Annotated in this window: 96 protein-coding genes (2 of these 96 cut by a window edge); 49 read left to right on the forward strand and 47 right to left on the reverse strand. The window is 59.8% G+C overall.

Annotated features, from left to right (window positions below):
- From ACQ4W7_RS03970 to ACQ4W7_RS03985, 4 genes are all read right to left on the reverse strand, one after another.
- Nucleotides 1-1635, reverse strand: partial view of a cation acetate symporter gene (locus ACQ4W7_RS03970; RefSeq protein ID WP_436528601.1) — the 5' portion only. 51 nt of this gene lie to the left of the window's left edge; 1635 of the gene's 1686 nt are visible here — the first part of the coding sequence; it begins with the start codon at nt 1633-1635; its stop codon lies off the left edge, out of view.
- Complete coding sequence (locus tag ACQ4W7_RS03975) at nt 1632-1940, reverse strand: DUF485 domain-containing protein (RefSeq protein WP_426071346.1); 309 nt, start codon at nt 1938-1940, stop codon at nt 1632-1634. The genes ACQ4W7_RS03970 and ACQ4W7_RS03975 overlap by 4 nt, the downstream gene beginning before the upstream one ends.
- Before the next feature lie 139 nt (nt 1941-2079).
- Nucleotides 2080-3261 (reverse strand): NO-inducible flavohemoprotein, encoded by a 1182-nt coding sequence (hmpA, locus tag ACQ4W7_RS03980; protein WP_436528603.1) that lies wholly within the window; start codon nt 3259-3261, stop codon nt 2080-2082.
- 33 nt (nt 3262-3294) lie between these two features.
- Nucleotides 3295-3708 carry a hemerythrin domain-containing protein gene (locus tag ACQ4W7_RS03985; protein WP_436528605.1) on the reverse strand — a complete coding sequence of 138 codons (414 nt, stop codon included), beginning with the start codon at nt 3706-3708 and terminating at the stop codon, nt 3295-3297.
- A gap of 226 nt (nt 3709-3934) precedes the next feature.
- Here ACQ4W7_RS03985 and ACQ4W7_RS03990 point away from each other — a divergent pair, with 226 nt between their 5' ends.
- The 7 genes from ACQ4W7_RS03990 to ACQ4W7_RS04020 all read left to right on the forward strand — a co-directional run bounded on the left by ACQ4W7_RS03990 (nt 3935) and on the right by ACQ4W7_RS04020 (nt 11298).
- On the forward strand, nt 3935-4828 hold the full coding sequence (locus ACQ4W7_RS03990) for an STAS domain-containing protein (RefSeq protein WP_426071349.1): 894 nt from the start codon (nt 3935-3937) through the stop codon (nt 4826-4828).
- A 7-nt stretch (nt 4829-4835) separates the two neighbouring features.
- A complete protein-coding gene (locus ACQ4W7_RS03995) occupies nt 4836-5198 on the forward strand; it encodes an STAS domain-containing protein (protein WP_426071350.1) in 363 nt (120 codons plus the stop codon).
- A 58-nt stretch (nt 5199-5256) separates the two neighbouring features.
- Nucleotides 5257-5655, forward strand: coding sequence for an ATP-binding protein (locus tag ACQ4W7_RS04000; protein ID WP_426071373.1), 399 nt, complete (start codon nt 5257-5259; stop codon nt 5653-5655).
- On the forward strand, nt 5652-6737 hold the full coding sequence (locus tag ACQ4W7_RS04005) for an ATP-binding SpoIIE family protein phosphatase (protein ID WP_436528608.1): 1086 nt from the start codon (nt 5652-5654) through the stop codon (nt 6735-6737). The genes ACQ4W7_RS04000 and ACQ4W7_RS04005 overlap by 4 nt, the downstream gene beginning before the upstream one ends.
- Nucleotides 6734-8563, forward strand: a complete 1830-nt coding sequence (locus ACQ4W7_RS04010; RefSeq protein WP_436528610.1) for an ATP-binding protein — start codon at nt 6734-6736, stop codon at nt 8561-8563. Before ACQ4W7_RS04005 ends, ACQ4W7_RS04010 begins: the two co-directional genes overlap by 4 nt.
- Entirely contained in the window at nt 8550-10070 is a 1521-nt protein-coding gene (locus tag ACQ4W7_RS04015) for an ATP-binding response regulator (protein WP_436528613.1), read from the forward strand. The genes ACQ4W7_RS04010 and ACQ4W7_RS04015 overlap by 14 nt, the downstream gene beginning before the upstream one ends.
- Nucleotides 10071-10176: 106 nt before the next feature.
- Nucleotides 10177-11298, forward strand: coding sequence for a metallophosphoesterase (locus tag ACQ4W7_RS04020; protein WP_436528615.1), 1122 nt, complete (start codon nt 10177-10179; stop codon nt 11296-11298).
- A gap of 17 nt (nt 11299-11315) precedes the next feature.
- On the opposite strand, the gene ACQ4W7_RS04025 is transcribed toward ACQ4W7_RS04020, so the two are convergent.
- Nucleotides 11316-12068 carry a DUF4303 domain-containing protein gene (locus ACQ4W7_RS04025; protein ID WP_436528617.1) on the reverse strand — a complete coding sequence of 251 codons (753 nt, stop codon included), beginning with the start codon at nt 12066-12068 and terminating at the stop codon, nt 11316-11318.
- 16 nt (nt 12069-12084) lie between these two features.
- Nucleotides 12085-13008: a LysR family transcriptional regulator gene (locus ACQ4W7_RS04030; protein ID WP_436528619.1), complete on the reverse strand. Its 924-nt coding sequence runs from the start codon at nt 13006-13008 to the stop codon at nt 12085-12087.
- 123 nt (nt 13009-13131) lie between these two features.
- Here ACQ4W7_RS04030 and ACQ4W7_RS04035 point away from each other — a divergent pair, with 123 nt between their 5' ends.
- Nucleotides 13132-13899 carry an SDR family oxidoreductase gene (locus ACQ4W7_RS04035; protein ID WP_426071357.1) on the forward strand — a complete coding sequence of 256 codons (768 nt, stop codon included), beginning with the start codon at nt 13132-13134 and terminating at the stop codon, nt 13897-13899.
- Here the strand turns inward: ACQ4W7_RS04035 and ACQ4W7_RS04040 are convergent.
- The 9 genes from ACQ4W7_RS04040 to ACQ4W7_RS04080 form a co-directional block, all read right to left on the reverse strand.
- Nucleotides 13827-14861, reverse strand: a complete 1035-nt coding sequence (locus ACQ4W7_RS04040) for an NAD(P)/FAD-dependent oxidoreductase (RefSeq protein ID WP_436528621.1) — start codon at nt 14859-14861, stop codon at nt 13827-13829. The two genes, ACQ4W7_RS04035 and ACQ4W7_RS04040, sit on opposite strands and share 73 nt — an antisense overlap.
- Nucleotides 14848-15300, reverse strand: a complete 453-nt coding sequence (locus ACQ4W7_RS04045) for an RrF2 family transcriptional regulator (RefSeq protein ID WP_436528623.1) — start codon at nt 15298-15300, stop codon at nt 14848-14850. The genes ACQ4W7_RS04040 and ACQ4W7_RS04045 overlap by 14 nt, the downstream gene beginning before the upstream one ends.
- A gap of 112 nt (nt 15301-15412) precedes the next feature.
- Complete coding sequence (locus tag ACQ4W7_RS04050) at nt 15413-16828, reverse strand: c-type cytochrome (RefSeq protein WP_436528625.1); 1416 nt, start codon at nt 16826-16828, stop codon at nt 15413-15415.
- The gene (locus ACQ4W7_RS04055) at nt 16825-18432 is read right to left on the reverse strand and encodes a GMC family oxidoreductase (RefSeq protein WP_436528627.1); all 1608 of its coding nucleotides are present in this window, start codon (nt 18430-18432) and stop codon (nt 16825-16827) included. The genes ACQ4W7_RS04050 and ACQ4W7_RS04055 overlap by 4 nt, the downstream gene beginning before the upstream one ends.
- Nucleotides 18433-18441: 9 nt before the next feature.
- Nucleotides 18442-18966 (reverse strand): sugar dehydrogenase complex small subunit, encoded by a 525-nt coding sequence (locus ACQ4W7_RS04060; protein ID WP_436528629.1) that lies wholly within the window; start codon nt 18964-18966, stop codon nt 18442-18444.
- Nucleotides 18967-18994: 28 nt separating this feature from the next.
- Nucleotides 18995-20161 (reverse strand): porin, encoded by a 1167-nt coding sequence (locus ACQ4W7_RS04065; RefSeq protein WP_436528631.1) that lies wholly within the window; start codon nt 20159-20161, stop codon nt 18995-18997.
- Between the two features lie 342 nt (nt 20162-20503).
- Complete coding sequence (gene hpaR / locus ACQ4W7_RS04070) at nt 20504-20959, reverse strand: homoprotocatechuate degradation operon regulator HpaR (protein ID WP_226939756.1); 456 nt, start codon at nt 20957-20959, stop codon at nt 20504-20506.
- A gap of 102 nt (nt 20960-21061) precedes the next feature.
- On the reverse strand, nt 21062-22870 hold the full coding sequence (locus ACQ4W7_RS04075) for a DUF885 domain-containing protein (RefSeq protein ID WP_436528633.1): 1809 nt from the start codon (nt 22868-22870) through the stop codon (nt 21062-21064).
- A gap of 124 nt (nt 22871-22994) precedes the next feature.
- Nucleotides 22995-25004 carry a glycoside hydrolase family 3 protein gene (locus ACQ4W7_RS04080; protein WP_436528635.1) on the reverse strand — a complete coding sequence of 670 codons (2010 nt, stop codon included), beginning with the start codon at nt 25002-25004 and terminating at the stop codon, nt 22995-22997.
- A gap of 208 nt (nt 25005-25212) precedes the next feature.
- On the opposite strand from ACQ4W7_RS04080, the gene ACQ4W7_RS04085 reads away from it, so the two are divergent.
- Both ACQ4W7_RS04085 and ACQ4W7_RS04090 read left to right on the forward strand, forming a co-directional pair.
- The gene (locus ACQ4W7_RS04085; RefSeq protein WP_436528637.1) at nt 25213-26244 is read left to right on the forward strand and encodes a helix-turn-helix transcriptional regulator; all 1032 of its coding nucleotides are present in this window, start codon (nt 25213-25215) and stop codon (nt 26242-26244) included.
- Between the two features lie 107 nt (nt 26245-26351).
- Complete coding sequence (locus tag ACQ4W7_RS04090; RefSeq protein ID WP_436528639.1) at nt 26352-26807, forward strand: GNAT family N-acetyltransferase; 456 nt, start codon at nt 26352-26354, stop codon at nt 26805-26807.
- Between the two features lie 10 nt (nt 26808-26817).
- Here ACQ4W7_RS04090 and ACQ4W7_RS04095 read toward each other — a convergent pair whose 3' ends face one another.
- Nucleotides 26818-27213 (reverse strand): winged helix-turn-helix transcriptional regulator, encoded by a 396-nt coding sequence (locus ACQ4W7_RS04095; protein WP_426075023.1) that lies wholly within the window; start codon nt 27211-27213, stop codon nt 26818-26820.
- A gap of 162 nt (nt 27214-27375) precedes the next feature.
- Between ACQ4W7_RS04095 and ACQ4W7_RS04100 the strand changes: the two genes are divergently transcribed.
- From ACQ4W7_RS04100 to ACQ4W7_RS04115, 4 genes are all read left to right on the forward strand, one after another.
- Nucleotides 27376-27948 (forward strand): FMN-dependent NADH-azoreductase, encoded by a 573-nt coding sequence (locus ACQ4W7_RS04100; RefSeq protein WP_436528641.1) that lies wholly within the window; start codon nt 27376-27378, stop codon nt 27946-27948.
- A 121-nt stretch (nt 27949-28069) separates the two neighbouring features.
- The gene (locus tag ACQ4W7_RS04105) at nt 28070-28357 is read left to right on the forward strand and encodes a putative quinol monooxygenase (protein ID WP_426075013.1); all 288 of its coding nucleotides are present in this window, start codon (nt 28070-28072) and stop codon (nt 28355-28357) included.
- An 80-nt stretch (nt 28358-28437) separates the two neighbouring features.
- Complete coding sequence (locus ACQ4W7_RS04110) at nt 28438-29004, forward strand: hypothetical protein (RefSeq protein WP_426075012.1); 567 nt, start codon at nt 28438-28440, stop codon at nt 29002-29004.
- The gene (locus ACQ4W7_RS04115) at nt 29001-29735 is read left to right on the forward strand and encodes a hypothetical protein (RefSeq protein ID WP_436528644.1); all 735 of its coding nucleotides are present in this window, start codon (nt 29001-29003) and stop codon (nt 29733-29735) included. Before ACQ4W7_RS04110 ends, ACQ4W7_RS04115 begins: the two co-directional genes overlap by 4 nt.
- Nucleotides 29736-29762: 27 nt before the next feature.
- Here ACQ4W7_RS04115 and ACQ4W7_RS04120 read toward each other — a convergent pair whose 3' ends face one another.
- The 7 genes from ACQ4W7_RS04120 to alkB all read right to left on the reverse strand — a co-directional run bounded on the left by ACQ4W7_RS04120 (nt 29763) and on the right by alkB (nt 37062).
- Nucleotides 29763-31304: a cryptochrome/photolyase family protein gene (locus ACQ4W7_RS04120; protein ID WP_436528646.1), complete on the reverse strand. Its 1542-nt coding sequence runs from the start codon at nt 31302-31304 to the stop codon at nt 29763-29765.
- A gap of 38 nt (nt 31305-31342) precedes the next feature.
- Complete coding sequence (locus tag ACQ4W7_RS04125; protein ID WP_436528648.1) at nt 31343-33790, reverse strand: penicillin-binding protein 1A; 2448 nt, start codon at nt 33788-33790, stop codon at nt 31343-31345.
- 74 nt (nt 33791-33864) lie between these two features.
- On the reverse strand, nt 33865-34260 hold the full coding sequence (locus ACQ4W7_RS04130) for a hypothetical protein (RefSeq protein ID WP_436528650.1): 396 nt from the start codon (nt 34258-34260) through the stop codon (nt 33865-33867).
- Nucleotides 34257-35075, reverse strand: a complete 819-nt coding sequence (gene blaOXA, locus ACQ4W7_RS04135) for a class D beta-lactamase (RefSeq protein WP_436528652.1) — start codon at nt 35073-35075, stop codon at nt 34257-34259. The genes ACQ4W7_RS04130 and blaOXA overlap by 4 nt, the downstream gene beginning before the upstream one ends.
- A gap of 99 nt (nt 35076-35174) precedes the next feature.
- Nucleotides 35175-35342, reverse strand: coding sequence for a hypothetical protein (locus tag ACQ4W7_RS04140; protein WP_426075005.1), 168 nt, complete (start codon nt 35340-35342; stop codon nt 35175-35177).
- A gap of 33 nt (nt 35343-35375) precedes the next feature.
- On the reverse strand, nt 35376-36311 hold the full coding sequence (gene folE2, locus ACQ4W7_RS04145) for a GTP cyclohydrolase FolE2 (protein WP_436528654.1): 936 nt from the start codon (nt 36309-36311) through the stop codon (nt 35376-35378).
- Between the two features lie 85 nt (nt 36312-36396).
- On the reverse strand, nt 36397-37062 hold the full coding sequence (gene alkB / locus ACQ4W7_RS04150; protein ID WP_436528656.1) for a DNA oxidative demethylase AlkB: 666 nt from the start codon (nt 37060-37062) through the stop codon (nt 36397-36399).
- 94 nt (nt 37063-37156) lie between these two features.
- Between alkB and ACQ4W7_RS04155 the strand changes: the two genes are divergently transcribed.
- Nucleotides 37157-37639, forward strand: coding sequence for a heme-degrading domain-containing protein (locus ACQ4W7_RS04155; RefSeq protein WP_436528658.1), 483 nt, complete (start codon nt 37157-37159; stop codon nt 37637-37639).
- On the opposite strand, the gene ACQ4W7_RS04160 is transcribed toward ACQ4W7_RS04155, so the two are convergent.
- From ACQ4W7_RS04160 to ACQ4W7_RS04170, 3 genes are read right to left on the reverse strand one after another with little or no spacing between them, the layout of a single operon-like run.
- Nucleotides 37640-38212: an aspartate/glutamate racemase family protein gene (locus tag ACQ4W7_RS04160; protein WP_436528660.1), complete on the reverse strand. Its 573-nt coding sequence runs from the start codon at nt 38210-38212 to the stop codon at nt 37640-37642.
- Entirely contained in the window at nt 38196-38933 is a 738-nt protein-coding gene (locus ACQ4W7_RS04165; RefSeq protein ID WP_426074999.1) for an SDR family NAD(P)-dependent oxidoreductase, read from the reverse strand. Before ACQ4W7_RS04165 ends, ACQ4W7_RS04160 begins: the two co-directional genes overlap by 17 nt.
- On the reverse strand, nt 38926-39663 hold the full coding sequence (locus ACQ4W7_RS04170) for a GntR family transcriptional regulator (protein ID WP_436528662.1): 738 nt from the start codon (nt 39661-39663) through the stop codon (nt 38926-38928). Before ACQ4W7_RS04170 ends, ACQ4W7_RS04165 begins: the two co-directional genes overlap by 8 nt.
- A gap of 135 nt (nt 39664-39798) precedes the next feature.
- Here ACQ4W7_RS04170 and ACQ4W7_RS04175 point away from each other — a divergent pair, with 135 nt between their 5' ends.
- Complete coding sequence (locus tag ACQ4W7_RS04175; protein WP_436528664.1) at nt 39799-40251, forward strand: acyl-CoA thioesterase; 453 nt, start codon at nt 39799-39801, stop codon at nt 40249-40251.
- Here the strand turns inward: ACQ4W7_RS04175 and ACQ4W7_RS04180 are convergent.
- On the reverse strand, nt 40248-40931 hold the full coding sequence (locus tag ACQ4W7_RS04180; protein ID WP_436528666.1) for a YoaK family protein: 684 nt from the start codon (nt 40929-40931) through the stop codon (nt 40248-40250). The two genes, ACQ4W7_RS04175 and ACQ4W7_RS04180, sit on opposite strands and share 4 nt — an antisense overlap.
- 189 nt (nt 40932-41120) lie before the next feature.
- On the opposite strand from ACQ4W7_RS04180, the gene ACQ4W7_RS04185 reads away from it, so the two are divergent.
- Complete coding sequence (locus ACQ4W7_RS04185) at nt 41121-42485, forward strand: amino acid permease (RefSeq protein WP_426074994.1); 1365 nt, start codon at nt 41121-41123, stop codon at nt 42483-42485.
- A gap of 63 nt (nt 42486-42548) precedes the next feature.
- Here ACQ4W7_RS04185 and ACQ4W7_RS04190 read toward each other — a convergent pair whose 3' ends face one another.
- On the reverse strand, nt 42549-44174 hold the full coding sequence (locus tag ACQ4W7_RS04190) for a hypothetical protein (protein ID WP_436528668.1): 1626 nt from the start codon (nt 44172-44174) through the stop codon (nt 42549-42551).
- A 422-nt stretch (nt 44175-44596) separates the two neighbouring features.
- Between ACQ4W7_RS04190 and ACQ4W7_RS04195 the strand changes: the two genes are divergently transcribed.
- The 3 genes from ACQ4W7_RS04195 to ACQ4W7_RS04205 are packed head-to-tail and all read left to right on the forward strand — an operon-like array spanning nt 44597 to nt 48111.
- On the forward strand, nt 44597-46300 hold the full coding sequence (locus tag ACQ4W7_RS04195) for a methyl-accepting chemotaxis protein (protein WP_436528670.1): 1704 nt from the start codon (nt 44597-44599) through the stop codon (nt 46298-46300).
- A gap of 28 nt (nt 46301-46328) precedes the next feature.
- Nucleotides 46329-46958: an adenylyl-sulfate kinase gene (gene cysC / locus ACQ4W7_RS04200; protein WP_436528672.1), complete on the forward strand. Its 630-nt coding sequence runs from the start codon at nt 46329-46331 to the stop codon at nt 46956-46958.
- A 34-nt stretch (nt 46959-46992) separates the two neighbouring features.
- The gene (locus ACQ4W7_RS04205) at nt 46993-48111 is read left to right on the forward strand and encodes a sulfotransferase family protein (RefSeq protein ID WP_436528674.1); all 1119 of its coding nucleotides are present in this window, start codon (nt 46993-46995) and stop codon (nt 48109-48111) included.
- 10 nt (nt 48112-48121) lie between these two features.
- On the opposite strand, the gene ACQ4W7_RS04210 is transcribed toward ACQ4W7_RS04205, so the two are convergent.
- Nucleotides 48122-49243, reverse strand: coding sequence for a methyl-accepting chemotaxis protein (locus ACQ4W7_RS04210; RefSeq protein ID WP_436528676.1), 1122 nt, complete (start codon nt 49241-49243; stop codon nt 48122-48124).
- Nucleotides 49244-49801: 558 nt separating this feature from the next.
- On the opposite strand from ACQ4W7_RS04210, the gene ACQ4W7_RS04215 reads away from it, so the two are divergent.
- The 5 genes from ACQ4W7_RS04215 to ACQ4W7_RS04235 all read left to right on the forward strand — a co-directional run bounded on the left by ACQ4W7_RS04215 (nt 49802) and on the right by ACQ4W7_RS04235 (nt 53068).
- Nucleotides 49802-51160: a sensor domain-containing protein gene (locus tag ACQ4W7_RS04215; protein ID WP_436528678.1), complete on the forward strand. Its 1359-nt coding sequence runs from the start codon at nt 49802-49804 to the stop codon at nt 51158-51160.
- A 33-nt stretch (nt 51161-51193) separates the two neighbouring features.
- Complete coding sequence (locus tag ACQ4W7_RS04220) at nt 51194-51352, forward strand: hypothetical protein (protein WP_436528680.1); 159 nt, start codon at nt 51194-51196, stop codon at nt 51350-51352.
- 143 nt (nt 51353-51495) lie between these two features.
- Nucleotides 51496-51969 (forward strand): phage tail protein, encoded by a 474-nt coding sequence (locus tag ACQ4W7_RS04225; protein ID WP_426074986.1) that lies wholly within the window; start codon nt 51496-51498, stop codon nt 51967-51969.
- Nucleotides 51970-52026: 57 nt separating this feature from the next.
- A complete protein-coding gene (locus tag ACQ4W7_RS04230) occupies nt 52027-52518 on the forward strand; it encodes a phage tail protein (protein WP_436528683.1) in 492 nt (163 codons plus the stop codon).
- 13 nt (nt 52519-52531) lie between these two features.
- A complete protein-coding gene (locus ACQ4W7_RS04235; protein WP_436528685.1) occupies nt 52532-53068 on the forward strand; it encodes a phage tail protein in 537 nt (178 codons plus the stop codon).
- A gap of 14 nt (nt 53069-53082) precedes the next feature.
- Here ACQ4W7_RS04235 and ACQ4W7_RS04240 read toward each other — a convergent pair whose 3' ends face one another.
- Nucleotides 53083-55245 (reverse strand): hypothetical protein, encoded by a 2163-nt coding sequence (locus ACQ4W7_RS04240; protein ID WP_436528687.1) that lies wholly within the window; start codon nt 55243-55245, stop codon nt 53083-53085.
- Nucleotides 55242-55715: a GNAT family N-acetyltransferase gene (locus ACQ4W7_RS04245; protein ID WP_436528689.1), complete on the reverse strand. Its 474-nt coding sequence runs from the start codon at nt 55713-55715 to the stop codon at nt 55242-55244. The genes ACQ4W7_RS04240 and ACQ4W7_RS04245 overlap by 4 nt, the downstream gene beginning before the upstream one ends.
- Before the next feature lie 441 nt (nt 55716-56156).
- Here ACQ4W7_RS04245 and ACQ4W7_RS04250 point away from each other — a divergent pair, with 441 nt between their 5' ends.
- The 6 genes from ACQ4W7_RS04250 to ACQ4W7_RS04275 all read left to right on the forward strand — a co-directional run bounded on the left by ACQ4W7_RS04250 (nt 56157) and on the right by ACQ4W7_RS04275 (nt 68461).
- Nucleotides 56157-63350, forward strand: coding sequence for an Ig-like domain-containing protein (locus tag ACQ4W7_RS04250; protein WP_436528691.1), 7194 nt, complete (start codon nt 56157-56159; stop codon nt 63348-63350).
- A 49-nt stretch (nt 63351-63399) separates the two neighbouring features.
- A complete protein-coding gene (locus ACQ4W7_RS04255; protein ID WP_436528693.1) occupies nt 63400-65328 on the forward strand; it encodes a TolC family protein in 1929 nt (642 codons plus the stop codon).
- The gene (locus tag ACQ4W7_RS04260) at nt 65328-66113 is read left to right on the forward strand and encodes an efflux RND transporter periplasmic adaptor subunit (RefSeq protein ID WP_426074979.1); all 786 of its coding nucleotides are present in this window, start codon (nt 65328-65330) and stop codon (nt 66111-66113) included. Before ACQ4W7_RS04255 ends, ACQ4W7_RS04260 begins: the two co-directional genes overlap by 1 nt.
- A gap of 35 nt (nt 66114-66148) precedes the next feature.
- Complete coding sequence (locus ACQ4W7_RS04265) at nt 66149-67492, forward strand: efflux RND transporter periplasmic adaptor subunit (protein WP_436528695.1); 1344 nt, start codon at nt 66149-66151, stop codon at nt 67490-67492.
- 47 nt (nt 67493-67539) lie between these two features.
- A complete protein-coding gene (locus ACQ4W7_RS04270) occupies nt 67540-67917 on the forward strand; it encodes a hypothetical protein (RefSeq protein ID WP_426074977.1) in 378 nt (125 codons plus the stop codon).
- 100 nt (nt 67918-68017) lie between these two features.
- Entirely contained in the window at nt 68018-68461 is a 444-nt protein-coding gene (locus ACQ4W7_RS04275; RefSeq protein WP_426074976.1) for a DUF411 domain-containing protein, read from the forward strand.
- A gap of 95 nt (nt 68462-68556) precedes the next feature.
- Here ACQ4W7_RS04275 and ACQ4W7_RS04280 read toward each other — a convergent pair whose 3' ends face one another.
- Nucleotides 68557-70788, reverse strand: coding sequence for an NADP-dependent isocitrate dehydrogenase (locus tag ACQ4W7_RS04280; protein WP_426074975.1), 2232 nt, complete (start codon nt 70786-70788; stop codon nt 68557-68559).
- Nucleotides 70789-71152: 364 nt separating this feature from the next.
- Here ACQ4W7_RS04280 and ACQ4W7_RS04285 point away from each other — a divergent pair, with 364 nt between their 5' ends.
- On the forward strand, nt 71153-73306 hold the full coding sequence (locus ACQ4W7_RS04285) for a TonB-dependent receptor (RefSeq protein ID WP_436528698.1): 2154 nt from the start codon (nt 71153-71155) through the stop codon (nt 73304-73306).
- Between the two features lie 365 nt (nt 73307-73671).
- Here the strand turns inward: ACQ4W7_RS04285 and ACQ4W7_RS04290 are convergent, their stop codons facing one another.
- The 3 genes from ACQ4W7_RS04290 to ACQ4W7_RS04300 all read right to left on the reverse strand — a co-directional run bounded on the left by ACQ4W7_RS04290 (nt 73672) and on the right by ACQ4W7_RS04300 (nt 76377).
- The gene (locus ACQ4W7_RS04290) at nt 73672-74379 is read right to left on the reverse strand and encodes an ankyrin repeat domain-containing protein (RefSeq protein ID WP_436528700.1); all 708 of its coding nucleotides are present in this window, start codon (nt 74377-74379) and stop codon (nt 73672-73674) included.
- Nucleotides 74380-74722: 343 nt separating this feature from the next.
- Complete coding sequence (locus ACQ4W7_RS04295; protein WP_436528702.1) at nt 74723-75592, reverse strand: HNH endonuclease; 870 nt, start codon at nt 75590-75592, stop codon at nt 74723-74725.
- An 86-nt stretch (nt 75593-75678) separates the two neighbouring features.
- Complete coding sequence (locus ACQ4W7_RS04300; protein ID WP_436528704.1) at nt 75679-76377, reverse strand: hypothetical protein; 699 nt, start codon at nt 76375-76377, stop codon at nt 75679-75681.
- 359 nt (nt 76378-76736) lie between these two features.
- Here ACQ4W7_RS04300 and ACQ4W7_RS04305 point away from each other — a divergent pair, with 359 nt between their 5' ends.
- From ACQ4W7_RS04305 to ACQ4W7_RS04330, 6 genes are read left to right on the forward strand one after another with little or no spacing between them, the layout of a single operon-like run.
- Nucleotides 76737-79313, forward strand: a complete 2577-nt coding sequence (locus ACQ4W7_RS04305; protein WP_436528706.1) for a sigma-70 family RNA polymerase sigma factor — start codon at nt 76737-76739, stop codon at nt 79311-79313.
- Between the two features lie 38 nt (nt 79314-79351).
- Nucleotides 79352-80797 (forward strand): ATP-binding protein, encoded by a 1446-nt coding sequence (locus ACQ4W7_RS04310; RefSeq protein WP_101484583.1) that lies wholly within the window; start codon nt 79352-79354, stop codon nt 80795-80797.
- 2 nt (nt 80798-80799) lie between these two features.
- On the forward strand, nt 80800-83712 hold the full coding sequence (locus ACQ4W7_RS04315) for a Z1 domain-containing protein (protein WP_436528708.1): 2913 nt from the start codon (nt 80800-80802) through the stop codon (nt 83710-83712).
- 10 nt (nt 83713-83722) lie between these two features.
- Nucleotides 83723-84706 carry a PD-(D/E)XK motif protein gene (locus ACQ4W7_RS04320; protein ID WP_436528710.1) on the forward strand — a complete coding sequence of 328 codons (984 nt, stop codon included), beginning with the start codon at nt 83723-83725 and terminating at the stop codon, nt 84704-84706.
- Between the two features lie 2 nt (nt 84707-84708).
- A complete protein-coding gene (locus ACQ4W7_RS04325; protein ID WP_436528712.1) occupies nt 84709-86484 on the forward strand; it encodes an AIPR family protein in 1776 nt (591 codons plus the stop codon).
- 41 nt (nt 86485-86525) lie between these two features.
- Entirely contained in the window at nt 86526-86975 is a 450-nt protein-coding gene (locus ACQ4W7_RS04330) for a very short patch repair endonuclease (protein ID WP_101481601.1), read from the forward strand.
- A 35-nt stretch (nt 86976-87010) separates the two neighbouring features.
- Here ACQ4W7_RS04330 and ACQ4W7_RS04335 read toward each other — a convergent pair whose 3' ends face one another.
- Nucleotides 87011-88579 carry a DNA cytosine methyltransferase gene (locus ACQ4W7_RS04335; RefSeq protein WP_242428393.1) on the reverse strand — a complete coding sequence of 523 codons (1569 nt, stop codon included), beginning with the start codon at nt 88577-88579 and terminating at the stop codon, nt 87011-87013.
- A gap of 644 nt (nt 88580-89223) precedes the next feature.
- On the opposite strand from ACQ4W7_RS04335, the gene ACQ4W7_RS04340 reads away from it, so the two are divergent.
- From ACQ4W7_RS04340 to ACQ4W7_RS04355, 4 genes are all read left to right on the forward strand, one after another.
- On the forward strand, nt 89224-90798 hold the full coding sequence (locus ACQ4W7_RS04340) for a hypothetical protein (RefSeq protein ID WP_436528715.1): 1575 nt from the start codon (nt 89224-89226) through the stop codon (nt 90796-90798).
- 138 nt (nt 90799-90936) lie between these two features.
- Nucleotides 90937-91839, forward strand: a complete 903-nt coding sequence (locus ACQ4W7_RS04345) for a hypothetical protein (protein WP_436528717.1) — start codon at nt 90937-90939, stop codon at nt 91837-91839.
- A gap of 392 nt (nt 91840-92231) precedes the next feature.
- Nucleotides 92232-92810: a hypothetical protein gene (locus ACQ4W7_RS04350; protein ID WP_436528719.1), complete on the forward strand. Its 579-nt coding sequence runs from the start codon at nt 92232-92234 to the stop codon at nt 92808-92810.
- Between the two features lie 1016 nt (nt 92811-93826).
- Nucleotides 93827-94066 carry a hypothetical protein gene (locus ACQ4W7_RS04355; RefSeq protein ID WP_436528721.1) on the forward strand — a complete coding sequence of 80 codons (240 nt, stop codon included), beginning with the start codon at nt 93827-93829 and terminating at the stop codon, nt 94064-94066.
- A 21-nt stretch (nt 94067-94087) separates the two neighbouring features.
- On the opposite strand, the gene ACQ4W7_RS04360 is transcribed toward ACQ4W7_RS04355, so the two are convergent.
- From ACQ4W7_RS04360 to ACQ4W7_RS04370, 3 genes are all read right to left on the reverse strand, one after another.
- A complete protein-coding gene (locus ACQ4W7_RS04360) occupies nt 94088-95239 on the reverse strand; it encodes an ArdC family protein (protein WP_436528723.1) in 1152 nt (383 codons plus the stop codon).
- A gap of 67 nt (nt 95240-95306) precedes the next feature.
- Nucleotides 95307-95873, reverse strand: coding sequence for a hypothetical protein (locus ACQ4W7_RS04365; RefSeq protein WP_436528725.1), 567 nt, complete (start codon nt 95871-95873; stop codon nt 95307-95309).
- A 262-nt stretch (nt 95874-96135) separates the two neighbouring features.
- Nucleotides 96136-98514 (reverse strand): type IV secretion system DNA-binding domain-containing protein, encoded by a 2379-nt coding sequence (locus ACQ4W7_RS04370; RefSeq protein ID WP_436528727.1) that lies wholly within the window; start codon nt 98512-98514, stop codon nt 96136-96138.
- Nucleotides 98515-98690: 176 nt separating this feature from the next.
- Between ACQ4W7_RS04370 and ACQ4W7_RS04375 the strand changes: the two genes are divergently transcribed.
- Together ACQ4W7_RS04375 and ACQ4W7_RS04380 are read left to right on the forward strand one after the other, a co-directional pair.
- Complete coding sequence (locus tag ACQ4W7_RS04375) at nt 98691-99263, forward strand: hypothetical protein (protein WP_436528729.1); 573 nt, start codon at nt 98691-98693, stop codon at nt 99261-99263.
- Nucleotides 99264-99349: 86 nt separating this feature from the next.
- Nucleotides 99350-100000 carry a LexA family protein gene (locus ACQ4W7_RS04380; protein ID WP_436528731.1) on the forward strand — a complete coding sequence of 217 codons (651 nt, stop codon included), beginning with the start codon at nt 99350-99352 and terminating at the stop codon, nt 99998-100000.
- 244 nt (nt 100001-100244) lie between these two features.
- On the opposite strand, the gene ACQ4W7_RS04385 is transcribed toward ACQ4W7_RS04380, so the two are convergent.
- The 3 genes from ACQ4W7_RS04385 to ACQ4W7_RS04395 form a co-directional block, all read right to left on the reverse strand.
- Complete coding sequence (locus ACQ4W7_RS04385) at nt 100245-100727, reverse strand: hypothetical protein (RefSeq protein WP_436528733.1); 483 nt, start codon at nt 100725-100727, stop codon at nt 100245-100247.
- Complete coding sequence (locus ACQ4W7_RS04390) at nt 100727-101026, reverse strand: hypothetical protein (RefSeq protein WP_436528735.1); 300 nt, start codon at nt 101024-101026, stop codon at nt 100727-100729. The genes ACQ4W7_RS04385 and ACQ4W7_RS04390 overlap by 1 nt, the downstream gene beginning before the upstream one ends.
- Before the next feature lie 424 nt (nt 101027-101450).
- Nucleotides 101451-101960 carry a helix-turn-helix transcriptional regulator gene (locus ACQ4W7_RS04395; RefSeq protein ID WP_436528737.1) on the reverse strand — a complete coding sequence of 170 codons (510 nt, stop codon included), beginning with the start codon at nt 101958-101960 and terminating at the stop codon, nt 101451-101453.
- Between the two features lie 199 nt (nt 101961-102159).
- Between ACQ4W7_RS04395 and ACQ4W7_RS04400 the strand changes: the two genes are divergently transcribed.
- From ACQ4W7_RS04400 to ACQ4W7_RS04415, 4 genes are all read left to right on the forward strand, one after another.
- Entirely contained in the window at nt 102160-103251 is a 1092-nt protein-coding gene (locus ACQ4W7_RS04400; RefSeq protein ID WP_436528739.1) for a hypothetical protein, read from the forward strand.
- 780 nt (nt 103252-104031) lie between these two features.
- The gene (locus tag ACQ4W7_RS04405; RefSeq protein WP_436528741.1) at nt 104032-105120 is read left to right on the forward strand and encodes an integrase; all 1089 of its coding nucleotides are present in this window, start codon (nt 104032-104034) and stop codon (nt 105118-105120) included.
- 117 nt (nt 105121-105237) lie between these two features.
- A complete protein-coding gene (mobF, locus tag ACQ4W7_RS04410; RefSeq protein ID WP_436528743.1) occupies nt 105238-108354 on the forward strand; it encodes a MobF family relaxase in 3117 nt (1038 codons plus the stop codon).
- A 281-nt stretch (nt 108355-108635) separates the two neighbouring features.
- The gene (locus ACQ4W7_RS04415; protein ID WP_436528745.1) at nt 108636-109385 is read left to right on the forward strand and encodes a hypothetical protein; all 750 of its coding nucleotides are present in this window, start codon (nt 108636-108638) and stop codon (nt 109383-109385) included.
- Nucleotides 109386-109607: 222 nt separating this feature from the next.
- Here ACQ4W7_RS04415 and ACQ4W7_RS04420 read toward each other — a convergent pair whose 3' ends face one another.
- The 4 genes from ACQ4W7_RS04420 to ACQ4W7_RS04435 form a co-directional block, all read right to left on the reverse strand.
- Nucleotides 109608-110249, reverse strand: coding sequence for a hypothetical protein (locus ACQ4W7_RS04420; protein WP_436528747.1), 642 nt, complete (start codon nt 110247-110249; stop codon nt 109608-109610).
- Nucleotides 110250-110368: 119 nt separating this feature from the next.
- Nucleotides 110369-110941, reverse strand: coding sequence for a hypothetical protein (locus ACQ4W7_RS04425; RefSeq protein ID WP_436528749.1), 573 nt, complete (start codon nt 110939-110941; stop codon nt 110369-110371).
- A gap of 367 nt (nt 110942-111308) precedes the next feature.
- Nucleotides 111309-112121: a hypothetical protein gene (locus ACQ4W7_RS04430; RefSeq protein ID WP_436528751.1), complete on the reverse strand. Its 813-nt coding sequence runs from the start codon at nt 112119-112121 to the stop codon at nt 111309-111311.
- Nucleotides 112122-112233: 112 nt separating this feature from the next.
- Nucleotides 112234-113535 carry a hypothetical protein gene (locus tag ACQ4W7_RS04435; RefSeq protein ID WP_436528753.1) on the reverse strand — a complete coding sequence of 434 codons (1302 nt, stop codon included), beginning with the start codon at nt 113533-113535 and terminating at the stop codon, nt 112234-112236.
- A gap of 225 nt (nt 113536-113760) precedes the next feature.
- Here ACQ4W7_RS04435 and ACQ4W7_RS04440 point away from each other — a divergent pair, with 225 nt between their 5' ends.
- Entirely contained in the window at nt 113761-114189 is a 429-nt protein-coding gene (locus ACQ4W7_RS04440) for a helix-turn-helix domain-containing protein (RefSeq protein ID WP_436528755.1), read from the forward strand.
- Between the two features lie 556 nt (nt 114190-114745).
- Here ACQ4W7_RS04440 and ACQ4W7_RS04445 read toward each other — a convergent pair.
- Nucleotides 114746-115343 carry the 3' portion of a helix-turn-helix domain-containing protein gene (locus ACQ4W7_RS04445; protein WP_436528757.1) on the reverse strand. The gene runs 413 nt beyond the window's last position, so the window shows 598 of its 1011 coding nt (coding positions 414-1011); its start codon lies beyond the right edge, outside the window — the gene reads right to left on this strand; it ends in the stop codon at nt 114746-114748.

The raw sequence follows: 115343 nt of genomic DNA on the forward strand, positions 1-115343 counted from the left end.
CTGCGCTTCGTAACCGGCGCGGTCGATGCGCGCGCGCGGGCTCTTGTCGAGCACCGAGAACAGCCAGATGCCGACAAAGCCTGCCGTCATCGAGAACAGCGCCGGCGAGGCGTATGGGAACAACGCCGCCGGGTGGCCCAGCACGTCGACCCACACGGACTTCGATACCACCGTCAGCGCCACGGCCGTGGTCAAGCCCAGGAAGCCGCCGATGGTGGCGCCCCGCGTGGTGCAGTCTTTCCACAGCACCGACATGAACAGCACGGGGAAGTTGGCCGAAGCGGCGATGGCGAAGGCCAGCGAGACCATGAAGGCGATATTCTGCTTTTCAAAGGCGATGCCCAGCACCACGGCAATAATGCCCAGCACGATGGTCGTCACGCGCGACACTTTCAATTCGTTGGCGCCCGTGGCCTTGCCCTTCTTGATGACGGTGGCATACAGATCGTGCGACACGGCCGACGCGCCCGACAGCGTTAAGCCCGCCACGACGGCCAGGATAGTGGCAAACGCGACCGCCGACATGAAGCCGAGGAAGACGTTGCCACCCACGGCCTTGGCCAGATGCACGGCCGCCATGTTATTACCGCCCAGCAGCTTGCCGGCAGCATCCTTGAACTCGGGATTGGTGCTCACCAGCACGATGGCGCCAAAGCCGATGATGAAGGTCAGAATGTAGAAGTAGGCAATCCAGGTGGTGGCCCAGAACACGGATTTACGCGCTTCCTTGGCGCTCGGCACCGTGAAGAAACGCATCAGGATGTGCGGCAAGCCTGCCGTACCGAACATCAGCGCCATGCCGAACGAGATAGCCGAGATCGGGTCCTTGATGAAGGAACCGGGCCCCATGATGGCTTCCTTGGTGGCATGCACGTCCACCGACTTGGCGAACAGCGCTTCCGGGCTGAAGTTGAATTGCGCCAGCACGGCCACGGCCATGAAGGTGGCGCCGCCCAGCAGCATCACGGCCTTGATGATCTGCACCCAGGTGGTGGCCGTCATGCCGCCAAATAGCACGTAGATCATCATTAATGTACCGACCAGGACGACAGCGATCCAGTATTCCAGGCCGAACAGCAGCTTGATCAACTGACCCGCGCCCACCATCTGCGCGATCAGGTAGAACGCCACCACGACCAGCGTGCCGGAAGCCGAGAAAATGCGGATCGGCGCCTGCTTGAAGCGGTAGGCGGCCACGTCGGCAAACGTGTAGCGGCCCAGGTTGCGCAGGCGCTCGGCCATCAGGAAGGTGATGATGGGCCAGCCGACGAGAAAACCGATGGCGTAGATCAGGCCGTCATAGCCGTTGAGGAAGACGGCGGCGGAAATGCCGAGGAAGGAGGCGGCCGACATATAGTCGCCCGCAATGGCCAGGCCATTCTGGAAGCCTGTGATGCCGCCGCCAGCCGTGTAGAAATCGGAAGCCGACTTGGTCTTCGCGGCCGCCCATTTAGTGACGAACAGGGTGAAGATGACGAAGGCGGCGAACATGATGATCGCCGTCCAGTTGGTCGGCTGCTTGACTGCCTGGCCCAGGTCGGCGCCGGCCGCCAGCACGCTGTTGCTGACGCTCGCCAGCAAGGTCAAGGCTGCCAGGCAGCTGAGTTTGCGTTGCATCGATGGGGCGCGGTTCATGCTTGCACCCGTGCCTGGATGGCGCTGGTCAAGTCGTCGAATTGCTTGTTGGCGCGGCGCACATAAATGCCGGTGATCACCACGGTAAACACAATCACGAACAGGCCGATCGGCATGCCCCAGGTCATCACCCCGGTGCCCGTTTTAGTGGCAAGAAATTCCTTGTTGAAGGCGATGAGCAGGATGTAGCCGTAGTACACCAGCATCATCAGGCCCGTCAGCACCCAGCCGAAGCGGGAGCGTACCTTGAGCAGTTGATGGTAGTTGGGATCGCCCTTGATTTTCTGAACCAGATCGTCATGCATTGTGTTGCCTCCTGTTATGTAAAAGCGTGCTCTTTTATGCGAGCTTGGATTCACAGTACAGCGCGAGACTTACCCGCCCCTTACGGCAGCGATTTTTTCTCGCAGGAGCAACACAAGGAACAACACAAGGCAGGCAAGGTCAGTTCAGCGCGGCTGCCGGTCCGAAGAATTCATGGTGCGTCTGTTGTTCCGGCACGCCCAGCTCGCGCAAGTATCGCTTGACGGCGCGCATGAAAGGCTGCGGTCCCAGAAAGTAGGCATCGACGTCGCGCGAGGCCGGCAGCCAGTGGTCGAGGTTCTCTTTATTGAGCAAGCCGACAGCGTCCGGAGCCTCTTGTTCGCCAGCATGTTCCGCGTAGCAGTAATAGCGCTGCAACTGCGGGTGCTGCGCGGCCAGTGCGTCGATCTGCTGGCGAAACGCATGCACGCCCTGGTTGCGCGCCGCGTGGATGAAATGCACGGGACGCTTGCCACGCAGGGCGGCCGTCAACATGGCCAGGGTCGGCGTGATGCCCACACCGCCGCTGATCAGCACCAGCGGCTTGTCGCTGTCCATCAGCACGAAGTCGCCCGATGGCGGCGTCAGCTGCACGGTATCGCCCGCCTGCACGTGGTCGTGGAAGAAATTGGACACCTTGCCACCCTGCTCGCGCTTGATGCTGATGCGATAAGTCTGGCCATTGCTGGCAGCAGACAAGGAGTACTGGCGGCGCATGGGCACGCCATCGACGCTGGCCAGCACGCCGATATACTGGCCTGGCGCAAAGTCGAGCACGGGCTGGCCATCGGCGGGCGCCAGCAGGAAGGACGTGATCTCGTCGCTTTCCACGCTCTTGCCCTGCACGATGAAGTCGCGCGCGCCGCTCCAGCCACCGGGCGCGGCGGCCTGTGCCTTGTAGATGCGCCCTTCCTCGCCGGCCAGGATGTCGGCCAGCTGGCCGTAGGCCGCACCCCAGGCATCGATGACGGCATCGCTGGCCACCTCGGCGCCCAGCACTTCGCGGATGGCCTGCAGCAGACTGGCGCCCACCAGCGGATAGTGTTCGGCGCGGATCTGCAGGGCCACGTGCTTGTTGACGATGGTGGCCACCAGGTCGCCCAGCGCATCCAGTTTATCGATATGTTTGGCATACATCAACACGCCATTGGCCAGCGCGCGCTGTTGGTCGCCGCTGTGCTGGTGCGCCTGGTTAAAGTACGGCAGCACTTCGGGATGGTCGCGGAACAGATTCTTGTAGAAATGGCGCGTCAGCGCTTCACCGCCCTGTTCGAGGATGGGGACGGTGGCCGTGATGATGGCGCGTTGTTCTTGGGTCAGCATGTAAAACTCCTGTGTGTATGTCATGAATCGGTGTTATGCCAGCGTCTCTACCGCTGGATACAGCTCGTGGTCTTCGCGCCGCATGCGCTGGTACAACGCGTGCAGCACGGTATTGGCTTCGCTGCGGAAGGCATCCGGTTCGGCTGCCAGGCGCACTGGCGTATTCCAGCGGCCGGCGAAATCCAGGTAGGCGCCGGCGATGCCGTGCATCTCGTTTTCGTACTGGCGGCCCAGCTGCGCCACCTTGGCCACGCCGGAGGCTTGCGCGGCTGGATACAGGTAGCGCTGCTCGACGGCCAGGTGCAGCTTGATCAAGCCGCTCATGGCAATGATCTGTTCGGCAATCGCCTGCGCCTGTGCGGCAACGCCGCCGCGCGCCAGCTGGCGCAAGCCATCAATGGAGGCCAGGATGGCCAGGTGCTGTTGTTTGAATTTATCGATATTCATGGCGTGTTTCTCTTGTTGAGTGTTGCCAGTGTAGCGGAATTTATTTAAACATGCAAATAATATACATCTTTAAAGTGTCAGTTTTTTCTGCGGAAATCTGGATCGACATGCGCCACTATGTGCGGCACAGAACACAAGCTACGACCATGCCTGCCTATAATTTATTCATCACAGCGCGTGCCCGTTTGCGGCCGTGCCGCACCCTACACTCCAGCGAAGGATGAGCATGAAAATGAAGACGGACACGGTCAAGACGGGCACGGGCCAGGCGCAGCAACTGGCCAGCATCATCAGCGAGCATCACACGGAACTGCTGGACGGCTGGATGGCCGGCCTGGTCGCGCGTCTGGTGCGGCGCGACAAGATTGCGGAAAACGAGCTGCGCCAGCAGGCAGCGCAATTGCTGCCGCTGCTGGCGGGCGCACTCGACAGCGGCGACGCATTCGACATCGAAGGCGGCGCCTGGGACGACACACGCCAGCTGCTCGCCGAAATATCGCAATCGCGCGTGCGCCAGGGCTATTCGCCGATCGACACGGCCAGCTTCATGTTTGCCCTCAAGGAGCCGCTATTCGCCTATCTGCGCAAGGAAATCACGGCGCAGCCGCAGCAGCTGGGCGACGCCATCATCGGCACCAGCAAGCTGTTTGACGAGCTGGGCCTGCTGACCATCGCCATCTACCAGAAGGCGCGCGAACAGGTGATTCTGCGCCAGCAACAGGAATTGCTGGAACTGTCCACGCCCGTGGTGCAACTGTGGCAAAACGTGCTGGCCCTGCCCCTGATCGGCACCCTCGACAGCGCCCGCACGCAAGTGGTGATGGAAAGCCTGCTGCAAAAGATCGTTGATACAGGCGCCCTGATCGCCATCATCGACATCACGGGCGTGCCCACCGTCGACACCCTGGTGGCGCAGCACCTGCTGAAAACCGTCGCCGCCGCGCGCCTGATGGGCGCCGATTGCATCATCAGCGGCATCCGCCCGCAGATCGCGCAAACCATCGTGCACCTGGGCGTGAACCTGGAAGACGTGATGACCAAGGCCACCCTGGCCGACGCCTTCGTCGTGGCCCTGAAACGCACGGGCTCCAGCATCACCTACCAGCAGCAACAACACTGAGGCGCCTATGGAAAGAATCCCCATTTTACGCATGGGCCGGCTGTTGCTGGTGACGATCCAGGTCGACATGCATGACCGCCTGGCGATGACCTTGCAGGATGACCTGACCACCCGCATTGTGACGGACCGCGCCACGGGCGTGCTGATCGACATTTCCGCGCTCGACATCGTCGACTCCTTCATCGGCCGCATGATCAGCAACACGGCGGCGATGGCGAAAATCCTCGACGCACACACCGTGGTCGTCGGCATGCAGCCGGCCGTCGCCATCACCCTGGTGGAACTGGGCCTGACGCTGGAAGGCGTGAGCACGGCGCTGAACATGGAACGAGGTATCAGGCTGCTGGAACGGGGCGGTGCATGCGCATGACGGGGGCGCCGTGCTAGGCGCACCGGCACAGCAGCGGGCGCAGGCCGCAGTGCAGCAAATGCAACAGGTGCTGCCCCTGCACAGCGATGAAGACGTCGTGCGGCTGCGCAAGCAAGTACGCGACAACATGGTCGCCATGGGTTTTGGCCTGATCGAACAGACCAAGATCATCACGGCGGCGAGCGAACTGGCGCGCAACACCCTGCGCTACGGTGGCGGCGGCGAAGCGCGCATCGCGCGTGTCAGCGATGGCGCGCGCCAGGGCCTGGAACTGCGTTTTGTCGATGCGGGTCCTGGCATCGAAGATATCGCCCTGGCGCTGACCGATGGTTACACCAGCGGCGGCGGGCTGGGACTGGGGCTGGGTGGCGCCAAGCGCCTGGCCGACGCCTTTCACATCGACACGGTGCCCGGCGCGGGCACCACGGTCACTATCGCGAAATGGAAGCTGTTTTGAACCACATCGAGCAAGCCCCTGACATTGCCAGGCAACGCAGTTTCCCCATCGGCGAACCGAGCGAAATCGCCGCGGCCCGCCGCGCCGGCAACGAACTGGCGCGCCACATCGGCTTTGACGACGTGCGCACGGGCCAGCTGGCCATCATCATCAGCGAAGCGGCCACCAACATCGTCAAGCACGCGCAGCGCGGCGAGATCCTGCTGCGCAAGGTGCTGCGCGGCGGCACCAGCGGCATCGAAGTGCTGGCCATCGACCATGGTCCCGGCATGGCGAATGTGCATCAGCACATGCAAGATGGCCATTCCACCACCGGCACCTACGGCGTGGGACTGGGCGCGATACGCCGCCTGAGCCAGGAATTCGACCTGTACACGGCGCCCGGCAAGGGCACGGTGCTCATGATGGTGGTGTGGGGGCAGCACGCCAGCAGCGCCATTCCGGCCAGCCCGAACTGGCAAATCGGCGCTGTGTGCCTGCCGCTGGCATCGGAGCAGGTGAGCGGCGACGCCTGGAACGTGGTGTGCGAAGGCCAAGAACTGAGCCTGATGGTGGCCGATGGCCTGGGCCATGGCCCGCTGGCGGCACGTGCCTCGGAATGCGCCAGCTCCCTGCTGGAACACGACACGCCCGGCTTGGCGCCCCTGCCCGCGCCCTTCGTCGAACTGGCCCACGCCGCCCTGCGCGCCACGCGCGGCGCGGCGCTGGCGGTGGCGCATATCGACAGCGCGCGCCGCGAATTGCGCTATGCGGGCGTGGGCAATATCGCCGCCTGCGCCTTCGACGCGCAGCAGAGCCGGCATTTGCTGTCGCATAACGGCATCGTCGGCAGCAATCTGCGCAAGGTGCAGGAATTTTGCTATCCCTGGCAGACTGGCACGACACTGATCATGCACTCGGACGGCCTGCACACGCGTTGGGACCTGGAACAGTATCCGGGCCTGGCGCAATGCCACCCCAGCCTGGTCGCCGCCGTGCTGTACCGCGATTTTGCGCGTGGGCGCGACGACGTCACGGTGGTGGTACTGCGCGAACATGAGGATCACCTGGCCGCAATAGCAGAAGGGACAGGTGCGGCATGACACAGCGCATATTGACGGCCCATATCGGCAGCGAACTCGATGTGGTGGGAGCACGCCAGCGCGCACGGCAAATCGCCGCCCTGTGCGGCTTCGCCGTGCAAGACCAGGTGCGCATCGCCACGGCCGTGTCGGAACTGGCGCGCAACGTCTACAACTACGCCGGCAGCGGCAAGGTGCATTTCGCCATCGACGGCCAGACGGCGCCGCAGGTGCTCAGCATCCGCATCGAGGACCAGGGCCCCGGCATCGCGCCGCAGCAGTTGCAGCACATCCTGGCTGGCACCTACCGCTCGCGCACGGGCATGGGACTGGGCATCCTGGGCGCCCAGCGCCTGATGGACCGCTGCCACATCCATAGCACACCGGGGGAAGGCACACATATCACGCTGCACAAGTTATTCCCGCGCGACGCGCCCCTGCTCAACGGAGGCATGATAGGCGTGCTGTCCGGCAGCCTGCGGGCGCTGCCCTCGGATATCACGCTCTCCGAAGTGCAGCAGCAGAACCGCGAGCTGCTGAGCACCCTGGCTGAACTGAAAACGCGCCAGGACGACCTGCTGCAGCTGACGCGCGAACTGGAAGACACCAACCGGGGCGTGGTGGCGCTGGTCGCGGAACTGGACGAAAAGGCCGACCACCTGCGCCGCGCCGACCAGATGAAATCGCGCTTCCTGTCGAACATGAGCCATGAATTCCGCACGCCGCTCAGCTCCATCCGCGCCCTGTCCAAGCTGCTGCTCGACCGCATCGACGGCGAACTGTCCGAGGAACAGGAAAAGCAGGTGCTGTTCATCCTGCAAAGCGCCGTCAGCCTGAGCGACCTGGTGAACGACTTGCTGGACCTGGCCAAGATCGAGGCGGGCAAGGTCGACGTGCACGCCAACAGTTTCCCTGTCGCCGACCTGTTCAGCGCACTGCGCGGCATGCTGCGCCCGCTGCTGGTGTCCGAGTCGCTCACATTGACCTTCATCGACCCAGGCCCGGCACTACACATCCACACGGATGAAGGCAAGCTGTCGCAAATCCTGCGCAACTTCATCGCCAACGCCCTGAAGTTCACGGAAGCGGGCACCATCATCGTCAGCGCCACGCCCTTGCCGGAGCAGGATGCCATGCGTTTTTCCGTTTCCGACACGGGCCTGGGCATCGCCGCCGAAGACGTGCAGCTAATCTTCGAGGAATTCAGCCAGGTGGAAAACCACATGCAGCGCAAGGTCAAGGGCACGGGCCTGGGCCTGCCCCTGTGCCGCAACCTGGCCACCCTGCTCAATGGCACGGTGACCGTGGAAAGCACGCCGGGATATGGCTCGCTGTTTTCCGTCGTCCTGCCCACCAGCTACCATGCGCCCGAAGACAGCCTGCCGCCGTGCGCGCCGGCCAACGACAATGGCAACGACCAGCGCATCGGCGTGCTGGTGGTGGAAGACAATCCGCCCATCCGCCTGCTGTATGAAAAATTCTTGGCCGGCAGCGAATTTCGCGTCATTCCCGCGCGCAGCGTGCGCGAAGCGCAGGAACGCTGGGAACAGCAGCGCCCTGCCGCCGTCATCCTCGACATCATGCTGCACGGCGAGACGGCTTGGCAGTGGCTGGCCGAGCTGAAAACCGATCCGTTGCGGCGCCAGGTTCCCGTCATCGTCGCCACCGAGATCGACGACGTGCGCAAGGGTCTGGCCCTGGGCGCCGACGCCTACTATGTCAAGCCGCTGCCGCGCCAGCAATTGCTGGCGACCCTGCGCGCGCTGATCGGCAATCCACACCACCGGCAAGAGCCGGTTCCGCCGCAAGGCACAACCACCTGGGACAATGCGCATGCTACCGGATAACAACAGCGATGCTCTGATCCTGAACGTTGATGACAGCGATGGCGCCCGCTACGCCAAGTCGCGCATCCTCAAACGCGCCGGCTTCAAGGTCATCGAAGCCTCGAACGGGGGCGACGCGCTGCTGCGCGCCCGCCAGGACCACCCCAACCTGATCCTCCTCGACGTCAAGCTGCCCGACATCAACGGCCTGGAAGTGTGCCGCCAATTGAAGGGCGGCGCCGAAACGAACACCATCCTGGTGCTGCAGACGTCGGCCTCCTGCATCGGCACGGCCGACAAAATCCGCGCCCTCGACGGCGGCGCCGACAATTACCTGGTAGAGCCGATCGAGGCGGATGAATTGATCGCCAACGTCAGGGCGCTGCTGCGCCTGGGCCGCGTCGAGCGCGCTTTGCGCGACGTGGACCGCCGCAAGGATGAATTCCTGGCCACTCTGGCACACGAATTGCGCAACCCGTTGGGCCCCATCCGCACGGCGCTGGCCCTGCTGTGCAAGCTCGATCCCGTCGTGCCGGCCGTGCAGGACAATGCGCGCCGCACCATCGCCCGCCACACGGATCACCTGGTGCGCCTGGTGGACGACCTGCTCGACGTGTCGCGCATTTCGCAGGGTAAAATCTCGCTGCAATGGGAAAGCGTGAGCCTGGCCAGCGTCATCCGCAGCGCGCTGGAAACGAGTTCGCACAGCGTCGAAGCACGCGGCCATGCACTGGACGTAAGCCTGCCCCAGGAAGAACTGTGGGTCTGCGGCGACGCCGTGCGCCTGTCGCAGATCGTCGCCAACCTGCTGCTCAACGCGGCCAAGTTCACGGCGCCGGGCGGGCGCATCGCCATTAGCGCCGGGCGCGAAGGCGACAAGGTGCGTATCCGCCTGAGCGACAACGGCATCGGCATCGCCGCCGCCAGCATCGACAGCATCTTCGGCATGTTCGAGCAAAGCGGCCACGCACCCGACCGGGTGCAGGATGGCCTGGGCATCGGCCTGTCGCTGGTACGCAAGCTGGTGATGCTGCATGGTGGCCAGGTCAGCGTGCGCAGCCCCGGCGTGGGGCTGGGCAGCACCTTCGAGGTCATCCTGCCGCTCGACGCCAACGTGCCGCTGCCTGCCGCCGCGCCAGCGCCGGCGCCAGCGGCCACTGGCGGCAGCCAGCGCATCCTCGTCGTCGACGACAACTGCGATGCGGCCGACACCCTGGCAGAATTGCTGGAAATGTACGGCCACACGGTGCGCACGGCCTACACGGGTGCACAAGCGGCCGAGCGCACCTTGGAATTCAAGCCCGACATCGTCTTTCTCGACATCGGCCTGCCCGACATGAGCGGCTACGAGGTGGCCGTCAAAATGCGCCAGCTGCCGATACCGCAGCAATTCCTGCTCGTGGCGCTGACCGGCTACGGCCAGGAACACGACCGCCAGGCAGCCCTGCAGGGCGGGTTCAACGAGCACTTCGCCAAACCTGTCGATTTCGGCAAGCTGGCCATGCTGGGACTGCATATTGCCCAATGAACGGCGCCGCGGCTGCCGGTCTCCAGGGCGTCGGCTATAATCTGCGGCCGGCGATGGCGCCGCATCGCATCCGCCGTGCCGAACGCCCCACCTCTGGAACCATGACATGACAACCCGCACGCCGCTGCTGCGCATCACCATGCTACTGGGCGCCCTGCACGCCCTGCTGGGCTGGCTGCTGCTGCCATCGCTCCCCGTCGGCCTGGCCGGCTGGCTGCTGGGCGGCCTGGTCTTGCTGGCCTCGACCATGCTCATGCCGATGACAATCTTCGCCCGCGCCGTCACCAACGATGCGCGCCTGGCCGACCGTTTGAGCTGGGCCGGCTCGCTGTGCATGGGCTTTTTTTCCTCGCTGTTCGTGCTCACCGTGCTGCGCGCACTGCTGATGCTGATTCCCGCCACCCGCCCCCACGCGCAGGCGTCTGCCGTGGCTACGCTGCTCCTGGCGCTGCTGGCAACCGTCGTCGGCTTCATCAACGCCCGCAAGGTGGCACGCGTGCGCGAGGTCGAGGTGCGCATCGCCGGCCTGCCCGCCGCATTGCAGGGTTTTAGCATCGTGCAATTGAGCGACATCCACGTAGGCGCCACGATCAAACGCGCCTACGTGGAGGCCATCGTCGCGCGCGCCAACGGCCTGCGGGCGGATATCATCGCCATCACCGGCGACGTGGTCGATGGCACGGTGGCGCAACTGGGCAGCCATACGGCGCCACTGGGCGAACTGCACGCGCGCCATGGCGTCTTCCTCGTCACGGGCAACCACGAATACTATTCGGGCGCCGCGCCGTGGGTGGCGGAATTTCGCCGTCTGGGCTTGCGCGTGCTGATGAACGAGCATGTGATTCTTGACCACGACGGCGCGCGACTGGCGCTGGCCGGCGTCACCGACTTCAATGCCGCCGCCTTCGATCCGGTCCAGAAAAGCGACCCGCAAGCGGCCATCGCCGGCGCACCAACCGATATCCTCCGCATCCTGCTGGCGCACCAGCCGCGCAGCGCCCCCAAGGCCGAAGCGGCCGGCTACGACCTGCAACTGTCCGGCCACACGCACGGCGGCCAATTCTGGCCATGGAATTTGTTCGTGCCGCTGCAGCAGCCGTATGTTGCGGGACTGCACCGGCAAGGCCGCCTGTGGATTTACGTCAGCCGCGGCACCGGTTATTGGGGCCCGCCCAAGCGCATCGGCGCGCCGGCGGAGATTACGAGGCTCCGGCTGGTGGCGGCGTAAGCATCACTCATCACTCATCATTCTGTCCAGCTGGCCATCCATGCCTCGAACCGCGCCACCACGGCCGGCGGATTCAAGCGCGCCAGCGCGCCTTCCAGCGGTTCGCTGTCGCTGACCTCAAACAGCAGCACGCCCTCGTCGCGCTGCACGCCGGTACCAAACACCCCTTCGGCATCGAGCTGCGCCAGCGCGGCGATGCAAGCGTCGAACACACCAGTGCGGAAGGTGTCGGAATCGACGTCAAAAGGCAGCGTGCGGTGCGCCTGCAGGAGCAAACGGTAGGCGCTGTCAAAGTACGCGCCGCCGTCGTCGAACGCCCATTCGGCCGGATTCCACAGCATTTCTTCGCCGTACTCCGAGGCGGCCAACGCTTCGCGGCTATTCGCCATCGGGCCGATGGTCATGGCGCTGTCGTCGCTCACCAGCGCGAAAGCGTTGAGGTGCTGGTCAGGATGCGCACGGCGCACGGCGCCAAAGGCCAGGCGCGCAGCATCCGCCACCAGGGTTTGCAACAGTGCGAAATCAAATACGGCAGGGTCGACGGCGCTTTCACGCGCCAGCGTGTAACCGTCGGCCAGCGCTGCCTGGCAACGGGCGGCATAGGCGACATACGCTTCGGCCTCACTAGCGTAGCCATTGCGCGTTTCTTCGCCCCAGGTCATGGCCGCGCCGGCCGCCGTCCACACGGTCGTGCCAAACACGCGCGCTTCCCGGAAGCAGGCAGGGTGATCGCCGTCCAAGGTGTAAAACAGGCTGTAGTTACTATGCATGGAAAATTTTCATTGCTTAATCGGGCTGTATCTGCGCGGCGAAATCGCGCTGGCGGAACTGCTCCAGCAGGAAATCGACGAATACGCGCGTCTTCGCGGGCAGCAGCTTCTTGCTGGGATAGTACACGGACAGGGGGCCGGAATCGGCATGCCAGCCGGGCAGCAAACGAATCAACGCCCCGCTGCGCAAGTGGGCCAGCGCATGCGGCATGGGCAGCAGCGCTACGCCGACGCCCAGGATGGCGGCCTGCGCCATCGCTTCCGGATCGTCGAAGATGGCGCGCGGCCGGGATTCGGCCACGCCTTCGCCGCCCGAGCCATTGCGCAATATCCAGCTGCGCAATCTACCGCTGCCGGCCGAGCGGCGCGCCACGCCGTCGAAGTGCGCCAGGTCCGACGGATGCCCTGGCATGGCCTTGCCGCGCATGAAGGCGGGCGACGCCGTGGCGACGATGTGCGCGTGGCCCAGTTCGCGCGCCACCACGCCGGGCGTCAGCTCGATGCCGCCGCCGATGGCCACGTCAAACCCTTCGCCGATCAAGTCCACCTGGCGGTTGTCGAAATGGCAGTCGGGAACCACGCCCGGATAGCGCGCAATGAAGTCGCCCAGCAGGGGAACCACGTAGCTGCGCCCGAATGACGGCGCCATGCTGATTTTCAGGATGCCGGCCGGCTGGCCGCCCTCTTCCGCCACGCCGGTGATGGCTTCGTGCAAGGTGGACAGGGCGCCGCCTATCTGCTGCAGGAAACGCTCGCCGCCTTCCGTCAGGGTCAGGCGACGCGTGCTGCGCTGGAACAGCCGCAGTCCCAGGCTCGCTTCCAGCCGCGCCACGTTCTTGCTGACAGCCGCCGGCGTCAGGCCGAGACGGCGCGCGGTCGCGGAAAAGCTGCCCAGCTCGGCAGACAGCACGAAGGATTGCAAGTGATTGAGGGCTTCCATGCACCTATTCTACCCGCTCATTTGATACCTATGGTTGAAAGTGATTGTCATGATTCACGACTAGCGCTCAGGCAATGGAAGGCAGATACTGAGCTTCTCAATTCCTCACACAGAAAGCCCATCATGCAAACCCAAGCCACCACCAGCACCTCTTTGCCACTGCAAAACAAGATCGCCTTTGTCACGGGCGGCTCGCGCGGCATCGGCGCCGCCATCGTGCGCCGCCTTGCCAGCCAGGGCGCCAACGTCGTCTTCACGTATCAAAGCTCCGCCGCCGAAGCACAGGCGCTGGCCGCCAAAGTGGAAGCAGCGGGCGGCAAGGCCTTGGGCGTGCAAGCCGATGCGGCCGATGCCACCGCCCTGACGGCGGCCATCGACAAGGTGGCGGCGCAGTTTGGCCGTGTGGATATCCTCGTCAACAATGCGGGCGTGTTCCTGCCCGGCGCCATCGATGATTTTTCGCTGGCAGACTTCGACAAGACCTTGAACGTCAACGTGCGCGCCGTGTTCGTCGCCATCAAGGCGGCCGTGGCGCACATGCAAACGGGCGGGCGCATCATCAATATCGGCAGCACGAATGCGCACCGCATGCCATTCGGCGGCGCGGCCGCCTACGCCATGAGCAAATCGGCGCTGAGCGGCCTGACGCAAGGCCTGTCACGCGACCTGGGGCCGCGCGGCATCACCATCAACAATGTGGAGCCTGGCCCCGTCGCCACCGACATGAACCCGCCGACGGGCGACTTCGCGGACCTGATGCACGGTCTGATGGCCCTGCCCCGCCACGGCACGGCCGATGAAATCGCCGGCATGGTGGCTTACCTGGCCAGCGCAGAAGCGGCGTTCGTCACGGGCGCCGGGCTGAAGATCGACGGTGGTTTTGCCGCCTGATCCAGTCCGAACATCAGCGAGCGGTGTGCTGCCAAGCCGGCCATGGCGCCATCGGCCACCGCGAACGCCACGCTGCCGGCCATGCGCCCCGCGTCACCGCAGCAAAAGACGCCGGGCACGCTGCTGGCCTTTTGCTCGTCGGTGTGCACGAACGGCCCCATGGGGCCCTCTTCCAGCAAGCAGCCCAATTCGCCGGCCAGGGCGCTGGCCAGGCGGGTGCGGGTCGCCACGAACAGGCCGGCCATCACATGACGGCTGCCGTCCGCCATGACTACATCGGCCACGCCGTCGATCTGCGCGACGGGCGTGCGTACCACCATCACGCCGCGCGCATCCAGTTGCGCCAGTTGCGCCGCATCGGGCTCGAAGGCGCCATTCAGGAAAAAGGTCACTCTGCCCCAGTCGGGCAGCATCAGCGCGTGGTGCATGGACAGAGGGCCGGTGGCCAGCACGCCGATGGCGCCTTGCTCCAGCTCATAGCCGTGGCAATACGGGCAGTGAAAGACGCTACGGCCCCAGCGCGCGGCCAGGCCATCGACGGGCGGCAGTTCGTCGATTACGCCGGTGGCCAGCACCAGGCGGCGGCCGTGCACGATATTGCCGTCCGCCAGGGTCACGTCGAAGCCATCGCCATCGCTGCAGGCTGTCGCCTGCACGGCCGTGCCATCGCGCCAGGTGACGGTGGGATACGCCAGCAGTTGCGCCTTGCCCTTTTCGGCGATGGCGGCCGTCCCGCTGCCGTCGCGGGTCAGGAAACCGTGGGAATGGCTGGCGTAGCGGTTGCGGCGCTGGCCGCCGTCGATGACCAGCACGCGGCGGCGGGCGCGCGCCAGTTGCGTGGCGGCGGACAGGCCCGCGTAGCTGCCACCGATGATGATGGCGTCGAACGTGGCATCAAACGTGGCGTCGAATGCGGCGGCGGGCGTGGCGCTGTCCGCGCCCTGCGATTCAGGAATGTGCATGTGCTGCTCCTTGATGTATGGCGTATTGTTGGCTGAAACGTTGGGCCAGGTCGGCCAGGGTGACAGCGCCTAAGCGCTGGATCAGCAGCGCCTCGGCTTCGTCGAAGGCGACGGCCAGCGACTGGTTCACCACTTTCTCGACCAGGCAACCCGGCTGATCGACGCGGTTGCCCATGGCGAACATGGTGGGCGAACCCACGGCCACGTAAATGTCTTGCAGGGTCACGCGGTGCAGATCGCAGACGATGCGCCAGCCGCCGCCATGGCCCTTGACCGACGCCACGTAGCCGCGCTCGCGCAAGCCGGCCATCACGCGCCGCACCAGCACGGGGTTGGTGTCCAGGTAGCCGGAAAGTTCCTCGGACGTCATCGGGCGTCCCGCGTGGGCCATGTGCAGCAGCACATGGAGGATCGATGATAGTTTGCTGTCGCGTCTCATGTAACTAATGATAGTACATAATCTACGCATATGCAAATGAGTTGCAGTTTTGCGACGTAAAAAAAAAGCCAGACTTTCCAGTCTGGCCCCAGCCTTTGCCACCGGTTGGTGCTTATGCGTGCCGGCGCCGACGTCCCCGCCACCATACCAGCAAGGCCAGCAGCACCAGCACGCCGACGATGATGGCCGCGCGGGCCAAGCCGATCAGGTTCGACGGCGCGCCGCCGTCGCGCAGGGTGGTCACCTGTTCCGCCGTCACCTTGATGGCGGGATTGCCGTACATCTTCTGCACGTAATTACCCAAGGTGACGATCTGCTCGTCCGACAGGCTCTGGCGGAAGGCGGGCATGACATGGTTGACAGCGTGGCCCGCAGCATGACTGCCCTTGCCATCCTGGCGTTCCACACCATCGAGTATCGCCATCACCAGGTTATTGCTGTTGCTGCGACCCGTCACCGAGTTGTGGAACAGCGGCGGCAGACTGCCATCGAAACTGCCCTCACCCCTGGCCTGGTGGCAGCTGGCGCACTGCGCATCGTACAGCTGCGCGCCCGACATCTTGTTCAGGTTTTGCGGCAGCGGCACGCCGCGTATGGCATTCAACGCGTCGCCCGCCTGACCCCATTGCGTCACCGGCTTCGTGTCCGCCTTGTCGCGGATGGCCGGCACGCTTTTCAGGTAATGCGCCACGGCGTTCAAGTCCGCATCGCTCAAGTGCTTCAGGCTATGGTCGATGGCTTCGGCCATCGGTCCGGCCGCCTGGCCCCGGTGCGCTGCGCGGCCCGTGCGCAGGTAGTCGGCCAGGTCTTGCTGGCTCCAGCTGCCGATGCCGCTGTTGACGTCCGAGGTGATGTTCGGCGCATGCCAGGTGCCCAGGTCCGCGCCGCCCAGCTCTTTCGACAGTTGCTCGGCCATCAGCGCATTGCGCGGCGTGTGGCAGGTGGTGCAGTGGGCCAGCCCTTGCGCCAGGTAGGCGCCGCGGTTCCACTCCATGCTTTTCGACGTATCGGCCACGAACGGTTTTGTATCGAGGAAGAGCAAATTCCAGCCCGCCATCGAGAGGCGGATATTGAACGGAAACGGCAAGTCCGTCTGTGTTGCCGGCGCCGTGTCCACCGCTGCCACCGCATGCATGAAGTAGGCGTACAGGGCAGCCGTGTCGTCGTCCGTTACCTTGGCATAAGCCGTGTAGGGCATGGCCGGGTACAGGTGCGCGCCGTCGGCCCGCACGCCGCGGCGCAGCGCATCGGAAAACTGCTGCAAGGTGTAGTTGCCGATGCCATGCGTTTTCGACGGCGTGATGTTGGTGGCGACGATGGCGCCCAGCGGTGTGGCCAGGGCCAGCCCGCCCGCCATTGGTTTGCCGCCCGGCACGCTGTGGCAGGCGATGCAGTCTCCGGCCGTGGCCAGGTAGCGGCCACGTTCGATGGCCTGTACATCGGCGCCGGGGGCGTCCGCCGCCAGCACCGGCAAGGACACGAGGAACAGCAGCGCGGCGCCAGCCGCCATTCTGAAAGTCGCCATCATGCTGTTCCTCCCTGTTCGTCGAGGATATGCTTGACGGTGCGCAGTGCCACGGCCAGGCCATTCTCCGTCGAATTGCAGGTGCCGGATGTGGGCAGCACGCCGGTGCTGCACAGGAACAGGTTGGCATGGTCGAAGGTGCGACCCCACTGGTCGCACACGGCCTTGGCCGGGTCGGAACCCATCGACAGGGTGCCGCAGATGTGCTGGTTGTTGGCAAACACGCCTTCCTTGCTGTGGCGCAGATTGGTGCCGCCCATCAGCTTGGCGATCTGCTCGAAGTCCTGCTTCGAACGCTCGTGGCCACGCTTCGTGTAGTCGTCGATCGCATAATGCGCCTGCGGCTTGGGGATGCCCATGGCGTCCTTTTCGCTGCTGAGGGCAATGCGGTTTTCCGGATTCGGCAGCACTTCCAGCACATTTTTCAAGCTCATTTCGCGCGCCGAACGGAAACGCAGCTGCTGTTCGAATTCCGCGCCAAAGATGCCCTTGCCGATCAATTCCCTGGTGGCGCCATCCACGCGTGAAATGTTCGTGAAGTCCAGGCGGTATGGCGAATGCTGGCTGCGGAAATCGCCATCGCGCATGGTGTTGATGGAATTGGGGCTTTGCGGGCCACGGCCCAGCCACAGGTCTTCATCGGCATCGAAGGTGATCGAGGTGCTCGGGTGGTCCATCAGGTTGCGGCCCACCATGTCGCTACTATTGGCCAGGCCATTCGGGTATTTGTCCGAGGCGGAAACGAGCAGCAAACGGGGGCTTTCAATGCCGTTGGCAGCCAGGATAAAGGTCTTGGCCGTGACCCGATGGCTGTTCTTGTCCACGTCATAGTACAGCGCGGCCGTGATGCAGCCCTGCGCGTCGTGTTCCAGCTTGTAGACGTTGGCGTTGCACAGGATCTTGACGCCCGCGTCTTCCGCCTGCTGCGCGGCGATGCCGCCATGGTATTGCGCGTCGATGGGGCAGATCGGCTGGCAGCTGTTATTACCGCAGCAGGCCGGACGGCCAGCGTAGCTGACGCTGTTGCGCGCCACCGTGTTGCCGACCACATTGAACGAGGGGTCGAGGCGTTCGCGGATGCGGCGCATGGCGTATGGCTCCGTCACGGCATCCATCGGAAATGGCTGCTGGCGCGGCGAACCCGTGTTCTCGGCCCCGGAAACGCCCATGATGTCTTCCGCTTCCTGGTAAAACGGCTCCAGGTCTGCATAGCTGATGGGCCAGTCCACGCCCACGCCGTACAGCGTATGGATGCGGAAGTCGTTCGGCACGTTGCGCCACGCCTGCGCGGCCCAGTGCCACGAAGTACCGCCGAACTGGCGGATGTATTCGGCCGGGTACGGGTACGGGCCGGCCTGCACCAGGTGGCCGTTATCGTTCGGCTGGTAGATCGGATGCGGCGCCGTGGCGACGGACGGATACGGCGACATCCAGTCGCTGCGGCGCGTCGTGTTGCGGAAACGGGCGACGATTTCGCCGCGCGACACGCGCGGACCCGCTTCCAGGATCAGCACCGAAGCGCCGGCCAGCGCCAGCTTGCGCGCGGCCAGGGAGCCGATGATGCCGGAGCCGATCACGAGGTAATCGGCAGAGAGTTCTTCAGCCATGATGGCTCCTTAAATTGGTTTTCTGGCCCAGCTGCCATAAGCGCCGTAGGAATACGTGGGAGGCTTCAGCACGTCGGCCACGACGGCCGCGCTCAAAGCCTGTTCGTAGGCGACGCAGACGGCCGCCTCGCCCGTGCCGACGATACCCAGGTACCAGGCGCTGGCGATCTGGCGCGGCAGGGCCGCCAGCGGCGACTGCGCGGGATCGAGCGTATCGAGCGCTTCCTGCAAGCCGGTCGTCTGCAAGCCCTGCGCATTGATCAAGGTCAGCAGCGCGCGCACCTTCGCCGGGAAGGCGGCGTCCTGCGCCACCAGCGCGTCATACAGGCGTCTGGCCAGCACCGGGTCTAGCACCGGGCGCCCGACCAGCATGGCCGACACGCCCAAAAAAGCGCCCTGCTCCGCATTGGCGACCGGTTCGGCCAGCGCCCAGGGAATCAGCGCCGCGGCCGAAGCCGACAGCAAGCCGGCCAGCACCATGCGGCGGCCGGGATTGAGAGGGCCGCGGCCCTCCTTGTGATGTGTAGCGTCCAATTGAAGCTCCCGTGAGTTCAACAACCGTTCAGAAAGAATGCTTGAGACCGACCATCACCACCGTCTGCCCGCCATTCGACGACGGCGTGCCGTTTTGCGAATCGCCGACCGAAGCGACGGCCTTGACGATGGCGCCGTCCTGGCCCAGGGTCTGGCCGCGCGCCAGTTGGCGCGCTTCGATCAGGTAGATCGCGGTGCGCTTCGACAGCGCAAACGTCTGTTCGAACGACAGCTGGCGGTAGCGCGCGCGGTCCGACACGCCGTTGGCGTGGCTGGCGAAAGTGTCGCTGTAGCCGGCGGCCAGGAACCACTGTGGCGTCAGCTGGTAGCTGGAGATCAGGCCGGCCGTATTGAAGATGACCGTGTCGCGGAAGATGGAATGGCTGCCGGCCTGGTATTGCACATTGCTGGCATTGGCACCCACCATCCACTTGCCCATGGTATAGCGCGCGCTGGCGGCGATGAATGCGATGCTTTCGGCCGAAGCGTAGCCCCGGTTGATGGCCGAGATGCCGAAGCTGGCCGAGGCGTTATCGCTCCAGCCGGCGCCATTTGCGCCATTTTTCAATTTCAGATAGCCGAGCGCGAATTCAGCCGGCAAGGTGCTGTACTTGACGGCGGCGCTGAAGCTGCTGCCCACGACATTGCCGTCGGCCGCTTCGCCAAAGCCGTATTGCGCGCTGGCCTGCAAGCCGCGCCAGGCGGGCATGCTGTAGGTGACGGAATTGCTGATGCGCACGGTCGTGTCGAGTCCGTCGATGTCGCCAGGATGGGCGCCGGTCGCGCCCGTCAAGACATTGCTCGACGCCAGCGAACCCACCAGCAGGTAATACGGCGTGTACTGGCGGCCGGCCGTCAAGGAGCCGTAGGCTGTCGATTGCAAACCCACGTAGGCCTGGCGGTTGAACAGGGAGCTGGCGGAACTTTGCGCACCCGTATCGCTTTCAAAGCCGTTTTCCAACAAGAACAGCGCCTTCAAGTCGCCGCCCAGATCTTCCACGCCCTGGAAACCGATCTTGCTGGCGGATAAGTTACCGCTGCGCATGTAGGTGTTCGACTTGCCGCCCTGGTTGCTCGCGTAGGCGGTCGCCGCATCGACCACGCCGTAAATAGTGACATTGCTTTGGGCGCAAACGTTTGCGACTATGAGCGTGGAGACGGCCAGCGCCGCAGCGCGCATGCATATAGTGTTCATTTTTTCCTGACTTTTTTATTTTATTGTACGTACGATAAGTATTTTCGCCGCGATGGCGCAATACTGGCTGTGGCGCCGCGTTGCCGCCCCATCCAGCGAGGGGGCATCCGCTGTTCTTCTTGATCTGAATCAAGTGCCGCAAATTATACGCTTATTTACTCACATGTAAGTAATTGACTGTAAGGCGTACTCTTATAGCAAAACTGGCAGGCGCACGGGCTTAATCCCGGCAGAATGCGGCAATGCGCGGAACAGGCATGGCAAAAGCGGCGGCGGCGCGTGTTGAGAAACACGCGCCCGATCAATGCTCAGGCAGGGAGAAGATGGGGGGAGGACGGGGATTTAGCGCAGGATGGCGGGCGCCACCGGCAGGGTTTCCAGGGCAATGAAGGCTTCCAGCGTGCGGCGCATGTCTTCGAACACTTGCTTGCCGTAGGCCGCTTCCAGGTGGGCATATTGCAAGTCGATGAGCTTACCCATCTGCAGCAGCAGGCTGGCGCCCGCTTCCGACAGGTGCACCTTGCGGCGGCGCTGATCGCCTTCGAACTTGCTGCGCCCGATCAAGCCGATTTCTTCCATGCGCGCCAGGATGCCGCTCATGCTGGGACTGGAAATCTGGCAGATCTCGCACAGCTCGCGCGGTTCCAGGGTCGGGCTTTCATTCAAAGCGCGCATGATGCGCCACTGCTGCTCCGTCACGCCGAAGTGATTGAGGATGGGGCGGAAATGCTGCAGCAGGCTGTCGCGGGCTTTCAGCAGCAGTTGCGGCATGTTCGGATAACGGATCGGTAGCTGCAAGTGGAACTCCAGGGTGGCCAACACAATGAGCGTAATTATACGACTCGCCCGAGGACAATAGCGGCAAAATTCCCTTTCCCCGCCGCGCTTGATGCCACGACGTCAGCCCTTGGCTTTTCTCTGCTCGGGGATGAAGTGTTCGCGCACGGCCTTGGCCAGCAGGCCAGGCGGCAGCAAACCCTGGCCCAACAGGAAGTTGTTGAAGGCCATACGGTCGAATTGCGTGCCCAGTGCCAGCTCCGTTTCCGCGCGCAGCTGCAGGATGCGCGTATAGCCATAGAAATAGCTGCCCGCCTGACCAGGCATATTGAAGGTATAGCGGTCCAGCTCCTGGCGCGCCATCGCTTTCGACAGCATCACTTCATCCGTCAGGATGCGGCCCGCCTCTTCGCGCGTGACCTGCCCCAGGTTCAGCATCGGGTCGAGCATGGCGCGCGCCGCGCGCAGCATGCGGAACTGCAGCGCGATGAACTGGCCTTCGGCCGGCTCGTAGGGAATCATCTCCGCTTCCGCGTACAACGCCCAGCCTTCCACGTTGACGCTGTTGAACGCGTACAGGCTGCGCGCCTGCGACACGCCCCGCTCCACCATGGCGCTGAACTGCAGCTCGTGGCCGGGACGGCCCTCGTGCGCGCTCAGGGTCCAGGCGGCGCCCGCGAAATTGAAATCGTCATACGCTTCGCCCTTGCCGCTGGCGGCCGGATTGCTGACGGGGAGGACAAATTGGCCGTGTTCTCCCGTATTGCCGATCAGCGGAGGCGGACGCATATGCGGCGCCGGCTGGGCCGCCGATTCGGCGGCGGACGCCAGGCGCATGGTCATGGCGCGCGCGGGAATATCGACCACGCGCTGCTGACGGATACGCTCTTCCAGCTGCGTATTGACGCCCTTGTAGTGCGCTTCGAGCTGCTCGTTCGGGATGGCGTCTACTTTCAGCGCGCGCAGCACCTGGCGGTAATCCGTGCCGTCGACGCCCTTCAACGCCAGCTTGGCCGCCACCACGGGCGCCAGCGCCTGCATGGCGGCGCGCGTTTCCAGGTAAGACACTTGCGCCCGTTCGACCAGCGCGCGCGGTTCGATATCGATGCCCACCTGCTTCAGGCGAAACGCGTACAGCTCGGGCGCCATGCGGAAATCCGTGCGCGACAGGGGCAGCACCACTTGCTTCTCCCACGCCGCATACGCGTTCAACTGCTGTTCCATGGCGGCCAGCGCAGGTTCGGCGCCCATGATTTTCATGTCGGCGAACAGCTTGCGGATGCCGGCGATATACGTCGGCACGTTTTCCAGCGACTGCTCCACCTGCAGGCGCACGGGTCCCGCCAGGCCAGGCTTGCCGATCTTTTCCGTGAAGCGCGCCTTGGCCTGCGTCGTGATCGGCATGCTGCCGGGGAACTGGCCCACATAGCGCTGCAGGCGTTCCAGCGCCTTGGCGCGGCGCGCGGCCGGGCGCTGTTCCTGCAGCAGGCTTTGCATGCTGCCAAAAACCATTTGCGGCACATCGACCCACGGCAAGGTGTATTTGGCGTCCAGCCGGGCGCCGGCGATTTCCTGGTCCACAGCCTGTGTCAGGATTTGCAGATCCTGGCGGATGCGCTCGTCGCGTTCCAGTTCCAGCTTTTGCTGCAATTGCGCGCGCGCCTGCTGCATGGCCGTCACATAACGTTCCGTGATGGTCGGCCCCAGGTCGGCGGCCAGGCCGTCGTACTGCGCCAGGCCCGTGTCGGAAGCGTTTTCGGGCGAGAACTGCGCCTGTGCCGCCAGCACGATGGCCGCGTTGCGGTTGCTGGCCTCGACCCAGGCCGATGCGGCGCCGTCCGCTGCAGGGGCGGCGGCCATGGCGGGCATGGCCAGCGCGGTTGCAAGCGCGGCTACTAGCACGGTCTTGCACAATTGCGGAGTGACGGACATCGGGGTTTCCTTCCTGGCAGAATCGGCGAACAAAACGGCGAACGAAGCGGCCAGTATCGGCGAGCGCCAGGAGACTGTCAATCGGGCGGGAACAGGCCGCGCCGGGCGGCCCGTCCCGCTCCTGTCAGTACGCCAGCCCGTAGCCGAACTTGTACAGCGGATGGGCCGTGTCATACGGCACGTCCGATTTCTGCACCTGCACTTCGGCCATCGACGATGGCAGTTCGAACGGCAGCTTGCCCTGCGGCTTGGCCTTGCCCGTCAAGACATCGAACAGCGCGCTGTCGCTCACGCCAAAGTTGGCGAGTATGGCGCTGGCCTTGTCCTGCACGTTGCCGAGAATGGCCGGGCGGTCCAGGTACACCGTCACCACCGTCTTCGGCGCGTTCTTCGCCGCGTTCTTGATCGCTTCGTAGTCGGCATTACCGTCCACGTAATCGAGGCGGCCTTCGTGCTGCATGCTGCCGAAGATGTAGTTCGGATGCAGGGTTTCATACGGCGCGGCCACGCGCAGCAGGGCCACGTCCGCTTCCTGTGGCGTGGCGACCACCGTGTAGCCGTACTGTTTCGCCACGGCCGCATCGATGCCGTACAAATAAACCTTTTTGATGCTGGTCGCCAGCGGCAAGACCTTGTCCTTGTTTTCCAGCAGGACCAGCGAGCGGCGCTGGGCCTCCAGGCCTGCTTCGATGAAGTCCGCCTTGCCCACCGTGGCCGCCGCCTTCGCCGCATCGACAAACGGATGTTCGAACAAGCCTTGCTTGAATTTCTGGATCAGGATGCGCCGCGCCGACGCATTGATGCGCGCTTCCGTCAACTGCCCCCGCTGCACGGCCTGCGTCAGGTATGGCGCTTCCGTCACGCCGCCAAACTGGTCCATCCCCGCCGTCACGGCCTTCACGTAACGCTCGGCCTTGGTGGCGTCTTCCATGCCCCACGGCGTGCCGAAACCGATGAAGGAAGGCGCGACGCCGGGCGCCGTGCCATTGCGGCAGTTGGCGTCGCAGTCCGAAGTGATGCCCCAGTCGGACAGGATCACGCCCTCGAAGCCGTATTTGCCGCGCAACAGATCCGTCAGCATGGTCTTGCTGAAACCGGCCGCCACCTGTTCCAGGGTGATGCCATTGATGATGATGTTCCCATCAGGCAGAGCGTATGTCGGCATGACGGAGGCCGCCTTGGCCGTGAACGCCCCTTCGAACGGCTTCACATGATAGGCAAAGTTGTTGCCCGGGTAGGTCATGTAACGACCATAGTAATTGTGGCCGTCGAAGCCTTCTTTCGTGGCGCCGTAGCCGACCCAGTGCTTGACGACGGCTACCACGCTGCCGTCATGCAAGCCCGTATTCCCGTCCTGGAAGCCCTCGATATAGTGCTGCACCATGCGCTTGGCCAGGTCGGCGTCTTCGCCGAAGGTGCCGTTGATGCGCGACCAGCGCGGCTCGGTGGCCAGGTCGGCCTGCGGCGACAGGGCTTGCGTGATGCCGACGGCCAGGTATTCCTGGCGCGCGATATCACCGAAACGGCGCACCAGCGCATCGTCGCCGATGGCGGCCAGGCCCAGGGTTTCCGGCCACTGGGAAAAACCCTTGGTGCCGGCGCTGGCGCCCACCGTGTACTGGAAATGGTGGCGCGGATCGGTGCTGATGGACACGGGAATGCCGTGGCGCGAGGTCTCGCTGAGTTCCTGCACCTTGTTGTACTGGGCAGCCATGTTGGCCGTATCGCCCGCCATGCGCGTGATGAAGGTATTCACGTACTGCTTGACGATCAGGTCTTGCAGCGCCGTCAAGTCATACGCGCCGCCCAGGCCGATACCGGAAGGGTCGGACACGGTGGGCGCCGTGCCATGCATCATCAGGCCCGCTTTTTCATCAAGGCTCATGCGCGACAACAGGTCGTCGGCGCGCGCCTCGGCCGACAGGCGCCAATCTTCGTACGGATCGATCTTGCCGTTGCGGTTCATGTCCTTGAAGGCATAGCCGTCGACCTTGAGCTGATTGTAGGTAGTGGCGCCAAACACGGGCTGCTTGTATTCCTCGCTGGCGGTGTCGTTGCCGCAGGCGGCCAGGGCAAGCGTGGCAACGCAGCCGGCGACCACGCGGGCCATCGGTTTCAAAGTGCAATTCATCATTATCTCCAAGACTGTTTTTGTAGGTATCAAGGCGCGGCAGCAAGGCCGGCCGAAAACAATATAGCGTGAGAATGCGTGAGTTTCTTGACCGCGCAGCACGCGTTTTATACCCGCGAGAACAATTTTTGGTTAGATGGCACAACAACCAACAATCTCTTACAAAGTGCTAATATTTGTGAAAAATTACTACAACAAGCAGGAGACACCCTTGCACAAACCCGATACGCGCACGGTTTCGAACCGCATCGCGCAGCAATGCGCGCGCGCCATGCAGGCCGATGGCCACGACCCGGCCGACTTCTTTCAACGGACGGGCATCACGCCGGCGCAGCTGAACGAGCCAGGCGGCCGCATCAACGCCGAGCGGCACCGCCGCATGACGGCCTACGCCCAGCAGTTGCCGCAGCACCGGGCCATTCTCGATCTCGACGTGACGCACTGGTTCGCGCATTACTCGGGCATCGCTCACGTCTGCTTCAACCGCCCCACCCTGCGCAGCGCGCTGCACGAGCTGCTGCACTTGCGGGGCCTGATCGGCGAATTCGATTTCATGCTGATGAGCGAGAATGGCACGCGCGTCGAAATCGAATACCTGTCCGAGTTCTGCCCGGCGGGCGGCGCCATGCAGGCGCTGGCCAATTTCCGCATGCTGTCGCTGGTCGCGCGCGCCTACGACGATGGCGCTGCCACCGCCTTCCATGCCAGTTTCCAGGGCAAGGCGCCATGGTTTGCGCCGGCCATTTCCGAGTGTTTCGGCGCCACCGCCGCCTTTGGCCAGGCGCGCAACACGCTGACGTTTGACGCGCCGGCGCTGGACCGGCCCTTCGCCCAGTTCAACGCCATGCTGGCGCCGCACGCGCTGCGGCACGCCCAGGGGCAATTGCAGCAGTTGCAAGGGGCGCAGCTGTTTTCGGCCCGCGTGGAGCAAGCCATCATCGATTTACTCGGCCAGCAGGTCGACACGGACGGCGCCTCGCTGCTGCCGGCCCTATGCGACGGCCTGGCGATGAACCGCTGGACCTTGCAGCGCCAGCTGCAGCAGGAGCAGACCTCGTTCCGCGCGCTGGAATTGCGCGCCAAGAGCCGCGAATCGCGCCGCCTGCTGCGCGAAACAAACATCAGCGTAGCGGACATCAGCGAGCGCCTGGGCTTTTCCTCGCAAAGCGCGTTCACCCGCTTTTTCAAGCAGCAGTTCGAACTGCCGCCAGCGCGCTACCGGCAGGATGCGGCCGGACTCTAGACAGGCAGATGCATCATGCGGCGGCGGAAGGCGGGCGATGGAACAGCATTGACTATTGAATAATTTTTACGCATAGTGCCAAGTCCTGCCTGTTAATACCTTCGAACATGCCCATCAGCCTGCGCCCCGTCACGGCCGACAATTTTGACATCATCAGCGAACTGCCGCTGCTGCCCCAGCAGCGCGACTATCTGGCCAGCAACGACTATTCCATTGCGGAGGCCAGCTTTTACCCCACCACCATGCATACGCGCGCCGTGTATGGCGATGAGGAGGTGATCGGTTTCCTGATGTTCGTCTCGCCCGACGACGACGATCCGCCCGGTCACTACCAGATCTGGCGCTTCATGATCGATCACCGGCGCCAGGGACAAGGTCATGGCAGGGTTGCCCTCGCCCTGGCGCTGGCGGAAATCCGTGCCCGCCCGGACGCGCGCAGCATCGAAATTTGCTACAAGCCCGGCAATGCCAATGCGAAAAAATTCTATGCCAGCATGGGATTCGTGGAAAAAGGCATGGATGCCGATGGCAATGACATGCTGGCCGTGATTCAGTTGGCCTAACTGAGCTGGCCTAGCTGCCTGGCGCTGTGCCCGCATCGGCCTTGGCATCAAACGCCAGCCGCGCCGCATCGATGGCGTCGCGGTGACCGTAAGCCCAGGCGCCCAGCGCGCTGATGGGGATCAACAGCGAGCGGCCCAGGTCCGTCAAGGCGTAGTCGACGCGCGGCGGCACGGTGGGGAATACGGTGCGCGTCACCAGCCCATCGCGCTCCAGACCGCGCAAGGTCAAGGTCAGCATGCGCTGGGAAATGCCGCCGATCAGGCGGCGCATCTCGTTGAAACGCTTGGTGCCATTGCCCAGCAACATCACCACCATTACGCTCCATTTGTCGCCCACGCGCGTGAGGATATCCGTGATCGGCCGGCACGAGTCCGCCACGCCGGCATGGCCGCCCTCGTCGCGCATGCGCTGCTCCAGCGCAGCCCCCTGCGCAGCAGCGTCGCCAATAGTCACATCCATGTGCCCCAGTGTGGAAAAAGTGCCTTCTTGTGCGTTCATTTGATAGTCACTATATTTACCTCGGTTACAAAAGAATACCACCCGATCATACCATCCAAGAAGGCTACCATGAACATCCTGCATATCGATTCCAGCGTCCTCGGCGAGCATTCCGTCAGCCGTCAACTGTCCGCCGCCATCGTCGCCCGCCTGCAAGCGGCCGCGCCTGGCGCCAGCGTCCACTACCGCGACCTGGCCGCGCAACCGTTGCCGCAATTCACTGCCGCCCCCAGCGATGCCGACGGCGTAGCGCTGGCCGGCGCACTGGAGCAAGTGCTGGCCGCCGACGTCATCGTCATCGGCGCGCCCATGTACAATTTCGCCATCCCCAGCCAGCTCAAATCGTGGCTCGATGCACTGGCCGTGCCCGGCAAGACGTTCCAGTACGGCGCCAACGGACCTGAAGGCTTGTTGGGAGCCACGCGCGTGATCATCGCTTCGACGCGCGGCGGCTATTACGGCGTCGACACGCCGATGGCCAGCCTGGAACACCAGGAAAGCCATCTGCGCGCCTTTCTCGGTTTCCTCGGCATCACCCAGCTCGACATCGTGCGCGCCGAAGGCGTCAAGGTCAGCGACGCAGCCAGGGCGCAGGCATTGACGGGCGCCTTCGAGCAGATCGGGGCGCTGCAGGCGGCGTAGGTTTAGCTTGATTCTCTGGCTGCGGCGGAAACTGTTTCGGCGCAACCAGACTGGACAGGGCGGGCACGAAAGTCCAGGATGCGCTAAGCTGCACCCGCCCCACCACTTTACAAGGACCACCATGACCCTGATCGTCGTCGCCACCATCGATGCCCAAGCTGACCATATCGACGCCGTGCGCGCCGCCCTGGAAGCCGTCGTACCGCCCAGCCGCACCGAAAGCGGCTGCCTGCGCTACGAGCTGCACCTGGACAACAAAATCCCCACCCGCTTCATCATGCTGGAAGAATGGACCGACAAGGCCGCGCTGACGGCGCATGACACGACGCCCCACTTCAAGGCGCTGGTGGCCGCCGTGGGCGACAAAGTCGTCAAGATCGACATAGCGGAGTTGAGCAAGCTGAAGTAACGCGCTCGGACGCGTGCAATCGCGCGTTCCCCAAAGAAAGTTGTCACTTATAATATGGCAACTTTTTTTATGGCGCCATCATGACACCCTTTTCCTGGATACACGGCGCCCTTGCGGCGGCCGCCTTCACCGTTTGCGCCGGCGCCGCCGCGCAAGCGCCCATGCCCAAGCTGATGGGCGAGTACAATCTGCTCTCGTCGACGACCGTGCCGCCCAGCACCTGGGGCTATTCCAAGGCCCGTGTTTCAATCAAGCAGCTCGATGAGCATCACCTGTTGATCCTGCTCGCCTGCGAATGGAAACGCGAGCCGAAGGCCGTCTGCGGCGACTATTTCTATGCCCAGTGGCGCGATGACGGCCTGTATCTGCAAGATATGAACACCTTCGCCATGCGCCTCTACTTCGATCCCATTTCACACAAGCTCACCATCATTTCGCGCGGCGCCGACGCCAAGCAGAGTGTACGGCACGAAGTGTTCAGCGCAACGACGGCGCCACTTGTCGACACCGCCCTCGTGCGGCGCATGAAGCGCGAGCAATCGAATGCCGACAGCAAGGAAAACCGACGCGTGTTCGGGCCCTACACCAAGTGGGACTACCAGGAAAACCGCATCGAATTCCAGCGTCAAGACTTGACGACGCCATGATCTCGCGCCGGATCCAACCCATGCGGCGCCAGTTGCTGCGCCTCGCCGGCGCCCTGCTGTGCTCGCCCGTGCTCGCGCGCGCGGCCGACGGCGGCCTGCCCCATGCCGTGCGCCAGCGCATCCTGGCCACCCTCGACGCGCCGCTGCCCAAGGTGCTCCATGTGCAGCACCTGGCGCTGATACGACGTTTCAACATCGGCTGGTCGCCCGTGGAAAGCGGCGCGCCCATGCTCAATCCGGCGTACCCGCTGGGCCAGGGCGATACCCTGGCACTGTCCATGCAAGTCATCGCCAGCAAGGATGCGGCGCTGGCCGCGCAACGCCTGATGGAAGCGTCGCAAATGCTGCCCCACTTCGTGCAGATGGCCGACCTGAAACCGGGCAGCTATGCCAACGGCAAGGCGCCCTTCACCTTGACTGCCCGGCATGTGTCACTGCTGCGGCAACAATCATGGATGCCGCAGGAAATGCTGGCCATGGGCGCGGAAGACTATTTGGCCGAAGGCTACTGGCCCGCCCCGTCCGTCGACGGCAAGCGCCCGTACGGCGACTTCACGAACTACCCGGTGGAAATGGCGCAAGCGCTAGGCCTGCCCGTGCGCCAGCAAGCGGACGGCAGCCTGGCCATCACGCCCAAGCTGCAAGCGGAATTGAAAACGCTGCACCGGCAAACCATGCCCGCGCTGCAAGTGTTCGTGCGGGAAGCGGGCTTGCGGCGCAATACCCTCTAAACGCGTGCCGGGCCAGATTGCCCTGAGTCACAGGGAGTCGAGCCTGGCCAGCATCGTGGCCGCCTGCTGCCGGAAATCCGCGATCGCCGCCGCGTCCATTTTCTCCAACTGGCGGTATGCCATGCCGATGCGGGGATTGCGTTCCAGTGTGTCCGCGTTGCGATGGAAAAAATCCCAGTACAGGGCATTGAAGGGGCAGGCACGCTCGCCGATGCGCGCTTTCTTGTCGTAATGGCAGCCTTTGCAATAATCGCCCATGCGGTCGATATACGCTGCGCTGGAAACATAGGGCTTGGTGGCCAGCAGGCCGCCGTCGGCGAACTGGCTCATGCCGACGGTGTTGGGCAGCTCCACCCATTCGAAGGCATCGATATAGATGCCGAGGTACCAGCCATGCACCCTGGCAGGATCCAGGCCGGCCAACAGTGCGAAATTGCCGATCACCATCAGGCGCTGGATGTGATGCGCGTGCGCCTGTTCCAGCGACTGGGTGATCGCCTGCGACAGGCAATGCATCTTCGTCTTGCCGTCCCAGAACCATGAAGGCAGCGGGCGCGTGTGGCCAAAGAAATTCTTCTCGGCATAGCCCGGCATATGGACCCAGTAAACACCGCGCACATATTCGCGCCAGCCCAGTATCTGGCGAATGAAACCCTCGACCGCGGCCAAGGGAGCATGGCCGGCGTGATACGCCGCCTGCGCCCTGGTGACGACTTCGCGCGGGTTGAGCATTTTCACGTTCAGCGCAAACGACAGCAGGGAATGAAACAAGCGCCATGCCTTGCTGCTCATCGCATCCTGGAAATCGCCAAAGTGCGGCAAGGCCCGCTCGATGAAGGCATCGAGTTGCTGCAGCGCCTCATCCCGGTTCAGCGCCCAAGGCAACCGCTCGGCTTGGGGCGCGCCGAAGCTTTTCACGCCGGCAGCGACGATGGATTCCCATAATTTCCCATGATCGTGCAGGGTGCGCGGGTCTTGCGGCTCGGCGGGCGTGCCGCGCCAAGGCTTGCGGTTATCGTGATCGAAGTTCCATTGGCCGCCCACGGGCTTTTTCGCGTCTTCCATCAGCACCTGATGCGTGCTGCGCATCTGCCGGTAGAAAAACTCCATCAGCCATTGCTTGCGTCCGGCGAAAATATCGGCGGCCTCGTTGCGGGCCGTATAAAAATGGTCGCTGTCGACCATCAGCCAGGGGATGGCCGAGCGTCGACTAGCCTGATAAAGCTGCTGATCCAGGCGCCACTCGTCGGGTGCCTGGTACTCGAAGGCGCCGGCGTCATAACGGACAAGCAGCGCTTCGATATTCTCCGGTATCGAGCGCGTGCTTTCCACGTCGTCGATGGCGATGTAATGCACGGTGTGGCCGAGCTGGCGCAACTGGCGTGCCAACTCGCGCATGGCGGCGAAGATTGCCAGGATTTTCTGCGCATGATGCAGCACATAATCGGTTTCTTGCCGCACTTCCATCAAGACATAGATGGTGGCGTCATCGACTTCGGTGAACCAGCGGTGCTGGACATTGAGCTGGTCGCCGAGTATCAGGCGCAGTGTGGGCTTCGGTGAGGTCATGATTATTCTTTGCAATGGTTGAATTCGCTATGGAGGGCTTATCCTTGCGGCACCGGCGTCGGCGGCAGTGCGGGAGCCGGCTCCGACACCGCCTTGCCATGCGACTCCTGCCCGCCGTCGCCTTCGGCCGGCACGGCCAGCGGCGCCGGCGGCGCGCCTTCCTGCAGCATATTTCCCGGCTCTTCCACCGGTTCGTCCTGTGGTTCCTCGACCGGTTCGACGTGGCGCACCGGCGGTGGCGGCTTGCCGCCGGGGAAGATGGCGTCGCGCGACAACTTGCCCGTATCCAGCGCCGTCTTGAAGAAGTCGCCCACCACCAGCACGGCGTTGTGGCCGCCCTGGCCCCAGTAATTGCTGCGCATGGTGACGCGCGCGTCGTTGAAGCCCACCCAGGCGCCGCCCACCAGTTCCGGGTGCATCAAAATAAACCAGCCGTCCGCATTGTTTTGCGTGGTGCCGCTCTTGCCGGCCACGTCGGAGCGGATGCCGAAGCGGCTGCGGATGGCCGTGCCCGTGCCACGGTCGATCACGCCGCGCATCATGTCGGTCAGGGTGGCAGCCGATGCCGCCTGCATGGCGCGCTGAGGCTTGTCTTCGCCGAAACGGGCGATGACCTTGCCTTCGCGGTCGGTGATGTGCGTGACGACGAATGGCAGGCGCGCCTCGCCCTGGGCCGCGATGCTGGCATAGGCGTTGACCATTTCCAGCAAGGTAACGGGACTGGTGCCCAACGCCAGCGACGGCACTTTTTCCAGTTTGCTGTCGCGGATGCCCAACGCACGCGCCAGCTTGATGATAGTCGGCAAGCCCACGTCTTGCATCACTTGCGCCGTGATGGTGTTTTTCGAGTACACGAGGCCATCGCGCATGGTCATGTCGCGTCCCGTGGTGCCGCTCATGTCCGTCGGACGCCATTTGGTGCCGTCGGCCGCCTTGATATCCATCACTTCATCGCGGTAGACGTGTTCAGGGCTGAGGCCCTTTTCCAGCGCCGCGCCATACACGATGGGCTTGAAGGTGGAGCCGGGCTGGCGCGCCGCCTGCGATACATGGTCGAACTGTTCGCGCGCAAAGTCGCGGCTGCCCACCCAGGCACGCACGGCGCCCGTGGCCGGGTCCATGGCCGCAAAGCCAGCTTCCAGGCGCGTCTTCGACTTGCGCAGGGCCGCCATGAAGGCGCGGTCGCCCTTCAGTTGCGCCAGCGCGTCGTCCGGCGTGCCGCCGGCGGCCGTCAGCTTGCGGTAGTCGCCCGACTCGCGCACGAAGGCGTCCAGCAGGGCTGGATGCGACTTCCAGAAATAATCGAACGGCACGCTGCCGCCCTGCATGCCCGCATACATGCCCGTCGAGGTGGACGACGGCACGCCGGCGCGGCTCCATTCCACATCAGCGATCGCCTGCAAGGCGTTGGCTTGGCGCTCGACGGCCCGCTCGGCCGCCTGCTGCAAATCGTGGTCGAGCGTGGTGTGCACCACCAGGGCGTCCAGTTCCAGGTTGTAATCGTTCTCGTCGGCCCAGTCGATCAGCCACTTGCGCACATAAGCCGTGAAATGGCTGTCCGACTGCGCGCGTTCGCTCTGGCGCTCGAAATGCAGGCGCAGCGGACGCTTGATCAACTGCTTATAGCGCGCCTCGTCGATGACGTCATGCTTGCGCATCTGGCCCAGTACCACGTTGCGCCGCTGTAGCGAGCGTTCCGGGTTGCCGACGGGGTTGTAGTAATTCGTGCCTTTGAGCATGCCGACCAGGGTGGCGCTTTCCAGGATATCGAGGCGCGAGGCGGGTTTATCGAAGTAGGTACGGGCCGCCATTTCGATGCCGTAGGTGTTGTACAGGAAAGGCACGGTATTCAGGTAGGCTTCCAGGATTTCCGTCTTGCTGTAGGTGGCCTCGATCTTCAGGGCCGTGATCAACTCCTTCAGCTTGCGGTTCAGGTTACGCGAGCGGCCTATCTCCTCTGGGAACATATTGCGCGCCAGTTGCTGCGTGATGGTGGAACCGCCCTGGGGGTTGCCACCCGCAGTATGCAAGATGGCACCAGCCGTACGCGTGAAGTCGATGCCGTGGTGTTCGTAGAAACGGTGGTCTTCCGTCGAGATCAAGGCGCTGATCACGTTCGGCGAAATCTGCTTTAACGAGACCCGTTCCTGCAAGCCCTGGTCGAAGCGGGCCAGTTCCTTGCCATCGGCGCTGACGATGGTGCTCGGTGCGGCCGCGCGCGCCTGGCGCAAGTCGTGGATGCTGGGCGTCAAGGGGATCAGCAGCAGCATGTATAAAGTCAGCAGCGCCAGCACGGCCAGGAACGACCACAGGCCCAGCACCAGAGCGCGCCGCACGGGCGGCAAGCTCATCAAGTGAGCGTGGCCGCGCCGGTACAGCGCCACCGCCTTTGCCCACGCCACGCCCGCTACGCGAACGACCAGCGTGCGCGCCCGTGACAGCGCCTGTCGTGTTTTTTCCTGAAACTGCTCCATGCCTGATGCCATGCTTGTAACCTTGTCTGATGCCGGATGATCCGTTTCAGCAAGTATATAGGGCGGGCAACAAAGCGGGCCGGATTTTACGCCAGGCAAGCATCGAGGCGCGCCAGCGTGACACCGACATACGCCCCCACGCAACGCACGTCATGGGTCGTAAACGGGTTTTCCACTTGCAGCAAGCCGCAGTCGCAGATGACGGGGTCAACCTGGGTCACGACGCCCAGCGCCAGGTAGCGCCAGCCGTCGAGACGCAGCAGGCGCTTTTCCCGGACCGGGTTGGCGCGGAAGATGGCGTCCCAGTCGTCACGCTCGCTGGGCATGGGCGACAGTCCCGCTTGGAACTGCGTGCCGGCGGCCATCTGTGCGCCGCCGAACTCGTCCATCACGTGCAGGCGCTGGCCGCCCACCTCGATGACGGCTTCCAGGTACTCTCCCTCGGAAGCGATGAAGGTGGCGGCGACGATGCTGGCCGTCACTTCTGCGCCTGCTCCAGCAGGGCCGGCAATTCTTTCAGCAAGGCGTCGCGCGTGCGCAAGCCCGCCGATGGCAGGCCCTTCTGCTCGTCCTGCACCAGGCGCGCAAACACGATGCTGCGCTCGCCCTTGCTAGCCCAGCCCACGAACCAGCCATAGCCATGCGCTTCGTCAAAGCTGGCGTCGGCCTTGCGTGGGAAGGCCGCGCCCGTCTTGCCATGCACTTGCCAGCCATCCACGTCCGCCAGGCGCGTCAAGCGGTGCGTTTCCTGCATTGCCTGCTTACTCACGGGCAGCTGATAATTGACCAGTTTGCGCAAGAAGCCCAGTTGTTCCAGCGGGGAAATTTTCAGCGAAGAACTGATCCACGAGCGCGCCAGGCTATTGTCCTTGCCCGGGTCGCCCGAGACGTCCGCATTGCCATAGCGCAAAGCCTTGGCGTATTTCTGGAAGCGCTCTGCGCCCAGCGCCTGCGTGATCTGCTGCGAATACCAAACGACGGAATACTGCATCCAGCGCGACGGGTCCGTATCCTGGCGCCAGGCTTCGCCGCCCCAGTCCACATAACCCTGGCGATATGGCAGGGTCGGTTTGTGCTCATCCTTGAGGAAACCGGCGTCGTAGCCCATCAGGCTGAGCGCGATCTTGAACGTCGATGCGGGGGTGACGCGGTCGATGCAATTACCCTCTTGCAGCAAGACGGCGCCCGTTTTGGCGTCAGCCATGGCGGTGCAGATGGTGGCGGCCTGGGCTTGCGAGGCAGTCAGGACGGCGCCTGTCAAGCCGAGGATGAACGGGAAGAATGCGCGATATTTCATGGGCCTCCGGGGCTGGGGGAGTAGGACAAAGCGAAATTGTACCGGGCAGCGCGACGCGATGCCAGCGCTGATACAGCACCTAGACTCGGCGCCTTGACGCTAGCGCCCTGCCGGCGCGCCCGGCTGGCGCTCCCGCTTCCAATGCTCTTCTTCCAGCTCGTCCATGCCCAGCTTTTCCTCGTCGATCAGCGCATGTTCGCGCCGTTCGCGTTCCACTTCCTCTTCCAGGCTGCCTTCGCCAGGCTCCTGCGCGATGTTCTCCGGCATGCTGTCTTCCTCCACGGTGGTTGAGTGCAAAACTCAGGCAAGCTGGCCCGCCTGCGCCACGGCATCGTGCGCATGCAAGCTTTCCATATGCCGTACGGTAACACGCGCCTGCGCATAATGTGACGCCAGTGACGCCAGTGGCGCCAGCGCCGCCTGCACGCGGCGGGCCGCGTCTTCCACATACATCAGGTTAGCACCATTCAATCGCGCGAACGCCTGCTCGTCGGCCCGCTTCACGGCCGTTTGCAAGGGCGTCGCCAGCGCGGCCTCCACCAGGTCGATCAGGGGAAACAGATCCAGTTCCGCCTGCTCCGTCAATGACACGCTGACCGTCGCCGTGCTGCGCTGGCTGTGCGGCGTGGCCAGGCTGGCGTGTTCCCGCAGCCAGGCGCCGGCGACACCACCGTCGATGCTGCCCTCGCCAAATTGCGCCGCAAAGGCGTCGGCGAGCAATTGCCGCGCCAGCGCCGCCGAGCACGGACAGGTCGACGAATAGCCGATTTCTACCGTCAGGGACAGGGCAAAGCCCTGCGGAGAAACACTCGCCCGCAGACGCACGGGATACGACTTCCAGCCAGACAGCCCCGCCGTCAGCAGCGCCGGCTGGCGCCGCAGCACGGGAAATGCCAGCGTCAGGCGCGCCTGCGTGCTGCCGCAATCGGCGTGGCTGTCCACCATGCGCCGCAGCACGGCCGCCAGCGCGCCCGCATCGAGCGGCTGCGCGGCGGCAAACGCATCGAGCAGCAGATACAAACGCGACATATGGATGCCCTTGACGTGCGGCGCGGGCAAGTCCACCTGCACGTCGGCCCAGGCATGGACCTGCTGCGCCTGCCCACCCTCTTCCAGCCACAAGGGCAAGGCGATGCCCTGCATGCCGACCCAGTCCAGCGGCATGGGGCTGCCCAGATGGGGGCCGGCCGCCACGTCGGGCAGGGGCGTGGAAAGAGAATCGCGTTTCATGGTCATGGCTCCATATGCAAACAAGTTGCATATCATGAAGAAAAACAATCACATTTGCAAGTGTCTTGCATTATTGATGCATATTGACGGATCAACTGGCCTTGCGAAACGTCAGATTAATGCGCTGCGCGCCCAGCACCGCGTGTTCGCCCTCTTTCAGGGGCGCCACGCCGTGGAAGCGCAGGCGGTCGGCGCCGCCCCATGCCACCACGTCGCCATGCAACAGGACGATGCGCGCCGCCTTGTCGGCCCGCTCCGCCCCGCCGAACAGGAAGGTGGCGGGCAAACCCAGCGAGACCGAGACGATGGGCGCATTGAAATCGCATTCATCGCGGTCCTGGTGCAGCGCCATGCGCGCTCCGGGCGCATAGCGGTTGACCAGGCAGGCGTCGGGCGTGAAGCCCGGATAGCCGGCCGCCAGCGCCGCCTGCTGCGCCAGGCGCAGAAACACGGGCGGCATCGCCGGCCAGGGACGGCCGCTGGCAGGATCGAGCCGCGCATAGCGGTAGCCGCGTCCATCCGTGACCCAGCCCAGAGTACCGCAATTGCTCATGGCAACGGACATGCGCAAGCCGCCCGGCGTGGCCATGTGGCGCAAGGGCGCCGCCAGCACGATGGCGTCCAATGCCGGCAGCACCTCGTCCAGATACGGCAGCGCAAAACCGCGCAGCAGGACCGACGCGGACGAGCCGGCCATCAGCGGCGCGGGAGCGGCCGGGGCTTGGTCTTCTTCATCGGCAAACAGGGACAGGTTCATGCCGCCTATTTTAGCCGCGCTATGGAAAAAGCGCGCGCGGCACCCCCATGCTGCGCTACAGTAGCGCTTCCAGCCACTACTTGACTCCCTGACGATGGATCATTACGCCGATTTGCTGCACACCCTCGCGCAACAGGAAGAATCCCTGCAGTTCGAACGCTTCGACAACGAGACGGCGCTGGCCGTGGGCCTGTGGATCGTCGAAGAAGTGCGCAAGCGGGGCAAGGCCGTCACCGTCAACATCACGCGCAATGGCCAGGTGCTGTTTCATCACGCCATGACGGGCGCCACGGCGGACCAGGCGGACTGGATACGTCGCAAGAACAATACGGTGCAGCGCTTTTGCCGCAGTTCTTACTACATGGGCATTTCTCATAAAAGCCGCGGCAGCACCTTCGAAGACGTGAAATATCTCGATGACATCGAGTACGCGGGCCATGGCGGCGCGTTCCCCCTGCTGATACGCGGCGTGGGACTGGTCGGCACGGTCACCGTTTCCGGCCTGGCGCAGGCCGACGACCACGCGCTGGTGGTGGCCGCGCTGCAGGCGCAGCTGGACACCCAGCGGGACAAATAATCAGGCGGCCAGCGCCCGGCGCAAGGCCGCGTCGCAGCCCTGCTCTTGCAAGCCGCCGATGATGGCCTGGAAGCGCGCCACGCTGTCCGGCCTGACCACGCCCTGCACCAGCGCCTCCATGAGGATGCGGTTGATCTCGCTGCGCGGATACACGGCACTGTCGACCAGCCAGCACGTGCCCGTCAAACCCACGCGCCGACAACCGCGCTCGGCCGCTTCGCCGGCCACCACGTCGGCGATATGCAGCCAGGGCAGCGGCGCACGGGGCGCCATCAGCTCGAAGGCCTGGTGAATGGTGTTGTCGGGGCAGATCAGGAAATCGGCGCCGGCCGCAGCCAGCTTGTGCGCCGACGCCAGCATCAGTTCGGCCACGCCGGCCAGGTCGCCCGCCTTCAGGCACTCCACATGGCGCGCCAGTGGCGGCGTGTGCAGCGTGACTTGCGGGTGTTCATACGCTCCCAGCGCATGCGCGCCCTCTTCGCAAATCGTGCGGTAGCACAGGGCTGCCCGTCGGCCGAACAGCAGACGATGCCGATATGCTGGGTCATGATTTTTCTTAAATGCGCTGGCCACCGTCGATGGGAATTTCCGCGCCCGTGATGTACGAGGCGCGCTCGCTGCAGAGGAATTCCACCAGATCGGCCACTTCGGCCGTCGTGCCCAGGCGGCGCAGCGGGATTTGCGTGTCGACGATGTGCGAGGTGCCAGGCGACAGGATGGCCGTATCGATTTCGCCCGGTGCAATCGCGTTGACGCGCACGTTCAGCGGTGCCATGTCGTTGGCCATTTCGCGCGTCAGCGACGCCAGGGCCGCCTTTGAACTGGCGTAGGCCGAGCCGGCAAACGGGTGCACGCGGTAGCCGGCGATCGAGCACAGGTTCACGACGGCGCCATGTGCGTTCGACAATTCCTGCGCAAAGCCGCGCGTCAGCGCCAGCGGCGCAAAGAAATTCGTGTTGTACATTTCCTGCCAGGTCTGCATGTCGGTGGTCAGCGAATTGACGCGCGAACCGCCCGGCCCCTTCGGCGACACGCCCGCATTGTTGACCAGCGCATGCAGTTTCGAGTCGCCCAGCATGGGGCGTAGCGTCTCGACCATCTGCCCGATCTGGCTCAGGTCCGACAAATCCATGCACACATGCGTGTTGTGCTCCTGGCTGCGCGGACAGCCGCCGGGAATCGGGCTGCGCGAGACGGTGATGACGCGCCAGCCCAGGCTGCGGAAGCGTTCGGCCACGGCGTGGCCGATGCCGCGGCTGGCGCCCGTGACGATGGCGGTTTTCTGTTCAGTCATGTTCTTCCTTGTCCTGTTCTGCGTTTTGTTCTGCGTTTTGTTCTGCAATACCTGCAGCGTGGATGCGCTCCTGGCGCATGACATAGGCCAGCATCTGCGTCCCGCCGTCGAGAATGTCCTGTTCGATGGCGCGCCGCGCGGCCGCGCTGTCGCGCTGGCGCAACGCGCTGATGATGGCGTGATGGTGGCCGACCCGCATGTCGGGCGAAAAGCTGGCGTAGCCGGCGGCGATCAGGGGCGCCGTCTGCATCCACAGGTGGTCGACGAAGCGTTTCAAGGTCGGCATACCGGCCGCCTGCGCCAGCCCCAGGTGAAACGCCTGGTTGCATTGCAGGGCCGCTGCCAGGTCGTGCCGCGCGATGGCGTCTTCATTCGCTTGCAACAGGCGTTCCAGATCGGCCAAGGTGGCGTCGTCGATGCGCTGCGCCGCTTCAAACGCGCCCAGGCCTTCCAGTTCCAGGCGCAGCGCGCGGATTTCCAGGTAGCGCGCCACGCTCAGCACGGGCACGCGGAAGTCGCGCGGCGAACGCAGCACCAGCGCCTCTTCCTGCACCAGCTGCAGCATGGCGTCGCGCACGGGCGTGACGCTGGTGCCCAGCTGCAGCGCCAGCTCGCGGATGCGCAGCCGGTCGTTTGGCTGGAAGCGCCCCGCCGCCAGCGCTTCGCGCAGCATGGCATACACGGATTTGCCCAGGTTGACGTGCACCAGGCTGTCCAGGGAGTGGCTCATATGTATTTTTTGAGAGTCGGGAATTATGATGCATCATACATCAACATGAAAAACAGTGTTCTCCCCGTGTGCGCCGCAGACAGGAAACACGGCAAGAACGTACAATCAGCGGCCACCGCATTGAAAGGATCGCTCTTGAACTGGGATTACCCGCACGCCCACACCCTGCCCCTCACGCCCGAAGCGGCCGACATCGACGGCCTGCAGCACACTAATAACGCCGTCTACGTGCGCTGGTGCGAGCATATCGCCTGGCACCACTCGGCCACCCTGGGGCTGGACCTGGACGATTACCGGCGCCTGGACCGGGCCATGGCGATCCGCCGCGGCGAATACGATTATCTGCTGCCCACCAGGGCCGGCGAAGCGCTGACCCTGGCCACCTGGCTGTGCGCCAGCGACGGCCGCTCCAGCATGGAAAGGCGCTTCCAGCTGATCCGCGACAGCGACGGCGCCACTGTCGTGCGCGGACGCTGGGACTTGATCTGCATCGAATTGAGCAGCGGCCGCGCGCGCCGCCTGCCGCCGGAGTTTCTGGCCGTGTACGAACCGGCCATCGTCGCGGCGCGCCAGAGTACGCAGGACTAGGCCGCCAGGCGCGCCGGCTCCAGCGCGATCAGCACCAGCAAAATGGCCAGCGGCACGGCCAGCGAGGCAAAGCCCACGGCCAGGTAGGCAAACGCGGCCAGGATGGCGCCCCCGGCAAAACCCAGCAGGGGCCAGAAGAATTTGACGCAGCGCTCGCGCGTGGCGCCGTCGGCCGCGCCGCGCAGCACGTCGACCGTGTCGATCACCAATTGTGTCACATTGCCCGTCATCATGGACGTGGGCGCCAGGTGCGCCAGCAGCAGGCGGCTGATGCCGCTATGCGTGCCCATGGCCGCCGCGCCGAACAGGCCGGCCGTCATGGCCAGCGCGCCTGGCTCGGGCCCCAGCGGTTCGGCCAGCACGCCAAACACCATGAAACCGAGCAGCAGCGCCAGCTCCAGCAGCAGCGCCAGGCGCAGCGCCGGTCCGCCGCGGCGTTCGGCCGCCACGCTCAAGAGCCGTACCGCCGCCACGCCCAGAATAAACGCAGGGAACGCCAGCAGCTTGAGGGCGATCGAGGCATGCGTCGCGTTGGCCAGCGCCGCGCCAATCAGCACGAAGTTGCCCGTCACATGGGCCGTAAACAGGCCAAACAAGGCGACAAAGCCCAAAGTATCGACATAGCCGGCCAACAAGCCCAGGCTGATGCCCTGCAAACGGCTGCGCTGCGCAAGATTCATACACGCTCCTTGAAATTTGCCATCATGATACCGTGCCGCCGTGGCGGGCGGCAGAGGTTTAGCGCGCCGTTGGGCGAAGATGCAAGGCTTTTCTTGCGCCCCCGCAGTGCAACATGCATTTCGCTCCTGCTTTGCGCGTGCATGCTTTAGAATCAGCGACCTCAGCCCCGTAAAAACAGGATAAAACATATGACGGCAGTCGGGAATACCGAACCACAAGAGCTCAAGCGCGGCCTGAAAAGCCGCCACATCCAGCTCATCGCCCTGGGCGGCGCCATCGGCACCGGCCTGTTTCTGGGCATCGCGCAAACCATCAAGATGGCCGGCCCCTCGGTCCTGCTGGGCTATGGCATCGCCGGCGTCATCGCCTTTCTGATCATGCGCCAGCTGGGCGAGATGGTGGTCGACGAACCCGTCGCCGGCTCCTTCAGCTACTTCGCCGATAAATACTGTGGCCACCTGCCCGGCTTTCTGTCGGGCTGGAATTACTGGGTACTGTATGTGCTGGTCAGCATGGCCGAGCTGACGGCCGTCGGCATCTACGTGCAGTACTGGTGGCCGGGCGTGCCCACCTGGGTTTCGGCGCTCATCTTCTTTTGCGCCATCAACGCCATCAGTTTGTTGAATGTCAAAGCGTTTGGCGAAATGGAATTCTGGTTCGCCCTCATCAAGGTGGTCGCCATCATCGGCATGATCGTCTTCGGCGCCTACCTGCTCGCCTCCGGCGAGGCGGGCCCGCAGGCGTCGGTGGCCAACCTGTGGCAGCACGGCGGCTTCTTTCCGAATGGCTGGCAGGGCCTGGTGATGGCCATGGCCGTCATCATGTTCTCGTTCGGCGGCCTGGAACTGGTGGGCATTACGGCGGCCGAGGCGGACGACCCGAGCACGACGATTCCGCGCGCCACCAACCAGGCCATCTACCGCATCCTGATCTTTTACATTGGCGCACTCGGCATTTTGCTGTCGCTGTACCCGTGGCAAAACGTCGTCACCGGCGGCAGCCCCTTCGTGCTGATCTTCCATGCGCTCGACAGCAACCTGGTGGCCACGGCCTTGAACGTGGTGGTGCTGACGGCCGCCCTCTCCGTCTACAACAGCGGCGTGTACTGCAACACGCGCATGCTGTTCGGCCTGGCCAAGCAAGGCAATGCGCCGCGTGCCCTGCTGCACCTGAACCGCCGTGGCGTGCCGCTGGCGGCGCTGGGCGTGTCGGCCCTGGCCACGGGTGCCTGCGTGGTGGTCAATTATTTCATGCCGGGCGAAGCGTTCGAAGTGCTGATGGGCCTGGTGGTCTCGGCACTGATCATCAACTGGGCCATGATCAGCTGGATTCACCTGCGCTTCCGCGCGCAAAAGAAATTGGAAGGCAAGACGACCTTGTTCCAGAGCCTGGGCTACCCGTTCACCAACTACCTGTGCCTGGTCTTCCTGGCCGGCATCCTGGTGATCATGTATCTGACGCCGGGCTTGCGCATTTCCGTCTACCTGATTCCCGTGTGGCTGGCGGCGCTGGGCGTCGGTTACTGGATCAGGCAAAGCAAAGCCAAAGCGTAACGCGCCCCCTTCGCCTCAAAGAAAAAGCCCGTCTTCGCAAAAAGGCGGGCTTTTTCATGGTCGCTAGGCGCCTGCTGCTGCGCCAGTTGCCGCGTCCCGTTCCTCGGGCATGACGTCCGCCTGCCACAGGCTGATCATCTGGCCGGGATAAGATTGCAGCATGATGTCGTCGTTCAGTGTCAGCAAATCCTGCTTGCGCTGCGCGGCCTTTTCCTCGGCAGTCTGGTCCGTGGCGCCCGTCTTGTAAGGCCCCAGCAGCGCCAACAGGTCGCGCTGCACCGAATGCTGGGTCGGTGTGGTCGTGTCCGATTCCAGCTTGCCCAGCACATATTTCATGACCTGCGTCGACTGGCTGGCCGCCTGCCGCAGGCTGGCCTTCACCAGCTTGCCTTCCTTGTAGGCCAGTTGCGCATCGCTGCTGGCCGTGTCTTCGATCTGGTGGTAAGTGTAGTTCTGCGATTCCTTCGCTTCCGTCAAGCGCAGCGGCACGCCGGGGATCAACGTCTGGTGGAAGCTGGCGCTCAGCTTCGATTGCTGCTGCTGGCGGATCGAGCGCTCGTCCTGGCTGGCGCCGGCCAGGGTCGTCTTTTGCGACAGTTCATAGTTGAAGCCATCCTTTTCCGCCGAGCGCATGGGATTGCTGAATTTCGGCGTTTGCGACACCGAAGCGCTGAAGTCCGCCAGGCCCGTCAAGATCGCCTTGTCCTCGGCCGCCAGGCGCCACTTGCCCGCTTCCGGCACGCCGGGCACGTCTTGCGGCGCGGCGGCGTTGCTGTGCAAGGCGCCAAACGCATCCTTGAACATGGACATTAGTCCGGCATCGCCATGGCCGCGCGAAGCGGCTTGACCGATCTGCTTCATGTAGCTGCTCATGGCCTTGGCCTGCTGTTCCTTGCTGCCCAGGGCATTCAGTTTGCTGGCGTCCACCTTCACGTCCAGCGATCCGGCCACGCCGCTGAAGCTGACCTTGCGCTGAGCGCTGTCGGCCTGGAAATCGAGCGTCTGCGTGCTTTGCGGCTCGGTGCGCACTTTCACTTCCGCATGCAAATTCACCGATGCCAGCACGTCCTGGTCGAATTGCATCAGGCCGCTCAACTTGATCTTCGGCTGCCCTTTCGCCATGCCATCGATGGCTTCCTGGAACGCGTCGGCCAGGCCGCCCAGCGCGTCGGCCTCGGCCTCGCTGAGTTCGCCGCTCGTGCTCATGCGCACGGCCAGGCCATCGTCCTGGCTGTCGAGCGACAACTTGACCTCCACGCCGCTCCTGGTGGTGATGCTGAGAGTAACCCTGTCTTCGCCATTGCCGTGCAGGCTGGACGGCGGCAAGGCCCCGATTTCGCTGTAGGTATTGGGCTCCATGCGCGGCGGTGATTGCTGCACCGCCTGCGACACATTGCGCACGCCACTCTTGATTTGCTCAAGCAAGGTCGCGCCCAGGCCGCCGAAGCGGCCGCCAAACGTGTGCGAAGAGAAGTTTTTCGTCATTTGCTCGCTGACGCCATCGCGCGACGGGCTTTCCCATATCTTCGGCGAAGGCACGAGAGATGACACGGCCTGCGGGCCGCTGAAGGCGACGATGGCGGAAGGGGTCGGCGCCGGGGATGAGGGCGTGTCCGCCCTGCTTGCCGTAGCGGCAGGCGCGCGGGACGGGCTTGGATTCCAGCTCGGGATCGAGGAGACGGAGGTCATGGTCGTTATGCCTTGCTAAACGAGTAGTGGTGCATGGGTAAGATATTCATAACTTTCGGTTTTTGATAACAATCAACCGTCAAGCTAGCCCAGTTTCAGCCAGACGTGAGATACACGCCGCTTCAGGTGCCAGACAGACACCGCTATAACGACGTGAAATGTGAAATCATGAGCACAATATGGCATGAAATTTTTCATTCTTGATAGAAATCATGCTCCGCCCCAGTGGCGGCGCCAGCGCGTGCGCGCCATCTAACTCACTTTGGAACTGTTGCCGCAAGTAAATTTATACTGTTGCTCAAATGATGAAAGTGACTATGTGTGACTTTTCATCTACCAGCAATCACTATGATCGCTGGGTGCTTCGTGATAAATCCGCATTTGCTTATTCGGAACAGGAAGTACGGCCTTAAGGAGGCAGTATGAAATTCATGAACTTAACAATCGCCAAACGGCTCAGTCTGGGCTTCGGCCTGGTCGCCATGTTCCTGTTGCTGGTCATCACGCTGGGGTTGACCAGCATGCGACAAATCCAGGACCGCATGGATGAAACCACCAAGGTCAACAACGTCGAAACCAGCCTGGCCCAAACCATGGATTTGACGGTCACCGAACGGGCGCTGGCGATGCGCAATCTGATTTTGCTGAAAGAGGACAAGGAAATCCAGATCGAAGTCACGCGCATCGCGGCACAGGAAAAAAAATACGATGCCGCCCAGCAAAAATTGGGCAAAATGTTCGCCTTACGGGCAGGAACTTCTAACGAAGAAAGAAACCTGCTTGAACAAATCCGCAGACAAAGCGAGCTGGCCGCCCCCTTTATTCAAAGGGCCGCCACGCTGGCGCTGAACCAGAAGCAGGACGATGCCTACAAGCTGTTACGCTACGAGTTCCGCCCCGTGCAAAAGCAATGGTGGGAATTGCTGCGCGCCTTGATCGCCGTCGAAGAAAAGCAGAATAACGAAGCGTCTATCAATGCCGAGGCTGCCTACAGCCAGGCGCGCCTGGTGATGCTGATCATTGGCTCGCTGGCACTGGCCACCAGTCTGTTGGCCGCGGTGCTGATCACGCGCGGGGTGACGCGTCAGCTCGGTTGCGAGCCAGGCGAAGCAGCGGCGATTGCCGGGCAGATCGCCAGCGGCAACCTGGCCGTCGCCATTTACACCCGCGCCGGCGACACGCACAGCCTGCTGTTCGCCATGCAATCGATGCGCGACAGCCTGGCGCAGATCGTCCAGCAAGTTCACGCCAGCACCGAGACCATCGCCACAGCGGCGGGACAAATCGCCATGGGCAACCTGGACTTGTCTTCGCGCACGGAACAGCAGGCCAGCACGCTGGAGCAAACCGCTTCCTCCATGGAAGAACTGACCAGTACGGTGCGCATCAACACCGATCATGCGCGCCAGGCCAACGGGCTGGCCGAATCGGCCTCCGATGTCGCCACCAAGGGCGGCGCCGTGGTGGCGCAGGTGGTCGACACCATGGCGGCCATCGATGTCTCGGCGCGCAAGATCGTCGATATCATCGCCGTCATTGACGGCATCGCCTTCCAGACGAATATTTTGGCGCTGAACGCGGCGGTCGAAGCGGCGCGCGCCGGAGAACAGGGGCGCGGCTTTGCCGTGGTGGCCACCGAGGTGCGCAATCTGGCGCAGCGCTCGGCTGCGGCGGCCAAGGAAATCAAGGACTTGATCGGCGACTCGGTCGACAAGGTCCAGGCCGGCAACCGCCTGGTCGAACAGGCCGGATCGACTATGCACGAGGTGGTCGCCAGCGTCAGGCGCGTCACCGGCATCATGTCTGAAATGATGTCCGCCAGCCAGGAGCAATCGGCCGGCATCGAGCAAATCAATATGGCCGTGACGCAAATGGACAATGTCACGCAGCAAAACGCGGCCTTGGTCGAGGAAGCCGCTGCGGCCGCGCAAGCCATGCAGGAACAGGTCAACAGCCTGAACGACGTGGTCAGCGTCTTCCGCGTGGGAAATATGGCCGGCGGCCGCGATGCGGAACTGCGCTTGGCCAGCCGTCCGCCACCGCCCCTGGCAGTGCGGCGCCCACCCGCAATGGCAAAGCCGGCGCGTCCGGCAGCGGCCAGACCGCGCGAAATCGAGTGGCAATAGTGCTGAGCCGGCAACGGGGGAGTAACGCATGGGTAAGCTGGAACAGATAGACGCGGCGGGCGGCGTGGCGATAGCGCACATCTTCCCGCATGTGGGCCATATCAGCAAGGAACAGCGGGGCCCGCTGGCCGGCCAGCGGGCCGCGACGCTGTGGCTGACCGGCCTGAGCGGAGCGGGCAAATCGACGCTGGCGTACGCGCTGGAAAGGCGGCTGCTGGCGGAGGGCCACCTGAGCTGCGTGCTCGACGGCGACAATATGCGGCATCACCTGAATGGCGATCTGGGCTTCACGCCCCGCGACCGCCAGGAAAACATCCGCCGCGGCGCCGTCGTGGCCAGGTTGATGAACGACGCCGGCATGATGGTCATCTGCGCCTTCATCTCGCCGCTGCGCAGCGACCGCGAGATGGCGCGCCAGATCATCGGCGCCGACAATTTTATCGAAACCTACGTGAGCACGCCGTCCGCGCTGTGCGAGGAACGCGATCCCAAGGGACTCTACAAAAAAGCGCGGGCCGGACTGATTCCGGCATTTACGGGCGTCTCGGCGCCCTACGAGGCACCGCTGGCGCCGGCGCTGACGCTGGACACAGCCACGCTGTCGCTGGAACAGTCCTGCGAGCGACTGTTCCAGCAACTGTGCCCGCGCTTTATCTGATGCCACATGAACGCCTTATTCAAGGAATGATGAGATGAGTTCCATGCACCATCCCGGCGACGGCGCGCGCCCGCGCCCTGTCATGATGATCGCGCTGCGCCGCTGCGGCAGCCATGCCCTGCGCCTGCGCCTGAACCTGTCGCCGCAGTTTTATTCACCGTATCCGCTGCACCTGGTCGATATGATGCCACTGCTGCCCCTGTACGGCGACTTGCGCGACGACCGCGCCTACTTTCGCCTGGTGGTCGATGTGGTGGGCCTGGCGGCGGCCAGCATGGTCAAGTGGCCAGGGGTCGTCTTCGATCCGGTGGAAATCTTCGAGACGCTGCGTGGCCAGCCGCGCAGCATCCACCGCGTGGCGTGGGAACTGCTGCTGCGCGCCGGCGAACGCCGTCACGCGCAAGTGGTCATGGACAAGTCGCTCGACAGCGTGCACTACGCCGACGACATCGTGCAGCTGTATCCGGACATGCTGTTCCTGAACGTGGTGCGCGATCCGCGCGCGCAAGTGGCGTCGATGAACCGCGCCATCATCCACGATTTCGACACGCTGCTCAATGCCAGGACCTGGTTGGCCGCGCATGTGGCGGCCGACCATGTCGTGCAACGCTATCCGCGGCGCGTGCTGACGATACGCTATGAAGACTTCCTGGCGCGGCAACAAGAGACGCTGGAAACCATATGCGGCTTCCTCGGCATCGCCTTCTTGCCGCACATGCTGGACGTGGCCGCCTCGTCGGAAGCGCGGCAAATTGCGCAGTTGTCGTCGCTCTGGTCGGCCAACTGCTATGCGCCGATTGCTGCCAACATCGACAAATTCAAGCAGCAACTGTCGGACGATGACATCAATCTCATCGAAACGCTCACCGGCCCGTATATGGACCGCTACGGCTACACGCGCCTCAGCCGCGGCGACGCCCGCATCACGCCCGCGCTGATCGAGCTGGCGGGCATGCGCTCTGCGCAAGGACGCGAATGCGCCTGGCGCGTCCTGGAACAGGACAATTTCCGCGACTACGTGCTGCGCCGCTGCCGCGCCGACTATCTGGCCCAGCTGCATGCACGACTCAGCGAGAGCAGCCTCACCCCCGGCAACGGCGCGATCGTCGCACTCGACGAACTCGACCCGGCCGCGTTTGTCGTCAGCGATTGATCCTGGCCGCTCAAGGTCCCGCCAACGCCTGACGCCGCTCCAGCTTGAACAAGGCCATCGCCTGCTCCAGGTGCGAGGCTTGCTCCTGCAGCGCGGCCGAGGCGGACGCCGATTGTTCCACCAGCGCCGCGTTCTGCTGCGTCACCGCGTCCATTTGCGTGACGGCTTGCCGCACCTGGCCAATGCCATGGCTCTGTTCACGCGATGCTGTGGCGATCTCGTGCATCAACTGGTGCACGCACTCCACAGCCACCAGCATCTCGCCGCTGCTGGAGCCCGCCTGGGCGGCCAGTTCTGCGCCCTGCGCCACCTGGCGCAGGGAATCCGCGATCAATTGCTTGATTTCGCTGGCCGCCGCCGAACTGCGCTGGGCCAGGCTGCGCACCTCGCCGGCAACCACGGCAAAGCCTCGCCCCTGTTCGCCCGCGCGCGCCGCCTCGACGGCAGCGTTCAGGGCCAGGATATTCGTCTGGAAGGCGATATCGCCGCCCTTGTCGGCCAGGCCATGCGCCTTGCCCGCCATGTCGCTGGCCTGCGCCGCATTGCTGCTGTTTTGCCGCACCGTCGCCGCCAACTCCTCCATGCTGGAAGCGGTCTGCTGCAGCGACGATGCCTGCGCTTCCGTGCGGCCCGACAGATCCTGATTGCCGGCAACGATTTCGCGGGTGGCCACGCTGATGTGCAGAAAGTTACCGCGCACATCGCCGACGATGGAATGCAGGTTCACGCGCAGTTGCCGCAGCGAACGCAGCAACTGCCCCACCTCGTCGCGTCGCGTCGTGCCCATGTCCTGTGTCAAGTCGCCGCCCGCCATCACGTCGCAGGCCATGCGCGCCTGTTGCAGGGGGCGCAGCACGGCGCCATGCAGCGAATGCCAGAACAGGCCGATGGCGCATAGCGACAGCAACGACAGCACCGTGATCCAGGCGCCCGCCGCCACTGGTAGCAGCCCCGCATTCCAGCCCAGTTGAAGCAACAGGACGGCGCTCAGCAAGCCGAGGTTCCAGGCGATGCGCTTGCCCAGTGCGATGTCGCGCAGACGCAACACCCTGGCCAGCCAGCCCGTGCCCACGACAGCACCCTGGCTCAGCGCAATGTCGTCGGCCCGCCCCGCCTTGATGCGCGCGTACAATGCCGCCGCAACGGCCGGAGCGGATGGTGGCCCAGAAATGGGCAAACGCTTGCACCGGCATGTCGGGATGGCGCAGGATATTTTGTGGCGCGCCCATCAGTTCTTACGCCGTGTAACCACTGATCGCTATGAAATATGGATTCACGTAGGTAATATTACCTTGCAAGTCAGTGGTCGACACAATGGTCTCGGTATCGCTCAAGGTGATCTCGCGGTCGCTTATTGGCAGGTTCAATCGCATGCTTGGTTTCTCGCTTGTAGCCCGTAGACCGACTGGTAGACGAACAGGTTGGCCGCATGCCGTCACCATGCACTGGCGACATGGATGGCATGCACAGATACCTTTACCTTAAAGTTTGGTCATGCCCAAAAGCAACTTTTTAAATAACAAACTCTTACAAAACATGTTAAGTGTGACAATAATGGCGAATCGATTCTCATTCAGTCAATAACAGGCATGGCAGTGCGCCGGTGATGCCGGATCGGCAGGCTGCCACCGGAGGAAAACATTTCCCAGAACGAACATGCCATAGACAATGTCAACTAGAATACGAGCATATGAAACACAAGATTAGCGCGCCGGTTGCCAGCTTCACCGATTTGCTGCTCGACGCCGTGTGCATGGTCGATGTGCACGGCCGCTTTGTTTTCGTCAGCGCCGCCTGCGAACGTATTTTCGGTTACACGCAGGAAGAAATGATAGGCGTGCTCATGCTCGACCTGGTCGCGCCGGCCGACCGCCAGCGCACCATCGCCGCAGCCCAGGCCATTATGGACGGCCATGCCCAGGTCCACTTTGAAAACCGCTACATCAGGAAAGACGGGCGGCTCGCGCACATCATGTGGTCGGCCCGCTGGTCAGCCACAGACCAGCTGCGCGTGGCCGTGGCGCGCGATATCACGGTGCTGAAACAGGCGCAGGCGAAGCAGGCCGCGCTGTACGCCATCGCCGAGGCCGCGCATGCGACCGAGGAGCTGCCGGCCCTGCTGCACCGCATCCACCAGATCGTCTGCGAGTTGCTGCCCGCCGACGGCTTGATGGTGTCCCTGCAGGACGAGCATGGCCAGCACTTTCACCACGCGCACCATGCACAGGAGGACACGCCGGCAACCCATGCGGCGCTGGCCAGCCTGCTGTGCGAGGAAGTGCAACGCAATGGCCGCGCGCTACTGATCGAGCCTGGCCGCCTGGCAAGCTTGCCGCCCGCACTGCAAGCAGTGGCTGGCAAGCTGCTGGAATACTGGCTCGCCGTCCCCCTGCAAGCGTCGCGCGGCATCATCGGCGCGCTGGCATTGCAAGGCGGCCAGGGCGGCACCGCCTATACCGAGCAAGAGCAGGATTTGCTGCAATTCGTCGCCAAGCAACTCGCCATCGCCATCGAGCGCAAGCAATTGCATAACCGCATGCGCTTCATGGCCATGCACGATGAACTGACCCGCCTACCGAATCGGCGCCTGTTCCATGACCGCCTGCAAACGGCGTTTGCGCGTGCCCACCGCCAGGATGGCAGGCTGTCGCTGCTGTTTATTGACCTGAACCGATTCAAATTAATCAATGACCACTACGGCCATGCCTGCGGCGACTTGCTGCTGCAAGCCGTGGCGGGCAGGATTCTGGATTGCATACGCGAGACCGATACCCTGGCCCGCCTGGGCGGCGACGAATTCGTCGTGCTGGTGGAAAACAATCCACTGCCGATGGATGCCATGCTGATCGAGCAAAAAATCCACGCGGCGCTGGCCACCCCGCTGCGGCTCGGCGATGGACGCCGCCTGCGCATCAGCGTCAGCATCGGCGTCGCGCACTTTCCGGAACACGGCGAGAACATGCAACTGCTGCTGCGCCACGCCGACCGCGCCATGTACGTCTCCAAGTCCCGATCGCTGACGCCGGACTATCTGCACGCGCCGGAATAAGGCGCGCGGACAGAAACGGCGACGGCAACGCACATGCCGACTATCATCATGCGACACTTCTTTTTGACTTGCCCGCTTGTTCAAGCGCTTGCCGCCCAACGCAATACCGGCAATATGTGGCCACGCTCCTTTATGGCGCTTTGCGCCAGCCATTTCTTATCTAAAAACGCTCGCAACAGCAAGAATTATTAATTAGTCTACTGCAACAAAATAAGTGGAATTTTTTTTAACTTCTGATAAAGTCAGAGCGCGACAAGTCATTAGCATTTTCTTCTTCGTTATCTTGTTAAATAAAGGGGTCGTTTATGTCTGAATGCTTTATAGGCGAAATCCGTATGTTTTCGGGGAATTACGCGCCGCCTGACTGGCTGATGTGCAATGGACAATTGCTCAGCATTAGCGAAAACGAGGTGCTGTACACACTGATCGGCACCACCTATGGCGGCAACGGCAGTACTTCCTTCGCCTTGCCAGACCTGCGCGGCCGCGTGCCTATCCACATGGTCGCCAACCACCCCCTGGGCCAGGCTGCCGGCAATGAAAGCGTCACCTTGCAAACGCTGCAGCTACCGGCACATACCCATGCCGCTTCGGCACAGAAGGCGGCCGGCACCTTGGCCAGCCCTACCAACGGCGTGTGGGCGGCGGCGGCCACAAATAACTATGCTACCGCTACCAGCGGCCTGGTGAGGATGAATCCGACCACCATTTCCGCTGTCGGCAGCACGCTGCCGCACGAAAACATGATGCCCTTCCTTGCCGTCTCTTTCATCATCGCCACCGCCGGGATATATCCGATCCGGCCATAAACCTGCCTGGGCGAACAAGTATTATTCATACCAAACAAATGATAAGGAGAGCGCTTTATGGACCCGTTTTTAGGTGAGATACGCTTGTTCAGCATGAGTTATGCCCCGAAAGGATGGGCGGCATGTCAGGGACAGATGCTGTCAGTACAAAGCAATGCCGCCTTGTTTTCTCTGCTGGGCACTCTATACGGCGGCGATGGCACATCCACTTTCGCCTTGCCCGACCTGCGCGGCAAAGCTCCGGTATATGGCGGCACCACCTATATTCAAGGCAAGGCAGCCGGCGAAGAAAACCATACCTTGGCACTCAGTGAAATGCCGGAACACACGCATATTGTGAGCGCATCGACCAACGCCGTCGATGCGACGTCACCCAAAAATGCCACCTGGGCCAATACCGCAGGTGGCTATGCGGCGGCCGCCGACGCCGTGCTCAATCCGGCGGCGATCAGCATCGTCGGGGGCAACCAGCCGCACAACAATATGCAACCCTATCTGGCGCTCAATTTCTGTATCGCCACTCAGGGTATTTATCCACCACGTCCATAGAGGGGCAAATACCATGGCAGATCCATTTGTCGGAGAAATCCGGATTTTCTGCGGCACGTTCATACCCAATGATTGGGCGGCCTGCGATGGCGCGACATTGCAGATACAACAAAATAGTGTGCTGTATTCGGTCATCGGCACACAGTATGGCGGCAATGGCAGCACCACTTTCATGTTGCCCGATCTGAATGGCATGACACCGATACACCAGGGAACGGGTGTCGGACTGACGCCCAGAGCGCTGGCGGAAAAGGGCGGCGCAAGCACCGTTACGCTGACCCAGAGCACGATCCCGACCCACACGCATGGCGCGATGGCCCTGGACGCCGCAGGCGGAGTGTTAAGCCCAAGCGATGCGGTATGGGCACAAAACGTCAGCGGCGGCCGCAATCCGGTGCCGCAGCCGCAATATGCCACGGACGTCAATACTGTCATGAATGCGGCCTTGCTGGCGCCTGCCGGAGGCGTCTTGCCGCACAACAATATGCAACCTTACTTGCCGCTGCAATTCATGATTTGCCTGTACGGCGAATACCCGAGCAGGCCCTGAGCGGCCAGCGCCTGCTACAGGCCGCTTTCCCGTATCGCTACGCCGGCGACCTTGCGCGCGGCACGCCACAGCATGCTGCTGCGTTCCCCATCGATATGCGCGACCATGGGCGCCATGCTGTCCACGCCGGCACCATCGAGCCGCAGGGTGACGCGATACAACGCTTCATTGGCCAGCGACTCGCCATGCGGACCGCCGCGCGCGGCGATCGGCCCACCATGCAAGGATGACAACATCGGTTCCGGCAAGAGCCGGCTGGCGGTACTGTCGATGCGCGTCACGGTGGCAGCCCGCGCCGCGCCGTCGGGGCGGCGCGGCATCAGCCGCGCGCGCGCGCCCAGCTTGACCCTGCCGATGTCCGATTCGTGCACAAAGACCTGCGTCTGCCCCGCTCCGTTACCCACCACGCGGCCCAGGACATGGCTAGTACCCAGCCATGCACCGGGAAACAAGCCGGGATCGAGGTCGCGCACCACGCCGGCGTGCGGCGCCTTCACGGTCAGCCGCCCCAGCTCGGCGCCTTGCAGCGCATATTCCGCCCTCGCCGCCGCCAGTTCCTGGTCCAGCACGCGCGCGCGCTCGTTCAAGCCGGCGTTGTCGATGGCGCCATTGATCTGGCGCTCCAGCCCGGCGATGCGGCTTTGCAGCTGCAGCAACTGGCTTTCCACCGCCGGCGCGGCGAGCAGGAACAAGGCTTCGCCGCCGCGCACCGCCTGCCTCTCCTTGACCAGCACCGCCTCCAGGCGTGCCGGCATCGGCGCAAAGAGCTGGCTGTGCATGTCCGCCTGCCAGTAGCCGTCGGCGACCACGTCCGAGCGCCATGGCATGACCAGGATGGCCAGCAGTGCCAGCAACGCCAAGCCGCTGCGCGCCGCATTGCGCGACCAGCGCGCGCGCAAATCGCGCCAGGCGCGCAACTCATTCCAGATGGGACGCAATACAAACCAGCTGATTTCCACCGCAAACAAAATCACCCCCAAGGCCTTGAAGAAGAAAAAATACACCGCCGCCGCGATGCCGGTGAACATGATCAGCCGGTACAGCCAGGTCGCATAAGCGTACAAGACGAGCCAACTGGCCCGCGTCCACAGTTGCGGCTCGGGGAACGGCGCGGCGATGCCCAACAGTACTTTTCGCAGTTGCCAGCGCGCAATCGCAAAACTGCGCTCGGACAGGTTCGGCACATCGAGCAAATCCATCAGCAGGTAATAGCCGTCGAAGCGCATGAAGGGATTCAAGTTGATCGCCAGCGTGCTGACCCAGGTGACGGCGGCCAGGATATACAGCGCACTCTTGAAGCCGCCCTCCGGCGCCAGACTCCACAGTAGCGCCGCCATGCCCGCAAGCAACAACTCGGCCACCACGCCGGCGCCGCCGATGGCCAGGCGGGCGCGGCGCGACGTCAGTTTCCACGCCTCCGACGTATCGGTGTACAGCAAGGGCCACATCATCATCAACGCCACGCCCATGGCCGGTACCCGCACGCCGTAATGCTTGCAAGTGTAGGCGTGCGCCAGTTCGTGCAGGATCTTGGCCAGCGCCAGCGCCAGACCGTAGTACAAGGCGCCCTGCCACGAGAAAAAATACAGGAAAGTACTGGAAAAGGCGGGCCACTGATCCAGCACGCGCCACACGCCCACCAGCAACAGCAAGCCGCAGGCGATGAAAAAACCGGGCCGTAACAGCGGTTCCACATAAGCCAGCGTGCGGTCCAGGAAGGCATCGGGGCGCACCAGGGGGATACGAAAAAACAGATAATGGTGCAACAGCCATTGCAGCAGTGTCGGCTTGCGCCCCGCCGCCACTTTTTGCAGGTGCGCGCGCAGCGCTACCGTGTCGGCGCGCAACAACTCGTTCGCTTGCAGGAATTGCTGCACCCCCAGCACATCCTCGGGCTCCGGCGCCAGCGCGGTGTCGCGCGCGACGGCGTCGCACAGCTCGCCCGCCGGCATGCCGCCGCGCCAGCGCGACAGCAATTCGAATTCCAGCCAGCCGATGCGGAAAAAACGGTTGCGCACGGCATCGTGCACATGCCAGTGCGGTGTGCCGTCGACGCCGGGCGAAGCCGGCTGCAGGGACAGGTCTTCGCGCAAGGCCGCCAGACGCTCGCCGGCCGGATCGGCCGGATCGGACATCTGCCCGGCCAGCGCGCCGACGCAGGCATCGCTCAGCTTCATGCGTGCCACCGCAGGTGCGCACTCAATGCGTCTTCCGATTCGACGCAAAACCCCAGCGTCAGATACAGGCGCCGGGCAGCGGAATTGCTTTGATGCACAGTCAAACGCATCTCTTGCCCGGCCATGGCGGCGCGGCCTTGCATACGTCGCAACACTTCGCCTGCGCACCCCTGCCGACGCACCCCCGGCAACACGCTGATATCCACGATCCGCAAGGTGGCGGCTACGCTATCGATAACCACTCGCCCTACCGCAACACCCTGCATTTCAATGATCCAATACTCCGCATCAGAATAAGTCGCCTTATATCCGGCGACTTGGGCATGATACTGCATTGATATTAATAACTTAATAACTGTTGAATCAGATACCATCATATGCAAATCATCGCGCGTCGAGGAATACAAAACCTCGGCAAATGCCTGATCGGCCAATATGGCCGGGCGCAACAGCAGATTGGGCAGTCCCATGTTCACGCCCCCTGCCAAGCCGGCAAGCACGCGGTAATGCGGCCGCAAGCGATGACAACACTGCCGGCACCCAGCTTATCGTTCATGCAAACACACCATCTTGGTTTCTTTCAATGGGCTAGTTATAGTTACCATCCACCTGCGCCAGACATAATACGGCATCCATGCGCAACCCAAAATGTATATTTCACATTCTCCGCCATCGCGTTTAATATTGCACAAAAAATGACGATTCAAGTTTACAAATATTTCCTCTAAGCAGCTACAATAATAAGACCACAATCATATTCTTTTAATTAAACCGTGATTATTGGTGATAATTTATTTAAATAAATCCATTTGGCGCTATATATTGATGGCGCCAATCCAGTACTTTTGAAACTTCTACCCCTGTTGTCCGGACGTGGTGCAAGGCGGCCAGACAATGAAAAGGAAGCAGCGATGAAACGATACGACATCCCCGGCGCCCTGTCCCCAATGACCGCCGCGCCAGCACGCGCCATTGCCGGGCAAGGACCGCGCCTGCGCCCGACGCGCAGCATGCTGGCGCTGGAAACGCGTATCGTCTTTGATGGCGCGGCAGCCGCTACGCTGGCCGACCCGCACGACGCCGCCGCAGGCGGACTGCACCAGCCGGCCATCGCCGGCAAGGCCATCGATGCGGGACGCGTTTCTGCCGAAGCGGCCCGCAGCGCAGCGCTGGCGCCCGAGCGCGCACCCGCCGAGACTGCCGCCAGGGCGGCCGGCCCCGGCACCATCGTCTTCGTCGATGCCTCGGTGAGCAATCCGCAAGCGCTGCTGGCCGGCCTGAAACCGGGCGTCGAAGTCGTCATGCTCGACAAAAACCGCGATGGCGTGCAACAGATCGCGGACGCCCTCAAGGGCCGCCATGACCTGGACAGCATCCAGATCATTTCCGAAGGCAGCACGGGCCGCGTACTGCTTGGCTCCGCCGTTCTTTCTGATACGAATATCGATAACTACCAAAGCGCCCTGGCCACCTGGGGTGGCGCCTTGCGCAGCGGCGGCGACATCCTGTTGTTTGGATGCAACGTTGCCAACAATCCCACGGGCGAGCACTTCGTCAACCGCCTGGCCGCGTTGACGGGGGCCGATGTGGCCGCCTCGACCGATTCCACCGGCGCTGCGGCGCTGGGCGGCAACTGGGTCCTGGAAAAACACACGGGACAGATCGAGGCTGACAAGGCGATCAGCGAGCGCGCACTGGCCGACTACGCCGGTTTGCTGCTGACCGGCAATGGCACCGCCGACGGTACCTATGATTTCGGCGGCACCTATGGCTCTGCCAGCGGCGGTTTACGTCCGCTTGCCGATAAATTGAAAGTCAGCGACTTCCTGGCCCAGGACGGTACCATCCTGTACGCCGCCAATGCGGCCGCGTCGAGCGATGGCGGCGTCATCACTGCCGTGTTCAAGGCGGAAGGCGGCAGCGTCGCCAAGACCTTCACCTTCAAGGATTTCGGCTTCAGCGTCACCTCGCGCGGCGCTGGCCTCAACACCCGTACCGTCGACCAGTTGGTGGTGGTGCTGGCAGATGCTTCCGGCAACACCATCGCCACCTTGCAAATGGCCGGCCCTACCCTGACCCTCACGACCATGGCCCAATCACTGAGTTCACTGATCAATAGTGGCACGCCCTACTCTTACGCCAACGTGGCCTCGGTCAGCATCACCATCAGCCTGTGGAAGACCACCGACCATGGCGGCGATGGCGGTTCGGCCAGCGAAATCAATTTTGAATCCATGACGATGAGCAACATCAGCGCCGGCGTCGTCAACACGGCGCCCGTCTTCGTCGGCGCGACCACCGCGCTGACCGTGGCCCAGAACGGGGGCGCCACCGATATCAAGGGTTTGCTGCACGTCAATGATGTCGACGTGGGCCAGACGGAAACCTGGACCCAGGCCGTCGGACCGCTGCACGGCACCCTCACCTTCAGCGGCGCCACCGGCAGTTCAGGCAGCGCCGACATCACGCCCGGCGGCACCATCACCTACACACCGACAGCGGGCTACGCCGGCACCGACACCTTTACCGTCCGGGTGAGCGATGGCGTCACGACCGTGGACCGCATCATCACGGTCACGGTGACGCCCGCCGGCCCCGGCACGCCTGACCTGGCGGCCGGCAGCGACAGCGGCAGCGACAGCACCGACAACCGCACCAACGCGGGCAGCCTGAATTTCAGCGGCAGCAGCGCCGCCGGCGATACCACCAGCACGGTGCGCGTCTTCCTCGACGCCAACAGCAACGGCGTATACGACGCCGGCACTGACGCCACCGCCACCGCCACAGTCAACAATGGCAGCTGGAGCGTCAGCGGCATGAGTACCAGCGGCCTGGCCAACGGCATCTACGATGTCTATGCCATCACGACATCGGCCATCGGTTCCATCAGCAGCACCAAAAGCACCGCACTGAGCGTGACCATCGACACCACTGCACCGGGCCTGCCCAGCAACCCCATCGTGCTGGCCGCCGCTTCCGACAGCGGCAGCTCGAATGCGGACGGCCGCACCAGTGTCACCAATCCGACAGTGCGCATCAGCCTGGCCGGCACCAATGCCGTCAGCGGCGACGTCGCCGAGCTGCTGCTGGGCGGCAGCGCCTTCGGCACGCCACTGCGCGCCACCCTGAACAGCACCGATATCAGCAACGGCTATATCGACCTGACCGTGGTCAGCGGCACCCTGGGCGCCGACGGCAACAAGGTCTTTACGGCCAGGGTCACCGATATCGCCGGCAACATCGGCGCCGCCGGCGGTGCGCTGACGATCACGCTCGACACCGCCGTACCGGGCCTGCCCAGCAACCCTATCGTGCTGGCCGCCGCTTCCGACAGCGGCAGCTCGAATGCGGACGGTCGCACCAGTGTCACCAATCCGACAGTGCGCATCAGCCTGGCCGGCACCAATGCCGTCAGCGGCGACGTCGCCGAGCTGCTGCTGGGCGGCAGCGCCTTCGGCACGCCACTGCGCGCCACCCTGAACAGCACCGATATCAGCAACGGCTATATCGACCTGACCGTGGTCAGCGGCAGCCTGGGCGCCGACGGCAACAAGGTCTTTACGGCCAGGGTCACCGATATCGCCGGCAACATCGGCGCCGCCGGCGGTGCGCTGACGATCACGCTCGACACGACCAGCGCCGCGCCGTCGACACCGGTACTCAGCAACGCGAGCGACAGCGGCAGCTCGAATAGCGACCTCCTCACCAAGGTGGCCACGCCGGTCATCACCGGCACGGCCGAAGCGGGCAGCAGCGTGACCCTGTACGACACGGATGGCGTCACCGTGCTTGGCACGACAGTGGCAACCGGCGGCGCATGGAGCATCACCAGCAGCGCGCTGAGCAACGGAGTCCACAGCTTAAAAGCCCAAGCCGTGGATGTCGCTGGCAATGTCAGCATCCTCTCGGGCGCCCTCTCCATCACCATCGACACCTCCGCGCCTGCCACGCCCGCCACGCCCATACTCGCCCCCGCCAGCGACAGCGGCGCATCGAACTCGGACGGCATCACCAGCATCACCACGCCGGTCATCAACGGCACTGCCGAAGCGGGCAGCACCGTCACGCTGTACGACACCGACGGCACCGTGCTGGGCACAACAGTGTCCACAGGCGGCGCGTGGAGCATCACCAGCAGCGCGCTGGCCGACGGCGAGCATAGGCTGACCGTCAAAGCCACCGACACGGCTGGCAACGTCAGCGCCGCCTCCGGCGAACTGTCGGTCACGATCGCCACCGTGGGCGTGGCGCCTGGCGCGCTCGCGCTGGACGCCGCCAGCGACAGCGGCATATCGAATGCCGACCGCATCACCCGCGTCACCACGCCGACCATCACCGGCACCGCCCAAACCGGCTCCATTGTGACGCTGTACGACACGGATGGCGTCACCGTGCTGGGCACGACGCTGGCCAACGCCGGCGTGTGGAGCATCACCAGCACCGCGCTGAGCCAGGGTCAGCACACGCTGAGCGCCAGGGCGTTTGACGTCGTCGGCAATACCAGCCCCGCCTCCACCAACCTGTTCATCACCATCGATACGACCTTGCCTGGCACGCCGGGTAATCCCATCGTGCTGGCCGCCGCCTCCGACAGCGGCAGCTCGCATGCGGACGGCATCACGAATGTCACCACCCCCACCGTGCGCATCAGCCTGGCCGGCACCAATGCCGCCGCCGATGATATCGTCGAGCTGCTGCTGGGCGGCGCTTCCCTGGGCACGCCGAAACGGGCAACGTTGACCGCCACCGACATCAGCAACGGCTATATCGACCTGAGCGTCGCCAGCGGCGACCTGGGCGCCGATGGCGACAAAGTCTTCACGGCCAGGGTTACCGATATCGCCGGCAACATCGGCGCCGCCGGCGGTGCGCTGACGATCACGCTCGACACCGCCATCGCCGCGTCGCCCGTGCCGGTCCTTTCCAGCACCAGCGATACCGGCGCATCGAATGCGGATGGCATCACCCGCATCACTACGCCGGTCATCACAGGCACGGCAGAAAGCGGCAGCACCGTCACCCTGTACGACAGCGACGGCGTCACCGTGCTGGGCACCGCCGTCGCTACCGGCGGCGCGTGGAGCATCACCAGCAGCACGCTGGGTGATGGCATCCATAGCCTCAGCGTGAAAGCCACGGATACGGCCGGCAACACCAGCACCGCTTCCAGCCTGCTGTCCCTCAGCATCGATACCAGCGCCCCTGCCGCGCCGCCCGCCCCCGTGTTGTCGGCCACCAGCGACAGCGGCGCGTCGAACAGCGACGGCATCACGAATGTCAGCCGACCCACCATCACGGGCCGCGCGGAAAGCGGCAGCACCGTCACCCTGTACGACAGCGACGGCGTCACCGTGCTGGGCACCGCCGTCGCCAGCGGCGGCGCGTGGAGCATCACCAGCAGTGCGCTGGGCGATGGCGTCCACACCTTGAGCGCCAAGGCGGTGGACGCCGCCGGCAACAGCAGCGCCGCGTCCAGCCCCCTGTCCATTAGCATCGACAGCGGCGCGCCGGCCGCGCCGCCAACGCCAGAACTGTCCGCCGCCAGCGACAGCGGCGCGTCAAACAGCGACGGCATCACAAATGTCAGCCGGCCCACCATCACCGGCCGCGCGGAAAGCGGCAGCACCGTCACCCTGTACGACAGCGACGGCGTCACCGTGCTGGGCACCGCCGTCGCTACAGGCGGCGCGTGGAGCATCACCAGCAGTGCGCTGGGCGATGGCGTCCACACCTTGAGCGCCAAGGCGGTGGACGCCGCTGGCAATAGCAGCGCCGCATCCAGCCCCCTGTCCATTAGCATCGACAGCGGCGCGCCGGCCGCGCCGCCAACGCCAGAACTGTCCGCCGCCAGCGACAGCGGCGCGTCGAACAGCGACGGCATCACGAATGTCAGCCGGCCCACCATCACCGGCCGCGCCGAGGCCGGCAGCACCGTCACCCTGTACGACAGCGACGGCGTCACCGTGCTGGGCACCGCCGTCGCCAGCGGCGGCGCGTGGAGCATCACCAGCAGTGCGCTGGGCGATGGCGTCCACACCTTGAGCGCCAAGGCGGTGGACGCCGCTGGCAACAGCAGCGCCGCATCCAGCCCCCTGTCCATTAGTATCGACAGCGGCGCACCGGCCGCGCCGCCAACGCCAGAACTGTCCGCCGCCAGCGACAGCGGCGCCTCGAACAGCGACGGCATCACGAATGTCAGCCGTCCCACCATCACGGGCCGCGCGGAAAGCGGCAGCACCGTCACCCTGTACGACAGCGACGGCGTCACCGTGCTGGGCACCGCCGTCGCTACCGGCGGCGCGTGGAGCATCACCAGCAGTGCGCTGGGCGATGGCGTCCACACCTTGAGCGCCAAGGCGGTGGACGCCGCCGGCAACAGCAGCGCCGCGTCCAGCCCCCTGTCCATTAGCATCGACAGCGGCGCACCGGCCGCGCCGCCAACGCCAGAACTGTCCGCCGCCAGCGACAGCGGCGCCTCAAACAGCGACGGCATCACAAATGTCAGCCGGCCCACCATCACGGGCCGCGCGGAAAGCGGCAGCACCGTCACCCTGTACGACAGCGACGGCGTCACCGTGCTGGGCACGACAATGGCCACCGGCGGCGTATGGAGCATTACCAGCAGCACCCTGGGTAGCGGCACCCACACCCTGAGCGCCAGGGCGGTGGACGGCGCCGGCAATGCCAGCGCCGCCTCCAGCGCACTGGCCATCACCATCGATAACGCCACCGCTGCCGCGCCAACGACGCTGGTACTGAACAGCGCCAGCGACAGCGGCACATCGAACAGCGACGGCATCACGAATGCCAGCCGTCCGACCATCACGGGCCGCGCCGAAAGCGGCAGCACCGTCACTTTGTACGACAGCGACGGTGTCACCGTACTCGGTTCCACCGTCGCCGCTGGCGGCACATGGAGCATCACCAGCAGCACCTTAGGCGATGGCAGCCACACCTTGACCACCAGGACGGTGGACACCGCCGGCAATGCCAGCGCGACGTCGGCGGCGTTGAGCATCGTCATCGATGCCAGTGCACCCGCCGCGGCGGACACGCCGCAACTGGCAAGCGGTGGCGCATCGACCACCAACACCGCGCCTGTCTTCAGCGGCAATGCCGAAGCCAACAGCACCGTCACGGTGCGCAGCGATGGGTTGGTGATAGGCACGGTACAGGCCGACGCCAGCGGCAGATGGAGCCTGAGCGCAGTACTGGCCCTTGGCCCGCACCAGATTACGGCCAGCGCCACGGATGCCGCCGGCAACAGCGGCAACCCTTCGCCCGCCCTGAGCCTGAATATCCTGGCGCCGCCGCTGCCCGTGACGGCGCGACCGCCCCTGCCCGCCCCGCCTGTGCTGGCGCCAACGCCGGAGGTGGTGCCCGTTGCCACGCCGCCCGTCAGGGATGCAGCACTCGGCCAGATCAGCATGTCGCCGCTGGCCGCTGTGGTCGATGCCGCCAGCGGCCAACAGGATGAACCCTTCCGCGCCGCACCAGCGCTTGATGTCGCCTACACGCCACTGCCTCCGATTCGTACCTCGCTACTGCTGAACCGGGAAATCGCCAATGTATCGATCAACGCGCAGCAAGGCTTGAACCTGTCGATTCCGCGCGATACGTTTCTCAGCGCAGACGGCAGCGCGACGACCTTGACCGCCCGCCTCATCGACGGCAGCCCCCTGCCGGCCTGGATACGCTTCGATCCGGTCAGCGGCACGTTCAGCGGCACGCCGCCTTCGGGCGTAGTCACGACACTGGAAATCGAGGTGGTGGCAAGGGATACCAAGGGTAATGAAGTCAAGACCGTCTTCAAGCTGCGCAGCGGGGCGCCGGCCGCCACGCCGCCGCAGGCCAGCTTGTCCGGCAACGATCTGCTGCTGGCGCTCGGACTGTCCCTGCCCATCGGCGGCGATGCGGCCATGGACGGCACGGCGGCCCTGCCTGACGCTGTCCTGGCCGCGCTGTTCGATGCGCGTCAGGAAGCGACACCGGAGGCGCCCCGGGATGCGCCTGGCGCCAGCGCCATGAGCGGGCAACTGGCGCGCGAAGCGCAGCGTTTTTCCCGCGATGCAGGTGCCACCTTGCGCCACCTGGCGCAACTATAAGCAGTGTAAAGAACACATGACAAGACTTCATAACCCAGGAGCACTATTGATGATTTTCCTTACCAGTGTCACCCGCACCATCCGAAGCGCGCCCCCGGCAACGCTGCGCCGTCTGCCATTGGCCATCCTGCTGGGCGCCGCGCTGAGCGCCTGCAGCGTCTTGCCCGAGCCTATCGATGCGGAAACCCGCAACGCCCGCGCGCGCAACGATGTGGAGACCCTGTTCAAGGATGTCGAACCTGTCACCGGCGAGGTCACGCTGCATGAAGCGTTCGCGCGCGCGCTGAAGTACAACTACGATTACCGCCTGCGCTCGATGGAGCAAAGCATGGCGTCGAGCCAGCTCGACCTGGCCAAGTACGACATGCTGCCGCGCCTGACCGTGGCGGCAGGCTACAGTTCGCGCAGCAACGATGCCGGTTCGCGCTCGGTCGACCTGAGCACGGGCGTGGAAAGCAATCTGTTCTCGGGCGCTCAGGAGCGCACGCGCAACACCCAGAACGCGGTGCTGGCCTGGAACGTGCTCGATTTCGGTGTCAGCTATGTGCGCGCCCAGCAGCAAGCCGTGCAAGTGATGATTGCCGAAGAACGCAAACGCAAGGTGGTGCAGAATATTTCACAGGATGTGCGCCAGGCGTTCTGGCGCGCCTATGTCGCCCAGCAAACGCTGCCGCGCATGGACGTCTTGCTGAATCGCGTCAAGGAAGCCCTGCTGCGCAGCGAGCGCATGGAAACGGAACGCATGCTGCCGCCGCTGCAGGCGCTGGCCTACCAGCGCGCCATGCTCGACCTGCACCAGCAAATCGTGGCGCGGCGCCAGGAATTGATACTGGCCAAGTCCGAATTGAACGCCCTGATCAATCTGCGCCCCGGTGCCGTGGTGACTTTGTCCGCCGGACAGGAAGAGCAGGAAACCAGCAAACTGCAGCCGTTCGACGATTTGAACGCGCTCGACCTGGCGGCGCTGAACAACCGGCCGGAATTGCGCGAGGAAGACTACCGCAAGAAAATCTCCGTGCTGGAAGGACGCAAGGCCCTGCTGGCCTTCCTGCCAGGCATCGAGCTGAACCTGTCGAGTAACCGCGACAGCAATAAATTCCTGCTCAACAACACCTGGGGCGAGGCTGGCAGCACCGTCTCGCTGAACCTGATGCGCGCCTTCGCCTACCCGGCCACCAAGCGCGCCCAGGAAAGCCAGGCCCAACTGGACGACACGCGCCGCATCGCACTGACGATGGCCGTGCTGACACAGGTGCGCATCGCCACCCAGCGCTTCCAGGAAGCGCGTGCCGACTACTTCGTCAGCAGCCAGGCGGCCAAGGTCGACGCCCGCATCGAACAGCACACTTTGTCCGCCACCAAGGCCAGCGCCGAATCGGAAATGGAATTGCTGCGCACGGAAGTGCGGGCCGCGCTGTCGGAAATGCAGCGTTATGTCGCCCTGGCCAATTTGCAAAGCGCCTACGCCCGCGTGGCCAACTCGGTGGGTGCCGACTTGCTGCCCGAGCAGCCGCAAAGTAGCAGCGTCAGCGCCTTCACGGCGCAACTGGCAAAGGCCGACCAGGATTGGCGCAAAACCAGCTTCCATACGGCAGACAGCGCGCCGCCCGCGCCGCAAGTGACCTTCGGCAGCATCGCCACCCCGGCCGGCAGCGGCCTGGACCTGGCCGCCCTGCTGCGCGCGCGCCTGCCCGAACATGGCGCGGCGGTGAGCGGCTTGGCCGGCGAGCACACGCCCGTGATCAGCGCCACGGCCAGCGTGGGCCTGCCCAGCGCCGGCATGCGCTCGGTCGAAGTGACCTGGCTGCTCAAGCGCGGTGACGTGACCCTGGCAACCATCCCCTACCGCTCGGCCATTCCCGACAGCGTGGCCTCGGCCTGGCCCGTGTTCGGCCAGGCGGCGGCGGAATCGGCCGCCGCCAAGATCAGCAGCCTGCTGCGCGGTGACGCTGCCAGCCGCCGCCAGGCGAGCAATTGATGCGCCTACTGTACCGTTGCACCCTGGGCGGCGCCGCTGCGGTGCTATCGACCCTGCTGTCGGCCGGCGCCCTGGCGGCGGCGCCGGTGGCGCCGGCCAAGGCGGCCCCCACCGAAGCGAACAAGACGATACGGGTACTGGTCGCGGCCGACCAGGAAAGCGTCTTGGCGTCACAAATGGCGGGCCGCATCGAGCAGATCTCCGTCAAACTGGGCAGCACCATCAAGGCCGGCCAAGTCTTGCTGCGCTTTAATTGCGATGAACAGGATGCCCACCTGAAAATGGCCAATGCCGAGTTTTACGGCGCCCAGCAAACCTATGAATCGAAGGTCAAGCTGCAATCGATGCAATCGGTGGCCGAAATCGATGTGCAGCAGGCAGGCGCGGCGGCGCAAAGGTCCAAGGCGCAAATTCAGCTATACCAGGCGCAACTGCGGCAATGCAATATCGTCGCGCCGTTTGCCGGCCGGGTCACCCGCTTGCTGGCCAAACAGTACGCCAGCGTCAACATCGGCCAGCCCTTGATCGAGATCGTCAATGACCGCAAGCTCAAGGTGCAGCTGAACGTGCCTTCGCTGTGGCTGTCCTGGCTCAAGCCGGGCCAGCCGTTCACGCTGCGGATCGATGAAACGGGCAAGGCCTATGAAGCGAAGGTGCAGCGCATCAACGGCCGGGTTGATGCCGTCAGCCAGTCGATTGAAATCGAAGGCGAGGTGCTGGGCGATCCCGATAATCTGCTGCCAGGCATGAGCGGCGTGGCCAGTTTCGCGCCGACCAAACGCTGAACGCCAACCTTTTCCACGCCTCACCAGGAAGCACTTTGCCAGAATCATCGATCAATTTGCACAGCATAGGCACCCTGCTCCAGATCGAGCAGGACGTGCGCCAGGCCGGCAGCGAAAACGCCGTCGAATTCATCGCCGTTAACGACAGTTGGCGCATCCTGCCTTACCGCCAGGCCGTGCTGTGGCGCCTGGACGACGCCGGCATCGCTTCGCTGAAGTTGGTATCCGGCCTGGCCGAGCTGCCGGCAGACTCGCCCTACCGGCAATGGATGAACCAGGCCCTGCGGCACGTGGCGCCCACCCTGGCTCCCGGCAAGGCGCGGCAATTGGCGCGCGACGCACTGCCGGAAGCGATGCGTGCCGGCTGGGATGAATGGGTCGCGCACAGCGTCTTGCTGGTCGCCCTGCCCACGCCCGTTGGCGGCTGCGTCGGCGGCCTGTGGCTGTCGCTGGAGAACGCGGCTGGCGAGGCTGAAACGGCGCTGGTCGAGCGCCTCGCGGGCGCTTACGGGCAAGCCTTGTGGGCTTGGCGCGCGCGGCCGTCAAGCTGGCGCAGCAGCGTGGCGAAACTGAAAACCCGACCCAAGCGCCTGTGGCTGGCCGCCGTGCTGGTGGCGCTGATCCCCATGCGCCTGACAGTGCTGGCGCCGGCCGAAATCATCGGCAAGGATGCCAAGCTGATCGCCGCACCGCAAGATGGCGTAGTGGCGCGCTTTTTTGTCAAGCCGAACCAGATGGTGGCGGCGGGCGCACCCCTGTTCGCGCTGGAAGACACGAGCGCGCGCAACCGCAACGAAGTGGCGGCCAAGTCGCGCGCGGTGGCGGCGGCCGAATACCTGCGCGCCACGCAAAAATCGTTCAATGACGGCGCCAGCAAGGCCGACCTGTCATCGCTGAACGCGCGCCTGGAAGAAAAGTCGGCCGAAGCGCAATACGTGCAGGACATGCTCGACCGCATCCAGGTACGCGCCCCCGCAGCCGGCATCGCCGTGTTTTCGGACCAGAACGACTGGCTGGGCAAACCCGTGCAGACGGGCGAACGCATCATCTTGCTGGCCGATCCGGCCAAGGTGCAGATCGCCATCCGCCTGCCCGTCGACGATGCGCTCAGCCTGGAACCGGGCGCCAGCGTCAAGCTGTACCTGAACGTGGCGCCGCTGGGCACCGTCGCCGGCGTGCTGACCCAGTCCAGCTACGAACCGACGCTGAGCGGCGAAGGCGTCGTCGCCTATCATTTGAAGGCCGACCTGGCGCCTGGCGAGCCGGTGCAGCGCATTGGCTTGAAAGGCACGGCCAAACTGTACGGCGGCTGGGCGCCGCTGATCTACCACGTGCTGCGCAAGCCGCTGGCCGTGGCCCGCCGCACGCTGGGCATTTGATCTGGGACGCAGACCGGCCCGCCTGCCCCGTGGTATACTTTTCAGCGATGATGCGATTCTTCAAGACATGGCTGATCCTGATATTGATGACGCTGCTGTCGCTGCAAGCGGCCGCAGCGGGCATGCGCATGTCCTGTGCACATGGCGCGCAGGGAGTAGCGCACAAGGTGCCGGCGCGCGCCATCGCGCAGTCTTGCCACCAGGTCCAGGCAACGCCCGACATGGCCGGCGCGGATAGCGCGCCCGGCGAGCGGCATGCCGTTTGCGGCGTCTGTTCCGCCTTCTGCATGGGCGCGCTCGTGCCCCCCTCCATCGCCCCCGCTCTTCCCGCCTGCAGCGGCGCGGAAAGCGTGACAATGACAACTACCCCGCTACCTGCTGGTTTCGTGCCCGACGGCCCGCGCCGGCCACCCCGGCACGCCTGATTTCGCGCTACGCCATCCACCGGCATCCGACATAAGCATGTCCATGGAGCATTGCGTCCACGGCCATCTTCCATTGATTCAGTACTTGAAAGATAAGACCATGATCCGAAAAACTCTCCTGCGCGGCGTCTGCGCCGCCATGCTGGGCGTACCCCTGCTGGCCTTGGCCGCCGCCCCCGTCATCGACGTCTATAAAAGCGCTTCGTGCGGCTGCTGCACCGCATGGATCGAGCACCTGGAAGCGAACGGTTTTACCGTGCGCGCAAAGAACGTCGAGATGCCGGCGCAATATCGCAAGCTGGCAGGCATTCCCGACGCGCTCGGTTCCTGCCACACGGGCCTCGTCAATGGCTACGCCATCGAAGGCCATGTGCCAGCCAGCGAGATCAAGCAGTTGCTGCGCGAGAAACCTAAGGCCAGAGGCCTGGCCGTGCCGGCAATGCCCATGGGTTCGCCAGGCATGGAAGGGCCGCGCAAAGATGCGTATGACGTCTTGCTGGTCAAAAACAATGGCAGCACCACCGTCTACAAACATTACAAATAATCGGTAAAGAAATGAAAAACGCCGCCGGGATCACTCCCGGCGGCGTTGTTTTTTATCAGGCAGCGGTAAAGAACTTACTGCCTGTCAGGACTGCATCAGATGCTGTCCAGCACCGCATTCAGGCTGGCGCTAGGACGCATGACCGCTTCCGTCTTCGCCGGATCGGGCAGATAGTAGCCGCCAATATCCGTTTCCTTGCCTTGCACTGCTTTCAGCTCGGCAACGATCTTCTCTTCATTCTCGGCCAGGGCTTTTGCCAATGGCGCGAAATGCGCTGCCAGTTCCGCATCGTCCTTCTGCGCTACCAGGGCTTGCGCCCAGTACATGGCCAAGTAGAAATGGCTGCCGCGATTGTCGAGTTCGCCGGTACGTGGCGATGGCGACTTGTTGTTATCCAGCAGCTTGCCGGTGGCTTCATCCAGGGTTTTCGCGAGGATTTTGGCCTTCGCATTGCCCGTTTTGATGCCCATGTCTTCCAGCGACACGGCCAGGGCCAGGAATTCACCCAGCGAATCCCAGCGCAAATGGTTTTCTTCCACCAGTTGCTTGACGTGTTTCGGTGCCGAACCGCCAGCGCCCGTTTCGTACATGCCGCCACCGGCCATCAACGGCACGATCGACAGCATCTTGGCGCTGGTGCCCAGTTCCAGGATCGGGAACAGGTCGGTCAGGTAATCGCGCAGGATGTTGCCGGTCACGGAGATGGTGTCCAGGCCGCGGAAGGCGCGCTCCAGGGTGTAGCGCATGGCGCGCGTCTGCGACATGATCTGGATGTCCAGGCCCTTGGTGTCGTGCTCCTTCAGATATACCTGTACCTTTTTGATGACTTCGTTCTCGTGCGGACGATAGGAATCGAGCCAGAACACGGCAGGCATGCCCGAATTGCGCGCACGCGTGACAGCCAGCTTGACCCAGTCGCGGATCGGCGCGTCCTTGACCTGGCACATGCGCCAGATATCGCCCTCTTCCACCGTTTGCGTCAGCAGCACTTCGCCCGTTTCCAGGTCGGTGATGTTGGCAATGCCACCTTCCGGCACTTCAAAGGTCTTGTCGTGCGAACCGTATTCTTCCGCTTGCTGCGCCATCAGGCCCACGTTCGGCACGGTGCCCATGGTCTTCGGATCGAAGTTGCCATGCCATTTGCAGAAACCGATCATTTCCTGGTAAATACGCGCGAAAGTCGATTCCGGCATGACTGCCTTGACATCTTTCGGACGGCCATCGGCACCCCACATCTTGCCGCCGATGCGGATCATGGCCGGCATCGACGCGTCGACGATGATGTCGTTCGGCGAATGGAAGTTGGTGATGCCCTTGGCCGAATCGACCATGGCCAGTTCCGGACGATTCGCGTGGCAGGCGTGCAGATCTTTCAGCACTTCATCTTTTTGCGATGCTGGCAGGGTTTCGATCTTGTCGTACAGGTTGCTCATGCCATTGTTGACATTCACGCCCAGCTTGTCGAAAAGCGCGGCGTGCTTGGCGAACGCGTCCTTGTAGAAAATGCGCACGCAGTGGCCGAAGACGATCGGGTGCGAGACCTTCATCATGGTCGCCTTGACGTGCAGCGAGAACATCACGCCCGTCTTGAAGGCATCGTCGATTTCTTTCTCGTAGAACTCCAGCAGCGCTTTCTTGCTCATGAACATGCTGTCGATGATTTCGCCTGCTTGCAGGGAAACCTTCGGCTTCAGCACGATGGTCTTGCCCGAGGCGGTGACCAGTTCCATCTTGACATCGCGGGCCTTTTCCAGGGTCAACGATTTTTCGCCATGGTAAAAGTCGCCATGATGCATGTGCGAGACGTGGGTTTGCGATGCCTGGCTCCACTCGCCCATCGAATGCGGGTGCTTGCGTGCATACTCTTTGACCGCCTTCGGTGCGCGGCGGTCGGAATTGCCTTCACGCAGGACCGGATTGACCGAGCTGCCGATGCACTTGCCGTAACGGGCCTTCAAGGCTTTTTCTTCTTCCGTCTTCGCGTCTTCCGGATAGTCTGGCAGCTTGTAGCCACGGCCTTGCAATTCGCGCACGCAAGCGATCAATTGACCTTGGGAAGCGCTGATGTTCGGCAGTTTGATGATGTTGGTGTCTGGATTCTGGGTCAATTTGCCCAGTTCAGCCAGAGTATTCGGGACTTTTTGCGCATCCGTCAGGAATTCGGGAAATTCGGCCAGTACACGCGACGCCACCGAAATATCAGTGGCGACGACATCCACGCCAGCCGGCGCGGTGAATTTTTTGATAATCGGCAGCAGGGAATACGTCGCGAGCAGCGGCGCCTCGTCAGTCAGCGTGTAGATGATTTTGGATTTTTGTGTTGCCATGTTCATTCCCTTGTATGCGGTGATGCCTGGTGGTTAACTTTCTTCATTCCAAACACAGGACGGTTAGCCTTGCTTTGGACAGCTAGTGTGTCGGCGGTGACGCCGTGCTTGCCCACTACGTATTTTAGACTGTCCTGCCGCTGTTTGTGTATCCGATGGCGACGAATCTTATATAAGACAGCAAATATTGGAAGCTGCCGGGCCAGGATGGCCATTTTACGTACTGAAATAGGCTTCACGCGCGCGCGGGGCATGAATGCGGCCACGGCAGTATTGGGTATTTCAGCAACTTTAAATAGAAATGATTCTCATTTATAGTATAGTAGCTACGGTTTCTTCTCTACCAACTTTACGCCTTGACTTGATGCCGACTCCACACGTTCACACTGCCCTCCCCCGCCACACCACCCGATTGATCCTCGCCGGCCTGCTCGTTGCCAGCGTGACGCCGCAGGCGATTGCCCAGGCGACAAGCGATGCGTCCACCCCGGTTGCCACCGTGCTTGTCAACGGACAAGCGGAAGCCGATGCCGGCGGACAGATCGCCAAGAGCGCGCGCGCCGGCATGCTGGGCGAAAAAGACTTGCTCGATACGCCGTTCAGCGTCAACAGCTACACCAGCCAGCGCATGCTGGACCAACAGGCGCTGACCCTGGCCGAGGTGCTGGGCGGCGACCCCTCCACCCGATTCACGGGCCAGATCGGCGGCGTCACGGATTCCTTCTTCATCCGCGGCTTCCCCCTCAACGAAGGCAACTTGAGCGAAGTGGCATTTGACGGCGTGTATGGCGTCTCGCCCAATTACCACCTGTTTACCGAATATCTGCAGAGCGTGGAAGTGCTCAAGGGACCGGCCGCCCTGCTGTACGGCATGTCGCCGAACGGCGGCGTGGGCGGCGTCGTCAATGCCGTGCCGAAACGCTCCTTGCCGCGCGACCTGACGCGCTTGACCCTTGATTATGGTGCAAGCTTGCAGCTGGGCGCGGCCGTCGACGTCAGCCGCCGCTTCGGCGAGGAACGGCGCTTCGGCGTGCGCTTCAATGGCTTGCACCGCCAGGGCAAGACGCCGCTCGACCACCAGACGTCGCGCGCGGAAGTGGTGGCTGTCGCCCTCGATTACCAGGGCCAGCGGCTGCGCGCCTCGCTCGACGTGATCGAACAATACCAGTGGATCGACGCTCCCACGCGCCCCTTCCTCGTGGCGGCGCGCCTGCCGGTGCCGGCAGCGCCCGATGGCCGGCGCAACATCACCCAATCCTGGAGTTGGTGGAAGTCCAACGATCTGGCCACCTTGGGCAAGCTCGAATACGACCTGAACGATAACCTCACCGTGTTCGCCGACGTGGGCGGCACACGTTCCGACGTCTCGCGCTATTCGGACCAGACGCCGACCATCATCAGTGCGGCGGGCGACATGACGGTCACGCCCATGAACTGGAAGTTTCGCGTGCGGCGCGCTAGCGGCGACACGGGCGTGCGCGCGCGCTTTCGCACGGGCGGTATCGAGCATGCGCTGGTCGTGATGGGCAATGTCTACCAGGACAAATTTGGCAGCGTCAGCAATTCCGGCAAACTGATCGCCTCAAACATCTACCATCCCGCGGCCGTGCCCGATCCCGGCATTGCCGCGCCGGCCCGCGCGCCGAAACTGTCCGCCTCCACTCTCTCCAGCCTGGCCGTGGCCGATACCTTGGACATGCTGGACCAGCGCGTGCAACTGACCCTGGGGGTGCGCCGCCAACTGGTGGAATCGAAAAACTACCACGCCACCACGGGCGCACTGAGCACGCATTACAAGCAAGGCGCCCTGACGCCGCTGGCCGGCATCGTCGTCAAGCCGCTGCGCAACGTCTCGCTGTATGCAAACTATATCGAGGGCTTGAGCAAGGGCGATATCGCACCGAACATCGCCAGCAACGCGGGCCAGGTGTTCGCGCCATACAAGAGCAAGCAGTATGAAGTGGGCACCAAGGCCGATTTTGGTGTGGTGCTGGCGACCCTGGCGCTGTTCCAGGTCAGCAAACCCAGCGGCCAGCTGTATGGCAAGGTCTACAGCATGGATAGCGAGCAGCGTAACCGGGGACTGGAACTGAACCTGTCCGGCGCCGCCAGCAAGGCCGTGCGCCTGTTGGCCGGCATCACTTTGCTCGACGGCCGCCTGGTGAAGACCAACAGCGCCGCCACCATGGGCAAGCGCCCCGTCGGCGTGCCGACGGCCATGGCCAACCTGGGCGGCGAATGGGATTTGCCGTACTGGTCCGGCCTGACGGCCACGGGCGCCGTCAGCTACACTGGCAAGCAGTATCTGGACCAGACGAACCTGCAGTCGGTGCCGTCATGGACCAAGGTCGACCTGGGCTTGCGCTACCGCACGGCCATCGCCGGCAAGGCAACGACCTTGCGCGGCGGGCTAATGAACGCGTTCGACCGCCATTACTGGGCCGGCGTGGCCTCGTATGGCACCGTCTCGCAGTCGGCACCGCGCACCTTGCAGCTGTCGGCCGCCGTGGATTTTTGACGGGCGGGTGCCGCCAGGCGCAGGCAGATCACACCACAGAATGCGGGCCGCGGCATCCACAGCGCCTCAAGACCGTTTTCTGTACTTCTGTACTTCTTGCGCACTAAACAAAAAAAGGCTTACACCTCATCAGTGTAAGCCTTTAATATCAAACGAATTCTGGTGGGAAGTGCAAGTTTCGAACTTGCGACCCCTGCAGTGTGAATGGGGTGCGCAGATTGGTCGCTTTCATAGGGGAAACATGCGCTGAGCGCGGCCGAATAATATCATTTTGGTGGAATGTTTGTCGAATGGAATTCTGGACGTCCTTCTCCCATCGGCACGCAGGCGTTGCCTGCATCGCCATTCAGCATGCGCACAGGAAGTCATTCTGACAAATCTGAAATGAGTTGCTCACGCAAGGGGTGGGAATTTTCTTTCTGCTGGCTTTGAAGCAGGAGCCAAGCCGAGGTGCCATCCGCGGCCTCAATCTCCAGGTCCGCGCCAGCATCGAACAGCAAATAAAACGTTCTATCGATGTCTTCGTTCCATGTCGCGGTGCCGCACAGAGTAGTCATCGGCGTGTCGCCCGTCGCAGATTGAATGTTGACGTTGGCACCGTTCTCAATGAGATGATGCACAGCCCTTGGATGAGCTCCCCTGCCCCATTTCAAATTGCACATTGCATGGAGCGCGGAAATGCCGCCTTCCGGTGTTTGTCCGTTCACGTCGAAGCCGCCCCACATCAGCACGCGCATGCAGGCAATCTCACCGCGCAAGCCCTCGAAGTCCATCTTATTCAGCGCGGCCCATGCGATCAATGGAAAGTGCTTCGGGACGCCCAGCTCCATGCATGCGAAGGCTGCGATCATGTAGTTGTCCATCATGTCAGCCTGGATTTGGCTCACAAGGACCTTAGGATCGCTCATGCAACTGAGGTAGGCACGACGAAAATCACTGCCGATATCGTGCGCACTCATAGCCGCTCTCGCTTGCTCGCACACTGCAACGAAACCGTCTTTGGACTGGTCTCCTTGCAAATCCTCAGTGATCAAAGCTAACTTGAATGATTTATCATCATTGATGCTGACCATCGTGCCCCCTATGATCTATAGCTAGTGCAAATCTCTTCCTGTCGTGCGCGAATGCGAGCCATCGCGCACCGTGGCATCCAACTCAGCTCGCTCGGCGTCGTGGAAAGCTTTGGACGACGCAACTGCGGCCCGCCCGCCAAATTCGTGGATAGTAAGGCGCTCGGACACGCCCGTAAACCGGCCCGTTAGGATGGCCGCGCAGATGTCCATGGGGCGGCCGTCCGGTTAGCTCGAAAACGGACAAGTTCCCATAGGCGTCGCGTTGGCCAGCCAAGATTGAAAACCCATAATAGCTATTGTTGTCGCTCTACCAGGCGCGGAGTCAGACCAAGTCATCCAAACATTAGTCGGTGGAATACCATGATTGATAGCGCCCAGAAGTAATGGCGGCCCCGTCCTTTTTTTCAATTTGGTTGCAATGCACGCAGAGCAATTGCAAATTGCTGACGTCATTTAGTCCAAACTGCGCGAGAGAAACAATGTGATCATAGTTTTCCACATTCTCGATATTCGCCAAACCAGATAAATCACTGTCGCACAAGACGCAGCGCCCACGGTCTCGATAGAAAACGGCGCGTTGCGCCCACTTTGGCGGCCTAACTCGAAGCAAAGTTCCGCGAGGAGAAAGCAATGTATGATCCAAATCCTCCGCATCCTCTACGGTAGCGCCACTCAGAATACTCGACATGTAAACATTGAAATTTAATAACAATTTCCGGTTTTGAAACAATACATGGAAGACCTCTCCAACCGTTTGATCCATAAGCTTTTCATATGACTCAGACAACCATATCTCATTCATGAAATCATATACATCATCGTCATCGGCATCAAGGTATGACTTGCCCAAATCGGCCAAATGATCCGCAAAGCTCTGATAATCAATACCGTGACGATCAAAGGCATTTTCAATTGGAAGCTTGTAAGCATAAGAATCACCAAATTTCGTGACTATCTGTCTGCCTAAATCCGTCATGCTATGGCAAGAGGGCAACTCCACCTCTTCCGCCTGTTCGGAGTGAACATCCCGGACAACAAATTCAATGAACTGGTGGAATACGGAATATTTTTTGTAGGGAGCAAACCATCCTGCCCATTGCCCATCGCAATGAAATGCCTCCAAAGCCACGATATGCTCAAACCTGTTCTTTAATATTCCATCAACGATGGAACATAAATAATAGGTTTCGTAAAATTTTGCCTCAATATGCATGCTATGGATCTGCTTAAACTAGACGTTGAATTCAGTCATTCGCGCCCTGCGTTTGACCCAAGATAAAAACACTATGATAGAAATCCCTACGCCCACACAACACGGCACGCGAGATATTCGCTGAGCACAATATGCACGTAATTACCATCAGTCTGCCCGGCAAGATACCGGTATCGCCCATCTTGAACCTCTATCCAACCGTCTGCGACCCTCGCTCCGGATGGTAAAGCTCTCATGAATGCCCTCGATCCCAACTCGGGCCAGACAGCCATCACACCAAGCTCAGGACTCTCGAAAAACGCCTGCTGGGCCTCATCCATAAGGGCAAACGGGACGATTTCGAACACGTCCGGCTCTCCAAACTCCTGGATGCTGAGTTCGTAATCAAGATGCCCCCGCGCGAGCTTCAAGACCACATTTCGAACACGATCCATCTCAACACTCCAAGTCTTATCTCCAAGTAAGTCCAAGGACATCGACGATTGAATCTGCGCGGCAAGCTGTGGAACCTGCGAGAGAATACGCCGGATATTGTCGCGCCGGACTAAAGCAGGATCTGCCGATCCACATATCACGCATTCCACTAGGCATGCCAAATATCGTTCGTCACTTGAAAACGACTGATTACATTGTTCACATGCTGCCACGACTGGGAGGTTCAATGGAAAGGGTTCGTCGAGCAACACTTTTGACGGACAATGATCCCGAGTATCAGGCTTGGCTCCGCAAAAAATGCACATTCCGGTCATACGCGCATCAACAAAAAGCTTCTTCGGATCATTCACCAGTGAGCCCAATCAAAGAAAAATCCCAAGAGGGATGCCATTTAGATAACGCCGAACAGTCTCCACTTTATCAATCACAAGGATTCTGCCGAGCCCCCGGCATTTATCGCACTTTTTTACAATTGCAAAATAAGCTTATTGAAAAATGAACATGAAGCGTGCTGTCTCTAGCCATCTGCTGTAGAATTTACTCAAATACAAGAAATTTGTTTTATAACACAATTTGGCAGAGAAAACATGCCCAGCGGAACATCGAAAATATCAAATAAACAATGCAACATGACAGCGACAAAGTGTCTAAAAAGTTTCATTTTTGAGCGCAGTCACTTCGCTGCAGAGGCCCGGACGCAAACGTGCGGATGATCGACACGAATATTGCCGACATGCGTCCTCTCAATCGTTTCCTAAAAATGGCAGTCGTGGCAGGAGTCGAGAGCGCGGTTCGAATTCACATCGATCGAGGCGACGATCTCAATGCGCGAGATGGAAATGGACTCACGCCCCTGATGCTGTCGGCGGCCAGAAACAAATTTACTATATGTAAACTCCTGCTCGACGCAGGAGCGAACAAAGGTTTACTAGCCCCGTCAGGAAAAACAGCGCATGCCATCGCCGTTGACGCAGGAGCGCACGAAGCGGCTTCGATATTGATGCCTGTGATTTTTCCGATCGATACATCTGACAGATCGCTCCCTAACGTGGTTCCGTCTCCAAGAGAAGCTTGCTCCTCCCCAGGCAATCCAGCCGTAGAGCCGCCCCTAACCTTCGGCGCCACGAACAGAGCTGAGGATATCGCTCTACTCAATATCCAAATCGACATAAAAGAGGACGAGCTGGAAACAGGGCTCGAATTTGACTTGTCCGGCTGGGAGCCGGAGGAGGACATGCCCCCTCCCGCGGTCGATCCGTCTGTGGCCCAAGCAGCAAGCACGCTCCAAGAGTCCATTTCAAAGCACGAGCCAATAGATTCGTCGGAAGATTGGGAGGACATTGATCTATACCTGCCGGAGCGCTCGATGCCGTTGGCTCGCACTGGCGACGCCGAAACCCGCGAACTGCTGCGCGCGTTGCTGCTTCGAGCTTATCGAGAGGGCAGCGTTCCTCGTGCGTCGCTCGAAGCCTTGTCGCTAAACGATGACCAATCGGAAAACCCCGAAGCTGAGGCACTGCTAACCATGGTTATCAACGATCTTGGTGCCGAAGTTGATGAGCGACTCGAATACGTCAGTTCAAACGAAAATTTCGAGGTCTTCGTCAAGCCCGAGGAAAATCCGGATGAGGAAGAAATAGTTGCGGATACGTTAGCATTTATTGACAACGTGACTAGTCGCTACTCAGAACCTCTCCGCATCTACCAAAAGGAATTCCAGCGAGAGAGGCTAATTTCGGCCGACGAAGAGGTCGAGCTAGGCAAAGCCATGGAAGTCGAACTTGAACGAGCGCTTGACGTCTTGGCAACTTGGCCTCGCGGGATTAGCCTTGCGCTGGCCGCCGGGAGCATGATCAAGTCCAAGCAAAAACCTCTAACTTGGCTATCGCGTGGACCGACCGAAGCGCAACCAGACCTTGAATCAGAGCCTGATAGCGAAAGCGATGCCGAGATGGCTGGCCTAGATCAGTCTGATGAAGAAGTCGAATCCGATGAAGACTCGCAATTCGACGTCAGCCTCCCACTTGGGGATTTCGCGTCAGAATTCTCAGATGCGGTGGACAGACTTGCCAGCCTTCCGATAGTTCCAGCTCAGCGCGGAGCTCAATGGCAGGCCGTCCGCGACACGCTATCGTCCCTCCGATTGAACCGCCGCTTTCTCTTGGAGCTGGCTGACGCTGAACCCAATGGTAATCCAGGCTCTGCGGCATTCGAATATAACAACGCTATGAAGGCTTACCAAGCCGCCCGAGAGCGGATGGCGGCCGCAAATTTAAAGCTCGTTTTCCATCTCGCAAAAAAGTATCTCTATAGTGGCGAACCCTTGGACGACTTGGCGCAAGAGGGAAACATTGGCCTGTTGAAAGCCATTGAACGCTACGATTGGCGCCGAGGATTCAAATTTTCCACTTATGCTACCTGGTGGATACGCCAGCAAATTGGGCGCCATGTCGCCGACAAAGGCAGAACAATTCGCGTTCCTGTCCATGTTTATGAGAAGACTCAACGTCTCACTCGCGAAACCCTTGCGCTTGAATCCGAGATTGGACGAGAGCCTAATCTGAATGAAGTCGCGACCCGCATGGAAATGTCTGCCCGGAAAGTATCAGCGCTTCTAAGCATAGCTCCTGAACCGCTACCAATACATGATCTACCTATTGATGAAATGATTGCCGTCGATGCACAGTCGGATTTCGTTTCGCCTGACCCTTTTGACATCGCGCTCAAATCCGAGGTGCACAAAACAATTGGCAGAGTTCTGGCCACGCTCAAGCCGAGGGAAGAGCAAATTATTCGGCTACGCTACGGGATCGGGGTCGGCGACTCATTGACGCTAGATGACATTGGCCAGCGATACGAGGTCACAAGAGAACGTATTCGCCAGATCGAAGCCAAAGCAATCCGAAAGTTGATGCAACCTAGCCGCATCGATGCTTTATCGAGCGCATTCTTTGGATATCTATTTCCCAAAGAGGAGGTTGCTCAAGATGCTCCTTCCCAGCCTAGCGAGGCCGCGCACTCACAAGAAGCCAATCAGATACATTCAGATGCCTCTGCCATACATTCGCCTGCGATCACCACCTCGCCTGCAAAGGCGTCAAGCATAGATAGACTAATAGAGCAGGCCACGGGCTTAGGTATTTCTATTGTCGATGAACGTATAGGAACAACAGGAAAAATATGGATCAATTTTATTGATATACCTGACGACCGCTATCGAAAATTGACCCGCAAACTAATGGCTTTAGGGTTCGAGTTCATGCTAGGGAAAGGCTATTGGAAATGAGTTCAAAAACACGAAGCGCGCCCCCACGCGCGATGGCAATGCTCGAATCTTTACGCGGATTAGGATACTCGACAGCAGCAGCTTTGGCCGACATCATCGACAACAGCATTTCTGCAGATGCAGAAGAAGTCCGCATTGACTTCACATGGGACGGGCCGAGTAGCCGCGTTACCATTCTCGACGATGGTCGTGGCATGGATGACGCCGAACTCGAAAGCGCGATGCGCCTTGGCGACAAAAACCCACTCGATGCTCGCTCCGCCCACGACCTCGGACGTTTTGGCATGGGCCTTAAAACATCGTCGTTATCACAATGTCGTAGACTAACTGTGGCTACAGTCAAAGGAGGCGTCACAAGTTGCCTACGCTGGGACCTAGACGAGCTCGCCGCGAATCCAGAGGGAGGCTGGCTTCTTTTCGAAGGCTCAGCCCACGGATCGAAACCCTTCCTCGCGGGCTTGAAAGGAAATAAGACCGGCACACTGATCCTATGGGAAACAATGGACCGTGTGGTCACTTCCGGCTACACATCAGACGACTTTCACGATCTCATTGACAACGTCGAGTCTCATCTGGCGATGGTCTTTCATCGGCTAATGCAGGGCCCTCGGCCAAAGCTTAAACTTTTTTTGAATGGACGTCTCGTCTCGCCTTGGGACCCGTTCATGTTAGGACATCCAGCAAAGCCATGGACATCGCCGACCACAAACCATACCACCAGCTACGGAATCGTGTCGGTGCAATGCCACGTGTTGCCGCACCGTGACAAGCTAACCGCTGCCGAATTCGAATCTAACGCCGGTCCCGGCGGTTGGACAGCGCAGCAAGGCTTCTACGTCTACCGAAACGAGCGGCTCTTGGTTGCGGGTGGATGGTTAGGGCTTGGCAATTCCCGCGCATGGAACAGGGAAGAAGCCCATCGACTAGCGCGAATACGCCTAGATATTCCTAACACAGCCGATGCTGACTGGAAAATCGATGTTCGAAAATCGACAGCCCGTCCGCCTGTATCGCTTCGCCCTTGGCTTATGCTCTTGGCCGAAAATACCCGCGAGCGGGCCCGGCGCGTATTCGCCTATCGTGGCACGCCAGCGCCCGCGAAAGGCAATATTCCCATTGAGCAGGCTTGGCGTGTAGAGCGCGTCAAAGCGGGCATGCGGTATAGGATAGAAGAGACTCACCCCTCCGTTGCTGCCGTCCTGGAAAGTGCCGGAACGCTCGCTCCTCTCATCAAGTCAATGCTTCGGGTAATCGAAGAGACTGTTCCCGTGCAGCGCATCTGGCTGGACACTGCTGAAAACAAAGAGACACCACGAACAAGCTTCGAAGGTGAGCCCAATTCGGCCGTAATCGAGGTCGCCGGAGTGCTCTTCAATGATCTGATCGAGCGCAAGGGCCTTAGCGTAGAAGACGCGCGCAGGTCTATGGCGCGCACAGAACCATTCCAAAAATATCCTGCGCTCGTCGCAAAACTAGGGAGTTAGAAATGATTGCAGCAGAAGAGGCAGTCGCGCAGACACAGCTACTCGAAGATGTCATCGCCACCGCGCAGCGACTAGTGAAGGCAGAGAAGGATTCGTCGAAGATTACCCCCTCCTACATCGCTGCCAAGGTGAAGTTGGCAGCGGCGATGTTCGCTACCGATCCACCTATCCCTTTGGACGAAGCCAAAGTAGTTGCCACTCTAATCCAACGGTTCAGTCATCGGATGGGCAAGGCAACTACCCTCGTCGACATCGCGGGGCACTTCGATTGGTTGAATGCCGCCCGCAAGAAAGAATGGCATTACTGGCGACGCTACCGCGACTATCAGGAGTCCAAATTGTCAGACGTGGTCGTCGATGGACTAGACGAAGCGACTGATGACATTCTCGGGCTCCTCGAAGATCCTCTGCGAACCGATTCCTGGGATCGACGGGGGCTCGTCGTGGGGCATGTGCAATCAGGGAAGACCAGCAACTACACGGGCTTGATCAATAAGGCTGCAGACGCCGGCTACAAGATCATCATTGTGCTGGCAGGCATGCACAACAACCTGCGCTCACAGACCCAGATGCGTCTCGAGGAAGGCTTCCTGGGATACGAAACAACGGCAGACCGCGACGCTGGCGCGGCCATCGGCGTGGCTGCGTATGGCGAGGACCTGAAAACAAACTCAGCGACGACCAGGGCAGAAAATGGCGATTTCAGCAAAGCCATCGCGAAACATTTTAATGGTATTTCCCCTGAAGAGCGACCTTGGATCTTCGTGGTTAAGAAACAAAAAACTGTGCTGACAGAGCTCCTTAAATGGATTCAAGCACGTGTAGCCGATTCACCAAGCTCAATGCCCAATTGGAAATTGGTCACCAAGCTGCCGCTTCTGATGATCGACGACGAAGCTGACAACGCCTCGGTGGATACAGGCGAACAGGCTTTCAACGATGATGGGACCCCCGACGAGGAACATCAGCCAAAAACAATCAACAGCCTCATCCGTCAACTTCTCCACTCCTTCACGCGAAAGGCCTATGTGGGATACACGGCCACACCATTCGCAAACATCTACATTCATCATAAAGGCGCCACCGCAAAGGAAGGTCCTGACCTCTTTCCAAAAGCTTTCATCATCAACCTAGCCGCCCCATCGAACTACGTTGGCCCCGCCCGCATGTTTGGCAAACTGACCAAGGACGGCCGCGTGGGGGCTCTGCCGTTGGCACGCAGCATCTTGGACCACTATGATCCCGATTCCGACTCGGGATGGATGCCGCCCAAACACAAGAAGACACACCTCCCGCTCCATAAGGGCCAAGAGACGATACCGCTGTCGCTGCGCAACGCTATCCACTCCTTCGTGCTTGTATGCGCGGCGCGAGAATTGCGAGGCCAAGGGATCGAACACAGCTCTATGCTGATTCACGTCACTCGATATGTAGCCGTCCAAGACCATGTGCGTGAGCAAGTAGAGGAAACAGTGCGCCGCATGCGCCAGAAGATCACCCGTGGCAGCGACGCTAATGAACTGCTTGCGCAAATGCGCAAGCTCTGGGACGAGGACTTCATCCCCACACGAGATATGGTCGCGGAGCTCTCGCCCTCTGAGGAGCGCCCTCCTGAACTACCCTCATGGGATGATGTGGTGGCGAAGCTGCCAGATGTGCTCGGCGATATTGCCGTTCGCTCCATCAATGGAACGGCCAAGGACGCATTGGACTACGCCACACCCGGTGCAGCTCTAAAAGTCATCGCCGTCGGCGGGGACAAGCTTGCTCGCGGCCTGACCCTTGAAGGCCTCTGCGTAAGCTATTTCGTTCGCACGACCAAGATGTATGACACCCTTATGCAGATGGGACGTTGGTTCGGCTACCGCCCTGGTTATTTGGACCTCTGCCGACTCTACACATCCCCAGACTTGGTGAAATGGTTCGGCCATATCGCCGATGCATCCGAAGAACTCCGCGAAGAATTTGATTTCATGGCGAAGGCGAATCTCACACCGGAGCAATACGGCCTCAAAGTCATGTCGCACGAGAGTCTCACGGTCACGTCGCCCATGAAGATGCGCAACGCGCAGACACTGTCTCTGACTTACAGCGGCACGAGGCCTCAAACCATCCTGTTTCATCGGGATGCCAATATCCAGAAGGCAAATCTTGCCGCGACAGATGCGCTGATCTCCTCCCTTGGTATGAACTTCGTGCCCGGGCCGAAATACTCACGTGACGGCCAAGCCGATTCGTGGCAAGGAGCTCGCCTATGGAGAGACGTGGACGCCTTGCATGTGCTCGCATTCTTAGGTGCCTATGCTACCCATCCAAATGCAACGAGCGCCAAGGCGGGAGTGCTGACGGATTTCATCACAAAAATGATAGCCATCGGCAAGTTGAAGCAATGGAGTGTCGCCCTTGTTACCGGCGGCGAAGGGGCTGGTGAAAAGCACGTCTTTCCTGGCGACTTTGAAGTCGACTCCTTCCAAACACGCTGGACCGAAGATCCTGATACGCCAGGCGCCAAAGACCCGACCATGTTTGCGATCGGCGTTCTCACCGATCCAAAGGACGAGGGCATAGATCTCAATGATGATGCATGGCGAGATGCACTCGCGCGCACTCGCGCTGCATGGAAGCCAGAGCCAGCCCGAGGCCGCATTACGTTGCCGATCACTCCTAGCGGCAAAGGGATTCGCGAATCGCGAGACAGGCTTGGTGGCGATGCTGATCGCGGTCTGCTACTGCTCTATACGCTTGCCCCATACTACAAAGGCAAAGAAAAACTCCCTGAAAACCTCATTGTGCCTGGCTGGGACAAACCCATCATGGCTTTCGCCATCGCGTTCCCTGCAAGCGAAAACGGAATCCGGGTGGAATACGAAGTGAACCTTCTCTATTGGACACAGCAATATGGCCCGACCGAGTAACGAATTTCTCATGGCATGGACGTCGCTTACTGGCGCCGACATTGAGCCAGGATGGCAGGCCATCTCCCTGCCTTCGGCAGGGCCACTTCAAGTGCGCGCCGGCCGCCGCTCGCCTGACAACACTGAGGCGGTGTTGGTAGGCTTCCCCACCGTGCGGCTCGCCGCAGCCGACAAACTCCCCGAAGGCCAGGGCTTCTCGGTCGAGCGGGCCGACCCAGAAGGCAGCGGCAAGCTTTGGCTTGCCTTGACACGAAAGTCTGCGGGTAGCGCGGACCTCTTCGCGGCCATGGCGTGCGATGTAGTCGGAGCTCTAGATGACGCTGTGATGGCCGGTGCCGACGAAAATAAACTCCTGCGAGTCTTCACAGGGCGCGTAGGGGCTTGGCAGGAATTCATGCGCAAAGGAACGCAAGTTCTCAGTCCTGAATCCGAGATCGGCTTAATTGGGGAGCTCACGCTACTACGCGCCATCGTCAACGCTGGCATCCCTTCGGCGCTAGCCATTGAATCATGGGTTGGCCCACTCGACGGAATACAGGACTTCGAGTTGGGCACTGGTGCGCTGGAGGTCAAAACCACACTGTCAACGGCAGGCTTCACAGCCAAGATCGGCTCGCTCGATCAACTGGACGATTCGACGCGGCAACCTCTCTTTGTGGCCGGCGCTCGGCTCCGGCAAACCGAGAGCGGCCAGAACCTGCCGGAGATAGTCGATGCTATGCGGTTGACAATACGGGGCGATGCCGAGGCGGAGCGGCTCTTTACTGAGCGCCTGCTCGCTGCTGGCTACATCGACGCACACGCTGAGCGCTATCCACGGCGATTTGAGCAAGCAGAAACGCGCATTATCGAAGTAACGAGTGACTTCCCACGCCTAACCTTGGGATATGTGCCTGCGGGTATCATGAAGGCTATGTATGAAATTGACCTCGAGAAGGTGCCTGGCGAAAACGTTGGCACAGAGGGAGCATTAAGAAAATTGGGAGCAATTTAAGTATGAATTTGACTGAATTCCTGTGCGAGACGCAGGCCACCGTCCGCTCACAAATGCGTGACGGCGCGTTATACGAAGAATTGGTATTCGCGGGTATCGTAATGGACCACATGTCGGAAATAGGCATGACGTTCGAACCTGTCGAATGCCATTTTGAAGGCAAAGTGGGCAATGCGAATTTAAGGCTCAGCGGCTATTCCGTGTCGGAAGATAGCGACCAACTCGACCTGTTCGTCAGCCTATACGCCAACGTCGATATCCCCACGCCGATCCCGGATTCCGAGACGAAGACCGCTGTCGAGCAGTGTCTGCGCTTTCTGACACTATGCGCCGAAGGCAAGATGGCTCCGAAACTCGATCCCTCAAGCGACGTGCGTTCGCTTGCGGAGACACTGCACGGCATCTACAACGACTTGGAGCAAATCCGCGTATATGTCATCACCGATAAGGTCGCCAAATCCAAAAGCTTCAAGACGCGCGACATAGGCGGCAAGGCCGTGCGTCTCGAAGTCATGGACATCGAACGGCTTCATCGCCATTGGTCCGAGGGGAAACCTCGCGACGAACTGGTCGTGGATTTCAACGAGGTCTCCGGCGGGCCTCTTCCCTGCGTCTTCGTGCCTGGTGAAAACGATGACTACGACTACGCGCTTACAGCCGTCCCCGGCGAGGCTCTCCGACTGCTCTATGAGAAGTTCGGCGCTCGGTTACTTGAAGCCAACGTCCGCTCATTCCTTAGCGTCAAAGGAAAAGGAGTCAATGCCGGCATTCAAACCACTTTGCGTTCAGCGCCTGAGCGGTTCATGGCCTATAACAATGGCATCGTAATCGTGGCCGATGAAATGCGCTTGGGCAAAAATGGCGACGGCGCGACGGGAATAGCGTGGCTTAAAGGGCTTCAGATCGTCAACGGTGGCCAAACGACTGCCTCGCTCTATTTCACCAAGAAAAAATATCCCGACACCGATTTGAGCCATGTCAGAGTTCCGGCCAAGATTATCGTGATGAAGACCCAGGACTCAACCAAAGAGGAGGCGCTGGTCTCAGATATATCGCGCTTCGCCAACAGTCAGAATGCAGTCAAGCAGTCGGATCTCTCAGCGAACAAGCCCTTCCACGTCGAAATCGAAAAGCTCTCTCGTTCGGTATACTGCCCGGACGGTGTCGGCCAGTGGTTCTACGAGCGCGCGGCTGGTAGCTATAACACCCTGCTAACCCGCGAAGGCACAACACCAGCAAAACTAAAAGCGCTAAAGGATGCGATTCCGACGGCGCGGCGCATCACCAAAACCGATTTGGCAAAATACATCACTGCGTGGGACCGCAAACCGGATGTCGTTAGTCTAGGGTCTCAAAAGAACTTCGATCGCTTCATGGCTGCCCTCACTTCCTCCGATGGCCAAGAGGTTCCTGTGCCAACAGTTCCAGAGTTCAAGGCCATGATCGCAAAAGCCAAAATTTACCGAGACTCTCAAAAACTTTTGCGCCCTATGTTTCAAGCATTTCAGGCCAACGTTACTGCTTATACGGTCTCACTGCTATCGGAAAAACTTGGGTCCCGCATGGATCTCGACCGCATTTGGGCAAAGCAAGCAGTTTCCTCTGAGCTTCTTTCGCAGATTGCAGTTTGGGCCAAGGAAGTCAACGATGTGCTACATTCCTCGGCCGGTGGTCGCATGGTTTCTGAATGGGCCAAGCGGCCAGAATGCAAAGAAGCAGTGATGAGCGCCAGCTACTCGATAGCCGCGTCCAACATACCAGAGATCAAGGCGGGGTAGGATGTCCATGATGGAGGCAATTGGCATGTGGGGATCGGCGCATGGCTGACATCGTGCCACCATCGGTCAGAAGTCGAATGATGTCCGGCATCAAGGGCAAGAACTCTCAGCCCGAGATGCTGGTCAGGCGTATGTTATTTGCCGCTGGATTCAGATTTCGGCTGCACCGACGCGATTTGCCAGGCACGCCCGACATTGTCATGCCAAGCCGAAAGATCGCCATATTTGTGCATGGCTGCTTTTGGCACGCTCACAAGGAATGCAAGTATTTTAAAATTCCGGCTACGCGGCCTGACTTCTGGGTTGAGAAACTGCAAGCCAATGTCGATCGAGACCAACGAGCCTTTGATGCGCTAACAGCCATGGGTTGGCGGGTTTTGTGTGTTTGGGAATGTGCCACTCGCGATCGAGAGACAGTCAAAACACTGTCCGACAGAATCACAGCATGGATCAACCAAGACACCCCGTGCGGGGAAATTGGTCGAGGGTGAGTAAGCCACCGAATCGTTTTTCTTATGTCAATAGCTTACTCTTCACGGGAAGCTAAGAATTTATAGATAACCTTTGCTATTTTTCGCGCCAATAAAGGAGGGACCGCATTTCCGATCTGTCCATACTGCTCTGTCCTGTTTCCTTCAAAGAAGTAATTATCCGGGAATGTTTGCAATCTTGCCGCCTCACGAACCGTGAGGCTTCGGCATTGGGCAGGATCAGGATGTATGTAGTAATGGCCATCCTTTTTGATGTGGGCCACAACTGTAGATGAAGGCGCACCGCCAAGCTGGACCCTAAATCGATCTGCAAAAGGAATGCTCTCCTTTTCGGCATTCATATGGTCAGGCATAAGTTTGGGTGGGAAGTCATACAGTGTAGGTGCATAACCTCTTTCTTTTGCGAAACAAGCCGCAAATAGATAGCGATGCAAATCCGAGCGCATATGGCTACGCGTTTCGTGTTGTAGCACTCCGCCTAGCCGGCTATCGAGATACCAAGAGCGCAATTCTTTGGGCATTTCTACACCAGGAGTCACTACCATAGGGATGAACGTTCCTCCCGAGGATGGTAATTTCTCTGCGGCCTCGACTGCGTTCTTCATCCGCGTTTCAATCTGGGTTCGTAAAGGCAAGCGCCACAAATTCAAACTCAATGGAGCTACTTTCATGACCCCGAGCCACGTCTTGTGCGAATCCGGCTCTTTGGAGATTCGACTACGCAGTGGCGGCAGACCCGACAATGCGGCATTTACGCTCGGCCTTGGAAAGGTTTTTCGTAACAAGAATCGTCGTGGATTCCTCATAAGTTCTGGTGTAGCCTCAACAACATCGGACCTGATGCCAAACAGAATCACACGGTGGCGGCTTTGTGGGATGCCATAATCGTCCGATTCAATTACGTAATCCCGCGGCTTCAGTTCATTGCCATCCACAACCAAAGAGCGAATCTGATAGCTGAGACCATTTTTGGGCGCGGACAAGTCGGCCAAAATGCGTTCAAAAATCTTGGACTCGCCATGCTTGGAACTAAGCATCCCCTTGACGTTTTCCATGACAAAGACCGATGGCTCAAATTCCTGAATGATCCGAAGATACTCTGTATACAGAAAATGCCTCTTATCGCTCTCAAACGCTTCCGGGTCCTTCCCCCTAAGGCGCGAGCGTCCAGCCATCGAGTAAGCCTGGCATGGCGGCCCGCCGATCAACACCCAATTTCTCTTGCCGCCTATACCTTCTTTTATCCAAGCATCAATAGTTTCATGGGGTGTCGCGCCTAACTCTGCACAGCGAGCCTCTTTCGAGGCTTCTTCCGCAGCGTCTTTAATCTCCGGGTGGCTCAAAAATTCTTCGCGAGTCATGCCCCCACGGACATACTCGTAATAGCTAGCAGGCGCATTGCCTTTGGGAAATTTCCGGAACAAAGCCCTCAACATCAAAGTTCGATGGGCAACCGGGTCTTTTTCGATGGAAACCTTAACGCCGAATCTTGGAAACCCATTTTCGTCCACAATGGAAGAAAATCCCTCACAAAGACCACCCGGACCGGCAAACAAGTCGATAACGGGAATTTTGCTACGCTGTGCCATCAATTTTTTCTTCATATCATTATTCCAAGGATCACTCAGACCCCCGATAGAACGGCGAATACCACAACCGCTACGCCACCACTCAAAATTTTTCAAAACCCATCATTTTATCTCATATCAATCACAACGTCGCGAACGATGTGGAGGCCAAAACACCGATGATGCCTCACAGAAACATAACCAATATGCAAAAGTAAAAAATGTAGCCTTTGCTCGCCTTAAGTTATTAGATCTATAATTTTTTGTCGTATTCGGCGCCCTATTCCTTATGGCTCTCTATGGTAGTCATCTGCCTATCCAAACCAAGCATGTATTCCGCCATCAAGTCAGCTTCCTTCACCACTGACTTGATGGCCATCGGGTCAGTGCTCACAGCCTTGATTCAGTGCTGGAAGTAGGCCGCGAGGTAATCAATTTGACGTTGGGACATTGACACACCTATCTCGGCACTGCGTCGCCGCGGGCCGGGCCAACTACGTGTGACTGTCGGGGGACATTGAATGAAACCGCAGAAAAAATTCATACCCACAAGAATTCTTAGCGCATAGATATTTTCATGAGAGCAATATTAGTAGGTTAAAATCATTCTTTTCGCTTGGCAAATCGTGTCCCGATTTTTAAGAGCGCCTATTGTGATTCGTGCAACCCCGAAGGAAGACATGGCTCCGTCCAACATGCAGCTCAAGCAACAACGACTCGACGCGTTGTTCGAAGAATGCCAACAGCACGTCTTCTCCCAGATTATCGGCCCATTCGGGCTATCGCCGGCCATGTTCGCCGACAAGGCCGGCGGCAATGTCACCACGGTCCAGAATTTCGAGAAAGGCATCGTCGCCACCGAAAGCGACAAGGCCTTGCACGACTCCCTCACAGAGGCATATGACCGTAGCAAGTATGAGCTGTCCCAAAAAGAATGGGCCATAAAGCGTGATGAACGGATCGCGCGTGGCGTGGATGAATACACCAATGAAGCGCTTTCGGCCAAACCAGAACTCGACCATTTCATCCCGATAAAAGAGGTAGCAACGAACGCCAAAATGCATTTGGCCCTCGGGGAAGTCAAAGACGGCAAGGTCTCGGTCGAGAAGATCAAGGCGCTGGTTAACGACGATGTGAATTTGGCCGTCACGGACATATCCATCAATCGTTCCAAGAAGGACCACGACGCGAAAGAATGGAGCGAGAAGGCGTCGACAGCGGACGCGGAAAAAAGCAACGCCGAGCGTTTCGCGATCGACCCCGACGCAGTGGCTAAGAAGCACGCCGAATCTAAAGAGAAATTCGAAGGTGAGACAAACTCCGCCATGTTCAAAAAACAGGGTGGCGAGCTTCTCAAAACTGGGGCCAAGCAAGCCTTGGCCATGGGCCTGAGGCAATCTCTAGGCATCCTGCTAACTGAGCTAGTCAACGGGCTGTTCAACGAATTCAAAATCATGATTAAGGAAGGCTTCGCGCTCGCGGAGAATATGTTAGCGGACATCGGAGAGCGGCTTGGACGAGTCGCTCGCTCAGTAACCAAGAAGCTGCCAGACGCATTCAGTGCACTCTTCGAAGGCGGCGCCAGCGGCTTCATGAGCAATCTGTTGACCTTTGTGATCAACTCCTTCGTCAGCACGGGCGAAAAGCTGGTTCGGGTGATACGCGACGGCCTGCTGGGTCTTTTCAAGGCCTTCAAGCTGATCGCGTTTCCTCCCAAGCACATAAGCCAGAGCGATGCTGCCCAACAAGGTTTGAAGATCTTGACGACTGTCGTCATCACGTCCTTGGGCGTCATGATCGAACAAAGTGCAATCACCTTCATGGCCACGATACCGTTCCTTAAGCCCTTGGCGGACATTGTCGCGCCGGTGCTGGTCGGGATCATGGTGGGCCTGCTTTCAGCCGTGGTGGCATATCAGATCGACCGGCTGTTCGACGCGTGCACCAATGCTGGCGACGAGCGCCGCCTCGATGAGTTAATTAAGGACTCGCAGCGCATCGAAGCGTTTGCCACCGCAATGGAGGAACAGATCGGCTTCTCGCTAGCGAACCTCAACAACTACGCGACATCCATCGAGCTTTACAAGGACATCGGAGCGTCCTTCGGATCCGCAAGCAACGACGCTAATCTCATGCGGCTGAGCTTGGAAGCGAGCAATGCGGAGATGGCGCTCCAAATCGAAAGCACGACGGCGACGGTGGCTTACATCGAATCCTCGCAGCTCGAAATCGAACGCTTCTTGAAACATATGTGATTCGATCTACCTAGTCGCCAAGTCACTGAGACGCCTCAGAAAAAATCTCCAATGCAAACATCATCCGTTCCATCCACGCCACCGTCCGACAGTGCCTATGAATCTACTACTCCTAGGACTGACCTCGCTCTAAGTGAAATGCAAATCGTCGAAGCGTTTTCGAACCTCACTGTGCCAGCGGATATTTTAAGAAACAGCAACGTTCCGCAAATGGTCGAGGACATGAGGTCCACGAAAAAGCGTTTGGAAACCTCGGAGGAAAGGTTGAGCCAACTCCGCAGAGAGAAAAACGACGGCAATTTCATCTCGAACATATGGAATGACCGAAGCGATCAGATCGACGACGCCAAGGACAACGTGAACAATGAGTTCCGAAAGCTCGGTGTGCTCTCCTCAAATCTCCTGATACTTAATACGGCCATGGCCAAGATCATGAATGGTCAGCAAAAGGCATTGCAAGGTCAACAGATCGCTCTAGATCACCAAGCCCGCGACATAAAGACGCAGAATAGCGACATCAAGGGACACCAAGAGCTTCATGCGAACACGCTACGCGAATTCCGTAAAGTGGTCGACTCTTTGCAAGAAACCAAATGTCTGACGCAGGCTCAAGCACTCGAGCTTATTAAATGCACGCAAAAGGTGGCTGAATCCGAGAGGGCTATGGTTAAATCTCATGAGCTCCTCATGGACAAAGTCGAGGAACGGCTGCGACGTATCTCTAGCGACTGGACAGAAATTGTAGCCAACCGGCTTGCTCAATTCGACCACGTCCATAAGGATATCGAAATCCGCGTAGCAGAGCGTTTGGCCATGAGCGAAACCAACGCACGAGATAAGTTTGTCGAAGTGGAGGCTTTGCACCACGAACTCTATGTGAAACTCGAATTTATGGCCGAACGCGAAGCCGGACTTTCAAAAGAACTTGAAACACAGCGTAAAGGCATCCGCACGCATCAGATTATCCTCGCACTGGAAGGCGTGGCGATTGTCTTGCTTTTCATTTGGATAGCTATTGGCCAGCGCACTCTTCCGTCGTAACCGGTGCTAACGGAATAAGATTCGCAATATATACCAGTCTACCCTATTGCGCACCTCGTTATACACAAGTAGTTGGCACGTTATCCAGAACTGCTTTGCACGAAAAATCCGCCTAAATTTTGAGCAATTTTAGCCTGAAATCGTAAAAGTATACCATTTTCGCATTGGTAGCATTGCTGGCATGAGTGTATCCAGGATGCTGTAACTTATTGATTTTTAATACGAAAAAAGTTGTGTATAACGAGGTGGGTTCAAGGGTGTAGCACGAAGTGACTCACTTATTAGTTAACCATAATTTATTTTTCTGTATTATATTTTTAACTTTATAATGCAGGATGCTGCATTTATCTAATCTTGTAAGAAGTGCGAATTTTAAAAATGAAAGTTCCAATATGAAGGCGAAATCTGTTTTTATTTTTAGTTTTCTATTTTTAGCGAATATAGTTGCTTTATTTTATGCGGTTAGAGTAAACCAGAGCTTCTCCTCCTTTGAATTATTGGCCAACATAATCATAATAACCGGCGCCACCATTATTTTTAGGGGCGTCGCAATGAGCAAAAAAGAAAGGGATGAATTATTTGAAATAGGGAGTGATGATAAACACTTCTACGTTTCAAAAGAAGAATTTCTACGTTTTAAAATTGAGCTAATGAAAAAAATGGACGCCCCTCAAGGGGCATTAGATAAAAAGGATCATGATCTTCAAATGCTTCTTGCCAATCCCCCAAAGTATTTCTCCAACGAAAAACTTTCTTCACTTTTTCTTGAGGCGGAGGATTTCGCTGAGGGAGGCACACTTTTAGTCGTAGTGGGAACTTTATTGTTAATGTTTTTATCTAATTTTTCAAAAATTCATGAAGAAAAAGAGAAGATTTTAGAAAAATCAAAGATGGAACAGTCTTCTGGGAAATCCTGCATTGCCACTCAAGTTCAAACGATAGATTCTGCAAAAAAAACTGACGAAAATTAACAGTCAAAAAAGCGAAATAAAGGCAATTAACAAACAAGCTATTGCCAAGATGAACGAATACCAATTTAATAGAGCATATCTGTGTTTGCGATAGCTTTTGAAATTTGTTTTTTTCATAATCTCATTAAGTAAAATAGAAAGCAGATCTTGAAAACCGGCAGTGTTTTTTTCTGCGGTTATGTTTTTGAAATTGATCAATTTCGTCTGCACCGAGCAATCAACATCTCAAACTGACAGTCAATGTCAAGCCCTCTCTCCAATAAGTCGAAAATGAGATATGAGCCGACAATGCAAGACAACCGACGCAAGCACGCAGCACGCGCTCGCTGCCATGGGCGACGCGAGCCATTTTTTGAGCTTCGAGAAGCCCCCTTCCAGCACCTGCCTTTGGCGGTTTGCCGCAGCCCAAAACCTGTCGAAAATCCAGCGATGAACAAAACATCCAGCGGCAGCAGATCCTGCCGGACCTAGGCCGACACGTAGCCCGAGCCCGCGAAGCATGTGCCGCAAATACCTCGCAGCATTCCGCCCTTAGGGGTCAAATCGTGGACGCTCCCTCCTGACCAACGATTTCGCCTGCCCTGTTGAACAAGACGTGCATGCAGCTTGCAGCCCAACCACATCCCTTTGTGGCTATTGCTTATGCGCGCATTCGGGCGCATGCATTTGAGGTTGTTTTTAAGCCTATGGGGGGCGATTCTGGTGGAGTCGATGGCGTAGACGGAATTGCGATCTATGGGCTTTGCAAAGTCGGCGTGAATAGAGTCGACAAGATACGCCTCGGTCTGCGAGGGCCCTGAGGCGCAGGTGGCGTAGAGCGGAAATTAGGGAACATGGCAGCGAGCTCCGGCCGTTGAAGAACAAGAACATAATGAGGGACTGGCCGCTGCTACGCTAAACAGCATATGCAGACAGGTGGCCTCGGAGAGGCGAAGCTTTCGATTCTTGTTTCTCTGCGCCGGGAGCAGACACCGCACCCGATGCTCCGCGCGCGCTACTCCGACCTAGCATAGGAGATGGGGAAAATCTGGAACAAGAGCCACCCCGGCGAAACGCCGATCGCCCTGCTCCGTGCACTCGCGCAGTGCGCCGTCGGTGCCCCCTTGGACTCAATCAAGCTGCACGATCCAGCCCGTCTCTTGAAGCTGCTGCAAGCGTTGCGGTTCTTGGAGAAAGTGTTGGGCCTTGCGATCTCTATTAAAGACAAAGCGCTGATCGACCGAACCAAGACGACCACCTTCGAATCAATCGAGTGATCTGATAGCAGGGAACAGCCGCTAACAATTGCGATCATATTCCATGATCCATTCCTTGTGAACTTCCATTGAAGTCATTTGAATTTCCAACCCAAGCATATATTCTGCCATTAGCTCGGCATCTTTCGCTGCAGAGAAAATGGCCATCGGATCAGTGCTCACAGCCTTGATCCAGTGTTGAAGGTAGGCCGCGTGGTTGTCGATGTGGCTTTGAGACATTGGCACGCCTGTCTCGGCCGCCAGGATCGCCGAGCAGATCTCCGCCCTCAGCTCTTCCACGGCATATGCCTCGTCGCCCCAACGCTTGGCGATCGCCTCCTGCCGGTCCAGCCGCTTCTTGTGCAACGTGCTGTGCGCCCCCTCGTGAAGGGCCGTCGCATAGTAGTCATAGACGCTATGGAATGACTTTTTGGCCGGCAGACGTATTTCATCCAGGGCCGGCACGTAGCATGCATCGGTGCCACCATGAACGACGAGTAAGCCCGTCTTTTCTTTGAGAGCCTGGATCACCGCCTCCGCCCGGGCAACAGGATCGAACAGCTTTTCAGATGGGGCTTCAAGAGGTGGCACGCCATCCATTTGCTGAGCATTGAAGACGACGTATCGGCGCAGCGCGAAAGCCTTGCGCTCGGCCTCACCTGGCTGCGCATTCCGCGCGCCTGAAAGTCCACCGCCCCCGCCTGCCCCTCCACTTCGCCCTCCACTTCCACTTCCGGCATTTGCATTTGCATTGGCATTTGCATTAGATCTGACGCTGTCGGCATGCTGCCGATTGCCAGCCGAAGAGCTTTGATGTGCATCCGGGCTTGCAGATTTCCCGACTTCAACCAACTTCACGATCGGGGTCCCTTTCTCGCCACGCCTGACCTGCCAGCCATTTGCTTGCGCTTGCTGATAGGTTGCCCACCGAGGATCGGAGCGTCCCTCAGCATCAAGACAGCTCCCCAAAGCAAGCAGCAGCCTATTTATGCCTCGATATCCGTTGTTCGTGGCGAGATTCACTGGCCTGAGAGCTTGCGCCGCCCAAGGTCTTTGCCAGGGGGTATTCCCGTTCTTCATCGCTTCAATCAGTGTGAGAGCGATCTCAGATTTCACGTCTGCTTTACTCCCAACATTTTCGCCTGCAGAGCGAGCATGTCCGTTAGATTGCACAGCTGGGTTTTCGACACGCATGTGTCACCTCTTATTTTTGCCACTATGAAAACCTGATCAGATCGTCCTCCCCCTACATCACAAAGACCTATTGGGGATCAATATCCTGATGGCCCCCCTTCTGGTCCTGGGAAAACGCGCGCGGCGCTAGGCTTGCCCCGCAAATTCTTTGATGAACTCGATCCATATGCACCTGGTCCATTAGTATTTTTCGGATCACATTTTCCAGTTCCCGCGACAAGCTGGCTCGCTCCACACAGCCACGTTCCTTTAACTTGCTGTGCAAGTAAACGCAAAGTTCCAGCTTTACAAAAAGCATCCCCGCGTATTTTTCCTTGTCAGCTTGCTGATCTTGAATGCAGCTCTTTCGAAATTTAGTATTGAGCTCGTCAATGGGGGCTTCCTCTTCAATAGGGGCTTCAATGGGCGCGCCAATACCTGCTTGGTCACTTGAAGACGCCAAATCCTGGTCGTTGCCCAAGTCCCCAACAAGGTCGACATCCAGATCAGCTAGGACCTCGTCCTCGTTAGAAATGGCTTGAGTGGCTAACGAGGCACCTCGTGGGCTTTCGCGCACCTCCGCAAGGCACAGCCTTTTGATGATGAAACCCGAGCAATTGAAACCGTTTTCTAGTGTTGAGTTCATTTTTTTCATCAAACCTCCCATACAGCATATTTTCGACATCCAACACCTGGCTTCTTGCTCCGGCCCTGCCCCCCTACCGCCTTCGCCGCTGATGCTGGCCACGTCCCGCACCATTCCTTGCGGCCCTTGCCGGCAGCATTGGATATGCTTCTTCCGTTAAGCTATGCACGGGACTGCTTTGGCGCCTGGTTATTCGCCGACTGCTTGCCGGGAAATTGGCATGACTGCGACGAACGGCCGCCGCCATCGTTCGGCCAAAGATGCAAATTCATCAGTCATTGAGCGCATCGCTCCTCGCATCGCAAGTCTTTTTGGATGCCCTCTTTTTTTTAAGATCAAGAGTTTCATTCAGCATTGCTGACAGCTCCTCCACGCTGGGCAAGTCGTGCAAATCGCTGGGCAGCTCATTGCTCACCGGCTCAATTTTGGTCAATGGCGCAAGTTCCGGGCGAAAATCTGTCCTCGATGCTGGCAAGTCAACGCTGGCTCCAAGTGGGACACGGGAAAAAGCGAACGAGCCAGACGAATCGGGATAAAAAGTGTTTGGCTCCGTGTGCCCGGCTGGAATTCGAGCCGTGCCTGCTGCTGGCACTGCTGATGCAGGAGCTGCCACTGAGGCTGTGCCAGAGATTGGAGTTGCCTTTGCGGCTGGCGATATTGTTGCAAATGGGGTTGCGGCTAGGGTTTCTGCTGGGGTTGCGGCTGGGATTGGAGCTGCGGCTAGGGTTGATGCTGCGATCGGGGCCGGGGAGGATGCCGCAGGGCTGCCAACAAAGCCCGCACCTCGGCTGACATCTTGAGTCCATGCAGCCGGCACGTGAGCAGCCCGCGCCTTTTTCATCTTGTAATGGGGCCAGAACAGCTCGTATGCTTGGCCACCGGTAAAGAGCGCCAGGCGAACACCTTGGCCATCGGGGGTTGGGCCGAGGCGGGAACCCAGCTCCGATGGCTTGTAGATGGCAATTTCGTCCCGTGCGAACGAAAGCGTCGTCGAGCTCCCTGAGCCACTCCCTCCATTACCAGCATAGGAAATATTCGATCGCTCAACCTCCCTTGAGCCCAAAGCTTTGCACATCTGCTCCGCGGTGTCTCCCTGCATGAGCTGCCCGACCAGGACCGTGCCGGCCATCGACACCATCGCCTTCACCATGAGCGCTCCATGGATCTCCTCTAGCTGCGCCAAGTCCTGGCAAGCCAAAATGCAGCGCACGCCCCGCGAGCGGCCGACCTCCAAGAGCGGCCGGATCGGCACTTTGCCCATTTGCGCCGACTCATCGGCGATGATCCACAGCTTGCGGCTCTCGTCGTCGTCCATCTCCACGCTATTCACGATCGCCGAGACGGTGCCAATGATGCCCTCCAAGTAGCCCTTGGTAAGTTCCGGATAAGCGCCATGCCCTTGCAGAATGATTTGCCGGCGTGCTCCGCGGGAATTCCCCCCTCCACCCTTCCGGCCATCTGCCCCCTCAACTGGCCCGCAGCCCTTCCCAGCACTTTGCCTGCCCACGGCCTCCTCAACACCGCAGCCCCCTTCACCGCCATGTGTCCCACCATGCGCCCATTCCACAAAGCTAATGCGGCGATCCTCCGGTGTTTCGCCCCAAGCCTCAGCCAGGTCAAAGATCGACGCGCAAAACGAGGACAGATTGATCAAAATGCCCTGCGTAGTGACTGACGCCCTCTCCACCGACCGCATTGCCTCTGGATGGCACGCCTCCATAATTTTCAGAATATTGGCCTGCGGAATGGACATCATTTCAGCCAGCTCGCGCCATCCCCACCCATTCCCTCGCGTCGTCTTTAAATAGATCATGAAGCCGACCACGATCTGCCGCGCCGCGTTGGACCACATCGGGTCCTGGGCCTCCTTGATCATCGCTGCGGCGAACCGCCGCATGTCCCCGATGTTCCGCATGTCCTTGGCGATGTCCCACGCCAGGGACCGGGCATCCCACGGCGCCATGATCTCGGGCTCGCCAAATCCCTTTGTGAACTCTCCCTTGGGATCGAAAAGGAGCAAGCTCTCGCCCGCATCGATCACGGCCTGAATCATTGGCTTGAGTGCCGTCGACTTGCCAGAGCCCACGCCTCCCACTACCAGGACGTGCCTAGTCCACATGTCCGCTGGATAAGGCACATCCGGGGCAATGGGGTGATCAGGCCTGCGCTTGACCTGGTCCGCGAGCATCAGATTCAGTGCCTCGGCCGCTTGGGCGCCCACATGGCGCGCCGATCCTCTCAGCACAAGCAGGCCATTGCGCGGAGCGAGGTAGATTTTCGCCAGGAACACTGCGGGCAGGCACGCGACCCACAGCGCAAACATCAAGCGAGAGATCAGAGCAATTCTATCCCCCGCAGACAGCGATTCCAGAAATTGGGCATAGCTGCGGGCCGCATCTGAAAATGCCCAACTCCAAACGCCATGCAAGGCCGAGCGAATGAGATAGCTGAAGTGGAGCGAAATGGCGCCCGGAGGGTCATTCAGCCAGGGCAACGTCCGCCAAGACAACATCAGCGCCAAAATCCCGAGAAAAGCTCCAAGCGTAGCGCTGGCGCCAATCCACCCCACCACATTCACCCGCCCCACCGAAGGCGCGGCCGGGGCTGAAATGCCCCAATCAAATTCAGTCCGACCATTGTCGCTGTTCATCGCTTCTCCCAATGCCAATCAGGGCACTGCGGAGGGAAATTAGCTTCGGACATCGGCGCCGGCCGTCTTGACGAGCGGCCAACGCCGCCGCTGATCAGACAAACAAATCCGGCTAGGCAGAAGACGCTTCCAAGTTGCAGTCGAAGGCAGGAAGACAATCACTCCCGGAGGAAGCAATGACAGCAATGACTCAATATGGAACGCCAGAAGAAACGATGCTCGCTTATACCAACATCAGCGCCCGCGAAAGGCAAATCTTGCAAGGAGTGGCCAGAAGATACATAAAGGGAACTCATTTCACCGAGCCCCTGGATCTGATGCATGAGGCTCTATACCTGACGGTGGAGCAGCGCCGCCGCTGGCCCAAAAGCGTTAATTTTGAAATCTACATGGTCATGACCATGCGCAGCATTGCCGGCGCCGATCGCAACAAGCAGTTGACGCAGGCGGCATCGGGCATTCCCGTCGAAGACATTCTTGAATGGTCTTTCCTGGGCGAGAACTTTCACATCTCCGCCGAAGAGACTGTCCTTCGCGCCGAAGAGCGCTTGGCTGATAGCATCTCCACCAAGACGATATTAGGCCAGCTACGCGCCGGGGCCGACAAAGTCGCGGGGGACGTTCTTGCATGCCTTCTGTCGGACATGCCTGCCCGAGAAATCAGATCCTCGCTCGGCCTCAGCGTTGGCGCGTATGACGCGGCAAGAAAGCGGGTCTTGCGAAAATTCAAAAAGTCGGAGAGACTCTGATCCGGCTGTGACGGCAGAAGCACTCTCGCAGCCGCTCACACCACGCCGAGGTCGCGGCGCATGGCGAAACGAAGAGGCTCTCTCCGATGATTCGAAACACTAAGAAAAATGGCGCGGGTAAGCCCGCGCCCCGCTCAAACCCAAGCAAGGCCAAGCCCGCAAGCGCCGGGCTATCGCCACTCGAGGCGTTCATTATTGCCAGTGGTGACTTCTCGGCCGACGACATTGCTTCAATGACGAGCGACGATACCTCGCATCATGAGGAAACATCTGCGGAAGCGCCGTTGGAGGCCTATAAGCACTGGCTCAGCGCCATAAAAAACCAAGATCACGATACCTCCCCGATTCACCAGGATTCCTCTCCAATTCAAATTCCCTCAACTAGGATAACTGGCCAATCCGCAGAGGAAAGGCGCCTAGCGCGCATGGCCTCAGCAATCATGCATGCAAAAAAACAAGTTCGCATCATCGGCAATTCAATGAGCGAGCTTGGAATCAAGGACGGCGACATGGTCGATGTTGAGCTCAATGCAGAGCCCAAGGATGGCGACATCGTGTGCGCAGATGTCGTTGGCGTAGGCCGCGTGGTGAGAACACTCAAGATCATCGGTGGCGCATATGTCTTGGTCGCCTCGAGCCCAGCATTTGAAGCCATTCCCGTGCTTGAGGAGTCAGACATGCGCATTCTCGGCGTGATCGTAGGCTTCCCCAGCCACAACAGCCGCAGTTTCCACTAGGCCTTGCCTACCCCGCCATTGCCTTGCATGCCTACCACCTGTTTTTAGATGGACTCCTGCGTCCCGGAGATACTCATGAGTTTTGCTCCGAAAAGCCTCAGAATTTATTGCATTTTTTGGCTCTTAAGAGAATTTGACCATCAACAGCAATAAGACAAGAGTTGTCAATCTTCGGCCAAGTCTGGTTATAAGCATGGCGGAACGGAAGGCTCTTATTTACCACGGTTAGTCAGGCCGGATAAGATTAAAAAGGCTTTGAGGCAAACTTCCGAAGTAGCGCTGAGAAATATGGATGGCCCGGCTTATACGAGAAATTTTTTTCGTTCAAAAACGGAATATGATTCTTCGAATAGCCGAAAATAGTCAAGATATGAGCACTAATTTTCATATAATGCAGTGCTTGTTCGGAGTCGGAGCCGCTTAAATTACGAATCAACGAAAACGGTGTTTTCACAGTGCCAATTGTTATGTAAGTTGGACCACAGTGGTAATGCCAAGCGTTAGAATTTTTATAAATCGTAGCAGTAGATATAACTGAAAGCGAATGCCGACAAATCCAAGACTCCTTGTTTGTGCCTTCGAAGTCTTTTTGCTGGGACAAATCGGAAATGAACTGAGCAACCCTCGCCTTCTCAGTAGTATTCAAATTATTCCAGTCCGTTGCGAATGGTGTATTTTTGGTTCCGCCACGAAATTCATCGTGAAACCGCACTTTCGAAAAACCCATCAGCAAGCTTTCACGCTAGTCATGGCATTGATCATGGCTAGAACCTCTTGAGGCGAAATGGGCGAACTAATGTCAATTTCACACGCGGGAGCGTCACATGGGGCTGAGTTGATACGACGCTCGAATTCAACAGAGGCGTCCTTCATCTGCATAGCTAAACGCTCGCGCCGAGCTTGCATGGTTGCAAGCTTAACATTCTGCCCCCAGGCAGTTGGCAATCCTGAACTCAGCTTCAACCCATTGATTCCTTCGAAACGCGAGATCGTGCCAGCATGTGAATCACTAAATTTTTTAATCATGGACCACCTCCAAAGATCTTGTAACAGTATATCATGGCGCAGTCAACGGCTGAAGGTGGCGAGTGTCTCCACTGAGCCGAAATGCTACAACTAGGGTTGGAACTATGGTCAACTTAGCTCTGGCGGCGCCGAAAAAATGTAGACCGCTTTTTTACATTGTGACGAAACCTCTCAGAAGGTTACTCCCAAGCCTTGATATTTATCAATAAAGCAACATTTTCAGCTTAACCTCTTGCTACTATACATGATTCAAAACAGCCAGAATCCGCTACTCATTCTAGTCTCAGCCTTAGACAAGCCACACTTTGTCATCGTGTAGAGTGTCCGCAACGGCGTCCCCCGACACCGTCGAAAATCAAAGCATAATTGGACTAGCCCGCAAAAGAAGCACTCTTGCGGACTAGTCCACTACCTAAGTCACGAATCAGCGTCCCGGCCGAAAGCCAGTCCCGCGTTTGCCGTTGCCGGCCAATCCCAAGGTAGCCATGGCGTCCTCGACGATCGATGCTGCCCGCGCCCGCGCCATGACCTCCTCTTTCATCTGGCGAGCGTGGGCGGTCTCTTCCTGCTCGTTTTTTTCGCGCGCCTCGGTCTCGGCAGCCTCCAATGCCGAAAGGCAATCGCGCGCGCAATACCACTCGACCAGGTCGTCTATGCAGACCATAGGGGTGAAATTAAAGATCTGATAGGGAATGAAAAATTGCCTATTACGAATTAGTCTCCAAATCGTCGATGCTGAAATACCCAGGATGCGGGCCAGCTTGGTGACGTTGATGAACGCTGATTCCACCTGATAATCCTTGATGATCATAAGCTTAACGCGCATGCGCTCAGCTTCCGCAATGTCTGCAAGCGAGGGGTTGTCGGCGGCGTCATCTTTTGAGCAGTCACATTGTCCTACGCAATTGCATTGTTTTCCATAAAAGCAGCTCATCTTTTCTCCGTTGAGTGGCCGTGGCCGGTTGGCTGCGGCAGCCAATAGCACTGCAAACGAAGGGGAATTTCGGCCAACAGGCAGACAGACGGCGACTTGGTGCCGCCTGTCCATCGCAAGGCATTGAGCGGAAGATCCGCCCACGGCCCGGCAAGCTTTAAAAGGCCAGTTGCCTCCTGCTTGCGGAAGACGCGGCGGAATGCAGCATCTGGCCAACGGCGCTTTCCGCTTCAGAAAGCTGACGAGGCCAATGAACCGACGCGACGAAAACATGCTCAACCACTACGGAAAAGATGGCGCTCCATTGGACGCCTTGGCGCCAGAAGACGACTGGGACCTTCCTCAGCCGCCTCGGCAGCCGCCAAGACGCGACGACCTACCTCCCCCGCCGATCAAGCACGAGCAGTCGCCAGTATCAGGGGAAATTGCACGACCCGTGATTGAAAATGTGCCATCGCGCCTGCCAAGCCAAAGAGGCCTCGACCGATGTCCCGCATTCATGGTTAGAAGCGCCCTTTTCCGGGCTGGCAGGATCGTCTTAGGGGTAAGCCACGATGGCCCTGTAAAGGGACAAGGAAGCTATGATTTGACGCTGTCGGGGGAACGGCTGTATATGCGGGACAAACAGCTGTGGCAAGCGGTGATCAGCATCGTCAAACGAGCGCCTCGCCACGATGTTCCTATACGGATTGAGTTGGCGGCGATCGCAACACTGATGGGTTCATCCGACCACTGCGGCGGAGCCCTGAGGCGAATCTGGCAAAGCGTGGAAAGATTGTCGCGTGCAGCCATTCAGGTGAAGCTTAGCGACGGTCAAGTCCACGAGGGCAAGCTGCTCTCGGCCGCATATCGTCAAGAAAAGAAGTATTTCGTTGAGCTGGACATGCAATGGATGGCCGCGGCCATGTGCTTGGATTATCAATTCAAAATAGACTGCGAGCGCCGCAACGGACTGGCCACCTCGCTAGCTCAGTGGCTTCATGATTTTTTGTCGACTCACCAAAGTTCTCCGGGCCTCTCGGTCGGCTACCTGCGTTCACTGTGCGGCTTCGATGGACAAAATAGGAAATTTCCGGCGGCGATTCGCACCGCCCTGAGCGAGCTGAAAATCTCCGCAGCTGCGCTTGTCGCAGACTTTGAGATTATCAAAAACGGCAGATCCAGCGACGCTTGGACTGTAGTCATTGTGCGCGGCCCAGAACAGCCATCATTCTCCGGTCCGTCATCGCCCAAAGCCTTCGACGGGATGGAAAGCCTATGTATTCCAAAGTGCCGCAGGGTCGCGCTTTGAATGTCCGACCTGGCTTACCGGAATCTGCTCATCGACAAGCCAGGCTGACGGGTTTAACGGAGCAGATGACTTTGCGAATGCTCGCCATCTCGGGTGTAACTGGGAGGTTTCTCGGGTTTAAGGGCGAAGTTCAGCCAGACAGCTCGGGTTTAACCGGGAAGATGCTCGAGTTTAACCAGGAAGGTCCTCGGGTTTAACTGGGACGCACGGCCCACATCTATAGATGTTAATAAATATAAAAATAAAAGACCGTCGACTGCGGCCTTGCCTTGGGCAAGCCGCGTCTAGCCTATATACCCAGTTCCAAGCTTCCGCGGCGCCATCGCCGCGAATTTATTGGAATCCAAACCCCGTGCGATAAACGAAAACCAACGCTCGACCAGATCTAAGGATGTGTCGATAAATACCGCTTGTCCGAAACTTTTCCGCTGCAGCGGACTGCAGCGGGAAAAACATTTGCTCTAAATACTCCAAAAAATGTGCAATACAAGACGTTTTGGTGCTCAAAAGGCCATATTTTGTTGCAACGGAACGTGTTTTCTGTCTTTCTAGCAGGAATTTGGTGCCAGTGGCAGTAGATATTTTGACAATGCTTCAAAAGAAAGCGTATCCGCAAACCCTTGCAAGCTCTGGTCGTTTACGAGATCGGTTCTACGCGGATGGCAGCGCCACGAGCGCGCTGCAAGAATGCTGTTCTAAGCCCTGACAAACGGGCGGCTGAAAAGCCCTCTCGTCGGCAATGAACAGATCCACTTTCGAAGCCAAACCAAGGAGAAAAAAATGGCCACCATCGTAGAACGACCACGCAAGAACAAACCAAGCACCTGGCAAGCAACGGTTAGAGTCAAGGGACAACAAACCGTAACAAAAACTTTTGAAACCCGGGATAAAGCGGATGAGTTCGCGCAGCGCGTAGAGTGCGAGCTAAAAAAGCTTGCACTTATAGAAGAAAAGAGAAAGGCGCGCCTTAAGCCAAAGCAAGCATCACTTGAAGGTTTGCTTGATGAGAGCTTGGTCGATATTTTGGAAAAATACCTCGACAGCAGCGATTCGCCTGACAGACAAAAGCGAAATCTACCGACGATTATAAAATTTGTCCGCCGCATTGGCGGTAATTCTCTGCATCAAATCACATCTTCTTGGAACAAAAAATACGTCGAACGTCTGCGAAGGGAAAAAACAAACCGAAAAACCGTTTTCTCCTACGCGACAATTTTTATTCATTTGCAGATCATGGCGAATGCCTGCAAGTGGAGGGCCGAGAGTTTAAATATTCCCACCCCTGAACTCAACTTTTCAAAAAAACACTTCCCCAAGCATTGGGAAAACAAGCGTTCACGAAGGCTTTCTGCAGAAGAGCAAATACGTCTAGAGGCGACCCTTGCCAAACACGGAGCCCCCTCAAAAACGCAATGGCTCCTACTAATGCGACTAGCCATGGAGACAGGTGCTCGCCTTCAAGAGCTCGTTCTCGCGGATTGGGCCGAATTTGAACTACCTAGGAAGTTGTGGACCATACCTGCCGCCAAAACCAAGTGTAATAAGGAGCGCGCTGTTCCACTTTCCTCCTTGGCATTAGACTATATGAGGGAACTGGAGAGCGAAGCACTTGATGGCAATACCCGTGTATTTCACCGGCTAGGCCAGCCGCTTAGCGTCTCCGCAGGGTTCCACAAGTTCGTGAAAAAGACGGGACTGATTGATTTTAGATTCCATGACCTTCGCCACGAAGCGATCAGTCGGATGGTGCTCTACAAGCGCAAGCTGTCAGTCTTTGAAATCATGGCGATTGTTGGCCATAGCGATCTGTCCATGCTGGTCCGATACGCAAATCTTAGGGGCGATGAGCTCGCCGAACGGATGGATTAACGCTCAGCTTGGGGTGGCTTCCCAGCCACCCTTGTTTTCGCCCCTTTCTGAGCAAAGAAATTTGAAAAGCAAAGCGCCAAAAGCGAGCCAGCTTGCTATTCAATAGGGAGGTGTCATTTGCTTTCAATCACGAAAATAAATTCTGCATCGAACCAAGCTAGGAAGGGGCACGGCGCCAAGGGCTACCTTCATTATCTTGGAGGCCCCACTGATACCACACGCCAGCGGGGAGACTTTGACGATTATGCTCGGGGTCGGGATGAGGACTTGGGGCCGCCGCCATTCTGGGCCGGTGGCGGAGCACCGCTGCTTGGGCTCTCCGGCCTGGCAGAGCGCGAGCATGTAGAACGCTTGGCCAAAGGATTCCATCCGCTTACCGGAGAGGCATTGGTCAAGGGAGCCGGCGACAACCATGTCATGGGGCTCGACATGACCTTCTCGGCGGTCAAGGATGTTTCCGCGATATTTGCCGCCGCAGACAGAGGGACGCGCGACGTGCTCATCGCTTGCTTGCAGGACTCGGCAAAAAGCGCTCTGGCCCATGTTGAGAAACACTCGATCACCAGGCACGGCCAAGGCGGCAGAGTAAAGCAGCAGGCGGGGGCCACGATTTCAGCATGCTATACGCATTTCAGCAGCCGCGCCGGCGAACCTCAGTTGCATATCCACGGCTTCTTCTTCAACTTGGCCAATCGCAAAAATAGCGAGGAATGGAGCGCCTTGGAACACCGCGCCCAGTTTGAGGCGAAGATTGCCACCGGCATTCTCTTTCGCGTCGAGCTCGCGAGCCGGCTGCGGCGCCTTGGCTTCGAAGTGGAGCCAGCAGGCCCCTACTTTACAATTCGCGGAATCGACCAGGCACAACGGGATGCCATGTCGACGCGCTCCAAGCAAATTGCAGAATATGTGCGCGAATGCGGCATGCTTGAAGCGGATGGCGCTGTCGCGCGGGAAATTGCCGCCCTCAACACCCGCTCCGCCAAGGCCGAGCCCTCGCTGCCGGTTCTACTTGAAAGCTTCAAGGAAATGGCCGCAAAGCTGGGCTTGACGCCAGAAGCCGTCGCCTCGATGCGAACCGGCTACGACAAGCCTGCGCAGCCTGACATTGAAACACCTTTTAAAATTGATCGCGATGCAGTCTTGGCCGAGCTTTTGGAGAGCCAATCGTGCGCGACCGCCCAAGACGCCCTCGCCCTCGTCTGCGAAAAGGCCATGGGCCACTGGAACGCGGAGGAATGCCTGGCGGAGCTCGAAAAGTTCCTGGCTCACTACAATGTCGTTCAGCTGGGCCGCACTGAGCATCTCACAGAGATCTTCACTTCGAAGGCCACCCTAGATCTTGAAGCCTCGATCAGCGCCTCGGTGGAGCGGCTCTCCTTGGATCGATCGCACCAGGTCGCCCGCTCCATCGTCGGCCATGAGTTCGACCGCCTGGAACAGGAGCTCAAAGACAAGCTGGGAGTCGGCGTCTCCCTGGACCAACAGCGCGCCGCGGCCCTGCACATCGCCTGCGACACTGGCAGGCATGCCTTTGTGGAGGGATGGGCAGGCACGGGCAAGACGACGCTCTTGAAAGCCTTGGGCGTGGCATATGCGGCCGCAGGGTTTAACGTTTCTGGCTGCTGCCAGTCGGCCGCGGCGAGCTTGAACCTGGCGCGAGAGGCGGACATCCCTTCGCGCACGATCGCCAGCCTGCTCCTGTCGCTTCAGAAGGGCAGAATGAAACTCGATTCCAAAAGCATCTTGATCCTCGACGAGGCTGGCATGGTCGGATCGCGCGAGTTTGGCCTCCTGCAAGCCGAGGCCATCAAGGCCGGCGCGAAGCTGGTCTCGGTCGGCGATGCCAAGCAGTTGCAGCCTATTGACGCGGGCGGGATCTTTCGGGCGCTAGCCATCCGCCACGGCAAGGCCGAGATTTCCAACATCCAGAGACAGCGGACCGACTTCTCCCCCCTGCTCAATTGGCTCGAAGCGCGCGGGAATCTGTCGAAGAGTCAAATCCAGGCCTTGCGCGAGGCGCCGGAGGAGGCGCGGCTGCAGGCCCTCGAATCGATTTGCTCGGGCGACGCCAAGCTGGCGCGGGCCTTTGAAAAATGGAGGGACCGCTACGATTTCGAATGGATGCGCAAGGCCGTGGAGCTCTTCGCCACGGGCGAGGCACGCGCCGGCTTGGAGATGCTTGACGAGCGCGGACGCCTTAAATTGGTTTCGGGGCACTCCGCCACAGTTGCCCAGTTGATCGAGGCATGGGACCAGGACAAGGCCGCATTGCCGCAGAAGGCGATCATTGCCGGCACGCGCGCCGAGGTCGCGGAGCTCAATGCCAAGGCGCGGGCGACTCTTATCGAAAGGGGCATCGTTCGCGATGCGGATGGAATTGAGGCCGAGATCATCCACCGCGACGACACTACCGACATCAAGCGCTTCGCGCCTGGCGATCGAATCGTCTTTACCAAAAATGACAGGTCGCTGGGCATTTCAAATGGCGTGGCGGCCAGCATTGCGGTAATTGAGCGCGCCGCGGCCGGCGTCATGCTCGTGGTAGAGCTCGACGAGCCAAACGAGCGCCAAGAAAAGATCGTTCGCATACCCGCGTCGTTGGGGCGCTTTGACCATGCCTTTTGCCTGACGAATCACAAGAGCCAAGGGCGCACATTCGAATCGGCCTATGTCCTCGTGAATCCACGCATGGCGGATCGCGAATGGAGCTATGTTGCCGCCAGCCGCTCCCGCTTCGCCACCACCCTTTTCGCAAACCTTGGCGCCTTGGGAGCTGACGACCCCGAGTCCCATCAACAGCAGGACGGAGCGCCAAGCGAACGAAGCAAGGCAATTGATGTCTTGGCCTTTGGCATGAGGCGCGGCCGCGCTAAGGGGACCACGCTCGATTATGAGTCGCCAAAGGCGCCAGCGAGCGCATCTTCCCCAAGCTGGGCAACATCGTTCCGAAATCTCATTTCGAGGGCAATCCGGCGAATGCGTTCGGACTCTCGGCCTTTCGGCCCCACTGCCAACGGCATCACCAGTCCCAATATCATGGCCAATGTCGGCGCCATCTCCCCAGCGCCATGCTCTATCCGCTTCTCTCCATTGTCCACCTGGCGGCCCTCTTCCCCCATAGGTTTAGCTGTGCACTCCAACACTGGCTCTCCGGGCTCGGTCCATGGGCAAGTTCCATATAAAAGGCCACCGGCCATCCTGCTTGGAGAGCTCGAGTTAGGTCTGGTTCGATAGAGATTTTTCAGTTCGGAGAACGGGGGAGATGAATGCTAGGAGCGCTGCTATGAGTGTTGTAAATGAGGGGGTAATGCGTTGAACGAGAGACATGCGGCGAACCATCCGGTGGCATATACAAGATACAAAAACGCCTGGAAAACATCTGAGAAGCCTAGCTTAGAAACGTATATCGAACATCCACGCTGAATAAAAGCATCTTTCGCAAAAGTCCTTTACAAAGGCGTCTTCTATGTCCGCCCCATGGGATACACATTTCGATATCAAAGGAGAGCAACCAAATGTCGGCTACAGAAATCAGCAACAACCCATGGGACCAGAAGGGAGTCTTTCTACGATTAAGCAAGGAGCGCAAGGTGCTGCTCATGGCGATCGCCAAGAAGCTGGGCTATGAGGAGTCTCCGCACAAGGCGCTCGCAGCCTATATCGCGTCATCGAAATTGAAGGAAGAGCATCAAATCGTAGAGCATCTATCAGAATTTTCGGATGGATTCACTGCCTTGGACGCCCTGCGACAGAACATAGATCAACGCTTCGAAACTTTGGCGGCGTCGACGATAAATTCCCAAATACGCATCGAAGCGCTGGTCGCCGGGCTCAACAAGGCCCTCGCCCCGGTCCTCGAGCTTTTGGACGCCGCGAGGCCCGGCCCGGAGGCGGCAATCTCCATGGCAATGTGGCTCGGAACGGCTGAGGAGCAATTTGGTCTTCCCATCCGGCGCCTAGCGCTGACGCGCGCTGCCTGGATCGAGACTAAGATCGATCGCGAGTCAAAAGGCAAGGTGTCCATGGCTTTCGACGCCGACATGCTGAACATTGACGGTCGGGCCGTCCAAGCCAGCACTGGCGCTCGCGTGGAGATTGTTGGAATCGATCCAGCAGGTCCATTGTGCGTGGCCATCAGCGCATCGCCGCTTCGGCATACCTTCTTCGCTTGCCAAGCAACGCAAGATGGAACGTGGCGGGCCACGGCTTTTCATGCTGACGAAGCCGGCGCAGTAGGCGCGCAGCTAGAATCGATGGAGTTTTGACATGTGGCGGCCGCCTAACTTGGCTGGGCCAGACTCTGGCAATTTTAAGCGTTATTAAAAACAAATATTGGATTTCAACGGCAGGACGTGTGGCCTATGCGCCGGCCCGCTCAGTAGCAACGTTTGACGTGGCTATGTATGCCAATGCGACATATTCCTTTGGTCCCCAGGACCGCGATAATGAAAAGCTCTCGTAAAGCAACTGCACACAATGGAAAGCCTTTAACGTGCGCTTAGTTTCTTGAAGTCCAACCATCTTGTGATCTCTGCGCCGATGGCAGGACCGAAGTGTCCGCCGACAGGGTTGGGGGCGAATCTAATCGTTTCACACTCGATCGAGCGGTCGATTTGCCACGCCCACGCGCCTCGCGCGATCACCAGAAACCTGTCGCCGCGCAAAGCCTCTGGAATCAACACCTCATGGAGATGCCGTCTAGCCATGATGCAGCTAGGCAGTTTCTTAACCAGCGAGCGCTTCACCTTTTTTGAATTTTTTGATGCATATGCCAAGACATTGAACACCGCAACGGTGCTGGCAAGTTGCTCAGGCGGCAAATCAATCCTGCCTACCCTTTCCAAATACCACTTGCGCCATCCTGCGAACTGCATGGGAAAATTGCTCTCGCCACGAATTTGTTCGAACAGCGCTCGCTTCGCATCGTCGCTTTGCGCCAATTCCGAATCCTCCACCTCATACCCGGGGTTGAGATAGCAGGCGACCACAGGAGCGTCTTTAAGCCTTCCGTTGACATGACCTGGCGGAAGCGTCGTCTGGAAAACGCTGGCGTTTTGGCCAAGCAGTGGAACATCAAGCGGATGCATCTTGTCGTCTATGGAAAAGTCCCGCCAGAAATCAAAAAGCATGTCAGTCTTTCGCTATGGCATCGGATCTCCATGGTAGACGCAATTGAGTGGCGCCGCAGGCAATACAGTCTTTTGAATCCATTTTTGGCCGAATGATAGTTGAGATACAGCGATGATTGTCAGGGAAACTCTTCAAACGTTGGCAACGACAAGGGTATACTTCGCGACAGAATTTGCAACGCGTCGAGCATGGGGTCAAGCATATCGCGGATATAGTGGTTTTGAAGACTGCTAGGTAAAGACCTGTCGAATATGACCGGCTCTTTGGAGCTCATGGGCACAGGATATCGCCCTTGCCAAACCACCATCTCCATCAGATGCCGGCAAACCTCACGAAAGGCGAAAGCACTTCTTTCATCGATTAGAATCGTCGAGAATTTTGGGCCAAAAATGCCAGCTTTCTCGGCTAAGGCGATGAGATCATGCCCATTGGACACACCCAAGCTTTTGATATAAGCGCGCGTCGTTTTCCCTGCGCCATCCTGCTGGATTTTCAGCTCGATATCCTCGGGATTGACATCAACAATTTCGGCTTTTAAAGCATTTTCAAGTGCTAGGCCATAAAGCAGCTTCGACGACTGCATGTAGCCTAAAGCTATATCAAAAACCTCGTCGTTCACGACTCCACCTTTGACGGACTCGATGAGAGCATGCTCAAATCGCTCCCATAGCGCCTCAGCGGAAATTCTCATGATTGAACTCTCACGCCTCCATGCTCTTGGGTCCCTGACATCTCGCATAAATTGATCTGGTAACATCCATCGCCTTCATCTCGTGTGGTGAATCATCGTAGCATGGCTTCAATCATATCAACACCGACAAGCAAGCGTCCTCCATTCTCTCCGTGCGGAGCCACTGTTCCAGTCCCAGCAGGTTACAGATTCTCGAACGTGAAGATTTTTCGATGCGGATGATTAGAACGACCGATCCGCAAGACCATGATGGCGAGCCGCTGGAAACCTTCACCGGTGGCGATACGCATTGCATACACCGAAGGTGCGTCAGGTGTATAAAAAAACGGGCTTCCGAATCGCCTCGGACGCCCGTTCCCTATGAAAGCTAGAATTTCGCGTTTGTAAGGTTGACGAACCAGAGCCGCGCATCCCCATCAATGGCCCCTTGGTATCCCAGTTTGACGAACAGGGAGGAAAAAAGGTAATCGCCATTGGAATAAAATGTAGCGTCCTCCCCAGTGGAGCGCGGCAAAAGTTGCGCCGGAATTCGTGGCCCTGCTGTCCGGAGCTGCTGAGAAGAATACATTGATGGAGACATAAGTCCGCGATAAGCGCGCATGGCGCCAATGGACAAATATCTGTCATCTGGCTTGATATCCACGCTGCAAATCACAACACCCTCAACTTTCTGCGATTTCTTCTCTGAGGTCCATATCATCGCAGTGAATTTGATGCACTCCAACGGACGCGCCTCCTTCGCTAATTGCGAATATCTGGTGCTGGAATGCTCGTTTGACGCTAGTGTTTCAGAATAGTCATCAACATGGATACTCACGCGTGGCCAGTAATTCCCATAGCTCTCCAACGGGTAGCGCTCAAACAGCTTGTAGAGCGGAGTGCTCTCGATCGACTTTCCTACCCAGCGAGGATCTTTCGGGCGAGGACCGTCAATGATAATTCTTGACCCACTGATTACCTTGGGGGTGCCTTCACCGGCAGCGATAGTGGGGGCTGCTGACCGGCTATTTGGGTTAGTGGCGGTTGCCGAAGTCGGCACAGTCCCATTAAGCATCGCGCCCACCGTGTTGATTGCCTGCTGAAGCTGGGCGTTGGAACCCGCCGGCCCGCCCGTGTTAGCGCATGCCGAAAGCAGAAATGGAATAAGCGCAATCAAAGGCGCGGATAAAATTTTTCGCATGATAATTCCTATACAGTTAAATAAAACACATCAATTCAGTGATTGCCTCTGGGCTTGCCGCGGTCGCAGGGCAAGGCACGAACTTGACGGCGCGCGCTGACGCAGGCCTTTGCTATCGGGCCAGGATTTCGATTCGATCGATCCACGTTGTGATCTGCTCCTTCGAATAGCCCACCATGAGCTGGAAGCGGCGCTTGTGGAGATGCGAGCGTTCAAACTCCTCATCCTTGACCACTATTCCCAATGCAAATGTGGGCGCAGCGCCATTAGCTTTTGCGGGAATTTCATCCAAGCTTGCAGTCGCGCAAGCTTCCTTGAGAGACCCCATCCACACTTCACCGTTCAGCTCGATAACGGCACTGCCGCTCCGGTCTGCGGCGATAATCCAGGCAAGTGATCCATTCTCATAAAGCGCGATCTCTGACAAGGCCTCGCCGAGACCAGCCTGCTTTTTAAGCTCGCTCACCCGCTCCATGCTAACCGCCCGCTCAGCAGTCCATGCAGAGCGAAAATTAACCATCTGCAATGCAATCCGATCTTGTTCTGCTGCGAGGGCCACATCTGCTCTTGCCTTGCTGATTAACTCCAGCCTTTTTTCAACATTGAGCCAGTGAAGCCAGAAGTCTTCCGCCAAGACCGGGTCAACATTATTTGAAGCCATACTGTAATCGGCCGTTTCCCAATAAGTCCTTTGCATTGAACATGAGCCGCTACGGATCAGTGAGTCTCCATCCCACTCAACCTTCACGCTGTGCATTGCAGCACGGTGCTGAAACACCGATACATTGAGATAAGTGAGATAACGTGGCAGCTTTGTTTTACCTCTGGCAATACTGCAAGACAGATCAGAAGCAGGAAAAGTCCGATCAAAAAGATCCTCGCCTTCTTTTGCCGAGCGAACTTCTATGCATGCATTTTTGTCATGGCATAACAATCTCGCTGTGTCATTTTCAAAATCTAAATGCAAGCTGAATCGCGAACATGTGTAGGTCCATTCCGGACCATTCGCGTCGCCATCCACGGTTCCAGGCCCGTCGAAAGCTAGAACGTCCAAACTTTGCTCAGGCTTGATGTTTGAAGAGGCCATGTTGTAAAAGGCGGTTTTTTGCCGGCCTAGGCGCACCATGCTCCATATCCAGAAAATTATTACCGCCGGTATCCCAATAAAAACCGGGAGAAACATAAGAGCCAAGATCGAAAAGCCCGCTTTGAGCCAAAACTTCGTCAGCACCGGCTCGCTATTTGAAACATTAGACATTGTCATACCCTTCGTTTTCTGCTTGTTTAACAGCCGCAGAGTTTCGCGGTCTGGTCTCGATAAATTGGAAGCCGGCTTATACGAGGCCGCCATGGCGCCATCTGCTTGATTGGAAGGAAACGTCCAGCAGCCGCCTTCGCTTATCGCGAATAGCAACTCTTCTGCTGTGCTCTCATCGCCTCAAGGTTCTCCATCCATTTTTCTTGTCTCGAATGCCACATTTAGCGCATCGCAGCGCCTGAGCTTCCTGAGCCGTTGCTTTGGAGAGAAAAGTGATGCATCCAAATAATAAACTATTTTAGTTGAAACTCAACTTTTTAAGTCCTTCAAACAAATAAGCCTAGTAGCCACCATTTGGGTTGAACCATCACAAGGATGCCCATGGAATCTCAACGACTCAAAAAAATTTCCCAAACAGTGGGCGCCGCCATCGCGAGCCACAGAGTCCGAGTCGGCCTCACGCAAGAGGATGTTGCCGAGCGCTTGGGAATCGGCAATGAGGCCATCTCGCGACTTGAGCGCGGCATCGTCTTGCCATCAATCCCCCGCCTGTCAGAGCTTGCAGAGCTCTTTGATTGCAGAATGGATGAATTGCTGCTGACATCGAGCGATCGCAAAACCGACCAGGCCGCGGCCATTGAAGCCCATCTCAGCGGCCTTTCCCCAGAGGACCGAGCATTCGTCGTCGATCAAACGCGCGCCACTGCCGGCTACCTGCGGGACAGGGCTAAAAGCCGCTTTCACTCAACAACTTCTTTCCACGACACTCCCTCAACGGGGCAGCAGAAGAAAAATACAAAAAAATCTTGAAATCAAGAGCGCAAACTCCTGCGCCGCTGATAAGCACTCCTTTGCTTTCCGACAACCAGAAAAATAACGCAACGGCTGTCTAAAAGATTGAATCTATACGACACCAGCAAACAGATTGGCCATATTGACGATATTGAAATTGACGCTGTTGAAATCAGATCGACCTCAGAGCGAGATGTCATCCCAAGCGAGGGACTGCGAAATGGAATGTCTGCGGAGCGCGAGGCGTGGCGCAAGAGGAGTAACGAATGCTCGCGAGTTGAATCCGGCGTAGATATAGGCGGACGTAGATGGCACACCAGCGAGCAAACGCGGAACCCGCGCATGCGGAGTCACCGTTCGCGCCCGAACGTTGGCGAGCGCTCTACGCACCATCAGATAGAACTATGTAGGCTGCAAAAAGAAGAGGAAGAAGAAGTGGAAATGGAAAGGAATAAAGAAGGAGTTGGGCTTTAACGCCTGTCAACGCCCACGTCAAGGGCGATCAAAGCCCAACGTTGTCGAAACCATCAGCAATAAAAGGCTTATGACAAGACGGGCAATTAAAGACTGGGGCTTAGAGCGCTGGCAATGGATTTTGGCTAAGGCGCATCAACTTGCGTATGAGACTAGGAGGCATTCCTGATGCAGTTTGAAATGCCCTGGTCATGTGGGCCAAATCAGAAAAACCTTCGTCAAAGGCAATCATCGTAAGGCTATCCAAGGATGCAAGGCGATGCGATGCGCGAATCAAGCGCGACGCTTGTCTAAGCGCTTCGGCCGTTATATTTGACTCCCTCAACCGGCGCTCCAAAGTCCGCTGGTGACAACCAAGCTTGCGGGCGACACTAGCGATGGGAAGGTGCCCCTCGCTTTCAAACACCAGAGCCACTTCGCCGGCAGCAGACGCCTCCACACCCAGGATCTTTGCAGTGGTGGTCAAGCTGCGCTTCTCTCCTCCGCTCGGCAACTGCGCATTGCGCCGCGTGGTCGCCATCATGGTCTCCACAATCGCTAGCGTGCCTTGGCGACAGCTATCAGGATCGTCTCGACCAGCCGTGAGCGTTCCATTTCCGCCATTTCCGGCATCATTGCCATTGCCGTTGGCCGGACTATTACGAGATGCGCTGCTTGGCCGCCGTGCGTAGCCATTAGCGCCAAGACTGGTCTGCACG

It is taken from the genome of Janthinobacterium algoris (assembly GCF_051380935.1).
Lineage (GTDB): Bacteria > Pseudomonadota > Gammaproteobacteria > Burkholderiales > Burkholderiaceae_D > Janthinobacterium.

Excerpts from the sequence above, each read along its gene's own strand:
- ACQ4W7_RS04115 (WP_436528644.1), top strand. The coding sequence starts at position 29,001 with ATGATCTCGCGCCGGATCCAACCCATGCGGCGCCAGTTGCTGCGCCTC.
- ACQ4W7_RS04120 (WP_436528646.1), bottom strand. The coding sequence starts at position 31,304 with ATGACCTCACCGAAGCCCACACTGCGCCTGATACTCGGCGACCAGCTC.
- ACQ4W7_RS04330 (WP_101481601.1), top strand. The coding sequence starts at position 86,526 with ATGGCTGACATCGTGCCACCATCGGTCAGAAGTCGAATGATGTCCGGC.
- ACQ4W7_RS04365 (WP_436528725.1), bottom strand. The coding sequence starts at position 95,873 with ATGAAAAAAATGAACTCAACACTAGAAAACGGTTTCAATTGCTCGGGT.
- ACQ4W7_RS04270 (WP_426074977.1), top strand. The coding sequence starts at position 67,540 with ATGATGCGATTCTTCAAGACATGGCTGATCCTGATATTGATGACGCTG.
- ACQ4W7_RS04255 (WP_436528693.1), top strand. The coding sequence starts at position 63,400 with ATGATTTTCCTTACCAGTGTCACCCGCACCATCCGAAGCGCGCCCCCG.
- ACQ4W7_RS04035 (WP_426071357.1), top strand. The coding sequence starts at position 13,132 with ATGCAAACCCAAGCCACCACCAGCACCTCTTTGCCACTGCAAAACAAG.
- ACQ4W7_RS04215 (WP_436528678.1), top strand. The coding sequence starts at position 49,802 with ATGAAACACAAGATTAGCGCGCCGGTTGCCAGCTTCACCGATTTGCTG.
- ACQ4W7_RS04155 (WP_436528658.1), top strand. The coding sequence starts at position 37,157 with ATGGATCATTACGCCGATTTGCTGCACACCCTCGCGCAACAGGAAGAA.
- ACQ4W7_RS04305 (WP_436528706.1), top strand. The coding sequence starts at position 76,737 with ATGATCGACACGAATATTGCCGACATGCGTCCTCTCAATCGTTTCCTA.
- ACQ4W7_RS04310 (WP_101484583.1), top strand. The coding sequence starts at position 79,352 with ATGCTCGAATCTTTACGCGGATTAGGATACTCGACAGCAGCAGCTTTG.
- ACQ4W7_RS04165 (WP_426074999.1), bottom strand. The coding sequence starts at position 38,933 with ATGACTGAACAGAAAACCGCCATCGTCACGGGCGCCAGCCGCGGCATC.
- ACQ4W7_RS04245 (WP_436528689.1), bottom strand. The coding sequence starts at position 55,715 with ATGGGACTGCCCAATCTGCTGTTGCGCCCGGCCATATTGGCCGATCAG.
- ACQ4W7_RS04220 (WP_436528680.1), top strand. The coding sequence starts at position 51,194 with ATGCCGACTATCATCATGCGACACTTCTTTTTGACTTGCCCGCTTGTT.
- ACQ4W7_RS04260 (WP_426074979.1), top strand. The coding sequence starts at position 65,328 with ATGCGCCTACTGTACCGTTGCACCCTGGGCGGCGCCGCTGCGGTGCTA.
- ACQ4W7_RS04065 (WP_436528631.1), bottom strand. The coding sequence starts at position 20,161 with ATGAACACTATATGCATGCGCGCTGCGGCGCTGGCCGTCTCCACGCTC.
- ACQ4W7_RS04020 (WP_436528615.1), top strand. The coding sequence starts at position 10,177 with ATGACAACCCGCACGCCGCTGCTGCGCATCACCATGCTACTGGGCGCC.
- ACQ4W7_RS04235 (WP_436528685.1), top strand. The coding sequence starts at position 52,532 with ATGGCAGATCCATTTGTCGGAGAAATCCGGATTTTCTGCGGCACGTTC.
- ACQ4W7_RS04280 (WP_426074975.1), bottom strand. The coding sequence starts at position 70,788 with ATGGCAACACAAAAATCCAAAATCATCTACACGCTGACTGACGAGGCG.
- ACQ4W7_RS04140 (WP_426075005.1), bottom strand. The coding sequence starts at position 35,342 with ATGCCGGAGAACATCGCGCAGGAGCCTGGCGAAGGCAGCCTGGAAGAG.
- ACQ4W7_RS04335 (WP_242428393.1), bottom strand. The coding sequence starts at position 88,579 with ATGAAGAAAAAATTGATGGCACAGCGTAGCAAAATTCCCGTTATCGAC.
- alkB (WP_436528656.1), bottom strand. The coding sequence starts at position 37,062 with ATGAACCTGTCCCTGTTTGCCGATGAAGAAGACCAAGCCCCGGCCGCT.
- ACQ4W7_RS04225 (WP_426074986.1), top strand. The coding sequence starts at position 51,496 with ATGTTTTCGGGGAATTACGCGCCGCCTGACTGGCTGATGTGCAATGGA.
- ACQ4W7_RS04090 (WP_436528639.1), top strand. The coding sequence starts at position 26,352 with ATGCCCATCAGCCTGCGCCCCGTCACGGCCGACAATTTTGACATCATC.
- ACQ4W7_RS04015 (WP_436528613.1), top strand. The coding sequence starts at position 8,550 with ATGCTACCGGATAACAACAGCGATGCTCTGATCCTGAACGTTGATGAC.
- ACQ4W7_RS04425 (WP_436528749.1), bottom strand. The coding sequence starts at position 110,941 with ATGAGAATTTCCGCTGAGGCGCTATGGGAGCGATTTGAGCATGCTCTC.
- ACQ4W7_RS04230 (WP_436528683.1), top strand. The coding sequence starts at position 52,027 with ATGGACCCGTTTTTAGGTGAGATACGCTTGTTCAGCATGAGTTATGCC.
- ACQ4W7_RS04030 (WP_436528619.1), bottom strand. The coding sequence starts at position 13,008 with ATGGAAGCCCTCAATCACTTGCAATCCTTCGTGCTGTCTGCCGAGCTG.
- ACQ4W7_RS04040 (WP_436528621.1), bottom strand. The coding sequence starts at position 14,861 with ATGCACATTCCTGAATCGCAGGGCGCGGACAGCGCCACGCCCGCCGCC.
- ACQ4W7_RS04440 (WP_436528755.1), top strand. The coding sequence starts at position 113,761 with ATGGAATCTCAACGACTCAAAAAAATTTCCCAAACAGTGGGCGCCGCC.
- blaOXA (WP_436528652.1), bottom strand. The coding sequence starts at position 35,075 with ATGAAATATCGCGCATTCTTCCCGTTCATCCTCGGCTTGACAGGCGCC.
- ACQ4W7_RS04105 (WP_426075013.1), top strand. The coding sequence starts at position 28,070 with ATGACCCTGATCGTCGTCGCCACCATCGATGCCCAAGCTGACCATATC.
- ACQ4W7_RS04195 (WP_436528670.1), top strand. The coding sequence starts at position 44,597 with ATGAAATTCATGAACTTAACAATCGCCAAACGGCTCAGTCTGGGCTTC.
- ACQ4W7_RS04350 (WP_436528719.1), top strand. The coding sequence starts at position 92,232 with ATGAAGGCGAAATCTGTTTTTATTTTTAGTTTTCTATTTTTAGCGAAT.
- ACQ4W7_RS04375 (WP_436528729.1), top strand. The coding sequence starts at position 98,691 with ATGACAGCAATGACTCAATATGGAACGCCAGAAGAAACGATGCTCGCT.
- ACQ4W7_RS04395 (WP_436528737.1), bottom strand. The coding sequence starts at position 101,960 with ATGAGCTGCTTTTATGGAAAACAATGCAATTGCGTAGGACAATGTGAC.
- ACQ4W7_RS04385 (WP_436528733.1), bottom strand. The coding sequence starts at position 100,727 with ATGGGTTTTTCGAAAGTGCGGTTTCACGATGAATTTCGTGGCGGAACC.
- ACQ4W7_RS04185 (WP_426074994.1), top strand. The coding sequence starts at position 41,121 with ATGACGGCAGTCGGGAATACCGAACCACAAGAGCTCAAGCGCGGCCTG.
- ACQ4W7_RS04010 (WP_436528610.1), top strand. The coding sequence starts at position 6,734 with ATGACACAGCGCATATTGACGGCCCATATCGGCAGCGAACTCGATGTG.
- ACQ4W7_RS04205 (WP_436528674.1), top strand. The coding sequence starts at position 46,993 with ATGAGTTCCATGCACCATCCCGGCGACGGCGCGCGCCCGCGCCCTGTC.
- ACQ4W7_RS03995 (WP_426071350.1), top strand. The coding sequence starts at position 4,836 with ATGGAAAGAATCCCCATTTTACGCATGGGCCGGCTGTTGCTGGTGACG.
- ACQ4W7_RS04250 (WP_436528691.1), top strand. The coding sequence starts at position 56,157 with ATGAAACGATACGACATCCCCGGCGCCCTGTCCCCAATGACCGCCGCG.
- ACQ4W7_RS04075 (WP_436528633.1), bottom strand. The coding sequence starts at position 22,870 with ATGTCCGTCACTCCGCAATTGTGCAAGACCGTGCTAGTAGCCGCGCTT.
- ACQ4W7_RS04050 (WP_436528625.1), bottom strand. The coding sequence starts at position 16,828 with ATGATGGCGACTTTCAGAATGGCGGCTGGCGCCGCGCTGCTGTTCCTC.
- ACQ4W7_RS04080 (WP_436528635.1), bottom strand. The coding sequence starts at position 25,004 with ATGATGAATTGCACTTTGAAACCGATGGCCCGCGTGGTCGCCGGCTGC.
- ACQ4W7_RS04320 (WP_436528710.1), top strand. The coding sequence starts at position 83,723 with ATGGCATGGACGTCGCTTACTGGCGCCGACATTGAGCCAGGATGGCAG.
- ACQ4W7_RS04390 (WP_436528735.1), bottom strand. The coding sequence starts at position 101,026 with ATGATTAAAAAATTTAGTGATTCACATGCTGGCACGATCTCGCGTTTC.
- cysC (WP_436528672.1), top strand. The coding sequence starts at position 46,329 with ATGGGTAAGCTGGAACAGATAGACGCGGCGGGCGGCGTGGCGATAGCG.
- ACQ4W7_RS04000 (WP_426071373.1), top strand. The coding sequence starts at position 5,257 with ATGCAACAGGTGCTGCCCCTGCACAGCGATGAAGACGTCGTGCGGCTG.
- ACQ4W7_RS04190 (WP_436528668.1), bottom strand. The coding sequence starts at position 44,174 with ATGACCTCCGTCTCCTCGATCCCGAGCTGGAATCCAAGCCCGTCCCGC.
- hmpA (WP_436528603.1), bottom strand. The coding sequence starts at position 3,261 with ATGCTGACCCAAGAACAACGCGCCATCATCACGGCCACCGTCCCCATC.
- ACQ4W7_RS04110 (WP_426075012.1), top strand. The coding sequence starts at position 28,438 with ATGACACCCTTTTCCTGGATACACGGCGCCCTTGCGGCGGCCGCCTTC.
- ACQ4W7_RS04355 (WP_436528721.1), top strand. The coding sequence starts at position 93,827 with ATGGGGAAAATCTGGAACAAGAGCCACCCCGGCGAAACGCCGATCGCC.
- ACQ4W7_RS04420 (WP_436528747.1), bottom strand. The coding sequence starts at position 110,249 with ATGCTTTTTGATTTCTGGCGGGACTTTTCCATAGACGACAAGATGCAT.
- ACQ4W7_RS04340 (WP_436528715.1), top strand. The coding sequence starts at position 89,224 with ATGGCTCCGTCCAACATGCAGCTCAAGCAACAACGACTCGACGCGTTG.
- ACQ4W7_RS04430 (WP_436528751.1), bottom strand. The coding sequence starts at position 112,121 with ATGCGAAAAATTTTATCCGCGCCTTTGATTGCGCTTATTCCATTTCTG.
- ACQ4W7_RS03990 (WP_426071349.1), top strand. The coding sequence starts at position 3,935 with ATGAAAATGAAGACGGACACGGTCAAGACGGGCACGGGCCAGGCGCAG.
- ACQ4W7_RS04290 (WP_436528700.1), bottom strand. The coding sequence starts at position 74,379 with ATGGTCAGCATCAATGATGATAAATCATTCAAGTTAGCTTTGATCACT.
- ACQ4W7_RS04025 (WP_436528617.1), bottom strand. The coding sequence starts at position 12,068 with ATGCATAGTAACTACAGCCTGTTTTACACCTTGGACGGCGATCACCCT.
- ACQ4W7_RS03975 (WP_426071346.1), bottom strand. The coding sequence starts at position 1,940 with ATGCATGACGATCTGGTTCAGAAAATCAAGGGCGATCCCAACTACCAT.
- ACQ4W7_RS03985 (WP_436528605.1), bottom strand. The coding sequence starts at position 3,708 with ATGAATATCGATAAATTCAAACAACAGCACCTGGCCATCCTGGCCTCC.
- ACQ4W7_RS04295 (WP_436528702.1), bottom strand. The coding sequence starts at position 75,592 with ATGCATATTGAGGCAAAATTTTACGAAACCTATTATTTATGTTCCATC.
- folE2 (WP_436528654.1), bottom strand. The coding sequence starts at position 36,311 with ATGACCATGAAACGCGATTCTCTTTCCACGCCCCTGCCCGACGTGGCG.
- ACQ4W7_RS04125 (WP_436528648.1), bottom strand. The coding sequence starts at position 33,790 with ATGGCATCAGGCATGGAGCAGTTTCAGGAAAAAACACGACAGGCGCTG.
- ACQ4W7_RS04360 (WP_436528723.1), bottom strand. The coding sequence starts at position 95,239 with ATGCGTGTCGAAAACCCAGCTGTGCAATCTAACGGACATGCTCGCTCT.
- ACQ4W7_RS04380 (WP_436528731.1), top strand. The coding sequence starts at position 99,350 with ATGATTCGAAACACTAAGAAAAATGGCGCGGGTAAGCCCGCGCCCCGC.
- ACQ4W7_RS04325 (WP_436528712.1), top strand. The coding sequence starts at position 84,709 with ATGAATTTGACTGAATTCCTGTGCGAGACGCAGGCCACCGTCCGCTCA.
- ACQ4W7_RS04240 (WP_436528687.1), bottom strand. The coding sequence starts at position 55,245 with ATGAAGCTGAGCGATGCCTGCGTCGGCGCGCTGGCCGGGCAGATGTCC.
- ACQ4W7_RS04045 (WP_436528623.1), bottom strand. The coding sequence starts at position 15,300 with ATGAGACGCGACAGCAAACTATCATCGATCCTCCATGTGCTGCTGCAC.
- ACQ4W7_RS04400 (WP_436528739.1), top strand. The coding sequence starts at position 102,160 with ATGCAGCATCTGGCCAACGGCGCTTTCCGCTTCAGAAAGCTGACGAGG.
- ACQ4W7_RS04275 (WP_426074976.1), top strand. The coding sequence starts at position 68,018 with ATGATCCGAAAAACTCTCCTGCGCGGCGTCTGCGCCGCCATGCTGGGC.
- ACQ4W7_RS04180 (WP_436528666.1), bottom strand. The coding sequence starts at position 40,931 with ATGAATCTTGCGCAGCGCAGCCGTTTGCAGGGCATCAGCCTGGGCTTG.
- ACQ4W7_RS04345 (WP_436528717.1), top strand. The coding sequence starts at position 90,937 with ATGCAAATCGTCGAAGCGTTTTCGAACCTCACTGTGCCAGCGGATATT.
- ACQ4W7_RS04405 (WP_436528741.1), top strand. The coding sequence starts at position 104,032 with ATGGCCACCATCGTAGAACGACCACGCAAGAACAAACCAAGCACCTGG.
- ACQ4W7_RS04415 (WP_436528745.1), top strand. The coding sequence starts at position 108,636 with ATGTCGGCTACAGAAATCAGCAACAACCCATGGGACCAGAAGGGAGTC.
- ACQ4W7_RS04170 (WP_436528662.1), bottom strand. The coding sequence starts at position 39,663 with ATGAGCCACTCCCTGGACAGCCTGGTGCACGTCAACCTGGGCAAATCC.
- ACQ4W7_RS04315 (WP_436528708.1), top strand. The coding sequence starts at position 80,800 with ATGATTGCAGCAGAAGAGGCAGTCGCGCAGACACAGCTACTCGAAGAT.
- ACQ4W7_RS04285 (WP_436528698.1), top strand. The coding sequence starts at position 71,153 with ATGCCGACTCCACACGTTCACACTGCCCTCCCCCGCCACACCACCCGA.
- ACQ4W7_RS04370 (WP_436528727.1), bottom strand. The coding sequence starts at position 98,514 with ATGAACAGCGACAATGGTCGGACTGAATTTGATTGGGGCATTTCAGCC.
- ACQ4W7_RS04055 (WP_436528627.1), bottom strand. The coding sequence starts at position 18,432 with ATGGCTGAAGAACTCTCTGCCGATTACCTCGTGATCGGCTCCGGCATC.
- ACQ4W7_RS04095 (WP_426075023.1), bottom strand. The coding sequence starts at position 27,213 with ATGCGCGACGAGGGCGGCCATGCCGGCGTGGCGGACTCGTGCCGGCCG.
- ACQ4W7_RS04100 (WP_436528641.1), top strand. The coding sequence starts at position 27,376 with ATGAACATCCTGCATATCGATTCCAGCGTCCTCGGCGAGCATTCCGTC.